The 87,210-nt window shown below is 58.6% G+C and carries 83 protein-coding genes, 2 tRNA genes, 1 rRNA gene and 8 pseudogenes; 42 read left to right on the forward strand and 52 right to left on the reverse strand.

What is annotated here, in order from left to right:
* The 4 genes from rrf to ACXPVS_RS20915 all read left to right on the forward strand — a co-directional run.
* Nucleotides 1–74: ribosomal RNA gene (gene rrf / locus ACXPVS_RS20900) — 5S ribosomal RNA — on the forward strand; the annotation flags it as partial.
* Between the two features lie 148 nt (nt 75–222).
* The gene (locus ACXPVS_RS20905) at nt 223–882 is read left to right on the forward strand and encodes a paraquat-inducible protein A (protein ID WP_458511627.1); all 660 of its coding nucleotides are present in this window, start codon (nt 223–225) and stop codon (nt 880–882) included.
* The gene (locus ACXPVS_RS20910; RefSeq protein WP_458511628.1) at nt 869–1,492 is read left to right on the forward strand and encodes a paraquat-inducible protein A; all 624 of its coding nucleotides are present in this window, start codon (nt 869–871) and stop codon (nt 1,490–1,492) included. Before ACXPVS_RS20905 ends, ACXPVS_RS20910 begins: the two co-directional genes overlap by 14 nt.
* Nucleotides 1,485–3,788, forward strand: coding sequence for a PqiB family protein (locus ACXPVS_RS20915; protein ID WP_458511629.1), 2,304 nt, complete (start codon nt 1,485–1,487; stop codon nt 3,786–3,788). Before ACXPVS_RS20910 ends, ACXPVS_RS20915 begins: the two co-directional genes overlap by 8 nt.
* A gap of 76 nt (nt 3,789–3,864) precedes the next feature.
* Here ACXPVS_RS20915 and mksF read toward each other — a convergent pair whose 3' ends face one another.
* Genes mksF through mksB form a run of 3 tightly spaced genes read right to left on the reverse strand, consistent with a single transcriptional unit; the run spans nt 3,865 to nt 8,667 of the window.
* Complete coding sequence (gene mksF, locus ACXPVS_RS20920; protein ID WP_458511630.1) at nt 3,865–6,705, reverse strand: Mks condensin complex protein MksF; 2,841 nt, start codon at nt 6,703–6,705, stop codon at nt 3,865–3,867.
* Nucleotides 6,702–7,403 (reverse strand): Mks condensin complex protein MksE, encoded by a 702-nt coding sequence (gene mksE / locus ACXPVS_RS20925; RefSeq protein ID WP_458511631.1) that lies wholly within the window; start codon nt 7,401–7,403, stop codon nt 6,702–6,704. The genes mksF and mksE overlap by 4 nt, the downstream gene beginning before the upstream one ends.
* Nucleotides 7,393–8,667, reverse strand: coding sequence for an Mks condensin complex protein MksB (gene mksB, locus ACXPVS_RS20930; RefSeq protein WP_458511632.1), 1,275 nt, complete (start codon nt 8,665–8,667; stop codon nt 7,393–7,395). Before mksB ends, mksE begins: the two co-directional genes overlap by 11 nt.
* A 206-nt stretch (nt 8,668–8,873) precedes the next feature.
* Here mksB and ACXPVS_RS20935 point away from each other — a divergent pair, with 206 nt between their 5' ends.
* Nucleotides 8,874–9,614, forward strand: coding sequence for an energy transducer TonB (locus ACXPVS_RS20935; protein ID WP_458511699.1), 741 nt, complete (start codon nt 8,874–8,876; stop codon nt 9,612–9,614).
* Complete coding sequence (gene rimI, locus ACXPVS_RS20940; RefSeq protein ID WP_458511633.1) at nt 9,607–10,059, forward strand: ribosomal protein S18-alanine N-acetyltransferase; 453 nt, start codon at nt 9,607–9,609, stop codon at nt 10,057–10,059. The genes ACXPVS_RS20935 and rimI overlap by 8 nt, the downstream gene beginning before the upstream one ends.
* A 43-nt stretch (nt 10,060–10,102) precedes the next feature.
* On the opposite strand, the gene ACXPVS_RS20945 is transcribed toward rimI, so the two are convergent.
* A complete protein-coding gene (locus tag ACXPVS_RS20945; RefSeq protein WP_458511634.1) occupies nt 10,103–10,507 on the reverse strand; it encodes a serine kinase/phosphatase in 405 nt (134 codons plus the stop codon).
* Between the two features lie 152 nt (nt 10,508–10,659).
* Here ACXPVS_RS20945 and can point away from each other — a divergent pair, with 152 nt between their 5' ends.
* The gene (gene can / locus ACXPVS_RS20950) at nt 10,660–11,304 is read left to right on the forward strand and encodes a carbonate dehydratase (protein ID WP_458511635.1); all 645 of its coding nucleotides are present in this window, start codon (nt 10,660–10,662) and stop codon (nt 11,302–11,304) included.
* A gap of 6 nt (nt 11,305–11,310) precedes the next feature.
* Here can and ACXPVS_RS20955 read toward each other — a convergent pair whose 3' ends face one another.
* The 4 genes from ACXPVS_RS20955 to ACXPVS_RS20970 form a co-directional block, all read right to left on the reverse strand.
* Nucleotides 11,311–11,835, reverse strand: a complete 525-nt coding sequence (locus tag ACXPVS_RS20955) for an SET domain-containing protein-lysine N-methyltransferase (protein ID WP_458511636.1) — start codon at nt 11,833–11,835, stop codon at nt 11,311–11,313.
* 144 nt (nt 11,836–11,979) lie between these two features.
* A complete protein-coding gene (locus tag ACXPVS_RS20960) occupies nt 11,980–13,152 on the reverse strand; it encodes a hypothetical protein (RefSeq protein WP_458511637.1) in 1,173 nt (390 codons plus the stop codon).
* A 185-nt stretch (nt 13,153–13,337) separates the two neighbouring features.
* The gene (locus ACXPVS_RS20965; protein WP_458511638.1) at nt 13,338–13,658 is read right to left on the reverse strand and encodes a hypothetical protein; all 321 of its coding nucleotides are present in this window, start codon (nt 13,656–13,658) and stop codon (nt 13,338–13,340) included.
* Nucleotides 13,659–13,872: 214 nt separating this feature from the next.
* Nucleotides 13,873–15,291: a short-chain fatty acid transporter gene (locus ACXPVS_RS20970; RefSeq protein WP_458511639.1), complete on the reverse strand. Its 1,419-nt coding sequence runs from the start codon at nt 15,289–15,291 to the stop codon at nt 13,873–13,875.
* Nucleotides 15,292–15,492: 201 nt separating this feature from the next.
* Here ACXPVS_RS20970 and ACXPVS_RS20975 point away from each other — a divergent pair, with 201 nt between their 5' ends.
* The 5 genes and pseudogenes from ACXPVS_RS20975 to ACXPVS_RS20995 all read left to right on the forward strand — a co-directional run.
* Nucleotides 15,493–16,806 carry an MFS transporter gene (locus ACXPVS_RS20975; RefSeq protein ID WP_458511640.1) on the forward strand — a complete coding sequence of 438 codons (1,314 nt, stop codon included), beginning with the start codon at nt 15,493–15,495 and terminating at the stop codon, nt 16,804–16,806.
* 40 nt (nt 16,807–16,846) lie between these two features.
* A complete protein-coding gene (gene pseH / locus ACXPVS_RS20980; protein WP_458511641.1) occupies nt 16,847–17,401 on the forward strand; it encodes a UDP-4-amino-4,6-dideoxy-N-acetyl-beta-L-altrosamine N-acetyltransferase in 555 nt (184 codons plus the stop codon).
* Between the two features lie 211 nt (nt 17,402–17,612).
* A pseudogene (locus ACXPVS_RS20985) lies at nt 17,613–18,251 on the forward strand (PAS domain-containing protein); the annotation flags it as partial.
* Between the two features lie 150 nt (nt 18,252–18,401).
* Nucleotides 18,402–18,839, forward strand: a pseudogene (locus ACXPVS_RS20990) (methyl-accepting chemotaxis protein); the annotation flags it as partial.
* Between the two features lie 54 nt (nt 18,840–18,893).
* Nucleotides 18,894–19,118 (forward strand): annotated as a pseudogene (locus ACXPVS_RS20995) (flavin reductase); the annotation flags it as partial.
* A gap of 61 nt (nt 19,119–19,179) precedes the next feature.
* Here ACXPVS_RS20995 and ACXPVS_RS21000 read toward each other — a convergent pair.
* Both ACXPVS_RS21000 and ACXPVS_RS21005 read right to left on the reverse strand, forming a co-directional pair.
* Nucleotides 19,180–19,548 (reverse strand): cupin domain-containing protein, encoded by a 369-nt coding sequence (locus ACXPVS_RS21000; protein WP_458511642.1) that lies wholly within the window; start codon nt 19,546–19,548, stop codon nt 19,180–19,182.
* A gap of 76 nt (nt 19,549–19,624) precedes the next feature.
* Nucleotides 19,625–20,434, reverse strand: a complete 810-nt coding sequence (locus ACXPVS_RS21005) for an AraC family transcriptional regulator (RefSeq protein ID WP_458511643.1) — start codon at nt 20,432–20,434, stop codon at nt 19,625–19,627.
* Between the two features lie 162 nt (nt 20,435–20,596).
* On the opposite strand from ACXPVS_RS21005, the gene ACXPVS_RS21010 reads away from it, so the two are divergent.
* The 3 genes and pseudogenes from ACXPVS_RS21010 to ACXPVS_RS21020 all read left to right on the forward strand — a co-directional run bounded on the left by ACXPVS_RS21010 (nt 20,597) and on the right by ACXPVS_RS21020 (nt 21,991).
* Nucleotides 20,597–21,157, forward strand: coding sequence for a DUF2975 domain-containing protein (locus tag ACXPVS_RS21010; RefSeq protein WP_458511644.1), 561 nt, complete (start codon nt 20,597–20,599; stop codon nt 21,155–21,157).
* 7 nt (nt 21,158–21,164) lie between these two features.
* Nucleotides 21,165–21,377, forward strand: coding sequence for a helix-turn-helix domain-containing protein (locus tag ACXPVS_RS21015; RefSeq protein WP_458511645.1), 213 nt, complete (start codon nt 21,165–21,167; stop codon nt 21,375–21,377).
* Between the two features lie 186 nt (nt 21,378–21,563).
* A pseudogene (locus ACXPVS_RS21020) lies at nt 21,564–21,991 on the forward strand (TOBE domain-containing protein).
* A gap of 32 nt (nt 21,992–22,023) precedes the next feature.
* Here the strand turns inward: ACXPVS_RS21020 and ACXPVS_RS21025 are convergent.
* From ACXPVS_RS21025 to ggt, 3 genes and pseudogenes are all read right to left on the reverse strand, one after another.
* A pseudogene (locus ACXPVS_RS21025) lies at nt 22,024–22,110 on the reverse strand (transcriptional regulator); the annotation flags it as partial.
* A 3-nt stretch (nt 22,111–22,113) separates the two neighbouring features.
* A complete protein-coding gene (locus ACXPVS_RS21030; protein ID WP_458511646.1) occupies nt 22,114–22,416 on the reverse strand; it encodes a type II toxin-antitoxin system HigB family toxin in 303 nt (100 codons plus the stop codon).
* A 276-nt stretch (nt 22,417–22,692) separates the two neighbouring features.
* A complete protein-coding gene (ggt, locus tag ACXPVS_RS21035) occupies nt 22,693–24,525 on the reverse strand; it encodes a gamma-glutamyltransferase (protein ID WP_458511647.1) in 1,833 nt (610 codons plus the stop codon).
* A 164-nt stretch (nt 24,526–24,689) separates the two neighbouring features.
* Here ggt and ACXPVS_RS21040 point away from each other — a divergent pair, with 164 nt between their 5' ends.
* From ACXPVS_RS21040 to ACXPVS_RS21050, 3 genes are all read left to right on the forward strand, one after another.
* The gene (locus ACXPVS_RS21040; protein WP_458511648.1) at nt 24,690–25,799 is read left to right on the forward strand and encodes a DUF2817 domain-containing protein; all 1,110 of its coding nucleotides are present in this window, start codon (nt 24,690–24,692) and stop codon (nt 25,797–25,799) included.
* 1,626 nt (nt 25,800–27,425) lie between these two features.
* Complete coding sequence (gene bufB / locus ACXPVS_RS21045; RefSeq protein WP_458511649.1) at nt 27,426–28,250, forward strand: MNIO family bufferin maturase; 825 nt, start codon at nt 27,426–27,428, stop codon at nt 28,248–28,250.
* The gene (locus ACXPVS_RS21050) at nt 28,240–29,037 is read left to right on the forward strand and encodes an HvfC/BufC family peptide modification chaperone (protein ID WP_458511650.1); all 798 of its coding nucleotides are present in this window, start codon (nt 28,240–28,242) and stop codon (nt 29,035–29,037) included. Before bufB ends, ACXPVS_RS21050 begins: the two co-directional genes overlap by 11 nt.
* A 6-nt stretch (nt 29,038–29,043) precedes the next feature.
* Here ACXPVS_RS21050 and ACXPVS_RS21055 read toward each other — a convergent pair whose 3' ends face one another.
* From ACXPVS_RS21055 to ACXPVS_RS21085, 7 genes are all read right to left on the reverse strand, one after another.
* On the reverse strand, nt 29,044–30,996 hold the full coding sequence (locus tag ACXPVS_RS21055; protein WP_458511651.1) for an aconitase family protein: 1,953 nt from the start codon (nt 30,994–30,996) through the stop codon (nt 29,044–29,046).
* 111 nt (nt 30,997–31,107) lie between these two features.
* Nucleotides 31,108–32,343 carry an MFS transporter gene (locus ACXPVS_RS21060; RefSeq protein ID WP_458511652.1) on the reverse strand — a complete coding sequence of 412 codons (1,236 nt, stop codon included), beginning with the start codon at nt 32,341–32,343 and terminating at the stop codon, nt 31,108–31,110.
* 76 nt (nt 32,344–32,419) lie between these two features.
* Entirely contained in the window at nt 32,420–33,454 is a 1,035-nt protein-coding gene (locus ACXPVS_RS21065; RefSeq protein WP_458511653.1) for a cyclase family protein, read from the reverse strand.
* A gap of 79 nt (nt 33,455–33,533) precedes the next feature.
* Nucleotides 33,534–34,178 carry a glutathione S-transferase family protein gene (locus tag ACXPVS_RS21070; protein ID WP_265042990.1) on the reverse strand — a complete coding sequence of 215 codons (645 nt, stop codon included), beginning with the start codon at nt 34,176–34,178 and terminating at the stop codon, nt 33,534–33,536.
* Nucleotides 34,179–34,230: 52 nt separating this feature from the next.
* Nucleotides 34,231–34,449, reverse strand: a complete 219-nt coding sequence (locus ACXPVS_RS21075; RefSeq protein WP_458511654.1) for a tautomerase family protein — start codon at nt 34,447–34,449, stop codon at nt 34,231–34,233.
* A complete protein-coding gene (locus ACXPVS_RS21080; RefSeq protein ID WP_458511655.1) occupies nt 34,437–35,714 on the reverse strand; it encodes an aminotransferase class I/II-fold pyridoxal phosphate-dependent enzyme in 1,278 nt (425 codons plus the stop codon). Before ACXPVS_RS21080 ends, ACXPVS_RS21075 begins: the two co-directional genes overlap by 13 nt.
* 20 nt (nt 35,715–35,734) lie before the next feature.
* A complete protein-coding gene (locus ACXPVS_RS21085; protein ID WP_458511656.1) occupies nt 35,735–36,799 on the reverse strand; it encodes an iron-containing redox enzyme family protein in 1,065 nt (354 codons plus the stop codon).
* Between the two features lie 424 nt (nt 36,800–37,223).
* On the opposite strand from ACXPVS_RS21085, the gene ACXPVS_RS21090 reads away from it, so the two are divergent.
* The 6 genes from ACXPVS_RS21090 to ACXPVS_RS21115 all read left to right on the forward strand — a co-directional run bounded on the left by ACXPVS_RS21090 (nt 37,224) and on the right by ACXPVS_RS21115 (nt 44,344).
* On the forward strand, nt 37,224–38,126 hold the full coding sequence (locus ACXPVS_RS21090; RefSeq protein ID WP_458511657.1) for a LysR family transcriptional regulator: 903 nt from the start codon (nt 37,224–37,226) through the stop codon (nt 38,124–38,126).
* Between the two features lie 132 nt (nt 38,127–38,258).
* On the forward strand, nt 38,259–39,686 hold the full coding sequence (gene leuC, locus ACXPVS_RS21095; protein ID WP_458511658.1) for a 3-isopropylmalate dehydratase large subunit: 1,428 nt from the start codon (nt 38,259–38,261) through the stop codon (nt 39,684–39,686).
* Between the two features lie 18 nt (nt 39,687–39,704).
* Entirely contained in the window at nt 39,705–40,352 is a 648-nt protein-coding gene (gene leuD / locus ACXPVS_RS21100; protein ID WP_458511659.1) for a 3-isopropylmalate dehydratase small subunit, read from the forward strand.
* A gap of 169 nt (nt 40,353–40,521) precedes the next feature.
* Nucleotides 40,522–41,511 (forward strand): LysR family transcriptional regulator, encoded by a 990-nt coding sequence (locus ACXPVS_RS21105; RefSeq protein WP_458511660.1) that lies wholly within the window; start codon nt 40,522–40,524, stop codon nt 41,509–41,511.
* Nucleotides 41,512–41,526: 15 nt separating this feature from the next.
* Nucleotides 41,527–42,933: a BufA1 family periplasmic bufferin-type metallophore gene (gene bufA1 / locus ACXPVS_RS21110; RefSeq protein WP_458511661.1), complete on the forward strand. Its 1,407-nt coding sequence runs from the start codon at nt 41,527–41,529 to the stop codon at nt 42,931–42,933.
* A 79-nt stretch (nt 42,934–43,012) separates the two neighbouring features.
* Entirely contained in the window at nt 43,013–44,344 is a 1,332-nt protein-coding gene (locus ACXPVS_RS21115) for an MFS transporter (RefSeq protein WP_458511662.1), read from the forward strand.
* Between the two features lie 55 nt (nt 44,345–44,399).
* On the opposite strand, the gene ACXPVS_RS21120 is transcribed toward ACXPVS_RS21115, so the two are convergent.
* From ACXPVS_RS21120 to ACXPVS_RS21135, 4 genes and pseudogenes are all read right to left on the reverse strand, one after another.
* Nucleotides 44,400–44,564, reverse strand: coding sequence for a hypothetical protein (locus ACXPVS_RS21120; RefSeq protein WP_458511663.1), 165 nt, complete (start codon nt 44,562–44,564; stop codon nt 44,400–44,402).
* 85 nt (nt 44,565–44,649) lie between these two features.
* A pseudogene (locus tag ACXPVS_RS21125) lies at nt 44,650–45,105 on the reverse strand (tyrosine-type recombinase/integrase); the annotation flags it as partial.
* A gap of 165 nt (nt 45,106–45,270) precedes the next feature.
* Nucleotides 45,271–45,347: transfer RNA gene (locus tag ACXPVS_RS21130), tRNA-Met, on the reverse strand.
* A 116-nt stretch (nt 45,348–45,463) separates the two neighbouring features.
* Nucleotides 45,464–47,521 (reverse strand): methyl-accepting chemotaxis protein, encoded by a 2,058-nt coding sequence (locus tag ACXPVS_RS21135; protein WP_458511664.1) that lies wholly within the window; start codon nt 47,519–47,521, stop codon nt 45,464–45,466.
* Nucleotides 47,522–47,853: 332 nt separating this feature from the next.
* Between ACXPVS_RS21135 and ACXPVS_RS21140 the strand changes: the two genes are divergently transcribed.
* On the forward strand, nt 47,854–49,071 hold the full coding sequence (locus ACXPVS_RS21140) for an MFS transporter (protein ID WP_458511665.1): 1,218 nt from the start codon (nt 47,854–47,856) through the stop codon (nt 49,069–49,071).
* A gap of 81 nt (nt 49,072–49,152) precedes the next feature.
* Here the strand turns inward: ACXPVS_RS21140 and ychF are convergent, their stop codons facing one another.
* The 8 genes from ychF to ACXPVS_RS21180 form a co-directional block, all read right to left on the reverse strand.
* On the reverse strand, nt 49,153–50,253 hold the full coding sequence (gene ychF, locus ACXPVS_RS21145) for a redox-regulated ATPase YchF (RefSeq protein ID WP_458511666.1): 1,101 nt from the start codon (nt 50,251–50,253) through the stop codon (nt 49,153–49,155).
* Nucleotides 50,254–50,275: 22 nt separating this feature from the next.
* Complete coding sequence (gene pth / locus ACXPVS_RS21150) at nt 50,276–50,860, reverse strand: aminoacyl-tRNA hydrolase (protein ID WP_223429636.1); 585 nt, start codon at nt 50,858–50,860, stop codon at nt 50,276–50,278.
* 169 nt (nt 50,861–51,029) lie between these two features.
* The gene (locus ACXPVS_RS21155; protein WP_458511667.1) at nt 51,030–51,635 is read right to left on the reverse strand and encodes a 50S ribosomal protein L25/general stress protein Ctc; all 606 of its coding nucleotides are present in this window, start codon (nt 51,633–51,635) and stop codon (nt 51,030–51,032) included.
* Nucleotides 51,636–51,776: 141 nt separating this feature from the next.
* Complete coding sequence (locus ACXPVS_RS21160) at nt 51,777–52,718, reverse strand: ribose-phosphate pyrophosphokinase (RefSeq protein WP_003208392.1); 942 nt, start codon at nt 52,716–52,718, stop codon at nt 51,777–51,779.
* Between the two features lie 45 nt (nt 52,719–52,763).
* Nucleotides 52,764–52,838, reverse strand: a tRNA-Gln gene (locus ACXPVS_RS21165).
* A 37-nt stretch (nt 52,839–52,875) separates the two neighbouring features.
* Nucleotides 52,876–53,727 carry a 4-(cytidine 5'-diphospho)-2-C-methyl-D-erythritol kinase gene (ispE, locus tag ACXPVS_RS21170; protein ID WP_458511700.1) on the reverse strand — a complete coding sequence of 284 codons (852 nt, stop codon included), beginning with the start codon at nt 53,725–53,727 and terminating at the stop codon, nt 52,876–52,878.
* Nucleotides 53,728–53,729: 2 nt separating this feature from the next.
* Nucleotides 53,730–54,347 carry a lipoprotein insertase outer membrane protein LolB gene (lolB, locus tag ACXPVS_RS21175; RefSeq protein ID WP_458511668.1) on the reverse strand — a complete coding sequence of 206 codons (618 nt, stop codon included), beginning with the start codon at nt 54,345–54,347 and terminating at the stop codon, nt 53,730–53,732.
* Nucleotides 54,348–54,351: 4 nt separating this feature from the next.
* Nucleotides 54,352–56,076 (reverse strand): tetratricopeptide repeat protein, encoded by a 1,725-nt coding sequence (locus ACXPVS_RS21180; RefSeq protein ID WP_458511669.1) that lies wholly within the window; start codon nt 56,074–56,076, stop codon nt 54,352–54,354.
* A gap of 182 nt (nt 56,077–56,258) precedes the next feature.
* Here ACXPVS_RS21180 and hemA point away from each other — a divergent pair, with 182 nt between their 5' ends.
* The 6 genes from hemA (at nt 56,259) to ACXPVS_RS21210 (ending at nt 61,622) form a co-directional block, all read left to right on the forward strand.
* The gene (gene hemA, locus ACXPVS_RS21185) at nt 56,259–57,548 is read left to right on the forward strand and encodes a glutamyl-tRNA reductase (protein WP_046053450.1); all 1,290 of its coding nucleotides are present in this window, start codon (nt 56,259–56,261) and stop codon (nt 57,546–57,548) included.
* Nucleotides 57,545–58,627, forward strand: a complete 1,083-nt coding sequence (prfA, locus tag ACXPVS_RS21190; RefSeq protein ID WP_458511670.1) for a peptide chain release factor 1 — start codon at nt 57,545–57,547, stop codon at nt 58,625–58,627. The genes hemA and prfA overlap by 4 nt, the downstream gene beginning before the upstream one ends.
* A complete protein-coding gene (prmC, locus tag ACXPVS_RS21195; RefSeq protein ID WP_458511671.1) occupies nt 58,628–59,458 on the forward strand; it encodes a peptide chain release factor N(5)-glutamine methyltransferase in 831 nt (276 codons plus the stop codon).
* Nucleotides 59,452–60,207 (forward strand): molybdopterin-synthase adenylyltransferase MoeB, encoded by a 756-nt coding sequence (locus ACXPVS_RS21200; RefSeq protein ID WP_458511672.1) that lies wholly within the window; start codon nt 59,452–59,454, stop codon nt 60,205–60,207. The genes prmC and ACXPVS_RS21200 overlap by 7 nt, the downstream gene beginning before the upstream one ends.
* Nucleotides 60,200–60,991 (forward strand): glutamate racemase, encoded by a 792-nt coding sequence (gene murI / locus ACXPVS_RS21205; RefSeq protein ID WP_458511673.1) that lies wholly within the window; start codon nt 60,200–60,202, stop codon nt 60,989–60,991. The genes ACXPVS_RS21200 and murI overlap by 8 nt, the downstream gene beginning before the upstream one ends.
* Nucleotides 60,992–61,103: 112 nt before the next feature.
* The gene (locus ACXPVS_RS21210) at nt 61,104–61,622 is read left to right on the forward strand and encodes an acyloxyacyl hydrolase (protein ID WP_458511674.1); all 519 of its coding nucleotides are present in this window, start codon (nt 61,104–61,106) and stop codon (nt 61,620–61,622) included.
* Nucleotides 61,623–61,684: 62 nt separating this feature from the next.
* On the opposite strand, the gene ACXPVS_RS21215 is transcribed toward ACXPVS_RS21210, so the two are convergent.
* The 12 genes from ACXPVS_RS21215 to ACXPVS_RS21270 form a co-directional block, all read right to left on the reverse strand.
* Complete coding sequence (locus tag ACXPVS_RS21215; RefSeq protein WP_458511675.1) at nt 61,685–61,990, reverse strand: YkgJ family cysteine cluster protein; 306 nt, start codon at nt 61,988–61,990, stop codon at nt 61,685–61,687.
* 53 nt (nt 61,991–62,043) lie between these two features.
* Nucleotides 62,044–62,547, reverse strand: a complete 504-nt coding sequence (locus tag ACXPVS_RS21220) for a DUF2878 domain-containing protein (RefSeq protein WP_458511676.1) — start codon at nt 62,545–62,547, stop codon at nt 62,044–62,046.
* Nucleotides 62,540–63,811, reverse strand: a complete 1,272-nt coding sequence (locus tag ACXPVS_RS21225; protein ID WP_458511677.1) for a class I SAM-dependent methyltransferase — start codon at nt 63,809–63,811, stop codon at nt 62,540–62,542. The genes ACXPVS_RS21220 and ACXPVS_RS21225 overlap by 8 nt, the downstream gene beginning before the upstream one ends.
* Nucleotides 63,798–64,613 carry a DUF1365 domain-containing protein gene (locus tag ACXPVS_RS21230; protein WP_458511678.1) on the reverse strand — a complete coding sequence of 272 codons (816 nt, stop codon included), beginning with the start codon at nt 64,611–64,613 and terminating at the stop codon, nt 63,798–63,800. The genes ACXPVS_RS21225 and ACXPVS_RS21230 overlap by 14 nt, the downstream gene beginning before the upstream one ends.
* Entirely contained in the window at nt 64,610–65,857 is a 1,248-nt protein-coding gene (locus ACXPVS_RS21235) for an NAD(P)/FAD-dependent oxidoreductase (protein ID WP_458511679.1), read from the reverse strand. The genes ACXPVS_RS21230 and ACXPVS_RS21235 overlap by 4 nt, the downstream gene beginning before the upstream one ends.
* Entirely contained in the window at nt 65,854–66,636 is a 783-nt protein-coding gene (locus tag ACXPVS_RS21240; RefSeq protein WP_458511680.1) for an SDR family NAD(P)-dependent oxidoreductase, read from the reverse strand. Before ACXPVS_RS21240 ends, ACXPVS_RS21235 begins: the two co-directional genes overlap by 4 nt.
* The gene (locus tag ACXPVS_RS21245) at nt 66,633–67,055 is read right to left on the reverse strand and encodes a nuclear transport factor 2 family protein (protein WP_458511681.1); all 423 of its coding nucleotides are present in this window, start codon (nt 67,053–67,055) and stop codon (nt 66,633–66,635) included. The genes ACXPVS_RS21240 and ACXPVS_RS21245 overlap by 4 nt, the downstream gene beginning before the upstream one ends.
* Nucleotides 67,048–68,493 (reverse strand): deoxyribodipyrimidine photo-lyase, encoded by a 1,446-nt coding sequence (gene phrB / locus ACXPVS_RS21250; protein WP_458511682.1) that lies wholly within the window; start codon nt 68,491–68,493, stop codon nt 67,048–67,050. Before phrB ends, ACXPVS_RS21245 begins: the two co-directional genes overlap by 8 nt.
* A gap of 20 nt (nt 68,494–68,513) precedes the next feature.
* Nucleotides 68,514–69,455 (reverse strand): MerR family transcriptional regulator, encoded by a 942-nt coding sequence (locus ACXPVS_RS21255; RefSeq protein ID WP_458511683.1) that lies wholly within the window; start codon nt 69,453–69,455, stop codon nt 68,514–68,516.
* The gene (locus ACXPVS_RS21260) at nt 69,455–70,417 is read right to left on the reverse strand and encodes a YbgA family protein (RefSeq protein WP_458511684.1); all 963 of its coding nucleotides are present in this window, start codon (nt 70,415–70,417) and stop codon (nt 69,455–69,457) included. The genes ACXPVS_RS21255 and ACXPVS_RS21260 overlap by 1 nt, the downstream gene beginning before the upstream one ends.
* Nucleotides 70,418–70,574: 157 nt before the next feature.
* Nucleotides 70,575–70,790 carry a TIGR02450 family Trp-rich protein gene (locus tag ACXPVS_RS21265; protein WP_458511685.1) on the reverse strand — a complete coding sequence of 72 codons (216 nt, stop codon included), beginning with the start codon at nt 70,788–70,790 and terminating at the stop codon, nt 70,575–70,577.
* Nucleotides 70,787–71,773: an NAD(P)/FAD-dependent oxidoreductase gene (locus ACXPVS_RS21270; protein WP_458511686.1), complete on the reverse strand. Its 987-nt coding sequence runs from the start codon at nt 71,771–71,773 to the stop codon at nt 70,787–70,789. Before ACXPVS_RS21270 ends, ACXPVS_RS21265 begins: the two co-directional genes overlap by 4 nt.
* 196 nt (nt 71,774–71,969) lie before the next feature.
* On the opposite strand from ACXPVS_RS21270, the gene ACXPVS_RS21275 reads away from it, so the two are divergent.
* The gene (locus ACXPVS_RS21275) at nt 71,970–72,872 is read left to right on the forward strand and encodes a TIGR01777 family oxidoreductase (RefSeq protein ID WP_458511687.1); all 903 of its coding nucleotides are present in this window, start codon (nt 71,970–71,972) and stop codon (nt 72,870–72,872) included.
* Between the two features lie 13 nt (nt 72,873–72,885).
* Nucleotides 72,886–73,911: a ferrochelatase gene (gene hemH, locus ACXPVS_RS21280; RefSeq protein ID WP_458511688.1), complete on the forward strand. Its 1,026-nt coding sequence runs from the start codon at nt 72,886–72,888 to the stop codon at nt 73,909–73,911.
* A 44-nt stretch (nt 73,912–73,955) separates the two neighbouring features.
* Here the strand turns inward: hemH and ACXPVS_RS21285 are convergent, their stop codons facing one another.
* Both ACXPVS_RS21285 and upp read right to left on the reverse strand, forming a co-directional pair.
* Nucleotides 73,956–75,227, reverse strand: a complete 1,272-nt coding sequence (locus ACXPVS_RS21285) for a uracil-xanthine permease family protein (protein WP_458511689.1) — start codon at nt 75,225–75,227, stop codon at nt 73,956–73,958.
* Nucleotides 75,228–75,229: 2 nt separating this feature from the next.
* The gene (upp, locus tag ACXPVS_RS21290; protein ID WP_064675925.1) at nt 75,230–75,868 is read right to left on the reverse strand and encodes a uracil phosphoribosyltransferase; all 639 of its coding nucleotides are present in this window, start codon (nt 75,866–75,868) and stop codon (nt 75,230–75,232) included.
* A 163-nt stretch (nt 75,869–76,031) separates the two neighbouring features.
* On the opposite strand from upp, the gene ACXPVS_RS21295 reads away from it, so the two are divergent.
* The 3 genes from ACXPVS_RS21295 (at nt 76,032) to ACXPVS_RS21305 (ending at nt 77,535) form a co-directional block, all read left to right on the forward strand.
* Nucleotides 76,032–76,589 (forward strand): hypoxanthine-guanine phosphoribosyltransferase, encoded by a 558-nt coding sequence (locus tag ACXPVS_RS21295; protein ID WP_458511690.1) that lies wholly within the window; start codon nt 76,032–76,034, stop codon nt 76,587–76,589.
* Between the two features lie 109 nt (nt 76,590–76,698).
* On the forward strand, nt 76,699–77,184 hold the full coding sequence (locus tag ACXPVS_RS21300; RefSeq protein ID WP_458511691.1) for a hypothetical protein: 486 nt from the start codon (nt 76,699–76,701) through the stop codon (nt 77,182–77,184).
* A 63-nt stretch (nt 77,185–77,247) separates the two neighbouring features.
* Entirely contained in the window at nt 77,248–77,535 is a 288-nt protein-coding gene (locus ACXPVS_RS21305) for a PA4642 family protein (protein WP_458511692.1), read from the forward strand.
* 69 nt (nt 77,536–77,604) lie between these two features.
* On the opposite strand, the gene mqo is transcribed toward ACXPVS_RS21305, so the two are convergent.
* Together mqo and ACXPVS_RS21315 are read right to left on the reverse strand one after the other, a co-directional pair.
* Nucleotides 77,605–79,113: a malate dehydrogenase (quinone) gene (mqo, locus tag ACXPVS_RS21310; protein ID WP_458511693.1), complete on the reverse strand. Its 1,509-nt coding sequence runs from the start codon at nt 79,111–79,113 to the stop codon at nt 77,605–77,607.
* Nucleotides 79,114–79,853: 740 nt separating this feature from the next.
* A complete protein-coding gene (locus ACXPVS_RS21315; protein WP_123365653.1) occupies nt 79,854–80,087 on the reverse strand; it encodes a hypothetical protein in 234 nt (77 codons plus the stop codon).
* Nucleotides 80,088–80,290: 203 nt separating this feature from the next.
* Between ACXPVS_RS21315 and ACXPVS_RS21320 the strand changes: the two genes are divergently transcribed.
* Nucleotides 80,291–80,875, forward strand: coding sequence for a YajG family lipoprotein (locus ACXPVS_RS21320; protein ID WP_458511694.1), 585 nt, complete (start codon nt 80,291–80,293; stop codon nt 80,873–80,875).
* 79 nt (nt 80,876–80,954) lie between these two features.
* On the opposite strand, the gene ACXPVS_RS21325 is transcribed toward ACXPVS_RS21320, so the two are convergent.
* Entirely contained in the window at nt 80,955–81,161 is a 207-nt protein-coding gene (locus ACXPVS_RS21325) for a hypothetical protein (RefSeq protein WP_458511695.1), read from the reverse strand.
* Nucleotides 81,162–81,301: 140 nt separating this feature from the next.
* On the opposite strand from ACXPVS_RS21325, the pseudogene ACXPVS_RS21330 reads away from it, so the two are divergent.
* Nucleotides 81,302–81,403 (forward strand): annotated as a pseudogene (locus ACXPVS_RS21330) (hypothetical protein); the annotation flags it as partial.
* Nucleotides 81,404–81,467: 64 nt separating this feature from the next.
* On the opposite strand, the gene ACXPVS_RS21335 reads toward ACXPVS_RS21330, so the two are convergent.
* Complete coding sequence (locus ACXPVS_RS21335) at nt 81,468–82,631, reverse strand: 1-acyl-sn-glycerol-3-phosphate acyltransferase (RefSeq protein ID WP_458511696.1); 1,164 nt, start codon at nt 82,629–82,631, stop codon at nt 81,468–81,470.
* Between the two features lie 142 nt (nt 82,632–82,773).
* On the opposite strand from ACXPVS_RS21335, the gene ACXPVS_RS21340 reads away from it, so the two are divergent.
* From ACXPVS_RS21340 to ACXPVS_RS21350, 3 genes are read left to right on the forward strand one after another with little or no spacing between them, the layout of a single operon-like run.
* On the forward strand, nt 82,774–82,956 hold the full coding sequence (locus ACXPVS_RS21340; RefSeq protein WP_008153387.1) for a CPXCG motif-containing cysteine-rich protein: 183 nt from the start codon (nt 82,774–82,776) through the stop codon (nt 82,954–82,956).
* Between the two features lie 12 nt (nt 82,957–82,968).
* Nucleotides 82,969–83,229, forward strand: a complete 261-nt coding sequence (locus ACXPVS_RS21345) for a putative signal transducing protein (RefSeq protein WP_008153386.1) — start codon at nt 82,969–82,971, stop codon at nt 83,227–83,229.
* A 35-nt stretch (nt 83,230–83,264) separates the two neighbouring features.
* Nucleotides 83,265–83,888 carry an SOS response-associated peptidase gene (locus ACXPVS_RS21350; RefSeq protein ID WP_458511697.1) on the forward strand — a complete coding sequence of 208 codons (624 nt, stop codon included), beginning with the start codon at nt 83,265–83,267 and terminating at the stop codon, nt 83,886–83,888.
* 48 nt (nt 83,889–83,936) lie between these two features.
* Here ACXPVS_RS21350 and ACXPVS_RS21355 read toward each other — a convergent pair whose 3' ends face one another.
* Together ACXPVS_RS21355 and ACXPVS_RS21360 are read right to left on the reverse strand one after the other, a co-directional pair.
* Nucleotides 83,937–84,779, reverse strand: coding sequence for a methyl-accepting chemotaxis protein (locus ACXPVS_RS21355; RefSeq protein ID WP_458511701.1), 843 nt, complete (start codon nt 84,777–84,779; stop codon nt 83,937–83,939).
* Nucleotides 84,780–84,794: 15 nt separating this feature from the next.
* Nucleotides 84,795–86,078: pseudogene (locus ACXPVS_RS21360) on the reverse strand (HAMP domain-containing protein); the annotation flags it as partial.
* 198 nt (nt 86,079–86,276) lie between these two features.
* Here ACXPVS_RS21360 and ACXPVS_RS21365 point away from each other — a divergent pair.
* Entirely contained in the window at nt 86,277–87,095 is an 819-nt protein-coding gene (locus ACXPVS_RS21365) for a M48 family metallopeptidase (RefSeq protein ID WP_458511698.1), read from the forward strand.
* Nucleotides 87,096–87,210: the final 115 nt, after the last annotated feature.

Below are 87,210 nucleotides of genomic sequence, written 5' to 3' on the forward strand. Positions count from 1 at the left end.
AACTCAGCAGTGAAACGATGCATCGCCGATGGTAGTGTGGGGTTTCCCCATGTGAGAGTAGGTCATCGTCAAGATTAAATTCCGAAACCCCTATCTGCGCATGCAGGTAGGGGTTTTGTTTGGTCCCAAGGAAAGTGTCTATCAGTTGAAGCACAAATTGGCACAGTTATTTTCGATACATGACACTAGAATAGGTCCAACTTTTTCGGAGCCACAGCCTTTATGCCAGATCCAGTTGACGCCACAGGGCTGTCAGAATTATCGCTGGACGACTTGGTAGCGTGTCATGAGTGCGACTTGCTGATGCGCAAGCCCGAACTCGCCCACGGCGAGAAAGCCCTCTGTCCGCGCTGCGGCTACGAGCTCTACGCCCATCGGCATAACGTCGTACAGCGCAGTCTTGCGTTGGTTCTCGCCGCTCTGTTGTTGTATATCCCAGCGAACTTTTTACCCATCATGCAGCTCCATCTACTCGGGCAGTCATCGCACGACACCGTATGGAGCGGTGTTGTTGGCCTGTTCAATACCGGAATGCAGGGCGTTGCAGTCGTGGTGTTTCTCTGCAGCATGGGAATCCCGCTGCTCAAGTTGCTTTGCCAACTGGTTGTGCTGCTGAGTATCCGTTTTGATATCGGACGTAGTTACGGTCTGTTGCTGTACCGCATTTATCACCATTTACGCGATTGGGGGATGCTCGAGGTCTACTTCATGGGCGTACTGGTGGCGATCGTCAAACTGGCAGATATGGCAGCAATTACCGTCGGGCTTGGCCTGGCGTGCTTTATCGGTTTGTTGTTAGTTCAGGTCTGGTTGGAGGTTGTGATGTCGCCCCATCAGATCTGGCAGGCTTTATCAGGAGAGGATGTCCATGCGGGCGATTGATGCAGGCATTCTGATTTGCGTCGAATGCCATGAATTGAATAAGCAGGAAGTCGACACCGACGAGCAGCTCTGCACACGTTGCGGTGCGTTGGTTCGCGCCCGTCGCCCGAACAGTGTGATGCGTACCTGGGCGCTGCTGGTTACCGCCGCGGTTCTCTACATCCCAGCCAACTTGTTACCGATCATGACCGTCAGTTCGCTGGGGCAGGGCGATCCCAGCACGATCATGTCCGGTGTGATCCAACTGGTTCAACACGGCATGATTCCAATCGCTGCCGTGGTTTTTATCGCCAGTATTCTGGTACCAACGTTCAAATTGGTGGGGATCGCCCTGCTGCTGTTTTCTGTGCAGCGCCGTCAGCCACTGTCGGCTCGCCAACGCATTTGGATGTACCGTTTTATTGAGTTCATTGGCCGCTGGTCAATGCTCGATATTTTTGTGATCGCCATCCTGGTGGCGGTTGTGAATTTCGGACGGCTTGCCAGCGTCGAAGCCAATCTTGGCGCCATTGCTTTCGCCAGTGTGGTGATTCTGACAATGCTTGCCGCAGTAACTTTTGATCCCCGGCTGATTTGGGATAACACGGAGTCGGACGACGACCATGACTGATTTGCCTACAGCAAAAACCCGACCGGCCTCGAACTGGTCAGCTATTTGGGTGTTGCCCCTGATTGCCCTGATCATCGGCGGCTGGCTCGGCTGGCGTGCCTACAACGAGACCGGCCTCGAAATTCAGGTGCGTTTTGAAAGTGGTGAAGGCATTCAGGCCAACAAGACCGAAGTCGTCTACAAAGGCATGCCGGTGGGTAAGGTAAAAACCCTAAAACTCGATGACGAAGGCAACGCCAAAGGCGTAATCGCTACCGTCGAGATGAACAAGGACGTGGAGCCGTACCTGCGAACCAGCACCCGTTTCTGGTTGGTCAAGCCGAGCGTGACGCTGGCCGGCATCACTGGCCTGGAGACGCTGGTCTCGGGGAACTACGTCGCGATAAGCCCGGGCGAGGGCGAGGCGACTCGCAAGTTCAAAGCCTTGGCTGAAGAGCCGCCGCTGTCGGACGCTCAGCCCGGTCTACACCTGACCATCAAGGCTGATCGTCTCGGTTCACTCAATCGCGGTAGCCCGGTGTTTTATAAGCAGATCAGGGTCGGCCAGATCAAAAGTTATTTGCTGTCCGAAGACCAAGGCACCGTTGAACTTAAAGTTTTCATCGAGCCGACCTACGCCAAACTGGTGCGCAAACACACACGTTTCTGGAACGCCAGCGGTATCAGCATCGACGCCAACCTGTCGGGTGTAAAAGTGCGCAGCGAATCCCTGGCGAGCATCGTCGCTGGCGGTATCGCGTTCGCCACGCCGGAGAATCGCAAGGACAGCCCGCCTACCGACCCGAGCCTGCCGTTCCGTCTCTACGAAGATTTCGACGCCGCCGCCGCGGGTATTCGGGTCAAGGTCAAACTCAGCGACTTCGAAGGAATGCAGGCGGGTCGCACTCCGGTTATGTACAAAGGCATTCAGGTCGGGAATCTGAAAGCGCTCAAGATCGATCCCGATCTATCCAGTGCCACCGCCGAATTGACCCTCGATCCGCTGGCTGAAGATTACCTGGTCGAAGGCACCCAGTTCTGGGTAGTCAAACCGTCGATCTCGCTTGCCGGTATCACCGGGCTCGAAGCGCTGGTCAAAGGTAACTACATCGCCGTGCGTCCTGGAGACAAAGGCGCCGTACCACAGCGCGAGTTTGTGGCTAGGCCGAAAGCACCGCCGCTTGACTTGCGTGCACCGGGATTGCATCTGGTGCTGTTCACCGAAAACCTCGGTTCGCTAGAGGTCGGCAGCCCGATTCTCTACAAGCAGGTCAGGGTCGGTTCGGTCCAGAGCTATCAGTTCTCCCGCACTAAAAAGCAGTTGGTGATTGGTGTACACATCGAGAAGGAATACGAAGGGCTGGTTAACGCCTCGACACGGTTCTGGAATGCCAGCGGCATCACGCTGACGGGTGGACTGACCGGCGGAATCCAGGTCAAAAGTGAGTCGCTGCAAAGCCTGATGGCCGGCGGCATAGCCTTCGAAACCCCGCAAGCCAAGGCGCCGCTGCAGAAGCGGATTCCGCGTTTCCGTTTGTTCGCCAATCATGATGACGCGACGCAAAAAGGTGTCGTGGTAACGATCAAGGTTGATCGCGCCGATGGTTTGCGCAGCGGCACGCCTATTCGCTTAAAAGGCCTGGATGTCGGCAAGATTGAAGATGTCGATCTCAGCGATGACCTGCAATCGGTGCTGCTGACTGCACGAATCACAGAGGTGGCGGAGCGTATCGCTCGGGTCGGCAGTCAGTTCTGGGTCGTCAAACCTGAACTGGGTCTGATCAAGACCTCCAACCTCGAAACGCTGGTCACTGGCCAATACATCGAAGTGCAACCCGCCGCGAAAAGCCTTGGCCCGCAGAAGCACTTCGTGGCCCTGGCCAATCCGCCGGAAACCGCTAAACAAGAGGCCGGGTTGAGTCTGGTGTTGAGCGCTGCCCGCCGTGGTTCGCTAAAAACGGGTGTGCCGGTCACCTATCGCGAAATCACCGTGGGCAAGGTGACAGGCTATGAACTTGGCCAGACGGCGGATCGTGTGTTGGTCCACATCCTGATCGAGCCAAAGTACGCGCCGCTGGTGCGCAGTGGCACGCGCTTCTGGAACTCCAGTGGTTTTGGCTTTGATTACGGCTTGTTCAAAGGTGCGACGATGCGTACCGAGTCGCTGGAGACGCTGATTCAGGGCGGCGTCGCTTTCGCCACGCCGGATGGCGAGCGCATGGGCAATCCGGCGCGAGCCGAGCAAACGTTCCCGCTGTTCGATAAGTTTGAAGACGAATGGCTGACCTGGGCGCCGAAGATTTCAATCGGCAAGTAAGCCCCAAGCAGCAGGCATGAAAAAGGCCGCGATCCATTGGAACGCGGCCTTTTTTACTGCCTTCGATTAATGCACATCAGACTGCATCCAGCTCCGGCTCGTCCGCTTCAACATTAACGGCAGCCTTCACCTCATCGTGACGACGAATGTACTTCCAGTCCGCCTCGTCGATGTAGATCCCGTTCGGCCCGCTGCCACCCTCCAGGTCGATGGCGACACTGGCGCAGACCTGCGGCTTCACACTCGCCAGGATCGGTACGAAGCCCAGTTGCAGGCTGGTTTCCAGCAGCGCTGCCTGGTTCTTCTCGTCAATGTCCGCTGCCTCGTCGAGGTAGTACGGCAGGCGCACGCGACCGGCCTGGTCGCGGTCCATCAAGTGCAGCAACAAGTACATGTTAGTCAGCGCCTTGATGGTCATTGTGGTGCCGTTGGATGCCGCCCCATCGATGTCGGTGTGGATTACGGGCTGACCGTTGACCTTGGTGATTTCGAACGCCAGCTCGAACAGGTCCTTGAGGCCGAGCTGGTTGTGGTTAGCCGCCACCAGACGCGCCAGGTATTCCTTGGCTTCTTCGTTCTTGTTGTCCTGATCGGCGCTTTGGCTCAGGTCGAAGACCGAAAGGGTTTCGCCTTCTTCATACTGGCCGGCGCTGTGGATGATCTGGTCGATGTGCTTGAGCGCTTCCTTGTTCGGCGCGAGTACGATGCGGAAGCTTTGCAGGTTGGAGACCTGACGCTTGTTGATCTCGCGGTTGAACAGCGCCAGTTGATGCTCAAGGCTGTCGTAGTCGCTGCGGATGTTGCGCAGGGTCCGGGCGATGTCGGTAACGGCCGCACGACGCGCCTTGCCAAGGGTCAGTGCTTCGTCGGTACGGTGCGCGTAAGCGTTGATCAACAGTTGCAGGCGACGTTCCATATCGTCTTCGCTGTCGAACTTGGCCACACCCTTGAGGCGGACCTGGGCGTACAGCGCCTCGATCTGACCATCGCTGCGCAGCAACCCTTGCCAGCTGTCCTGATAGTCATTGAGCAGCGGTAACAGGTTGTCCATGGAATCGTCGATCGGGTCCATGAACGGCGTACCGAACGGCAGATCTGCGGGCAGCAGCTGACGACGGCGCAGGGCGTCGTCGAGGGTGCGTTGCTTGGCTTCCATGTCGCCGATCTGCCGGCCGACCAATTGCAGTTTGGCCGACAGTTGTTGGACGCGTTCGGTGAAGGCATCGCTGGAACGCTTCAACTCGTCCTGCGCCGCTTCCAGCTGCGCCAGCTGTTCCAGCTTGTCGCCTTCCTCGGCGCTCAGGGTTTGCGCGCGGCGGAAGTCTTCCAGCGCTTTCTGCGCATCCAGCACTTGCTGGTACAGCGCTTCGGTTTGGGTCTTGCTCGCGGCGCGGTCGGCTGCCACGGCTTGCTGGGTTTTCAGTTGCTTGAGTTCTTTATCCAGGCGCTCTTTCTGATCGCGCAATGCCGCACGGTCAGCCAGGGCTTGCAGCGCTGGAGGTTCGATGTGCGACAGGTCGATGGACAGGCCGGGTACTTCGAAACGCTCGCCTTTGAAACCATCGAGGATCAGCTCCATGGATTTGACCCACTGGCCATCCTCATCCAGCGTGATCCCGTGTTCGCCCAACGGCAGGCTGAACAACGAACTGTTGAACAAACGCATCAGACGCTCGACATCCTGTTGCGAGAACTCCTCGCGCAGACGGGCGTAGCTGTTGTTGTCGGCGTGATCGAGTTGCTGCTTGACCGACTTCAGGCGTTTTTCCAGATCCCGCAGACGCTCTTCCAGATCTTCGGCGCTGAACTGCCGCGACTGCGCCAGCGCACCGGCCAGTTCATCGTGCGCGTCCTTGGCGGCGAGCAGTTGCTGCTCAAGGACTTTGACATCATCGACCAGCGCGAAGCGATGCTTGAGTACCGACAACTCGCCGAGCCAGCGCTGGATGCCGGAAATTTCCCGCTCCAGACGCATCAATTCTTGCGTGCCGCCACGCTGATCGTTTTGCAGCGCGTCTTGCTCGTTGCGGTAATGCTCAGCCTGAATCGTCAGCTCTTCCTTGCGCGCACTGGCGTAGTCGGACCAGGTGCCAAGCAGGGAATCGAGCAGCGGCGAGATTCGGTGCAATTTGCCGCGCAGGATGTTGCGCTGGGTCACGCCTGCCGCAAGGGCTTCGACCAATGGGCCGGCGGTGACCAGCGAGTTGTAGTCCTGCTCCATGCGTCGTACATCGCGGAACGCTTCTTCGCACGCGGCGATGTAGTCGACGCTACCGGAACGCAGGCTATGTTCGAACGCATCAAGAAACAATTGCTTGAGCTTGGCCGCGGTGATTTCGCGCATGTGCAGCAGGTTAATGAACAGCGCGCGGAACGTCTTCAGGCTCTGCTCGCTGGTGGAGCGCAGCGGAATCAGCGTCAGGTCCAGCGGGATCGACGTGTGACCGCCCACCAGCAGGCGACGCAGTTCATCCGGCTTGAGTTCGTAGGCTTTCAGGCCTTCGCGCTCAAGGTTGCTGAACAATTCTTTCTGACGCAGGCACGTGTCGTTTTTCTGGTAATGGGCCAAATCCAGTTTGCCAGCGTAGGCAAAGAACTGGTGACCGAAACCACCGCCCGGGCCGCGCCCGACTACGCCGATCACATGAGGTCCGTGCGGCAGCGCGACTTCGACCAGGATGTAACTGGTGTCCGAGGCGAAGTAGAAACGCCGTGATTGTTCCAGGCTGTATTTGCCGAAACTCATGTCCGACATGCGCGCCAGAATCGGGAACTGCAACGCGTTGATCGAGGCGGATTTGCCGAGGTTGTTCGCGCCGTAAACCGACAACGGTTCTTCAAGCGGGAACAGGCCGAGGCTGTAACCGGCGGTATTCAAAAGGGCAAAGCGGCGAATGCCGTAGCGTTCCTTGCTCATGCGTCGGTCTCCTGTTCTTCGGCGATGGCGCGGGCCATGGCGTCTTCTTCGCTTTCTTCTTCGAAGTCGCTGAGGTCCAGCGGATCATCCGTCGCCAACAACTTTTCGTTGCTGTCGTCATCGATCAGTACGGGCACCGGCAGTGGCAGCACGCTGTGCAGGCTGGCGGCCAGATCACGGTCTTGCTGGACCGACAGGCAGACATCGAGGAAGCGATGCATCGGCGGCAGGAAACGGTAGATGCCGTTTTCTTCGCCGGCGAAACCAAGCTGAGTCATGCGGCGCATGATTTTTTCTTCGAGTTCTTCGACGGTCTGCACTTCGGCCTGGATAAACAGGTCGCGGTATTTCTCCAGCAGCGATGGCAATTCATCGCGGCCGAGGCTGCCCCCATCCAGCACGGCAACTGGATCGCGGCCCTGATCGGCCAGATGCTCGACGAGAATGAAGGTAAACAGCGCCAGACGTTGCGCGGTCTTGTTCACCGCCGCCGCCGCGAGGTCCGGCACGAAGTAGTAGAAACCACGGGTGTCGCAGACCAGTTCAAAGCCCAGCGCCTTGAACAGCGTGCGGTACGGGTCCTGGAAGTTTGACAGTTGCGCGTACAGCTCCGGATCGCGGCGGCTGACGTGGTAACCCTTGAACAGCTCGCGAAAGATTGGCGCCAGCTGGGACAGTTCGGATAGATCAAGTTGCATAGGGAGTTCTCGCAGAATCCTCGGCGGTGTCGCGGGCCGAGAGCAGGGCGAAGGAGCGCAGGCTGACCTGGTGCTCGTGAGTGTGGTAATCGCGGCGTTCCAGACGCTCGCGTGTGAAGCGCTTTTCCCGCGACAGGCGCGAGAACCAATAAAGCAATTCGTCGGTGGCGCCGTCCGGTTCTTGCTCCAGCAACCAGGTCATCAGGTCCGGCATCGGCAGGGCGTCTTCGCAGCGTTCGAGCATTTCCCGAACCGTGCGTGGCGCGCGCGGGGCTTCGCCTTTCTGAGTTTTGTGGGCCTTGGGGAAGCGCGCCGGTTTTGGCTCGAAACGGGCCAAGGCGTAAACGTAGGCTTCGACCTGACTGGCGCTGCCGAGGAACGTGCTTTGCGGCCGAGTGAACATCGGCATCGCCGCTTGGGGCACCGCATCGATGCCTTTGCGACGGATGGCCGACAAGGCCAGCGCCGCGCCACGGGTCACGGCGTTGTGCCGGCGGGCTTCTTCACGCAGCGGCAGCAACAGCTCGCGGGCGTGGCGCAAGGTCAGTTGAGCGCTGGTCTGCATTTCGAGGATGCGCGCGTGGGTGCGCAGCAGCATGTCGTCATCGACCAGGTGGCCGAGGCGCTGCTGTTCGGTGAGCATCTTCAGTAGGACGTTCTCGACCTTGCGCACGCCTTGTTCGAAGGCGCCGTCGGCGTTCACCAACTGAATCATCGGCTCGACGTATTCGTCCCAGGTCGCCAACACTTCAGCGTAACGCTGGCGCAGGGGAATCTGCCGGTCGCTGGTCTTGGCCCGCTCCGCGACGGCCACCAAGGCCTGTTCGTCGTTGGCGAGTTTTTTCAATACATCCCGTACGCGCATGTCGAGCAGGCGCAACTGGCGCGCCAGGTCGTGGCCGTCGCGGATGTCGAAGGCGTCCTGGATGTAACCGGCCAGGCGCTCGAGATGGCGCAGATAGGCTTCGATCTCCAGGCACAGGCCCAGACGGTGCTCACGGCGCAGGTAGGCGAGGAAGTCGTGGATCTGCGCATTGAGCTCGAAACGGTTCGGGCTTTTCGCCACGGGAACCAGAATGTCGAGGCGGATCCACACGTCCAGCAGACTGGTGATGTCCTGCGGCGTACTGTCCAGTTGCTGGGCGGCCAACTGTGAACGCAATTCGTTGAGGCTCAGAGTGCCTTGGTCGAAGTGCTCGCACAGCGGCTCCAGAAGTGCCCAGTGTTCAGCGAGGGCGCGCAAAACGCGCTTGGGTTCGATCATCGGAATGGCCGGCTGGTTGACGAATAAAAGCAGCGATTGTACTGCATCACGTCCGTTGCAATTCATTCTCGGGACGGACAGTTGGCTTTCTATCGATCAAGCGTGGGCGATCTTGGGCGAAGGGCGGTAGAATCACCGCACTTTAGTTATCCACAAGTGGCCGACCTTTGCTTATCGAGTCCCGTCGCCGCGCCTATTTGACCGCCATGCAGGTGGTCAACTGGCTGCCGCGCACCGAATTGCCCTTTGCTGCGCCCTCGCGCCCCGAACTGCTGGAGATGCCCGAGCCGTTGGTCGTCATCCCGGTGGCACCGGCGCCAGTGGCTGAGTCGCCCGTGGAACCTGTGGCCAAACCGGTCGAGCGGGTGAAAATCGAGGTGCCACGGCCGTCGCTGGCCAGCACGCGCACGAATGCCAAGGTTGAAGAAGAGGCCGCTCCGGTGGTGGCCAAGGCGCGAGTCGTGCCGCCACCGCGTTTCGCCCTGCAATTACTGCGGGCCGGGCGTTGCCTGCTGCTGGTGGAGTTACCCACAGGCGAACCCTTCCAGACCCGTGACCCCGCCTATCTGTTGCTCAAAGACATGCTGCGCGCCGCCGGTCTGCCGGACAGCCCACAGATCGTCGGCGAGCCGGTGCGTTGGCCGCTGTTGTCTCGGGGCACCATGGATCAAGGTCCGGAAGCGGCTCGCGACTTCGTGCAAGGTTTTCTCTCGGCCCGACTGGAAGACGCACCGAGCGTCTGCATGTGGCTGATCGGTCTGCCGGCGGTGCGTTTTGCCGGTGAGGCGAACGCCGAATCCTTCAACCGTGAACTCCAGGTCGAAGGCCTGGGCTCGGTCTGGGCCCTGCCGGGTCTGGAATTATTAATGGAAGAGCCACAGCGTAAGGCTGATGTCTGGCAAGCCATGCGTCGGCTGATGGCGCGCTGGAAAGAATCGAATGAGTGACGCTGTATCGTTCCGCCCAATGACCGAGGCGGACCTGGACGTTGTACTGAAAATCGAATACGCGGCTTACAGCCATCCCTGGACCCGTGGGATTTTTCTCGATGGGCTGGGTAAATATCAGATATGGCTGATGTTTGAAGGTCAGCAGCCAGTCGGCCACGGGGTGGTGCAGATCATCCTTGATGAAGCGCATCTGCTGAACATCACCGTCAAACCGGAAAACCAGGGCCGTGGTCTGGGCTTGACGTTACTGGAGCATTTAATGTCCCGGGCGTATGACGCCAAGGCGCGGGAGTGTTTCCTTGAGGTGCGCGACAGCAATCGTGGCGCGTTTAAGTTGTATGAGCGTTATGGGTTTAACGAGATTGGGCGGCGGCGCGATTACTACCCGGCAGTGGGCGGGCGTGAAGATGCTGTCGTCATGGCCTGTACCCTCGTCGATTGAGTTATAGCTATTGTGGCGAGGGAGTAAGCGCCCTCGCCACAGCTCAACGATTACCGTCCATCGGATCCTGCCGCGCCAGTTCCTCTTCGTCCAGCCCATTTCCCCCGCCAATGTTCTCTTCATCGACAATGCTCAAATCCCAATCGGCCTGGTCACCTTCACCCGCTTCGTGGGCGTCCCGTGCGCCGTCTTCACGGATCAGGGTTTGCGGGCTCATGTCGTCGTCGGTGGACTCATCGTCATCGCTCGAGGCCCCGGTCATGCCCGCTTCACGTACGCGTTCCCGAGGCATCAGGCGTTCACGCTCCGTTTGCGTCAGCTCGTCGCCGATTTTGGCGCTGGGTTCTTCTTCGCCGAAGTCCAGCTCATGCATCGAGCCCATGCGGTCTTCGTTGTCGTCGATGGGCTCGGGTTGCGTTGCATCGTACGGACGTCGTGATTCAGTCATGGCAATTCCTCATACTGTAGGCCTTACTAGGGTGGACCCCCTGGGCTGCTGAGAATTCCTCCGGCATGGAAAACCGGGTATTTGCATCTGGCGCGTGACCCCGACAGATGGATGTCTGTCATAGAAACGCATCATTCTCGAGGTTTCATTGCATGAACGAATTACAAGATCTAATTGATAACAACGAGCGCTGGGCTGACGCGATCACCAAAGAAGATCCTGATTTCTTCGCCAAGCTGGCCCGTCAGCAAACCCCGGAATACCTGTGGATCGGTTGCTCCGACGCCCGAGTGCCGGCGAACGAGATCGTCGGCATGCTCCCCGGCGATCTGTTTGTACACCGCAATGTGGCCAACGTGGTGCTGCACACCGACCTCAACTGCCTGTCGGTGATTCAGTATGCGGTCGACGTGCTGAAGGTCAAACACATCCTCGTTACCGGCCACTATGGCTGCGGCGGCGTGCGCGCCTCGATGCAGAACCGTCAGTTGGGCCTGATCGACGGCTGGCTGCGCTCGATTCGCGATCTCTATTATGAAAAACGCGAAGAACTCGCCAAATTGCCCACTGAAGAAGAGCAGGTCGACCGCCTCTGCGAGTACAACGTGATCCAGCAAGTGGCCAATGTCGGGCACACCAGCATTGTGCAAAACGCCTGGCACCGCGGGCAGAGCCTGTCGATTCACGGCTGCATCTATGGCATCAAGGACGGTCGCTGGAAAAGCCTGAACGCCACCATCAGCGGTTTCGAGCAATTGCCGCCGCAATACCGTCTGCGTCCGGTCGAGGCGTTGTAACGCTCTTCAGCAGAGACTTCGCCGGCGCCAGTGCTGCAGAAACAACTGGCCGTCGGCGTTCGGCGGTTCATCGTAGCCGGTGATCCAGCCTCGGCAGTCGAACGCGCCGCACCGGCAGGCGAACTGACGCAAGAGTTTGTCTTCGGTGGACGCGTAGTCCATCGTCAGTCGGTCACCTTTTTTGATGTCCTTCAGCGCCCATAACCACAGCTCGCTCATGTCGAGAAATACGTTTGGGTCGCAGGAATGTCGCAACAGCCCGCAGAAGCGCGGATCGTAGACATGGATGCCATGGGCCAGTTGCCGGGTATGCCGGCACCGATAAGGCAGCAGATGCCCCGAAGCCCGACAAATGCGGCTGATACGTGGAAAATCCCGAAGTACTGCGACGGCTGCCGCCGATCCGTTAGTGTTGTCGATAATCTCGAAGTCGGCCCTGGCGGGGAATCCAAGGTGAACGGGCAGCTCCGCAAAGGGATATATCCCATCGGGAGGTTTTTCACGCGTCTCGTGCAGGGTCTGGATGCTCATAACGATCCTTGTTGGCTGGGTGCTGCGACCTCCATCAGCTGACGATCCTGTCAGCTCTGCAGCACAGGGGTACGCTTCAAGCCTCTCGCAAATGAAACGGCGGGTCTACTGTCATAACTGACAGTAGACCCGCCGTTCATCGTTTTACAGGGGCGGGGCAGCGATCGCGGTCGCGGGTGCCGGGGCTTTCAGCTGTTTGAGCTGAGATTTGATCGGTGCCGTCGCGCACTTGGCCACGGCTTTTTCGGGCGTCAGGTTGCGAATCGAGGTGTAGAACAGCTCACAGGTTTTTTCTGCCTGGGCCACTTGCCAGGTTTGCGTGCAACTTCTCAGTTCTATGTCGGGATTACTGTCCGGTTGGCGGCCCATGGCGGCCTGCCAGCACGCGGCACTCAAATCCTGACCCATGACTTTAAGCCCCGCCGCGTCGGCCTTGGTCTGGGCATCGTTGCCGGTATAGCTTTGCGGGTCGGCGGCGTACCAAATGTAGCTTGGGTGGTTGGAACCCAGCACTGGCACGTTCACCCCGTCGCTCGGACTGATGCTGACCAGGCCCAGCACGTTCACGGTCGGCCCGTATTGCTGCTTGATCCAGTTACGCACCGGCGCGCCGAAGGCGACCATCGGCAACGCCGCGCCACTGGCGTTCTGGCTGAGTTGCTTGACCATCGTGGTCTGGTAGTCCTTGAAGTAGTCGTAGACGCCTTCCAGATCCTTGCCGGCGTTGGACGGTGCGGCAATCGGTGCAATGTCGATGATGGTTTGGTAGCCCGGAGTCTGGTCGGCCGGAACTCCGTTGTCAGTCAACAGCGTGGCCCAGCGATCGGTGGTGGCCGATCGCAGGTAATCCTGAGCCTGGGTCAACGAATAGTCGGGTGGGAAGTGCAACAGTTCAACGCTTTTGCGGTTCTCCAGGGCCATGCCCAGTGGCAGGAACAGATACCAGCTGTAAGCCCACTTGCCATCGGCATTCAGCTTGCTCGCGCCGGTATAGGCCAGATCACCGGCATCGAGCAACGCCGCCAACGGTTTTTCATAGCCACGGGGTACGCCGCTGATTTCGGCGTAGAGCTGATCGTTATCGGTTTTGACCTGCACTTTCGCCGCGCTGTAACCATCGCGCTGCACGCTTTGGGTCAGGTAATGCTCGACCGTTTGCTCCAGCGTCCAGTTGCGAAAGCAGATCACGTTGCAGTTATTGGGGTAGGCGAACAGGCGGGTGACGCGTTCGGTACTGCCCAGCTTCAGGTCGACGTCGGCATGGGCGGCGGCGCTCAGGGTGAGGGCCGCGAGGGTGAATCCTGCGAATTTGAACATGCTCAGATCCTTTTCAGCGTGGTCCCGTTGATTGGGGTACGCGCCATACTGGATCAGCGGCGTTACACAGAACAGTGTGTGCGTATAGTTTTTTTGCGTAGCGCCTGCGGTGTGTATGCCAGGAACTCTCGGTTATGGAGTCCGGCCGGGGGTTAATGTCTATGGGCCGGACGGAGGTTGAAGCGTTACAACAGCTGTAGTGCCAGATGAGTACCGGCGCGCAAGTACTCGACCTGTGCCAATACGGCATCCTTGACGATGGCCTCTCCTGTATCGGTGAGCTTGGCTTTTTTGGCGTCAATGATGGACGTTTGCGTTAATTGCATGACTACATCCATCGCTTTTTGAAGGGCGGTCAAATTGTTGTGCTGGCCGAACTCACGGACGACAGCGTCCATACGGCGATCTGCATCATCACGCAGCTTTTTATATTCAACGACTGAAACCCTACCGTCCTGGTAAATCTCGGTAATCATCTCTTCCAGCGTTTTCGATATTAAAGACATGTATTTGTTCATCCTTGGTCAGTGCTGTCTTGCTTTAAAAAGTTTGTGAGCTGTCGGAGTTTACTCAGCGATTTATAGGTTGGAGATAAGAACTCTCCGGGTTTCATGTCAGGCGCAATCGAGCCTGTTTGTAGGATAAATCTAGGCGCTTGTTTCATGCTCAAGCAGCGTGAACTGATTGCACCTGCCTGCAGCAGGTGCAATCACATACGTGTTAAGGCATCACTGGCGCCGTATACGTCAGCGTGGTCCCCAGCGCCCACAGCAGGAATAGCACCAGCGGCGTGTGCACCAGCAGTTGCACGAACGAAAACCCGATCAAGTCCCGCGCCTTCAACCCGAGTACACCCAGCAGCGGCAGCATGTAGAACGGGTTGATCAGGTTCGGTAGGGCTTCGGCGGCGTTGTAGATCTGCACGGCCCAGCCCAGGTGGTAGTTCAGGTCGGTGGCCACTTGCATGACGTACGGCGCTTCGATGATCCATTTGCCCCCGCCGGACGGGATAAAGAAACCGAGGATCGCCGAGTACACGCCCATCAGCAGCGCGTAGGTGTCGTGGGACGCGATTTGTACGAAAAAGGTCGAAATGTGGTGAGCCAGCGTCTGAGCGTCAGTGCCTTTGACGGTGGTCATCAGCGCGGCGATCGAGCCGTACAACGGGAACTGAATCAGTACGCCCGTGGTGGTAGGCACCGCACGGCTCACCGCGTCGAGGAAGCTGCGCGGGCGCCAGTGCAGCAGGGCACCGAGCATGATGAACAGGAAGTTGTAGGTGTTCAGCCCGGAAATCGCACTGATCGCCGGTTTGGTCGAGAACTCGTGGAACAGCCATCCTCCCGCCAGCAGCACCAGCAAAATCGTCAGCAGCGGGCTGTGCTCCAGCCATTCGCCGGGGCGGGTGCGCGGTTGCAATGGCGGCAGGTTGAAGCTCGGATCGATGCCGCAGGCTTTGGCATCACGGGCCGAGTTCGGGCCGGGGGCGGTGGCGTAGGCAATGATCAGCGAGATCACGATCAGCGCCAGCAACATCACGCCGGACTGCCAGAGAAAGATCGTTTGCGTGAAAGGAATTACCCCGGTGATCGACAATATCGATGGCGGCAGGCTGGCCGGGTTGGCCTGCAATTGCGCGGCGGACGAGGACAAGCCCAAGGCCCACACCGCGCCGAGGCCCAGATAGGCGGCAGCACCGGCAGCGCGGTAGTCCATTTTCAAATCGGTACGGCGGGCGAGGGCGCGCACCAGCAAACCGCCAAACACCAGCGACAGCCCCCAGTTCAGCAGCGAAGCGACCATGGAGATCAACGCAACCCAGGCCACGGCCGAGCGGCCGTTTTTCGGGATCCGCGCCAGCCGGTCGATCAGTTTCACCGCCGGGGGCGAGCTGGCGACCACATAACCGCCGATCACCACGAAAGCCATCTGCATAGTAAACGGGATCAGGCTCCAGAATCCGTCACCGAAGGCCATGGCGGCGTCGGTGGGTTTGGCGCCCATGAACAGGGTTGCCACGGCGACGATAATCACCGCCAGTGCGGCAAACACCCAGGAATCGGGGAACCAGCGTTCGGCAAAACTTGAGCAGCGCAGGGCAAAGCGGGCAGAGCGGGTATCTTCGATATCAGCGGCCACGGGTGTACCTCGAATTTTTATGTTTGTTGTGGTCTTCAGGACCGCAAAGGCCCGTCTAGACAGGTGCCAACAGTAAAACAATCGGTTCTATTTTGTGACCAGGTTTTACGCGTTTTGGACTTTGGTCTAACGGGTTGTCCGTTGGCGCGTTTGCGTAGACCATGGGCGCCTTGGTTTTTTGCCTATGCCAGAGTTCTTTTCATGACCGCCAACATCCACTCGCGCCCGGCACCGTTCACTCGCTCGGATTACAAGACCCTAGGCCTTGCTGCCCTTGGCGGCGCGCTGGAAATTTACGATTTCATCATTTTCGTATTTTTCGCCCTGATCCTCAGCCAGCTGTTCTTCCCGCCTGAAATGCCAGAGTGGCTGCGACTGCTGCAAAGCTTCGGGATCTTCGCTACCGGTTATTTGGCGCGGCCGTTGGGCGGGATTCTGATGGCGCATTTCGCCGACCGGCTGGGCCGCAAGAAGGTCTTCAGCCTGAGCATCCTGATGATGGCGCTGCCGTGTCTGCTGATTGGCATCATGCCGACCTACGCCCAGATCGGTTATTTCGCACCGCTGCTGCTGTTGGCCCTGCGAATTCTCCAGGGCGCGGCGGTGGGCGGTGAAGTGCCGAGCGCCTGGGTGTTCGTCGCCGAGCATGCACCCGCCGGGCATCGCGGTTATGCCCTCGGTTTCCTGCAGGCCGGGTTGACGTTTGGTTACCTGATCGGCGCCCTGACGGCGACTTTTCTGGCGCAGGCGTTCACCCCGGCAGAAATCCTCGATTACGCCTGGCGTTACCCGTTCCTGCTGGGCGGCGTGTTCGGTGTAATCGGCGTCTGGCTACGCCGCTGGCTCAGCGAAACCCCGGTGTTCATGGCCATGCAGGCCCAGCGGGATGCAGCTGTCGAACTGCCGCTGCGCACGGTCTTGCGTGAACACCGTCTGGCCATGCTGCCGGCGATGATCCTCACCTGTGTACTGACCTCGGCGGTGCTGGTGTTCGTGGTAATCACCCCGACCATGATGCAGAAAACCTTCGGTATGACCGCCAGCCACACCTTCGCCCTGAGTGCCTTGGGCATTGTCTTTCTGAATATCGGCTGTGTACTCGCCGGGCTGCTGGTCGACCGCATTGGCGCCTGGCGCACGGTGATGCTCTATAGCTTGCTGCTGCCACTGGGCATCGGCGTGCTCTATACCTGCCTGATCATCGGTGGTAACTGGATCGGCCTGGCGTACGCGGTGGCCGGTCTCGGTTGCGGGGTGGTCGGCGCGGTGCCGTCGGTGATGGTCAGCCTGTTCCCAGCGCGGATTCGTGTCTCGGGGATTTCCTTCACCTACAACATTGCCTACGCCATTTGGGCGAGTATCACACCGTTGTTGCTGATCGGTCTGATGCCGTGGAGCCCATGGATCTGTGTGATCTTCTGCGCGGTGATGGGGGCTGTGGGTGTGAGCAGCGCGGCGTATTTCGGCGCACGCATGCCCAAAGTGAGTAGCCGCAGCGTGGCTCCCTGTGTCTAGCGACTGTCAGCGGGTTTCTGTGATGCAAAGGAGCAGCGCAATGCAATTGGTACCCATCCTTGAAGTATCCCGTCAGCTTCAGTCGCGTGTTCGGGATCTGCGCAATCAGCCAGATGTTCGCCACTACATGTACACCGATCATGAGATATCCGACGCCGAGCACACTGCCTGGCTCGGCTCGTTAACGGACAACCCGCGTCAATCCGTGTTCGTACTCATGCTCGACGGCGCAGTCGGTGGCGTGGTGTCGCTGAACGCGATCAGCACGCTGCACAAAACGGCTGACTGGGCTTTTTATCTCGACAGTGATCTGCAAGGACGAGGGCTGGGCAGTCGGTTGGAGTTCTGGCTTCTGGACCATGCGTTTGGTGTGGCAGGTCTGGAAAAGCTCAACTGCGAAGTGCTGCAGAGCAACCCGGCGGTGATCAGGCTGCACCAGAAGTTCGGCTTTTCCATTGAGGGCGTGCGACGCCAGAACATCATCAAGGACAATGCCAGAGTCGATGTGGTGATGCTGGGCATTACTCGACAGGAATGGGCGGCGCGGCGGCCGAAAATGGACAGCGTGATGGCACGGCTGAACCGTGTCAGTTGATCAGGTGAGAACCCTGCAACTATTTTTGTAGGACAACCCTGAAACGCTCTTCAGAAAATATCCCCGAGGCCGATGGTTAGGCTGCGTATCGCTATCTATCCCTGTCCATCGGTGTATCCCCATGTTCAACAAACGCTTGAAGCAGGAGCTGTCGGCTCTTCGCGAAGAACTCTCCAGCCTCCAGCAAGTGAAGGAAAGTCTGGAAAGCGAGATGCTGGTCCTGACCCTCGATGTCGATGGGCGGATTCAATCGGTCAACCAGAACTTCATCGGTGAGATGCTCTACAAAAGCAGCGACCTTATAGGGCGACACATCGAAGACATCGTTCCGGCCCATGTGAAGTCGGACGAATTTCACCACCGCTTCAAGGTCGCGTTGACCCGTGGCGAGCACTTTGCCGGCACGGTGCGTTTGTTGCGTGGCAATGGCCAGGAGGCCTGGCTGCGATCGATCGTGCAGCCGGTTCGGTCCGCGGACGGCCGTACCAAGCACTACTCGATTTACTCCAGTGACCTGACCCGCACCATCGAGGCGTCTCGTGAGCATGAGAACCTGATCGGCGCGCTTGTGCGCTCCACGGCAGTGATCGAGTTCGACCTCAATGGCAATGTGCTGGCGGCCAACGACCGGTTCCTCAGCGGCATGGGTTACAGCCTGGCGCAGATCAAGGGCAAACATCACCGCACCTTCTGCGACCCCGAGGTATACAACAGCACCGCGTACCAGGACTTCTGGCGCCGTCTGAATGCAGGCGAGTTCGTCGCTGACCGTTTCAAGCGCATCGACAGCCACGGTCGCGTGGTCTGGCTGGAAGCTTCTTACAATCCGGTGGTCGATGCCAACAACAAGCTCTACAAAGTGGTGAAGTTCGCCACGGTGATTACCGATCAAATCAATCAGGAGCAAGCCGTCACCGACGCTGCCAACATTGCCTACAGCACCTCACAGCAAACCGACAGCAGCGCGCAGCGCGGTAACGCCGTGGTGACTCAGGCGGTGAACGTGATGCGCAATCTTGCCAGGCACATGCAGACCGCCGGCGAAGGCATCGAAGCGTTGAACGAGCAATCGCTGGTGATTGGCACCATTGTCAAAACCATCAGCGGGATTGCCGAACAGACCAACCTGCTGGCGCTCAACGCGGCCATCGAAGCCGCTCGGGCTGGAGAACAGGGGCGTGGTTTCGCGGTGGTGGCGGATGAGGTCCGGCAATTGGCTTCGCGCACCAGCCAGGCAACCGATGAGATTGTTGGCGTAGTGCGTCAGAACCAGGACATGGCGCGCAACGCCGTGGCGCTGATGACCGAGGGCAAACTCCAGGCTGAACAGGGGCTGGCGCTAGCGGCAGAGGCGGGGACGGTGATTGTCGAGATTCAGGACGGCGCACAGAAAGTGGTGAACGCGGTCGGGCAGTTTGCCAATCAGTTACCGACTTGATGCCTGCCATCGCGACGTAACTCGCTACAAGCGGCGTTTTCCCCAGGGGCTGCCATCAGTGTTTCTCACCGGGCGTATCGTCTGCTCAATCATGGGCCGAGCGTGTTGGTCTGCGCGGCCCATGACAGCCAGCGCAACATCATGGCGGTGGCCTGGGCCCTGCCGCTGGATTTCGAGCCGCCGAAAATTGCCGGGGTGTTGGACAAGTCCATCTGGACGCGGCAATTGCTAGAGGCTTCGGGTGCGTTTGTGCTGATTGTTCAGGCAGACGAGCGGGCATTTCCTGAAAGTAGGCGATCCAGTGGACGGCAACACCTTGCAGCCGTAAGCCGCCCGCTTTTCACACCCAGACGTCATTCTGCGCAGTGCGCTCGCCACCGTTGTTACCCGTGTTCAGCACACCCTTGGGTTCGATGAGCAGGAGTTTCACCTCCTGTTCGGCAAACGGTTTGTGCTCGACACCTTTTGACACCACATACATTTCACCGGCGTTCACCAGTACGTGGCCATCGCGAAAGTCGATGCGCAGTTGCCCTTCGAGGACGATGAACGTTTCGTCGGTATCCAGGTGATCGTGCCAGATGAAATCCCCCAGCAGTTTCACCACCTTGAACTGGTAGTTGTTCATTTCAGCGATGACCCGAGGCGTCCAGTACGGGTCGATTCTGGCGATTTTTTCAGCGAAATTCAGGCTTTCGTAAGCGTTCATGAAGCCGTTCTCGTGGTTGATCGTAGATCCACGATAGCCCGCGCATCGGTGTGCTTCTTGAACGATTGTGCGTGGCTCAGCGGCGGTGCATCTTCATCCAGCGGGCCGGCGACAGGCCGTAGGTTTTGCTGAACTTCCGGGTCATGTGGCTCTGATCGGTGAAGCCGGCGATCAGCGCAGCGCTGACCAGTGACTGGCCCTGAATCAGCAGAGAGCGGACCAGGTCGAGGCGACGCAGGGTCAAGTATCGATAAGGGCTGGTGCCGAACAACAGACGAAAATCCCGCGACAGACTCCAGCGATCGCGACCGCTGTGTTGCGCCAGTTCTTCCAGCGTCAAGGTGCGATCCAGCGCGCTGTGAATGAATTCCCGAGCGCGCTCGGCGGCCATATAGTCGAAGCGCTGGCGGGTGGCGGACACGCCGGAAATGCGGTTCAGGGCTTGGGCCAGGTCGAACAGCGCATCCTGCTCTTCGAGAGGGTCGAGGGGGCAATCGAGGCTACGCAGCAGCACGGCGGTGGCGGCGAACAAACGTGGATCGGTCGACAGGCCTGTTTTGATATACGGCAATGGCTGGCCGCCGAGCATCTGCTGGATCAGTGCCGGTTCGATGTACATCATTCGGTACTGGAACCCTGTCTCGGTGCCGGCTTCGCCATCGTGGACTTCGTCCGGGTGCAGCACCATGGTCGTGCCCGGCAAACTGTGGCGCCAGCCACCGCGGTACTGAAAACTCTGTACACCGGCCAGGGTATGCCCGATGGCGTAGGTGTCGTGGCGGTGAAGATCGTAGCCGTGGCCTGCAAAAAACGCCTCGAAACGCTGAAGCCCGCCGACGTCGGGCGCGCGGTGGAACCAGTCGTGGTGAATGATTTTTTTGCCCATCTGAGGATGCTCGAGAGCCATAAGCCTGTGAGTGGAACATTACCCCGGGGAGGGCTTTATGTCTGCGGAAGCGTTTCTATCTGTGTATTACAATAATTAATTATTGTTTAACGATAATAAATGGTTTAGCTTTTGCTCACATTCATCCTGTGAGGTATCGCCGTGACTTCCAATCGTCTCGCTCAACTGAGCCAGCGTATGTCTGCTGTGACTCTTTTTCTGATCATCGCGATGCTGGCGATCAATGCTGTGCTTTGGCTCTTTCCTTTCCTGGCTGCGAAGGATGGGTGGGGGCTAGGTTTTGCGCTTACCGATCGCCAACTCTCGCATATCACCGATAAAGCGATGTTGTTCCCGTGGTGGCAAATACTAGGCGGTATTCTGCTGTCGAGCGTGCCATTGCTGGCGCTGGCATACGGCTTGGGAAACTTGCGTCGACTGTTCCGGAACTATTCGCGCGGTGAGTATTTTTCCAGTGAGTCAGCTGTTCATTTAGGTCTGGTCGGAAGGGCGGTGGCGCTCTGGGTGTTGCTCGATTTCTTGTGCGAGCCCGTGCTCAGCTTCTGGGTGACAATGAATGCGCCGATCGGTGAGCGGCTGATTACTGTCAGTGTCACGGCTCCCACTTTTGTCGCGTTGTTCCTGGCTGCGTGTATATCGATCATTGCGCGTATTCTCGGTCAGGCCAGTGAAGTGGACTCTGAATACCGCACCTTTGTTTGAGATTTTTATGTCAATTGTCATTCAGCTGGACGTGATGCTCGCACTGCGCAAAGTCAAATCCAAAGACCTCGCCGCCGCTATCGGCATTACCGAGGCGAACCTGTCGCTGTTGAAGCAGGGCAAGGTCAAGGGGCTGCGCTTGGCGACTCTGGACGCGATTTGTAAACATCTGAATTGTCAGCCGGGTGACCTGTTGATCCATGTGTCTGACGTCGAGTAAAAGTAAGCACTCCATTGCGCCGGCTTGTTGTGCTGCGTCCACATTTTAACGCCGGGGCGGCACGCACCGGGTTTGCCAAGGTGTAAGGCAAACTCGGCCTGCCACTGTTAGAGGCATCAGGCGCGACAGGCGCTGAAGATCTCTCGCTAGGCTGAATGCAACAATAATTATCCGAGGAGACATGTCATGAAAGTCAGCGCACGTAACGTATTCAAAGGCACCATCAGTCAATTGCAGCCCGGCGCGGTGAATGCGGACGTCTCGCTGAAACTGTCAGGCGGTAATGAACGGGTGACCGGGGTGACCAGGAAAGCGTGAAGAACCTCGGCCTGGCGGTCGGCAAGGAAGCGATCGCACTGGTGAAGGCGCCGTGGGTCATGTTGATGACCGAATCCAGCGACATTCGCCTGTCGGCGCGCCACTGCCTGGAAGGCAAAGTCACCAGTGTCATCGACGGCGCCGTGAACTGCGAAGTGGTCATCCAGCTCGACGGCGGCACCGAAGTCTATTCGGTCGTGACACGCCAGGCTGTGGCAGAACTGGACCTGGCGCCGGGCGTGAGTGCGGCGGCGGTGATCAAGGCGTCGCATATCATTTTGGGTGTGCCGGCCTGATATCACGAGTCGACTGACACCTGATCAGGCTTTGGCTCGGGTTCGTTGTCGAACAGCACTGACACGCTCTTGAGGGCTGCATGATAGTCCTCGTCGGTGTGAATGAGGCGAATGTTCATGGGTTACTCCATCTCGACGGTATCAGCGTCGATTGCGTCGGACTGTTTGTGAGTGCCGACAAGTTTTATGTATACGGCGCCGAAGCGATAGGCCACAGCGACTGCCAACCGAAAGTCATTGCCCTTGATGTTGAACACGACTCTGCGGCTTTTGAGAATACTGGCGGTAGCAAAGTGCGCCTTTATGTCCGCTGGCGTTTTCCATTCAACATTTTTTGCCTCGTCAATCCAGGCCACAAAAGATTGTTCCGAGTCCGGGTATTTCTCCCAAAACCTTTTCAGCTGACTGATAGCGATGATTCTCATGGAATGATCCTGGTCCCGTGGTGGGACTGATGCAAGTCTGTGGAGGCGCATCCGATGTGCGGAGGGGCAAGTTCGACTTCTGTGATCAAGCACTGTCGACAGCTGATTTGATGAGCTGGGGCTGACGCGGAACTGGGAAAAAATGATCTTCAAACTCTATCCAAGACACAGTCATTTGTGGGTAGGAAAAGGCTGCGCGAAGGGGCCGATCAGTATTCGTTACCTATAAAAAAGGGCCTACCTCCCGGTAAGCCCTTGCTCATTCCCGCGTACGACTCAATCCCCCAACGCCGCCCCCTCACGCCGCGGATCGGCCCCGCCCGCCAGCGACGTTTTTCCCTGCGCATCCTTCACCCGAACAATCGCCTGGGTCCCGCTGGTCATGTCGATCTCGTTCACGCTGTGTCCTTTGTCCTTCAGCACCTGAATCAGCTCCGAGCTGAATTGCCCCTGTTCCAGTTCGGTCGGACCGTTGCGGCTGCCAAAGTTGGGAAGGTTGATGGCAGTTTGGGGGTCGAGGTTCCAGTCGAGCAGGCCAATGGTGGATTTGGCGACGTATTCGATGATCTGCGAGCCGCCGGGGGACCCGATGGTGGCGAGGAATTCGCCGCTCTGGCGGTCGAAGATCAGCGTCGGTGCCATGGACGAGCGTGGGCGCTTACCGGGTTCGACGCGGTTGGCAACCTTCTGGCCATTCTCTTCGGGGATGAACGAGAAGTCGGTCATCTGGTTGTTCAGCAGGAAACCCTGAACCATCAGGTGCGAGCCAAACGCGGATTCCACGGTGGTGGTCATGGACACGGCGCCGCCTTCGTCATCCACGGCCACCACTTGCGAGGTGGAGATGCGCAGCGGCGAGCGGTCCGGAGCGTAGGCGACCTGAATGCCTGACGGGGTGCCGGGTTTGGCCGTGCCCATGCTGCGATCGCCGATCAGGGCCGCGCGGTCGGCCAGATACGCAGGGTCAATCAGACCTGTGACGGGAACGGCAACGAAGTCTGCGTCGGCCACGTACAGCGCGCGGTCGGCGTAGGCCAAGCGTTCAGCTTCGGAGATCAGGTGCACGGCTTCAGGCGCCGGCTCAATGCCCGCCGGTTTGTTGGTCTTGACCGGTTTGAGCGGCGACAGGGCAAAGCGCGGGTCGCGGGTTTCGAGGGCCTGCAAGGTGCCGAGGATCTGCGCCACGGTGATCCCGCCTGATGACGGCGGCGGCATACCACAAACCTGCCAGCGTTTGTAGTCGGTGCATAGCGGCGCGCGCTCCTTGGCGCTGTAGTCGTTGAGATCGTTCAGCGAGAGGCTGCCCGGGTTGGCGTGACCCTGAACCTTGGCGACGATCTCCTGTGCGATCGAACCTTTGTACAACGCATCCGGTCCTTCCTTGGCGATGCGATTGAACACCGCGGCCAGAGCGGGGTTTTTCAGTTGCGTGCCTGCGGCTTTCGGGCTGCCATCGGCATTCAGAAAATAGGCCGCCATGTCCGGCGAGCGTCGAATGGACGAGTCCGAGGCGACCAACTGGTGAAGACGTGGCGAGATGGCGAAGCCTTGCTCCGCGAGATTGATTGCTGGTTTGAATAGCTGCGCCCACGGCAGACGACCGTGTTTTTGATGGGCCAACTCAAGCGCCCGCAATACCCCCGGTGTTCCCACCGAGCGACCGCCAATCTGCGCCTGGGTGAACGGCATCGGTTTGCCGTCGGCTTGCAGGAATAGCTTCTCGGTGGCGCCGGCAGGAGCGGTTTCGCGACCGTCATAAGTGCGTACCGCCTTGCCATCCCAGAGCACGATCAACGCACCACCGCCAATGCCCGAGGATTGCGGCTCGACCAGGGTCAGCACGGCCTGCATCGCAATCGCGGCATCGATTGCCGAACCACCCAGACGCAACATCTCCCGCCCGGCCTCGGCTGCCAGCGGATTGGCTGCGGCCGCCATGTGTTTTGAGGCGTATTGGGTCTGCAGATCGGTGCGATAACCTGACGCGACTTCCGGCGCAACAGGCAGCGTCGAAGAGGTCGGAGCACTACAGGCTGCGAGGGTTAAAGCAGCGGCGATCAGCGAAAGGGCTGACAGGCGATAGCGACTCAAGTGAAAGGCTGAGAACACGTGGGGGCACTCCATCCGTGGGAAAAGATCAGGGGACTTTATCGGCCGAAAGGAAGTGACGCAAACCAAGGCCTACAGCAAAGATGTTTTTGTCCTTCATGACTCCACGGATTTTCTGTAGGGTCAAGGCAACAGACTGGCCAGAAGGTCAACAAGAGGCAGACATGCAGACCGCGTTCCCCACCCAGCCAAGTTACCGCACCCTGCGTGATCAATTCCTGGCCGCCGCGACCGGGGCCGGTGCGACGCTGACCGAGTACCCGCATCCACTCAAAGGGCCGTTCGGTGAGCCGTTGAGCACCGATGTGGCCGTGCTGGGTGATCCGGGCGCGAAGCGGCTGCTGATTGCGCTCAGCGGTACCCATGGGGTCGAAGGCTTCTACGGTTCGGGATGTCAGATCAAGTGGTTGCAGGCGTTGGGCAAGCGTTCGCTGCCGGCCGATGTCGCGGTGGTGATGATCCATCTGATCAATCCGTGGGGCACTGCATGGTTGCGTCGGGTCAACGAAGACAACATCGATCTGAACCGCAATCACCTGAACTTCGACCACGTATTGCCAGCTAATCAGGCCTACGCAGCGCTGCATGAAATCTATGCCTGCACGCAGTTGCAGGGCCCGGAGCGTGATCGCGCCGATGCTATGCTCGAGGCGCAGATCAGCGAGTGCGGCTGGCCAGCGGTGATGTCGATTGTCGAGGGCGGCCAGCACCGTCATCCCGATGGTTTGTTCTACGGCGGACTGGCGCCGAGTTGGTCGAACCGCACGTTGCATCAGATCATTCAAAAGCATGTTTCCCATGCCGAAGTGGCCATGTGTTTCGACTTGCACACCGGCGCCGGGGAGTACGGGCATCCGATGTTGCTGACCATTACCGAGGCGGCGTATCCAGCGCTTGCAGATGCGCAGGGCCTCTATGGTCCCTGGCTCTATACCTTGCACACGGGCGCCGACACGTTGAGCGAAACCGGCGTTGCGGCCACCGCCACTGGTTACACCTCGCAGGCGCTGATCAATGCGTTGCCGAACGTGCGGTTGATGCCGTTTGTGATCGAGTGCGGGACGTATCCCGGTGCCGAGGTTCATCGTCATCTGCGCGATGATCACTGGCTGCACTTGCACGGCAATCCGAGTGATGACGTGGGGCGCGGGATCAAACTGAATCTGCTTGAGCAGTTCTATCCTGCGGACAGCGACTGGCAGGCGATGGTCTGGCTACGCACCTGCCAGATTTGGGAGCGGGCCTTGTCAGCATTGCCGGCAATTCGTTCCTGACGCGCCCGGCGGGGAAAATGGTTTTTTATTATCAAATCAATTAGGCGTACACACTGGCATACATGCTACTGGGATCTGAGTGAGCGTTCTCTTATAGCTGCGCTCGGGCATAGCTGCGCTCGGGGATGATGCCATCTGTCTGAAACAAGGCCTAGATGTCGGATTGACCATAGAAAGATGCCATCCAGTCTCTCTCAGCGGCATTACTCGCCAGAAAGGCTGGAGAATATGGTTTGCTGCGGGGCCGTTGCATTGCTGATTTATCGTTCATCGTGATTCGATTTGAGCCCCTGAACATAGGAATGTGTAACCTTCCTATGTTCAGGGGCTTGGTCTGAAAGGTCTGAGTAAGCTTTATGTGTATGACATACCTCACGAAACAGCGTTCCCTTCTGCTTGTATTTGGTCTGGCAACATTTCTTCGCATCCATGATAAGCGGTGACGTATTTACCGCTTTCGGGGCAGCGGGCAGAAACCGGACGATTCTGTTGAAAAATTCGGTCTGCCCAAACTGCCAAATCATTGACTGGTGAGAACGCCTTTTTTGCACGCTGCTACGTGAAATCAGAATCCGGAAGCCTCTGCCAAAAGTAAAGATTTCAATCTCGGATGAGCACTTTCCTGATGTGCAAACTATGGACGACTTTTTCAAAAAAATCGGACAATACCGGACAGTCGCGCCATTGCTGCACCCGACCCAAGCTGCGTAGAAACGCTGTAGAGCAAGTTCTAAAGTCAAAATCGGAACGAAAACCGCGTTCCTACGCAAATTTCAGGATCACTGATCTGCCAATCAATGACAGATTTTACATAGCGACGCAGACTTGAAAACTGGGCCTGAGTTTTTACACAGTCTGGACCAAAAGGAGCTGGTCAGGCCTGCCTAGAAAACCCAGTACAATTCATATCACGACAATTTTAGATGTTAGCCATCCTACCCGGCGCGCCGAAATACTTCCCCAGTCGACTCTGCCATGTTGAACAATTCATCCACTACCATCCGCACCTATGGCTGCACATAATGTGTTCGTGGCCAAATGACTTGGATGGGCATGGTCATCCAACACGGTCGCAAGTTTTCCACTTCGAAAATCTTCTGCGACCAACCAGGTAGGCAGTTGGCAAAGACCGCAGACGGCGAGGGTGGTGCGTAACATTAGCTTTCCGTCGGCAACTCCGTGGCGTACACGTACCTCCTGTTGCTCAAGGACTCCATTCTGCCCTTTGAGCAACTCGTTTTTATTAGTTATCGGTGGGCTTTACTTAGGTTGTCGGGAGCGGCGCATATAACCAAGTCCGAGCAACCGCAAAGTGCGGGAGACCAATTCGGATCAACCTTTAGATCACCAATACATACCGCCAGGTCTATACCCCCGGCGCTCATGTCGATTCTGCGTTCACCAACGGTCATGATGAGATCCAAGTTGGCGTAACGACGTGCGAGGGTAATGACCGCCCACACCAGCCGGGCGCGGCGCCCACTCACGTATTGGCTACCGTTGATTCTAAGTGGTGTTGCCATTTCGCCCGCAACGTCGCCGTTGCCTTCAGCCGGTTGCGCAGTTGCACAGATTGATTCCGTCCGCATAATGGGGGTCATGAATCCATTGCCCGACGAGTCACGAATGCGCCCGTTACCGCCGATTGGTGTTGGTCTGCGCGCTGCGCATTACCCCGACTTTCTGCAGACATTGCCGCCCGTCGACTGGCTTGAAGTGCATACCGAGAACTACTTCGGGCCCGGTGGCTGGGATCTGCATGTGTTGCGGCGCCTGGCCAATCATTATCCGATCAGTCTGCATGGGGTGGGATTGGGCATCGGCTCGGTACATGGGTTTTCCATGGAACATGTCGAGCGCATTCGCCAGTTGGCAGCCAGCGTCAGCCCCTTTCTGATTTCGGAACACCTGACCTGGGGCGCGGTGGAGGGGCGCTGCATTAACGATCTGTTACCGCTGCCGCTGACCGAAGCGTCTCTGAGTCTGGTCTGTGAGCGCGTCGATCAAGTGCAGAGCGTGCTCGGTCAACAACTGTTGCTGGAAAACGTGTCGACCAGTCTGCGCTACAAGGGTGACACCTTGGGGGAGACGCAGTTTCTTGCGGAAGTCGTGGCGCGCACCGGGAGTGCGGTGCTACTGGATCTGAATAATCTTTACGTCAATCAATGCAACCACGGCGAACCGGCGCTGGCCGCCATGCAAACGCTCGCTGTTGGCTGCATGGGTGAATTGCATCTTGCAGGCCATAGCCATGAGCAAGGCTTGCTGGTGGATGATCATGGCAGTGCGGTTGCCGAGCCGGTCTGGGCGCTGTATCGCAGCGCATTGCGCCAGTTTGGCAGCGTGCCGGTGCTGATCGAATGGGACACTCGTCTGCCGCCGTTTGCAGAGCTGTTGGGTCAGGTCGAGATTGCTCGGGCGATTGCTGCGGAGGTGCCGATTGACGCGTGAAGAGTTGGCGTCGCTGCAAGCCGATTTCGTTGCAAGCCTCGACGAATCGTCAGCACCTGCGATTCTGCCGCAGGGTTGGTTTGACGCTGCCAGTGCCAATGATCAACAGCGTTTTTCGCGTTACCGCAGTGCTCTCTGGCAGCACCAGGAGCGCTCGCTGGCGTTGACTTATCCGGTGATCAAGGCGTTGGTCGGCGATGAGTTTTTCCGCACGCTTGCGCATGCTTATGGCCAGCGATATCCATCGCGCCAGGCCGATCTGAAAACGTTCGGCGCGCAGTTTGCGGTGTTTCTCAATGATTACTTGGCCGTTCACGCCTACCCGTATTTCGCTGACGTGGCGGCGCTGGAGTGGTCGGTGCAGTGTGCGGCGTTCGCTGCTGACACTGTGGCATTGAGTGCTGGCGAACTAGCTGCGCTGAGCAGCAGTCAAATCGATGCCCAACGTTTGACCCTGCATTCAGGCTGTTCGCTGCTGCACAGTGACTGGCCATGCGCGGCGTTATGGACTGCTCATATGACGCCGGGCCAGGCATTTCCGGATCTGCAAGCGAAACACCGGACGACTCTGGTTTATCGACTCGGCTGGGTGGTGAAGGTGCGGGAGTTGAACCCCTGCGAAGCGGCGGGGTTGATCTGCCTGAGTGGCGGGGCCAGCCTGAGCGAGGCCTTGTTGGCCGCTCAGGCGCGATTCGCCGAGGCAAATCTCCCATCGCAGTTGGTCGATAGCGCAGCGCTGGTTACGCGCTGGCTGAACGATGCGCTGCTGGTTACCGTCAGCGTCTAGTGATCCTTACGGAGCGCCAACTGCCAGCGTCGCCTGAAGTTCGGCGAAGGTGGTGATGCTGCCGGCAATCGCGCTGGCGGCCACGGTGTATGGGCTGGCCAGCCAGACGCTGCCGGGCCCCGAACGGCCGGGAAAGTTACGGTTGATCGCGCTGATGGTGACCTGTTCCGCCGACACCGACTGCCCCGGTCCACAATTGGCGCAGGCGCCGCAACCCGGTTTGATCAGCACCACGCCGGCCTGCTCGAAGGTTTTCAGGTAACCGCGCTGCTGACAGTAATCATGAACGTCCATCGTGCCGAACTGCAAAAACAGCCGTGTGTCTGCGATCAGGGGATAGTCGTTGGCCAGCGCCCACGCCAGGACTTCGTGATAGCAGTCAAAATCACTGCGCTTGCCGGCGGTGCAGGACCCGCCATAGGCGATGTCCACGTTCACCGGCGCGGGCAGATCCGCCACTGCCACGCCGTTGCCGGGATCTCCCGGACGGGCCAGCATGGCTTGCAACTGGGAGCCGTCGATGTGGATCACTTCGCGATAGTGGGCATCCGCATCACTGCTCATCCAGTCTTCGAGCTGGAAGTCGATGCCGCGCCGCTCTTTGAGAAAACTCACGGTTTTGGCATCGGGCTCGACAATGCCGGTCATGCCGCCGAGCTCGGCGACCATGTTGGTCAACGTCGCGCGTTCATCAATGTTCATTCCTCGAATGGCTGGGCCGCCATATTCGAACACTGCGCCGATTGCACCACCGGCCTGGATCGACTCCATCTGCAGCAGATACAGCACCAGATCCTTGGCCATCACCCCAGGCGCTAACGTGCCGCTGACCTCGATCCGAATCGTGTCGGGGACTTTGCAGCGCACGTAACCGGTGGCCCAGCTATTGGCCATTTCAGTCGCGCCAACGCCGAACGCCAGACAGCCCAGCGCACCGGAATGCGGTGTGTGTGAATCGGTGCCGGCGACCACTTGTCCAGGCAGGGCGTAACGCTCGATCATCAAGGCATGGCAAATGCCCTCTGACCCGGATTTGTCTTGCAGCGCCCCGTGGGAGCGCACCGGATACTGCTCGGAAAAGTGCCTGTGACCACGGGCAAGATCCGCCACACCGTCGAGCAGTCCCTGCTGGATGTGCGGAATGCTTTGCGGCGCGAGGACCAGATGATCCTCAAACGCAATGATCCGGTCTGGATCGATCAGGCTGGCCGGCTGACCGAACGCCTGATGCATGAGGTGGGCGCTCATGCCGGTGAAGTAGTCGTGACTGAAGCGGTAATCTGCGGCGATGAACACGCCCTCGCCACGGGTGACGGTCTGCGCATCCGGATGCAGGTGACGAGTGATGATTTTCTCGACCAGAGTCAGGCCTGTCTTGCTCGGGGTAACCCGCTCGCGGTCCGGCAGCGGCCAGTGCGCAGCGCGGCTGTACTTGAGCAGTCCACCGCTGCGGATGATCTGCTGCGTCAGTTCGTCGCGACCTTCCAAGAAGGTCGAAAACTCGATGGCTTCGCCAGCGGCGATGCGCTCAAGCACAGAGAAATCGGTGGTGGTCAGAATGCCAATGTTGTCGCAGTTCTGTTGATAGATCCGCTCAAAGCTCTCGGCCACGATCAGGCGGATACCGGCCGACAGTTCAGCCACCGGCGAGGATTCGCGTGACGACCCTTTGCCGTAGCGCTTACCCGCGACGGTGATCTCGAAACCGCCTCGCTTGATCGCATGGCGAGCAATCGGCAATTGCTCGCCAGCCTTGAAGCCAACATAGGGGAATTCCCCCAGGCGCTCGTCGTAAACCATCATGACGGTGACGGGGGTGATTTCGTCGGTAGAGATGTTGTCACGCAGCGGCTCGGCGCTTGCCAAAGTCAGGTCTTCGCCGTCGAGCTGACGGTGAAGACACTCAGGGTTCTGCGACAAATACAGAGCGCGCCCGGAAAAGCGAATTGCATTGTTCATAGATGAGTTCTCCTGATTGCACTCTATCAGCGGGGAAAACGCCCCGCGCTGATGGTTGGAGAACACAGAGATGCTGGTTGGAGACGAATCGCCAAGCGCTGTGGGCAAGGCTCAGACATCGACCGGGAGCTTGTCACAAAGTGCTTTTCGCCGTTGCTGCACGCTCAATTGGCTGATCCACAGCGCACAGCCGAGCAGCAGCACGCAGGTGGCGATGAAGACCGAACGAATCCCGATGTGTCCGGCAAAAAACCCACCGGCGACCGGCCCCAGCACTTGTCCGGCGTATTGCGCGGAGGTCGAATAACCGAGCATGCGGCCGACCGAGCGATCATCGACATTGTGCCGGATCAATGCAGTTACGCAGGGCAGCAAGCCGCCGAGCGCCAGGCCCATGCAGAAACGCAGGGCAATCAATTGCCAGATATCGCTGACAAAGGCTTGTGGAATCAGCAGCAGCCCGGCCAGTGCGAGGCTCGCGGCGACCACTTTAAGGCCACCGACCCGGTCAGCGATCTTGCCCAGCCGCGGCGCTGAAATGATGCTGCCCAGCGCGGCGGCGGACATGGTCAAACCGGCGTAGAACGTCACGTTGCCGGCGGCCTCGACCAGTTGTTGCACGTACACGGTGATGATCGGCTCGATGGACATGTTGGCGACCATCAGCAATGACGCCGTGGCGAGCATCGAGAAGACCACGGTGCGCTGATTATTCGATAAACCGGCGTCGGTCGCGGGGGGGGGCGCCGCGTTCGTCCTGGCTGGGGCGACACGCTTTTCTTCGCGGACGAACAGGCACGTGGCCAGGAAGTTCAGAAAAATACAGGCGCTAGCGAGGAAGAAGATGCTGCGAATATCCAGCACCGCCGGCAACACACCGCCAATCAACGGGCCGACTAGGCTCCCGGCCATGATGCCCGACGCCAGGGTGCCCAGCGCCCAGGCCGAGCGATCCTTGGGCGTTTGTGCCGCCACGATCACATATGACCCAGACGTGTAGCCGCCCGCCAGTCCCACCAGAAACCGCAACAGAACCAGCTGCCAGACATTCTGCGCCAGGCCGATCAGCGCCATGCTCACAACCATGCCCAGGCTCGCGCGGATGAGGTTTTGTTTGCTGCCATAGCGATCAGCCAGACGCCCCCACAGCGGCGCGACGAGAGCAGCGGAAAGGAACGTGGCGCCATAGGCGATGCCCGACCACTGGACGATTTGCGCATGGCCCTCAACGCCCAGTTGCTCGATGTAGATCGGCAGAAAAGGCAACAGCAACGTCATGGCGACGATATTGATGAATGAGCCGAAGAAACAGATGGCCAGGTTACGTTGCCAGTACACGCTACTCATGTGATGAATCCCTGTAAAAATGATCGAGCGCATGGGCGTTGCCTGCGCCATGCCGATGCGCTCGCCGGCGCCGGGTTCAGACCGTGGCCACCGGCGTCACCGGCGAGGCCACGGCGCCAGTCAGACGCAGGGGCGGCGCGGTCAACAAAAAACGGCTGCGACCGTTTTCCCGCAGCCATTGGGCGAGTGGCGTCAGATACCAGAGTTCGCCCAAATGGATGCCCAGTTTGAACAGACACAACTCGTGCAGCGGCAGAATCGGGTAGTGCGGCAGATCGAGTTTTTCCGACGGAAAGGCTTCCACCGCATGATTATCCGCTGCAATCGCGCTGATCTGCGCTTCGTCGATCCAGCGTAGCAACTCTTCGTCACGACCGTTGAGGTCGACGCCCGAGTGCTCAAGCAAATGAACGTCCGGATCGCCTTGCATATCCACCAGCATCTGCGCGAAACCAGTGTGGAACAGTACGATGTCGCCAGGCTCGACCACAATATTGTCGGCCTCCATGATCTGACGTATCTCGGCATAACCGACGCGCCGCTTGGCATTGCCAAAATGTTTGTGCAGGTCGATCAGTACCGCCCGGCCTTGCAGTCCGGTGGCTGCCATGTGCTCGACCCCCAGGAACCTGGCTGGCGCCGGTGGGAAATCGCCGTGGGCATCAGGCTCACGTACGATCTCGCCAAAAATGTCCTGCTCGGCGCGGAAACCATTGTAGAAGCAGCTTTGTAAGCGCCCGTCACCGTCGATATCGAACAGGCTGCCGACTTGCGCAAGGCTGTCCCACTGGGTCGAATACTGTGTGCAAAGGGTCACGGTGTGGTCGCACAGCACATCGGTCAGATGCGGATCATCCTGGCTCAGTTGGTAGTCGATGTTCGAACGATTGTTGCGCAGTACCGGTTTCAGCACGGGTGGCTGGCGGCGCGCGTTCCACTTCGACCCGCCCGGAAGGTCAAGCGGCAGACTCAGGCAGAACGATTTGCCGGCACGAACCTCGGCGGCACCTTGACGGATCTTTTCAGCCGTCAGCAGATTCAGCCGTCCGAGTTGATCATCAGGACCGAAATCCCCCCAGTTCGACCCCGCCGGACGTTGCTTGTAGCGCATGTTGATACTCCACTCAGACCAGTGGGCAGCCCGCAGGCTGCCCGTTTCAACTCAGATGCTCGGCTTGAGCAAGATCGATTCAGTTGTGTTCGGTCGGGTCTGGCTCAGGTGGTAACACGGCAAAGCGCTTGAAGCCCGGGCGCTGGCTGATGCGCTGGTACCAGGCGTCCAGATGCGGGGTGTCGGGTTTGTTGTCGAGCTCGAAGGTTTCATAGGTTTGCGCCAGCACACCGAGCGCAATATCGGCGATGGTGAAGTACTCGCCGGTGATGAATTGCTTGCCGGCCAGGTACTCGTCGGCAATCGACCAGTTCTTCGCCAGGCGCGTCGATTGAATGCGCACGGCATTCATGTCGCGCCGCTCGGGAGCGGTGCGGATGAGTGAAGTGAACAGCGGCACGATATCCGGCCACAGCGCACCGACAGACCAGTCCAGCCAGCGGTTGCAGTCCGCATGCAACTTCGGTTCGGACGGGTAAAGGCTTGGCGGGCCGTAGCGCAGCGCCAGGTAGCGCATGATCGCGTTGGACTCCCACAGCACGAATTCCTCATCGATCAGCGTCGGCACCAGACCATTGCGATTGAGCCGCAAGTATTCCTCATCATTGGTCCGGCCATACTGGCGGCCGGCATCGATTCGTTCAAAATCCAGCTTCAGGTCTTCAAGGCACCACAACACCTTCTTGACGCACAAACCACGTTCTCTGCCCCAAACTGTCAACATGACTATCCCTCGCACGATTTAATCAGATGGCTACTGCTTGCGTTGACCGACCTTAATCGGACGGTTTTTTCATGAATGTTTCGCGATACTCCGGCACTTGCAGACCAGCCATGCCCCAGTTATCGACATGGATTTCATCAATGACCACCGTGGTACTTCGCGGGTTTTTCTGCAGCACGCGTTCCAGCACCGCGGTGACTTCGGCGATCAGCTCGCGTTTCTGCTCGCGGGTGACGCCTTCATCGGTAATCTTGATATTTACGTAAGGCATGCAACGCTCCTTGGATTGGCAGCGACGAGGCTCGGCACCGGGCCTTGCTTCGCCAACTCTGTTTGTAAACCGCGCGCCAGACGCTCCATGGCACGGCGCAGCAGTTCGGGTTTCTGGGCAAAACACACGCGAATGAAGCCTTCTCCCGCGGGGCCGAACGCGCTGCCCGGTGCGATGGCGACGCCATGTTGTTGCACCAGCGCCATGGCCAGACTTAGGCTGTCGCTGACACCCTCCAGCTGGATGAACGCATACAGGGCGGCGTCTGGCTGGTGGTAGCGGATGCCTACAACGCCGGCCAGCGCGGCGGACACGATCGCCCGCCCGGTCAGGCAGTAATCGCGGAACCCGTCCACGAATGGCCGATCCTGCAACGCCGCCAGCGCCGCCATTTGCACGAAGGGCGCGACCCCGGAATGAGTCAGTTCGATCAGCTCACCAAGCTTTTCCCGCTGGCCCTGCGGAACCACCAGCCAGCCCACCCGATACCCTGTCATGGCCCAGGTTTTGCTGAAGCTGTTGCACACCACCAGACGATCCTGGGCCGTGGCGATGTCGAGCATGGAAGGGGCGGCTCGCCGGCCGTCATAGATCAGGCGTGAATAGACTTCATCGCTGACGACCCACACCCCGTAGCGGCGACACAGGTCCAGAATTGCCTGCATCTGTTGCGCACTGGCGGTCCAGCCGGTGGGATTGTTGGGCGAATTGAGAAACAGCACCCGGCTGCCCGGCAACGCCGCTTCCAACGCTTCCAGGTTCAGCGTGAACCCCTGTTGGTCGAGCAACAGCGGCACGTCTCGCACATTCACGCCTTTGAGCGCCGCGAGATTTCCCGGGTTGGGCCACGCGGGCGAAATCAGTACCGCCGTGTCGCCTTCGCGCAGCAGCGCAGCGAAGGCGACGTTGATTGCGGCCATGCCCGAGGCGGTCACGGCGATCCGATCCTCACTGACTGGCATTTGATGCAACTCGCTTAGGTAGTCGGCCAGCCCTTGGCGCAGGGCCGGTACACCGCGAATATCCGGGTAGCGGGTGTGCCCGGCATCGAGCGCTTGCTTGAGCGCGGTTTGTGCGCAGACGGGGCTCGGATGATCGCTTTCGCCGAAGCACAGAAAGTCCACATCCCCGAGCCGAAACGCTTCCCGGGCCACCCCGACCAACTGCGAGCCTGCGATGTGATCGAGATCGAACGTTGCCAGGTGTTCGAATGCATCGGACACCGAGTCGGGCGGCGTTCTGTCATGATTGTTCAAAGAAACCACGGATGCACCCCTCAGCCGGTTCAGGCAATCGAAAGAACGTTCTGCGGCTGCGTAATTCGGTCCTGACGCTGCACGTGGGTAAGCAAGGCGTCGAGGAAAGTGTTCGACGAATTGAGGCGGATCAGTGCGCCGTAGAGAATTTCCCGGATGACACGCGGATCCTGTTCGACCGCCGGTTCTATGACGTTGTCGAACCAGCCTTTGCCATGAATTGCATCGATACGGATATGCAGGTCGTGGTAAGCCAGACCAAACTCCGGCAACCCCAGGCGCCGCCAGCCGGCAACCAGTTTCTTGAAGCGCCGAGGGGCGAGGTATTCGGTAACCCCGAAGTAACCGATGGCTTTGTAATGATGCCGCGGGCTCAGGGCCAGGCAGGCAGAAAGGTTGCCGCACACCCGTGCTTCAGGGAGCAACGCCTTGTCGATGTAAGCGGAGTCGACATTCAGCGCCTTCAAGGCTTTGCTGAACAGCAGGGTATGCACCTCTCGTTCATCACCATTGCCCATCTCGTCGAAATAGTTTTTGGCGATTTCCATTTTTTCTGCGCCGACTGTGCCCACTTGCATCAGCGCCAGAATATCGTCGAAGCGCGGATCGAGAGTGGTTTCCTGCGCCAGGAAAGTTCTGAAAGCTTCAACGCTTGCCGAGTCGCGAAGATAGTTCTGAAAGAATGGGTGCGCGCCCGCAGGATGTTGGGAAATCAGCTGTTTGAACCAACTTACAAAAGCCCCGCCGTTAGTCGGCATCTGATCGAATATGTCCGCCGGGATAATATCGATTTCATTCTGCAGGATGATCGGTTCAAGTAAGGTAGTGATGTCGGCGAATACAGAAGAGACATCAACATCGACTGTTTCCATTGACGGCACCGAAAAGCGGTAGTCATAGATGACCGCCAGTACCCGATGCAGCTCTTCACGCGACTCCTGTTGGCCGCAAACGAAAAGACGTTTCAGGCGGAGGCACTCATCGAGGACTTTTTGGCGCATGTCATTGTTGAGCACATACGGCTGCGGCCCACTGAATCCTTGCTTACAATAGTCAGTAATGAATGAAAGCAAATTGAAGTTTTGCGTTTGCATCGTGCACTCCTTCGAACGAGTAAAACAACTTTAACGGACAAATAATGGCTCGCAAAAAATTGCCCTAATAGAGTCGATTGCGTTTCTCTTAATGCAAGTATGTAGGGCGCTATTCAGTTGCGTTCTATGGTCTATGGCGGTGCTGTGAAAATCAATTCTCGAATTTTCTACGGTGTTCAACTTAATGAGAACGATCGCTTCGATTTGGCGTGCTTCAGTGCTGTGAGCGAGCGGCGGAGTTTCAGTTGATCCACCTTGTGCAGGGTTGGTTGATACTTCCAATGGCGTTGAAAAGCGTGTATGCCATGACGGTAAGTCGCACTTCGTGCTCAGTTTAAGTAGCGGTTTAATAGCATCAAACAAGAACTATTCGTGTTGGCGTGTCTGGAGTTAGTCGACAGTCTGTCGCGCCCAAGGGAGGGCCATGAATCACTTAATCAGAAAACTGGACTTCACTTCGTTGCGCTTGTTCGTGACGGTTTGTCAGGAAAAAAACATCGCCCGCGCCGCCGAACGCGAGTGCATCACGCCCTCGGCCGTCAGCCGGCGTATCGCCGAGATCGAAGCGATTGTCGGGCTGCCGATCATTCATCGCGAATCGCGCGGCATTTCCGTAACGCCGGTCGGTGAAATGATCATTCGTCACGCCAAAGCGATGATTGCCAGCCTGGAAAGCCTAAACGCCGAACTCTCACAGTTCACCTCGGGTGCCAAGGGCAGTGTGCAGATCGCAGCCAACCTGTCGGCCATCGTTCAGTTTCTTCCGGAAGATCTGGCGGCGTTCAAACGCTTGTTTCCGGAAGTGGAAATTCTCGTCGATGAGCACAGCAGCGCCCACGTGATGCGCAGCGTCACCGAGGGCAGCGCTGAAATCGGTATCTGCAATGCCAATTACGGCACCGCAGAGTTGGAGTTCTTGCCGTATCGCACGGACAGGCTGGTGCTGGTGGTACCGCGCGGCCACCACCTGGCCGAAGCCAGTTCTGTAACGTTCAATGATATCGCCCGCGAAAGCTTCGTCGGTTTGTCTGAGGAAACCTCGCTGATGACTTTGCTGGCGCAGCGCGCCCGGGACATTGGCGAGGAGCTGGACGTGAAGATTCGCGTGCGCAGCCTCGACGTGTTGTGCCGGATGGTGCACGTCAAACTCGGGGTGGCGGTGGTTCCGCAACTGGTGGCCGAGTTGAATATGAACGCGCTGGACCTGCGCGTGGTGCCGATTGTCGAGCCGTGGTCGATCCGCAAACTGGTGGTGGTGTTTCGCCATCGTGATCGCCTGACTGCCACCGCAGCAGCGCTTGTCAACTATCTGACCAACAAGCACTGAGGATTTGGCAGAAAGCCTTGAGCAAAAAGCACGTGCCACTCGCCAATCGGCATGTTAGCCATCTCGACATGTCACGTCTGGGATTGGATCCGGGTAGTAATATTTGGATACATCTCCGACGGGACTTGCCCCATGACCATCGCCACGCCAGCCAAAACCCTCTACGAAAAGCTCTGGGATGCGCATGCCGTTACCACCGATGAGGACGGCACGGCGCTGCTCTACATCGATCGTCATCTGATCAACGAAGTCTCCAGCCCGCAGGCTTTCGAAGGGCTGAAGCTGAGCGAGCGCACGCCGTGGCGGGTTGCCTCCAACCTCGCCGTCGCCGATCACAACGTGCCGACCAGTGATCGCGCCGGTGGCAAGATCCGTGATCCGTTTTCGCGGATGCAGGTTCAGACGCTGGACGCCAATGCGCAGACTTATGGCTTCACCTACTTCGGGATGAACGATCCCCGCCAAGGCATCGAGCATGTGATCGGCCCGGAACAAGGCGCGACGCTGCCCGGCATGACGGTGGTCTGTGGCGACTCGCACACCTCGACCCACGGCGCTTTCGCTTGTCTGGCACATGGCATCGGCACCTCGGAAGTCGAGCATGTGCTTGTCACCCAGACCCTGCTGACGAAGAAAATGAAGTCGATGAAAGTCCAGGTCGACGGCCAGTTGCCGCCCGGCGTGACGGCCAAGGACATTGTCCTGGCAATCATTGGCAAGATCGGCACCGCCGGTGGCACGGGTTGCGCGATCGAGTACGCCGGTTCGACCATAGAAGCGCTGTCGATGGAAGGGCGCATGACGATCTGCAACATGTCGATTGAGGCCGGTGCGCGGGCCGGGCTGATTGCTTTCGACGACACAACCCTGGCCTATGTCAAAGGCCGGCCGCTGGCACCCACCGGCGAGCAATGGGAGCCGGCAGTCGAATACTGGCGAACCTTGCACTCGGATGCGAATGCGCAGTTCCACGCGGTGGTGACGCTGGACGCCACAACCATTCAACCGCAGGTGACATGGGGCACTTCGCCGGAAATGGTCGCGCCGGTCGGTGGCCGGGTGCCAGACCCGAGTCAGGAAGTAGATCCGGTCAAGCGTGACGGCATGCTCAAGGCGCTGGCGTACATGGGGCTGCAAGCGGGGACTTCGATCAAAGATATCGTCCTCGACAAAGTGTTCATCGGCTCCTGCACCAACTCGCGAATCGAAGACTTGCGCGCCGCTGCCGAGGTCGTGCGCGGGCATTCGCTGGCGGCCAACATCAAGCTGGCGATGGTGGTTCCGGGCTCCGGGCTGGTCAAGAGTCAGGCGGAACTTGAAGGTCTGGACCAAGTGTTCATTCGCGCCGGATTCCAATGGCGCGAACCCGGCTGCTCGATGTGCATGGCAATGAACGACGATCGCCTGAGCAGCGGCGAACGCTGCGCTTCAACCTCCAATCGCAATTTCGAAGGGCGCCAGGGGCCCGGTGGGCGAACGCATCTGGTCAGCCCCGCGATGGCTGCGGCGGCAGCTATTGCCGGGCGCTTCGTCGATGTCCGCACGCTGAAACACCCATAAACATAAAAGGAAGTGACTGTGACGCCATTGATCCAACATCGCGGTCTGGTTGTGCCTTTTGATCGAGTCAACGTCGATACCGATGCGATCATTCCCAAGCAGTTCCTCAAATCGATCCGCCGCACAGGCTTTGGTCAGAATCTGTTTGACGAGTGGCGCTACCTCGATCATGGAGAGCCAGGGCAGGCCTGTGAGCAACGACCATTGAACCGGGACTTCATCCTCAATCAACCGCGTTACCACGGTGCGTCGATCCTGTTGACGCGCGCCAATTTCGGCTGCGGATCGTCGCGCGAACATGCGCCGTGGGCGCTCGAGCAGTACGGATTTAGGGTGATGATCGCGCCAAGCTTTGCCGACATCTTCTTCCACAACAGCTTCAAGAACGGCCTGTTGCCGATTGTGCTGGAGGATGCGCAGATCGATCGGCTGTTCGAGGCGGCCACTCAGATCGAACCTTTACATTTGACCATCGACCTCGAACAGCAGCGCATCACATCTGATGCGCACGCCGTTTCCATCGCGTTCGAGATTGATCCGTTCCGCAAATTCTGCCTGCTCAACGGGCTGGACGATATCGCTCTGACATTGCAACGCCAGGCGCTGATTCAAGCCTTCGAACACAACCATCTCAAACGCTTTCCATGGCTACTGAATACTCTATAAGCGACAGCAACTGACCGCGTTAACGGTGGGGATTGCTACCGAGTATTCGGTTCGATCCCCGGGGCATCGAAATGACCTGCACGGCGCCGCGCTGCAAGCGGCTACCGGGGGGAAAGGAATGGATACCCGCTGCGTGCTTTGGCGCGCACAGGTTTAACGGAGTGAGTACATGTATCCGATCAGTTTGTTACACCATCTGGATCTGACCACGCTGAAGCTGCTGCTTTCGATCAGTGAGGAAGGCAACCTGACCCGCGGTGCCCGACGAGAATCCATCGCTATTTCGGCCGCGAGCAAAAGACTGCTTGGTCTGGAACAAGCCATTGGCCTGCCGCTGTTCATTAGGAAATCCAAGGGCATGACGCTCACCGCAGCCGGTGAAACCTTGCTCGACCATGCGCGGCAAATGTTGCAAGGTGCGCAACGGATTCATGCCGCTCTGATGGAGCATGCGCGCCAGGCGCAGGATTGTGTCAGGGTCGCTGCCAACCCATCCTCCATCGCCCAGTTTGTGCCCGACGATGTCAGTCATTTCCTCAACGCCCACAAGCGGATCTGCGTCGACCTTCAGGAAGATTCCAGCCTTAATGTGTTGCAGGCCATAGAGGCGGGCAGGGCCGATATCGGGGTGTACGCGGAGAATGGCGTGGCACACGACTTGTACTGCGAACCGTACCGCCAGGATCGCCTGATCATGGTTGTCCATCACAAGCATCCGCTGGCACCGCGCGGTCAGATCAGTTTCGAAGAATCGCTGGACAATCATCACATCGGTCTGCACGGCAACGACTGGATTCTCAACCACGCGATGAAAAGCTCGCTGGAAGCCGGCAAACCGTTGGACATTCAAACGCAGGTGCCGAGTTTCGAAGTGTTATGCCGCATGGTCCAGGCCGGGGTCGGCGTAGGGCTGATTCCTTACCAGGTGTTCAAAAGCCTCGGGCCACCGAAGAATCTGGTTTCGCTCGACCTGCGCGACGAGTGGGCCACGCGTCACTTGAAAGTGGTCGTGCGCGATCCTCGGCATTTGTCGCCTGCAGCCGGAAAACTGTTCACACACCTGACCCAGGCTAACAACGAACAGCGCGCTGGCGTGTGGCTCGCACGTCCAGGCGAGCGAGTTGCGGGCGGCAATCCACATCAGTTGTTCATGTCCTGAATTCGGGCCCTGATGATGAATCTCAAAGATCTTCTGTTAGCTTCGGCACTGGCCTCAATCGGTGCAACGGCCGCGAGCGAAGCCGATGCTGCCGCACAAAAAGCCGCCGAAAACGAGGTGTGTTATGGCGTGGCCAAGGCTGGCCATAACGACTGTGCCGACACCCGTTGTTTTCACTCCTGCTCCGGCATGAGCAGTGTCGACAACGACCCGGGCGAGTGGACCATGGTGCCCAAAGGCACTTGCGTACAGTCAGGTGGAACGGTTGTCGCCCAGCCGCAGGCTTGCTCGGCGCATGTAGCTCCGCTGTCCGCCACGGCCGACCTGCAAGCCGGCGCCAAACTCTACGCCGAGGGTGATCACGCGCGCGCGATTCCGGCCTGTACGGCGTGCCATGGCGTGGCCGGTGATTCGCAAAACAGCGCATTTCCAAAACTGGCAGGCCAATTCGCCAGCTATCTCGACGCTCAGTTACGCGCTTTTCGCGACGGCACGCGGGCTTCGCCGATCATGGACGTCGCGGCCAAATCCTTGACCGACGAGGAGGTCGCGAACATCGCCCAATTTCTTGCCGCACGCCAACCGGTTAGCGTGGCGAACCGCCTCAGAGCGCAAAGCCTGCAGGCCATGCTCAGCCAAGCGAAGCCCCAGTCCGGCGAGCCGTTCAGTGATTGCGAGGATGCTTGTCCACCCTTGATGCCGATCCCTGCAGGTGATTTCGCGATGGGTTCACCGCCGAGCGAGGCACAGCGCTTCGGCAATGAGCAACAGCATCCAGTGAACATTGCCAGGCCCTTCGCCATGGCGGTTACCAGTGTCACGTTCCAGCAATGGGATGCCTGCCTGGAAGATGGCGGTTGCAATGCTTACAAGCCCAGTGACGAAGGATGGGGGCGTGGCAAACGTCCGGTGATTAACGTCAGTCTCAGCGATGCGCGTGCCTATATCCAATGGCTCTCGAACAAGACCGGTCATCTGTACGCACTGCCCAGCGAGGCGCAGTGGGAATACGCCGCCCGTGCTGGCACGTCTACCGCGCGCTGGTGGGGTGAGGCCGCCAGTCGCAGTCAGGCCAACTACGGCCCGGACGATTGCCCTGCGCAAATTCGCTGTGGCGGCTTTATTGCGGGACCGGATCAATGGTTGAACACCGCTCCTGTCGGCAGTTTTGCGGCGAACGATTTCGGGTTGTTCGACATGCTCGGCAACGTCTGGCAGTGGACCGACGATTGCTGGCACAGCGATTACCGGAATGCACCGCAGGACGGCAGCGTCTGGCAAGAGCGGCAATGCACGCAAGGGGTCATCCGGGGTGGTGCCTGGGGCAATATCCCGGCGTTCATCCGCGCGGCGAGCCGCGCCGGCTACAAGGTCGAGGGGCGGACAAGCAATATCGGTTTCAGGGTGGTGCGTGAACTGTAGAACCTTTTAATGCAGCAACCGGCTGCCATGCGTAGCCGGAACAAATGATCTCCAACAACTACAATTAAGGAGAAATATCATGACAACTGCCATTCAAGGCGCTGTGGTCGATACGGCCAGCGTTGATGAACTCATGCTATACCGGCGCATTGCCTGGCGTATTCTTCCGCTCACCATGGTGTGCTTCCTCTTCTCGTATTTCGACCGGATTAATATCAGTTTTGCCAAGACCCAGATGCAGGCCGAGCTCGGCCTGTCGGATTCGGCGTACGGGTTCGCCGCCAGCATTTTCTTTTTTGGTTACGTGCTTTTTGAAGTGCCCAGCAGCTATGGACTCAAACGCTACGGCGCACCTAGCTGGATCTGCCGCATCATGATTTCCTGGGGGCTGGCGACCGCCGCACTGGTGTTTGCCTACAATGAATATTCGTTGTATTTCCTGCGCTTTCTGATCGGGGTGATGGAAGCCGGTTTTGGCCCGGCGCTGTTGTTCTATCTGGCGTGCTGGTTTCCGAAAAAGAATCTGGCGAGCATGAACGGCATCTGGTTCCTCTCGATCCCGCTAGCCGGCGTGCTCGGTGCGCCGGTGTCGGGCCTGATCCTCGAATACATGAATGGCTTTCTCGGACTCGCCGGATGGCACTGGCTGTTTGTCTTGTCCGGGTTACCCTGCGCTCTGCTGGGGATTGTCGTGCTGTACAAACTTGATCGCGACATTCAGTCCGCCAAGTGGCTCACCCAGGACGAAAAGGATGTGCTGCAGTGCAACCTGGACAACGACAAGAAGCAGTCGCAGCCGATCCATGCCTCGCTGTTCAAGGTGGTTTTTACCCGCCAGGTCGCGGTGCTGTCGGTGATCTATTTCATGATCAAACTGACCGGCTATGGGCTGAACTTCTGGATGCCGCACCTGATCGGCGCATCGGGGATAAAGAGCGAACTGACGGTCGGGCTCCTGACGGCACTGCCGTATCTGGTGGCCGCCATCGGCATGATCATCGTCACCCGGCGCTCGGATGCCTCCGGAGAGCGGCGCAAGTACTTGTGGATGTCGATGATGGTCGGCGCCGTCGGCTATTTCGCCGCGTGCTATTTCAATGAACACTACATCCTGCTGACGGCATTTCTGGTGCTGGCCACGGCGGGTATTTTTATTGCCATTCCGATATTCTGGACGATTCCGCAACAGGCGTTTACCGGCCTGGCAATTGCCGGCGGGATTGCTGCGGTCAATACCGTCGGGCAGTTAAGCGGCATGGTGGCGCCGTTGTTGGTGGGCTACATAAACGACGTGAGCGGTAACACCTACATGGGCATGTTGGCGCTGGCTCCGTTCTGCGTCCTGTGCGCGGCCCTGATCTATTGGGGCCTGCCGGATGATTCAAAAAACGCGAGGCGGGTTATGGTTTGACGCGATGCCGGGCCGACAGTCCGCTCTGCGTTGATCGAAGTCCCTGGTCGAAAGCTCACTCGGTTTCAGCCACTTGACCAGGGGCGGCGAAGCGCACGGGTTCGTTGAGGTTGTGCCGCGAGCGATGGATCAAGCCGATATCGCGTTGAAACGTGTGCTGACCGAGGTCGAGTGCCCGCACACCCGCAGGCAATTGTTGATGGGTTGCGGTTTGCCGCATCAACGCTGTCCGGTTGCTGCAGGCGCTGATCATGCGGCGTGAGGCAGTGACTTCCCAATCAACCAGCTTTGATGCCTGAGTCTGTAATTGAGGCATAAGGACGTTTTCCGACAAGGGGGAACACGTGGCGTTCCAAGGCTCCAAGTACTCTCTTCGCGGTGCCGACATCCCAACCTTCCAAGCGAGATGTATGCCATTCACGAGCCAAGGCTTCAAAGGTTTGGTTTGCTGCTGCTACCTCCGCAGTTTTTCTAGCTTTCTTGGCGGCTATTGGATTTTTGCCTTCTGCTGTATCTGATCTCAATTCGGCAGCCTTTTGCCGGGCAAGGGCGCCGCTGACTTCTGGGCAACCGCCAAGCCCGAGCCACGACCATTTGCCGTCGGGCTTCTTATCGCGCAACTCCCACGATTTCTGCCCGTTAGGCTTTACTCTGAAATACAGCCCCGAGCTGCCTAGCTCACGGTAGGCCCCCGGTTCAGGAGCCAGATTGACTAGTGCGGTATCGGAGAGAGGACGGCGTTTAATATCGCTGCGTTTCATCCGTGTATGCCTCCAGTTCAATTTTTATTGAGGCATATATTGGGGCATACAGGATGTGAAGGATGCGGGTAGATCAGGATGGACTTCCAGATACAAGAAAGCCCGCACTAGGCGGGCTTCTTGAGGTGATTTATAGATATCCTTGGATCTCTATAAATCGGTACTTGGTGGCTACACAGGGACTTGAACCCCGGACCCCAGCATTATGAATGCTATGCTCTAACCAACTGAGCTATGTAGCCAAGTGGCGCGCATTATTGGCTCGTAACAGAGATGTGTCAAGCGTAAATCTAAAATATTTCTCTACGCTTTCAACCGCTTATCCGCCTGGTCCGAAAGAACGGGCCAGGGGAGGGCGTCAACTGAGCTGAAATCTCCCGGTATTGGCACTCAAGGCCTTGCTGCCCTGGCTCAAGGTGTCCGCCGCCAGGTTCACCGCCCGCGCACCTTCGAGCAAGCGTACCGCCGCCTGATCAACGTGCTGGATGTTGCCGCTGACCTCGTCGGCGGTGGTCGCTTGCTCGTCGACCGCTGTGGCGATCTGCGCCAGGGTATCGGTGACGCTCTGCACCGCACTGGCAATTTCCCCCAGGCGTTCGCCGAGGCCAGTGACGGCCTGGGCGTCGGACTGCGCCTGGCCGCAAGCGGCTTCCATCAGGCTCACCGCTTCGTTTACGGTGCTGCGCAGGCTGTCGACAGTGCCGGCAATCTGCGCGGTGGAGGACTGGGTGCGTTGCGACAGGCTGCGCACTTCATCGGCCACCACCGCAAAGCCACGACCTTGCTCACCCGCGCGAGCGGCCTCGATGGCGGCATTAAGTGCCAACAGATTCGTCTGCTCGGCAACCCCGCGGATGGTATCCACCACCAACTGAATTTGCTGACCTTGCTCGCTGACCCGACCCAGTGCCGCTGCGGTGTCGCTCAAACGCTGATTGAGTTGCTGAATGCTTGCCGTCGTGCGCTGGCTGTCACGGCTGCTGTCGGCGGCGATGCGCTGGGTGTGCTGAGCGCTGCCGGAGGCCTGCTCGCAACTCTGGGCGACCCCTTGAGAGGTCGCCGCCAATTGCGTGGCCGCTGCGGCGATCTGGCTGATCTGCAGCTGCTGAGCTTCGACTTCTCCAAGGGCACCGCTGGAGTGATGGTTGAGGGTGCGTACCGCGTTGCTCAGTTGCAAGGTTTCATGATCGACCCCCAGCAGGCTGTTGCGCAGTTGCACCACCGCGACGTTGAGGGCGGTGCTGATGGCAGCCAGTTCGTCGCGGCCTTGCACCGGTACTTGCAGGCTCAGATTGCCGTCACGCAAGGCTTCGGCCAGCAGGGTAATGCCGTTGGCACTACGACGGATCGAGGCCTGCAAGCAGATGAACAGGTACAGCGCGGCCAGCAGCAGACAGCCAAAAATGGTCGCTACCAGGATGAACTGGCGGATGGCGGAGCCGTGGTAATAGTCCAGACGCTGATCCAGTGACACCAACGACTGCTGACGCAGTGAAGCGAGGTCGGAGAGCAGGGCGTCGAGGTTGCGTTCGAATTCTTCCTGCTTGAGCGTGATGCTGCCGCCGAACACGCCGTCATCGAGGACTTTCAACTCGGCGTCCAGGTGCTTGAGGCTGTCATGGTATTGCCCGGCCCAGGCTTGCAACGCGCTGGGCAGTCGCGCTTCCAGCAAGCTTGCGGTTTTGACCAACTGCTCCCGGGCATCGCCGATGCGGCTGCGCAAGTCCCGCAGTTGCAGACGGCTTTGCAGGGTGAACTGTCCGGATACTACTGAGGCCTGGCCGACGCTGGCGAGACGGCCGACTCGTTCAATCAGGTCTGGTGCGTGCTGCGTGGAGATCTGCGTCAGCAAATAGGTCTCCAGCCACGGCGCCAGCGTCAGGCGATTGTCCATGGCAATCTGCTCGCGCAAGGCTTGCAGGGCACTCAAGGCATTGGTGAAACGATCATAACCGTCGGGCCACCAACCGACGCTGCTCAGGCTTTTCGAGTCCAGGCCGTTGAGGGCGGTTTGCAGGGCTTGATAACGGGCCAGGGTTTCGCCCTCGGCGCCTTCGGTTTGCAGTGCGTTGCCGAGGTCCGAGGTGGCTTGGGCGACGGCTGGCTGAACCGTATCGAAAGCAGCCATCGCCGCGATCGTCGCTGGAGTCGGCTGGCGATTGGTTTCCGTGGCGCGCCAGCGAGCCGCGCGGTCACGCTGAGCGGCTAGCAGATTATCCAGAGCATCCAGGGCGAGCAGTTGTCGAACCCCTGCACGTTCGCCGGAGATCAGGTTCAGTTTGTCGCGATAGTCCTGACCGATCATCCACAGACTGCCCGTCAGCGGCAGGATAAACAGCAGAAACAACAGCTGAAATTTGCGTGCGAAGCCAAAACGCCCCAGCAGCCCGATCCCCGGTGATAAAAAAGCTTGCATGCCCCAAAACTCCTCTGGACACCACGCGCCATTAGCGTGCGTCGCAACCGTTGCGGTCGCGACCTGTGCCCTTTTAAAAGGCCTCGAAAGTTCACCCTTGTCAGCTCTGTAGGCTGGCTCTGTAGCGAAACTTCCCATTCTCGGTCCCCTTTGTAAGGGGCCGCGTTGAAGCGGATTACCAAGGCAAGATTCAGACCATGGCGTTGCGCTATCACCTTTTCAACGATGAAAATCTAGGTCGTTAGCAGGCTAAGGGGATGGCGCTGTGGCACCGAAAAATGGCACATTGACGCACCTGCCCGTGTGCACCCATCTGTTGTACGGAAACTCCTATGGCTATCAGCAATGTCCAGACCGGCGCGCAGCCGGCATCCGCGACTTCACAAAGCAGCCCTTTGGTCATGCGCATCATCGGCGCCGTGGCGCTGGCGCATTTGATCAACGACTTGATCCAGTCGGTGTTGCCTTCGATCTATCCGATGCTCAAGGCCAACTATGGCCTGACCTTCACCCAGGTGGGCTTGATCACTTTGACGTTCCAGCTGACGGCTTCGCTGTTGCAGCCGTGGGTCGGTTACTACACCGATCGGCATCCCAAGCCTTGGCTGCTACCCGCCGGGACGGTTTGCACATTGATCGGCATTTTGATGATGTCGGTGGTCGCAACGTTTCCGTTGATCCTGCTGGCGGCAGGGCTGATCGGTATCGGCTCCTCGACCTTTCACCCGGAAGCTTCTCGCGTGGCGCGACTCGCTTCAGGCGGGCGATTTGGCCTGGCGCAATCGACCTTTCAGGTCGGCGGTAATGCCGGGTCGGCCTTCGGTCCGTTGCTGGCTGCTGCGATCATCATTCCTTTCGGTCAGGGTCATGTGGCCTGGTTCGGACTGTTCGCGGTGTTTGCGCTGTTTGTGCTCTATCGGATCAGCCGTTGGTACGCCAATCACTTGAGTCTGTTCAAACTCAAGCAGGGCCAGGTGGCGACGCATGGCTTGTCAAAGAACCGCGTGATCAGTGCGCTGGTGGTACTCGGGCTGCTGGTATTCTCCAAGTATTTCTACATGGCCAGCTTCACCAGTTACTTCACCTTTTACCTGATCGAGAAATTCGACCTGTCGGTGGCGAGCTCGCAGTTGCACTTGTTTCTGTTTCTCGGCGCGGTTGCGGCGGGGACCTTCTTCGGTGGGCCGATCGGCGACAAGATCGGGCGTAAGGCGGTGATCTGGTTTTCGATCCTTGGCGTCGCGCCGTTCACCCTGATCCTGCCCCACGTTGATCTATTCTGGACCAGCATCCTCAGCGTCGTGATCGGCTTCATCCTGGCGTCAGCATTCTCGGCGATCGTGGTGTATGCGCAGGAGCTGGTGCCGGGCAATGTCGGGATGATTGCCGGGGTGTTCTTCGGATTGATGTTTGGTTTTGGCGGGATTGGTGCGGCGCTGCTGGGGCATCTGGCGGATGTTCACGGTATCGAATACGTGTACTACCTGTGTTCGTTCTTGCCGTTGCTTGGTGTGCTGGCGATCTTCCTGCCAAGAACAAAAAAGGCCTGACCTAACACAAATCACCTGTGGGTGATTATTTCAGGCACAAAAAAGCCGCGTCTAAACGCGGCTTTTTCTTGGGCTGGTGTCTTATACGTTGAAACGGAAATGCATCACGTCGCCGTCTTTAACGATGTAGTCCTTGCCTTCCAGGCGCCATTTACCGGCTTCTTTGGTACCGGCTTCGCCCTTGTACTGGATGAAGTCGTCATAGGCGATGACTTCGGCGCGGATGAAGCCTTTTTCGAAGTCGGTGTGGATCACGCCAGCGGCTTGTGGTGCGGTGGCACCCACGCGGACGGTCCAGGCGCGGACCTCTTCGACACCGGCGGTGAAGTAGGTCTGCAGGTGCAGCATTTCGTAGCCGGCGCGGATTACGCGGTTCAGGCCAGGCTCTTCGAGGCCCAGGGCTTCGAGGAACATGTCTTTCTCTTCGCCGTCATCCAGCTCGGCGATTTCGGCTTCGATCTTGTTGCAGACCGGAACCACCATGGCGCCTTCTTCTTCGGCGATGGCTTTGACGATGTCCAGCAGCGGGTTGTTCTCGAAACCGTCTTCAGCGACGTTGGCGATGTACATGACCGGCTTGCTGGTCAGCAGGTGGAAGCCCCGAATCACCGCTTTGTCGTCGGCGCCCATGGTTTTCATCAGCGTACGAGCAGGCTTGCCGAGGGTGAAGTGAGCGATCAATTGCTCCAGCAGGCCTTTCTGGACCACGGCGTCCTTGTCGCCACCTTTGGCGTTACGAGCGACTTTCTGCAGTTGCTTCTCGCAGCTGTCGAGGTCGGCGAAGATCAGTTCCAGGTCGATGATTTCGATGTCGCGTTTCGGGTCGACGCTGTTGGAGACGTGAATCACGTTCTCGTCTTCGAAGCAGCGGACTACGTGCGCGATGGCATCGGTTTCACGGATGTTGGCCAGGAACTTGTTGCCCAGACCTTCACCTTTCGAGGCGCCGGCCACCAGACCTGCGATGTCGACGAATTCCATGGTGGTCGGCAGGATGCGCTTTGGATTGACGATGGCCGCCAGGGCTTCCAGACGCGAATCCGGCATCGGCACGATACCGGTGTTCGGCTCGATGGTGCAGAAGGGGAAGTTCTCGGCCGCGATCCCGGATTTGGTCAGGGCGTTGAATAGGGTGGACTTGCCGACGTTAGGCAGGCCGACGATGCCGCAATTGAATCCCATGGTGTTTTCCCCGAGGAGTGAGTCAGGCCTTCTGGCTGTGCAGGTTTTTCATCGCGCGGTTCCATTCACCGGCGAGGATATCCGGCAGCACGCCGAGGGCAAAGTCGATGCTGGCATCGAGTTTTTCCTGTTCGGCGCGTGGCGCACGACCCAGGACGAAATTTGAAACCATACTGGCAACGCCCGGATGGCCAATGCCAAGCCGCAAGCGGTGAAAGGTATTCTGATTGCCCAGTTGCGCGATGATGTCGCGCAACCCGTTATGACCGCCATGGCCGCCGCCCTGTTTGAGTTTGGCAACGCCCGGTGGCAGGTCGAGTTCGTCATGCGCCACCAGGATTTCTTCAGGCGTGATGCGGAAGAAGCCGGCAAGTGCCGCGACGGCCTGGCCGCTGCGGTTCATGTAGGTGGTGGGAATCAGCAGACGAACATCCTGACCTTGATGCGAATAGCGCCCGGTCAGGCCGAAATATTTGCGATCCGCCACAAGCTTTACGCCTTGTGCGTTCGCGATGCGCTCAACAAAAAGGGCCCCTGCGTTATGCCGGGTCTGTTCGTATTCAGCGCCTGGATTTCCCAGGCCAACGATCAGTTTGATGGCAGTCACGATAGGGGCCCTTCCTTGGAGTGGTGGATAACATCGCCGCCTACAGGGAGTGCGGCGAAAGTGGACGACAAGTGCTCATTTACCATTATGTAAACTCCGCGTTCTCGCCCGCTTTCTCGCTACGTTCTAGTCCGCGATGTTTCCGGTCACTCCGGCGAACAGAGTGTAATTACTCTGCTGCGCCTTCTTCAGTAGTCGCTTCTGGAGCAACACGTGGCGCGTGGACGTTGGCAACAGCCTTGTCATCGCCGTGTGCCAGAGCAACAAACTCAACGCCTTTAGGGGCTTTGAGGTCAGACAGGTGAATGATCGAACCGATTTCGGCGTTAGCCAGGTCGACTTCGATGAATTCAGGCAGGTCTTTCGGCAGGCACGAAACTTCGATTTCAGCCACAACGTGCGACACTTCGCCGCCTTTCTTGGTTGGCGCTTCTTCACCAACAAAGTGTACAGGCACGATAGCGGTCAGTTTCTGGCCAGCTACAACGCGTACGAAGTCAGCGTGCATCACGTGGCCTTTGGCCGGGTGACGCTGCAGAGCTTTGATGATTACGTTTTGCTTGGTGCCGCCAACGTTCAGCTCGATGATGTGGCTGTAAGCCGCTTCGTTTTCGAGCAGTTTGGCAACTTCTTTAGCCAGCATGCTGATGGATTCAGGGGCTTTTTCGCCACCGTAAACTACAGCAGGTACCAGGCTTGCGAGACGACGCAGGCGGCGGCTCGCACCTTTCCCCAGGTCGGAACGCACTTCAGCATTCAGAGTAAATTCGTTCATGTTGTATCTCCAAAATAACCACATTCGCCCCAGCGTTTGCGACCAGCGCTAAAGGCGATATGGGCAAAAAAGCCCCGCCCCGACAGGAATGCCGGGGCGGGGCGCTTTTCGTCAACGAAATATTCGAGAAGGGCAGGGCCCTTAACGGAACATCGCGCTGATCGATTCTTCGTTGCTGATGCGGCGAACCGCCTCGGCAACTACCGGCGCGATATCCAGTTGACGGATACGTGAGCAGGCTTGAGCAGCAGCGGACAACGGGATGGTGTTAGTCACCACCAGTTCGTCCAGCATTGAATTTTCGATGTTTTCAATCGCCCGACCGGACAGCACAGGGTGTGTGCAGTAGGCGAAAACCTTGGCAGCGCCATGCTCTTTCAGGGCCTTGGCCGCGTGGCACAGAGTGCCGGCGGTATCGACCATGTCATCGACCAGAATACAGGTACGCCCTTCGACATCACCGATGATATGCATCACTTCAGAGTGATTGGCTTTCTCACGGCGTTTGTCGATGATCCCGAGATCCACGCCCAGGGATTTGGCAACAGCACGTGCACGCACGACGCCACCAATGTCCGGGGACACGATCATCAGGTTTTCGAAGCGCTGATCTTCAATGTCATCCACCAGTACCGGGGAGCCGTAGATGTTATCTACCGGAATATCGAAGAAACCCTGGATTTGGTCAGCATGCAGATCAACCGTGAGAACACGGTCGATGCCGACTACGGTAAGCATGTCAGCAACGACTTTCGCGCTGATAGCCACACGTGCGGAACGCGGACGGCGATCCTGACGGGCATAACCAAAGTAAGGAATAACAGCAGTGATACGAGTCGCTGAGGAGCGGCGGAAGGCGTCAGCCATCACTACCAGTTCCATCAGGTTATCGTTGGTCGGAGCGCAAGTCGGCTGAATAATGAAAACATCTTTACCGCGGACGTTTTCATTGATCTCGGCAGTGATTTCGCCGTCGGAGAATTTACCGACAGAGATGTCACCGAGAGGGATATGCAGCTGACGTACAACACGCCGAGCCAGATCGGGGTTAGCGTTCCCCGTAAAGACCATCATCTTGGACACGCGCAGTACCTAGAGGCTGAGGGTAACCTGGATGAGTATAGAAAATGGCAGGGGCGGCTGGATTCGAACCAACGCATGGCAGGATCAAAACCTGCTGCCTTACCGCTTGGCGACGCCCCTGTATCTGTTGCAACGAGTACCCAGTACTCGATTCCTTTTAGAGCAGACTTTGCAGCTTGCGATGCAACATCGAAACGTTGCTTCCCTTTGCTACAAACCCTGTAAGGGTCTCTGTAAGAAGGGCCGAGACTTTATCAGCTTCAGCTTTGCTTGGGAAGCCCCCAAACACACAACTTCCAGTTCCGGTGAGTTTTGCTTCGGTAAATTTACCTAACAAATTCAATGCGTTACGTACATCTGGGTAACGCCTTGCTACCACCGGTAAGCAGTCATTTCGACTGTTTCCCTTGGGAACGGGGCGCACTTTAATGGGAGAAGAGTTACGTGTCAACAACGGATCTGAAAAAATTTCTGCTGTACTTACAGAGACTTGCGGCACAAGCACGAGATACCACGGCTCGATGGGGTAAACAGGGGTCAGTTTTTCCCCCACGCCTTCGGCAAAAGCCGCGTGCCCACGCACGAAAACCGGGACGTCGGCGCCAAGCGTCAGGCCTAGCACGGCCAGTCGATCCTCGTCCCAGCCCAATTGCCAAAGATGATTGAGGCCGAGCAAAGTCGTCGCGGCATTTGAACTGCCGCCACCGATTCCACCGCCCATGGGCAGAATTTTTTCGATCCAGATGTCGATACCGAGCGAACAGCCGGATTGTTCCTGAAGCTTTTTTGCCGCTCGAACAATCAGATTGCTGTCGTGAGGAACGCCATCGAATTCGGTGTGCAGTCGAATCACACCGTCATCGCGAACGGCGAACGTGATTTCATCACCGTAATCGAGAAACTGAAAAATTGTCTGCAACTCGTGATAACCGTCTTCACGGCGACCGAGGATGTGCAGCATCAGATTGAGTTTGGCCGGGGAGGGCAGCGTCAAGCGCGGAGCGGTCATGTTCACTGCCCCAGTTTGCGCGGTTGCCATTCCTTGATCACCAGCGTGACGTCAAGGTCGGTGCCGTGCAGTTTGATCCGCTCGGGCAGCCAATAGCCGTTTTGCTCGGCATAGCTGAGGTATTCGACCTGCCAGCCATCCTGCTCAAGATTGGCCAGGCGGCTGTCGGCATCCAGTGTCAGACGGCTTTTGCTGCCCGGAGCGGGGAGTCCGCGAACCCACCAGGCCAGATTGGACACCGGCAACTTCCAGCCCAGTCGTTCTTCGACCAACACTTCAGGCGTCGGCGCTTCATAGCGGCCCTGGTTGGCAACTTCCAGCGAGACTTTGCCGGGGCGACCGGTCAGGCGTGCTGCGCCTCGACCCAGGGGGCCGGAGAGGCGAATGTCGTAGTAATCCTGTCGCTGCAGCCAAAACAACGTGCCGCTGCCCGAGTCTTTCGGGGCGCGAATGCCGATTTTGCCGTTGATCTGCCAGCCGTCGAGACTGCTCAGTTGTTGTTTGTACTCGCGCCATTGGGCCGGGTTGCCTTGACCCTGGACTGATTCGCGGGCACCGAAGCCCGCGCAACCGGCGAGCAGGGCGATGAAACTGAAAACAATGAGGTGGCGCAAAAACATAATCTTAAAGAGTCTCTGATCCGGTCAGGCGCTTGATGGTGCTGCGCAGGATGGGGCTGTCGGGCTGCTCCTTGAGGAACTTGCTCCAGATTTGTTTGGCTTCCCGTTGCTTGCCATTGGCCCACAGGACTTCGCCCAGGTGAGCGGCGACTTCCTGATCGGGGAAGCGCTCCAGCGCCTGGCGGAGCAGGCGTTCGGCTTCGTCGAGATTGCCCATGCGGAAATTCACCCAGCCGAGACTGTCGAGTACCGCCGGGTCTTCCGGGTTGATTCGGTGCGCCTGTTCGATCAAGGTTTTGGCTTCGGCGTAGCGCGTTGTACGGTCGGACAGGGTGTAACCGAGGGCGTTCAGCGCCATCGCGTTGTCCGGATCGCGCTTGATGATCAGGCGCAGGTCTTTTTCCATCTGCGTCAGGTCGTTGCGTTTCTCCGCTTGCATGGCGCGGGTGTACAGCAGATTCAGGTCGTCCGGGTATTGCTGCAAGGCTTGCTTCAACACATTCCAGGCCTTGTCGGGCTGTTTGTTGGCGGACAAGGTTTCGGCTTCGATCAAATACAACTGAATTGCGTAATCGGGCTGCTCATCGCGCTCCGCAGCCAGACGGCTTTGGGCTTCGGCGGTCTTGCCGTTGTTCATCAGGATATCGGCCTGACGCAATTGCGCTGGCAGGTAATCGTTGCCAGGGCCGACCTGGGCGTACTCGATCAGCGCGCCTTGAGGGTCGTTGCGCTCTTCAGCGATACGGCCGAGGTTCAAGTGAGCCGAATCGACGTGGCTTTCCCGGGCGATCAGGTCTTCCAGGTAGCCCTTGGCCTCAGCCCAAGCCTTGGCCTCCAGGCAGACCAGCGCCAGGGAGTAACGCAGTTCGTCGTCTTCGGGGTACTGCTGAACCAGGCTCGAGAACTCGGCTTTGGCGTCGTCCATGCGGTCCTGTTCAACCAGCATGCGCGCGTAAGTCAGGCGCAGGCGTTTGTCGTCCGGGTATTTCTTGATGCTTTTTTGCAGCAGCGGCAACGCTTCATCACCACGATTGAGGGTTTGCAGCAGGCGTGCGCGCAGCAGAATCGGTGCTATTTCGCCGTCGTCCGGCGGATTGTCTTCCAGCAGGCCCAGCGCACCCTCGGCGTCACCGTCCTGTTGCAGCAGCAAGGATTTGCCGAAAATCAGCTGACTGTTGTTCGGATGGCGTTGTAATAAGCGGTCAAAACTTTTCATCAAACCGTTGCGTGTGTCCTGATCGGTGTCGGCCGCAGACAGGGCGAGGAAGTCGAAATGCGTGTCTCCCTTGCCTTGCAGGACTTTCTCCATATAGACCATGGAGTCGTCATAACGCCCGGCACGAGCCAGTTGCACGGCCGCTGCCCGTTGCGCCTCAAGGTCTTGCGGGGCGTTTTTCGCCCAGATCAGCGCGGTGTCCAGGGCCGCCTGATCGGCACCCAGGTACTCGGCGATACGGAATGCTCGCTCGGAGATGCCCGGATCCTGAGTATTGATCGCCTGGGTCACGTAGTTGTCCAGGGCAATGTCGAAACGATTGCGCTGGCCAGCCAGTTCGGCGCTCAGCAGACTGAAGATGGTTTCTTCACTGAATGAGCTGTAAACCTTGGGCTTTTCAGGGGGCGGAGTGCTGTCTTCGATCGGCGGCGTACCGTCCGACGAAACGGGTGCCAAGGCCTGGCAGCCGCTGAGGAAGACAAGAGCGAGGAGCAACGCTGAAGATCTATTCATATAGGAAGAGGACGACTAACCTGCGGTCGGATCATCATGACACAAGCCTTCGACCAAACATAACCGAGTCTCAATTGGCGCCTTTATAGAGGCAGGTCATTGGGACAATAGTCAGCGGTAGTTGTTCTGGCTCTGTCGAAGTAGGACAATTGCCGGCTTCACGTCACCATCAGCGACCTTGAATGGCCTTCCTTGCACTCGGTATTAACCACAAGACTGCTTCAGTAGACGTCCGCGAGCGCGTGGCCTTTACCCCTGAGCAACTGGTGGAGGCCTTGCAGCAGCTCTGCCGACTCACCGACAGCCGCGAAGCTGCGATCCTCTCCACCTGCAATCGCAGTGAACTCTATATAGAACAGGATCACCTTTCGGCTGACATCATATTGCGCTGGCTGGCCGATTATCACCATTTGAGCCTCGAAGAGCTGCGCGCGAGTGCTTATGTGCACGAAGATGATGCGGCAGTTCGTCACATGATGCGGGTGGCCTCCGGGCTTGATTCGCTGGTGTTGGGCGAACCGCAGATTCTCGGTCAGATGAAATCGGCGTACGCCGTGGCCCGCGAGGCCGGCACCATCGGTCCGTTGCTCGGGCGGTTGTTCCAGGCCACGTTCAATGCAGCCAAACAGGTGCGCACCGACACCGCCATCGGCGAGAACCCGGTGTCCGTGGCGTTTGCCGCGGTCAGTCTGGCGAAACAGATTTTCAGCGACCTTCAACGTAGCCAGGCCTTGCTGATCGGCGCTGGCGAGACCATCACCCTGGTCGCCCGCCATCTGCACGAATTGGGTGTAAAACGCATCGTCGTCGCCAACCGCACCCTGGAGCGCGCGAGCATTCTGGCCGAGCAGTTCGGCGCCCACGCGGTATTGCTCTCGGACATCCCGGCGGAGCTGGTGCGCAGCGACATCGTTATCAGCTCTACCGCCAGCCAGTTGCCGATCCTGGGTAAGGGCGCGGTGGAAAGCGCCTTGAAACTGCGCAAGCACAAGCCGATTTTTATGGTGGACATCGCCGTCCCCCGGGATATCGAGCCGGAAGTTGGCGAACTGGACGACGTTTACCTCTATAGCGTCGACGATCTCCACGAAGTGGTCGCCGAGAACCTCAAGAGCCGCCAGGGCGCAGCCCAGGCGGCGGAAGAGATGGTCTCGGTCGGCGCCGAAGATTTCATGGTGCGCCTGCGTGAACTGGCGGCGGTGGACGTGCTCAAGGCCTATCGCCAACAAAGCGAGCGCATGCGCGACGAAGAATTGCAGAAGGCCCAGCGCATGCTGGCCAACGGCAGCAGCGCCGAAGACGTGCTAGTGCAACTGGCGCGGGGCCTGACCAACAAACTCTTGCACGCACCGAGCGTGCAGTTGAAAAAGCTCTCTGCCGAAGGCCGCCTCGATGCACTGGCCATGGCCCAGGAACTCTTTGCCCTGAACGAGGGCTCATCGGATAGCTTTTCGGATAAAAAACCGCAATGAAAGCGTCACTGCTCAATAAGCTGGACATCCTCCAGGACCGTTTCGAGGAATTGACCGCGTTGCTTGGCGACGGCGAAGTCATTTCCGATCAGAACAAATTCCGCACTTATTCCAAGGAATACGCGGAAGTCGAACCGATTGTCGAAACCTATAAACAGTTGCTCAAGGTGCAAAGCGATCTCGAGGGCGCTCAGGCGCTGCTCAAGGACAGCGACCCGGACATGCGCGAAATGGCCGTGGAAGAAGTCCGCGAAGCCAAAGAGAAATTGATCGACATCGAAGCCAGCCTGCAACGCATGCTGCTGCCCAAGGATCCGAACGATGGGCGCAACGTGTTCCTCGAAATCCGCGCTGGCACCGGCGGTGACGAGGCGGCGATTTTCTCCGGCGACCTGTTCCGCATGTATTCGCGTTATGCCGAGCGCCGTGGCTGGCGGGTGGAAATTCTCTCCGAGAACATCGGTGAACACGGCGGCTTTAAAGAAGTCATCGCCCGGATCGAAGGCGACAACGTCTACGGCAAGCTGAAATTCGAATCCGGTGCCCACCGCGTACAGCGTGTCCCGGCTACTGAATCCCAGGGTCGCATCCACACGTCGGCCTGCACCGTAGCCGTATTGCCCGAGCCGGACGAGCAGGAAGCGATCGAGATCAACCCATCGGATTTGCGCGTCGATACCTACAAATCCTCCGGTGCCGGAGGTCAGCACGTCAACAAGACGGACTCGGCGATCCGCATCACGCACTTGCCGTCCGGTATTGTCGTCGAGTGCCAGGAAGAACGCTCCCAGCACAAGAACCGCGCCCGGGCGATGTCCTGGCTGTCGGCCAAGCTCAACGATCAGCAGACCAGCGCCGCTGCGAACGCTATCGCCAGCGAGCGTAAATTATTGGTCGGTTCGGGCGATCGCTCGGAGCGGATCCGCACGTACAACTTTGCCCAGGGGCGGGTCACCGACCACCGGGTCAACCTGACGCTGTATTCCCTCGACGAAATCCTCGCGGGTGGCGTCGATGCGGTGATCGAGCCGTTGCTGGCCGAATACCAGGCCGACCAATTGGCAGCGATAGGTGAGTAAATGACGATCATTGCCAGTTTGTTACGCGCAGCCGACCTGCCAGATTCGCCCACCGCGCGCCTGGATGCCGAATTGTTGTTGGCCGCTGCATTGGGCAAGCCCCGCAGTTTTCTGCACACTTGGCCCGAGCGCATCGTTCCGAGCGAAGCGGCGCTTAAATTTGCCGAGTATTTGCAGCGCCGCCGTGGCGGTGAGCCAGTGGCTTACATCCTCGGCCAGCAAGGTTTCTGGAAGCTTGATCTGGAAGTTGCGCCTCATACGCTGATCCCGCGTCCAGACACCGAGTTGTTGGTGGAAGCGGCGCTTGAACTCCTGCCCGCCACACCGGCCTCGGTACTTGACCTCGGCACCGGCAGCGGCGCCATTGCGTTGGCCTTGGCCAGCGAACGTCCGGCCTGGAAGGTTACCGCCGTGGATCGCGTGCTCGATGCCGTGGCCCTGGCCGAGCGCAATCGCCAGCGACTTCACCTGAACAACGCCACCGTGCTGAGCAGTCATTGGTTCAGTGCGCTGGAAGGTCAGCGTTTTCAGCTGATCATCAGCAATCCGCCTTACATCGCCTCCGCCGACCCGCATCTGGTAGAAGGTGACGTGCGCTTCGAACCGGCAAGTGCCTTGGTGGCCGGCATCGATGGGCTCGACGATCTGCGTCTGATCGTCGCCCAGGCGCCAGATTATCTGGAGGCGGGCGGTTGGCTGATGCTGGAACACGGTTACGATCAAGCCACTGCGGTACGCGATTTGCTGCTGACCCGCGGCTTTGAAGAAGTCCACAGCCGCACCGATCTGGGCGGTCACGAACGTATCAGCCTGGGGCGCCTGTCGTGCTGAATGATCAGGAATTGTTGCGCTACAGTCGGCAGATTCTGTTGCAACACGTCGACATCGACGGTCAGTTGCGACTCAAAGAAAGCCGTGTATTGATCGTCGGTCTCGGCGGCCTCGGCTCGCCGGTTGCGCTGTATCTGGCAGCCGCCGGTGTCGGCGAGTTGCATTTGGCGGATTTCGACACCGTCGACTTGACCAACTTGCAACGCCAGATCGTCCACGACACCGACAGCGTCGGCCTGAGCAAGGTCGATTCGGCTATTCGCCGACTGAGTGCGATCAATCCCGAGGTTCAGTTGATCGCCCATCGCACCGCGCTGGACGAAGACTCCCTGGCCGCCGCCGTGGCTGCGGTGGATCTGGTGCTGGACTGTTCCGACAATTTCTCCACCCGCGAAGCGGTCAACGCTGCGTGTGTCGCGGCCTGCAAACCCTTGGTCAGTGGCGCTGCGATTCGGCTCGAAGGTCAGTTGTCAGTGTTTGACCCGCGCCGTGCGGAAAGCCCGTGCTACCACTGTTTATATGGTCACGGCAGCGAAGCCGAACTGACCTGCAGCGAAGCCGGCGTCGTAGGGCCATTGGTTGGCCTGGTTGGCAGCCTCCAGGCGCTGGAAGCCATGAAGTTGCTCGTGGGTTTCGGCGAGCCGCTGGTGGGGCGTCTGTTGTTGATCGATGCCTTGGGTTCGCGTTTTCGCGAATTGCGGGTCAAGCGTGATCCGGGCTGCAGCGTCTGTGGTCCGACGAATGCGTGAAGCGCCGATTGGCGTGTTCGACTCCGGTGTCGGTGGGCTTTCGGTGCTGGCCGAGATCCAGCGTTTACTGCCTAACGAGTCACTGTTGTACGTCGCCGATTGCGGGAATATTCCCTACGGCGAGAAAACCCCGGAATTCATCCGTCACCGCTGCAGCGTGATGGCCGGTTTTTTTCAGCAGCAGGGCGCCAAGGCCTTGGTGCTGGCTTGCAACACGGCGACTGTCGCGGGCGTTGCAGACTTGCGGCGCGATTATCCCGAGTGGCCCATCGTCGGCATGGAGCCGGCGGTCAAACCGGCCGCTGCCGCCACCCGCAGCGGTGTGGTCGGTGTGCTCGCCACCACCGGCACGTTGCAAAGTGCCAAGTTCGCCGCGTTGCTCGACCGATTCGCCACCGATGTGCGAGTCATCACTCAGCCGTGCCCCGGCCTGGTGGAGCTGATTGAAAACGGCGATCTGCACAGCGAGGTATTGCGCCAGTTGCTTGCCGGGTATGTCGAACCGCTGCTCGGCGCCGGGTGCGACACGATAATTCTTGGCTGCACGCATTACCCCTTTCTAAAGCCGTTGCTTAAGCAGATGATCCCCGATGACATCAGTTTGATCGACACAGGTGCCGCTGTAGCGCGCCAACTTCAGCGTCTGTTGGCCGAGCGTGAATTGCTCGCCGAGGAGCCTGCGCGTGCTGCACAGTTCTGGACGAGTGCCGATCCACAGCATTTCAGAAATATCTTGCCGATACTGTGGAATACCGCTGGCGTTGTGCGAAGCTTCAAGGAGTAAACAAAACTCGGGGCAAGCGAGTAATTGGGGTGAACTACTGATTAAACGTCGACTTCTAAAGCGCTAAGCAACAAAAAAACCATACGAAATCGTTCGGAAAAGGATGTTTCTAATGAAGCGACTATTCTGCTTGGCCGCGATTGCGGCCGCACTGATGGGGCACAGTTTTACGGCACAGGCGGCAGGCGTGGAGTTTGCGGTCGGCCAGACTAGCGAGTCGACCATGACCTATCGACTGGGCATGCAATTCGATTGGGACAAGAGCTGGTTGCAGAGTGATATCGGTCGTTTGACGGGTTACTGGAGCGGTGCTTACACCTATTGGGACGGCGACAAGACCTCCAGCAATCACAGCCTGTCGTTCGCGCCGGTGCTGGTTTACGAGTTTTCCGGGCAGACGATCAAACCTTATGTTGAGTTGGGGGTTGGCGTAGCCGTGTTCGCCAATACCGAGGTTGAAAACAATCAACTCGGCAATGCCTTTCAGTTTGAAGACCGGTTCGGTTTTGGGCTGCGCTTTACGGGCGGACATGACGTCGGGATTCGTGCGACGCACTACTCAAATGCCGGGCTGAGCAGCCCGAACGATGGTGTAGAAAGCTACTCGCTGCATTACACAATGCCGCTCTAAACCCTCTGCCCAGTCAATGTGGGAGCCGGCTCGCTCCCACATTAAATCCATGGGGCTGACGTTCACCGATACGCCGTGGTAATCCCTTGGCGTTCGTCGATGCATTCTGGTGCGCCCATCTCGAACTCCCGGCAGATCAACGGGCGTTTTTCGTAGATGGTGCACATCATCGTGTTGCGATCCAGCGCGGCGCACCAGCCGTCATCCAGCCGCAGCATGACCTCCCCACCCCAGTCATCGGTATCGATAAAACGTTCGGGCACGCCTGTGTCCGTGATCAGGATGACTTCGAGCTGGCAGCAGCAAGCTGCGCAGGTCGAGCATGTGACCGCAGGCTCGGCGATTTGCGTATGGGGAATGGTTTTCATGGCGCGCAGTGTAAGGCAGTGGGCCTAGGCTGTGTGAAAGGCCTGACGGACGCTCAAATTTGAGTGTCGGACGCCAGCCGCTGGGCGATGAAGTGCAGCGTGGGAAACAGCAGTGCCCAGAGTAATCCGATGCCGATCAGTGTCTGCCATTGCCCGTAGGGGAAACTCACCCCGGCCAATTGTCCTCCGGCGTAATACGACAGCGGCCCACCGAACGCGCCCAGCAAGCAGCCGACCCACCAAGGATTGGCGGTCCATTGCAGGCAATGGCGCAACGTCGTGGCCAGTAATGCCCACAACAACATCAGCCACAGCGGGATTAACGGCGCGACGTCGTTGAACTCAAAAACCCCCAGCCAGCGCAATGTGCTATCGACGGTCGTACCCAGCAACACAACACTGAGGATCAGCCTGCCTTCATCGGCCCAGCGACTTATCCACAGCAGATGAATCACTAGCACCGCCAGCCCCACCAGCAACCATAGGCCACTGCCACCAACTACGCAGGCAAGCCAGCCAATCTGAAACAGCGCGGCATTAGCCAGACGTTCAAGCATCGAAACGACCCAGCAGCGGCGCCGGCATAGCGCCAGGTTTGGCTAGCAACAGTTGTGCGGTGCCGATGGTGCGTTCCAGGAAACCACCTTCGCAGTAGCACAGGTAAAACTCCCATAGCCGCAGGAAATAGTCGTCGTAGCCCATTTCGCTCAAACGACCGTGGGCGCGGCGAAAATTTTCATGCCACAGGCGCAAGGTTCGCGCGTAGTGCAGGCCGAAATCCTCCATGTGCAACAGGTTCATGTCGGTGTCGCGGCTGACGATCTCCAGCATTTTCTGCACGCAGGGCAGGGCGCCGCCGGGGAAGATGTAACGCTGAATGAAATCGACTTTGCTTTTGGCTTGTTCATAGCGCTGTTCGCGAATAGTGATCGCCTGCAACAGCATCAAGCCGTTGCTCTTGAGCAACTGCGCGCATTGCTTGAAGTACGTCGGCAGGAAGCGATGGCCGACGGCTTCAATCATCTCGATCGACACCAGTTTGTCGTACTGACCGGTGAGGTCGCGGTAGTCCGACAGCAGCAGCGTGATCTGATGTTGCAGGCCAAGGGCCTGAATGCGTTGTTCGGTAAAGGCGTATTGCTCTTTGGAGAGCGTAGTGGTCGTGACCTTGCAGCCATAATTTTGCGCGGCGTAAAGCGCCATGCTGCCCCAGCCGGTACCGATTTCCAGCAAATGATCGCTGGGTTGCAGCGCGAGTTTCTGGCAGATCCGTTCGAGCTTGTTTAACTGCGCCTGTTCGAGAGTGTCGTCCTGCGTCAGGAACTGCGCGGCGGAATACATCATGGTCGGGTCGAGAAACTGTTCGAACAAGTCGTTGCCGAGGTCGTAATGCGCTGCGATGTTTTTCTGCGACCCCTTGCGCGTGTTGCGATTGAGCCAATGCAGGCTCTGCACAAACGGGCGGCTCAGTTTTGCCAGCCCACCTTCCAGTGCATCCAGTACCTGCAGGTTACTGACGAAAACGCGCACCACTGCCGTCAGGTCCGGTGAACTCCAATAGCCTTGGATAAACGCTTCGCCGGCGCCGATCGAGCCGTTACTCGCTACCAGGCCCCAGGCCGCTGCATCGAGAATATGGATTTCGCCCAAGGGATGGCTGCCGGCAGTGCCGAAGACATGCCGTTCGCCGTCTTCGAAGACCACCAGTTGCCCGTGTTTGAGTTGCGCCATTTGTCGCAACACTCCACGGCGCAGCAATAATCCGGTCAGGCCATTTGTGCTGAGGAGACTGGTTTTGGCCAAGGCGTTAGAGGGTTTCATTGCGGCGATCCTTGGGGAGCACAACGGCGGTTCGAAAGCTGCCGTCGGCAGCATGATGAGGAAATATCGGTGCGCGTTTCAGAAGCAGGCGCAGGGCCTGCCAATAAATTGCCAGGCAGGTTTTTGCGGTCATCCACGGAAAGCGTCGCAAGTAACGGTGCAGGCTGCTGCGGTCGAGAGGTTCGCGGTGCAGATTGAGCGTGGCGTCGAACAGTTTCAGTTCGCCTTGCCAGTCCGCCATGTGTACCCCGAGTTTTTGCGCTGCGGGGCTGAAGCTCATGCGGTATTCAAGATCGTGCGGCAGAAACGGCGACACATGAAACGCTTTGGCGACGGCGAAATGCTGATGAAGGTCTTTCAGGTCGGTCGGTGCCTTGGCCGGCAACACGTAGTGATAACGCTCGCGCCACGGCGTGTTGGTGACTTCGCAGAGAATCGCTGCCAGTTGGCCGTCGGCATGATGGCAATAGAAAAAACTCACCGGATTGAACGAAAGCCCCCAACTGCGGGCCTGGGTCAGCAGACAAATCGAGCCTTGTGGCGCGTGACCGATCGCCTCGGCGACTTGCTGGCGTACGGCGTCGATCAAACGCACGCCGCTGCCGGTGAAGGCTTTCAAGTAATCGGTTTGGCGAAACGAAAACGGTGCGAAACGGCTGGTGCCCGACAGCGGCGACAAACTCAGTACGGCGTCCTGCTCGTCGAGGTCCAGGTACAGCAAACCAATCCGGTAACGGAATTCATGGCGCCTTGGGGCAAACCGCCGATGGGCGATCCAGCCGCTATAAAGGGCGCTGTTCACAACACCTCTCCCAACGAACGCGCCACACGCAGCGCGCTGACCACGCCGTCTTCATGAAAGCCGCTGGCCCAATAAGCGCCGCAGAAATACGTGTGCTGTATGCCATCCAATTCGTCCCAGCGTGCTTGCGCGGCAACGGCAGTCAAACTGTATTGCGGATGGGCGTAGGTGTACTGGGCGAGCACTTTGCACGGGTTGATGCCGGCACTCTGGTTGAGGCTGACACAAAACGTGGTGTCGCTCTGGATGCCTTGCAGGATGTTCATGTCGTAGGTGACGGCGGCCAGCGTATGACCGGGACCACCGAGGCGATAGTTCCAGCTGGCCCAGGCCAGTTTTCGCGACGGTAGCAGACGCGTGTCGGTGTGCAGCACCACTTCGTTATCGGCGTAGGGCAAGGCACCGAGGATTGAATGTTCGGCGGCGCTGGGTTTTGCCATCAATTTCAGCGCCTGATCGCTGTGACAGGCGAAGACCACTTTGTCGAAACGCTCGCTGCCGGCGGCGCTGTGGATAACAACGCCGTCTTCGTCGCGCTCAACCCGGGTGACCGGGCAATTGAGGCGAATCTTGTCGTTAAAGGTCGCGGTCAACGGTGCGATGTAAGCGCTGGACCCGCCCTCTATCACGCACCACTGCGGGCGATTGCTGACGGACAGCAGCCCGTGATTCTTGAAAAACCGGACGAAAAACTGCAGCGGGAAACCGAGCATGTCCGCCATCGACATTGACCAGATCGCCGCCCCCATCGGCACGATATAGTGCAGGGTGAAACGCTCGCCGTAACCGCCGGCCTTCAGGTAATCGTCGAGCGTGGTGTCGGCGGCGATTCGGCCCTCAGCCAGGTCTCGCTGTGCTTCTTTATTGAAGCGCAGGATATCGCGCAACATGCCCCAGAAACCCGGCGACAAAAGGTTGCGCCGTTGGGCGAACAGGCTGTTGAAGTTGTTACCGTTGTACTCCAGGCCTGAGTCCGGATCGGTCACCGAAAAGCTCATTTCGGTCGGTTTGAAACCGACGCCGACCTGGCCGAGCAGGCGAATGAAGTTTGGGTAGGTCCAGTCGTTGAACACAATGAAACCGGTGTCCACCGCATATCGCCGGCCGTCAACGGACACGTTCACCGTGTGGGTGTGGCCGCCGACCCAGTCGCTGGCCTCAAAGACGGTGATCTCGTGCCTGCGATTGAGCAGGTAGGCGCTGGTCAGCCCTGAGATTCCGCTGCCGATGATGGCGATGTTCAAGGGATGTCCTTGATCGGTGGATTGCTGCGCACCATGCGCTTGCCGATTGCCAGCTTCACCAGATTAGGCATTTTCGACAGTGGCCAGAGCGCCGCCATAAACAGACCGGGGAACGCGATCTCCAAGGGGCGATTCTTGAGTTTGGCGAAGATGTGCCGCGCCGCTTTGCCCACCGGCCAACTGAGCGGCATCGGGAAATCGTTTTTCGCCGTCAGCGGTGTCTCGACAAACCCGGGGCTGACGACGGTGACTTCGATGCCTTCTGGTGACAGATCAATACGCAGCGATTCGAACAGGTAACGCAGCCCGGCCTTCGATGCGCCATAGGCTTCGGCGCGGGGCAGCGGCAAGTACGTTACCGAGCTGGCGACGCCGACCAGATGCGGCGCGGAGCCCTTGCGCAGCAACGGCAAAGCCGCCTCGATGCAATAAGCGCTGGCGAGCAGATTGGTGCGCACTACGTGCTCGACAATCGACGAATCGAACTGTTTGGCCTCGACGTATTCGCAGGTGCCTGCGTTGAGGATCACCGTGTCCAGCGAGCCCCATTCTTCGGTAATCTGCTCGCCGATTTCACGAACTGTCTGGCTGTTGGTCAGGTCGCCGGACACCACCAGCACTTGGCCCGGATAGCGTTGGGACAAGACTTTCAGAACTGCTGTCGAGCGTGAACTGACGGCGACATGCGCGCCACTTTTGAGTATTTCTTCGGCCAGTGCCGCGCCGATACCGCTGCTGGCACCGGTCAACCAGTATCGCCGTGGAGGTGTAACGCTCATCCCACTCTCCTTTTCAGCCAGGCAATTGCCCGGCCCAATATGGGTAAATGTTCGTAAAGAAGCGCCCCGGCATCGAAGTAATCCCGGTGCCGATAAACCTTGTCGCGCCAGAGCAGATGCGAGCAGCCATCCACCCGAATCGGCTGACCGCCGGCCAGGCGCGGATGGCGATAAGTCATGACCCAGCGCAGGTAGCCTTCTCCTTCGTTGATTTGGTCGAAGCCGTGAAAGTCGAAGCGCAAGTCACTGACGTTGGCGTAGAGCTCAGTGAAGTAACTGCGCATCTGCACCAGGTCGTTCAATTCGTGCAGCGGATCGGTGAAGTGCACGTCGTGGGTGTAGAGCTGATTCAGACGTTGCAGGTTGTCTTTGTCCAACGCTGCAAACTGTTCGGCAAAACGGCGCAGAAAATCACTCATAGCCACCTCCGGCCTGCTGCCGCGACGGCAGGTTCTTGAACGCGGCCAGCGCCCGCTGGCGCGAGGTACTCAGGTTGACGATCGGCGATGGATAATCCGCCACACCGAACAAACCGCCGACGTCGGCCGGGTTGTGCACTTCTTTCTTATTCAGCCCGGTCAGTTCCGGCAACCAGTGCTTGATGAACAGGCCTTCGTTGTCGAATTTCTCCGACTGGCTCAGTGGATTGAAGATGCGAAAGTAGGGCGCCGAATCGGTGCCGGTGGACGAGCTCCACTGCCATCCGCCGTTGTTGGCCGCAAGGTCGCCGTCGATCAGGTGCCGCATAAAAAAGCGCTCGCCTTCACGCCAGTCGATCAGCAAGTTCTTGGTGAGGAACATCGCCACCACCATGCGTAGCCGATTGTGCATCCAGCCGGTTTCAAGCAATTGGCGCATGGCCGCATCAATGATCGGCAGGCCGGTGCGGGCTTCTTGCCAGGCCAGCAATTCTTCGGGGGCGTCGCGCCAGGCCAGGGCTTCGGTTTCCGGGCGGAAGGCGCGGTGACGCGATACTCGTGGGTAGCCCACCAGAATGTGTTTGTAGAACTCACGCCAGAGCAGTTCGTTAATCCAGGTGACAGCGCCGACCTTGCCGCTTTCGAACTCACCCTGATTGTTTTGCAGGGCAGCGTGCAGGCATTGGCGAGGGGAAATCACGCCGGCGGCGAGGTAGGCCGAGAGCTGACTGGTGCCTGGTTTGGCGGGGAAGTCGCGTTCGTTTTTGTAGTAGTCGATCTGCGCGTCGGCGAAGGTGTCGAGACGGCGGCGGGCTTCGGCTTCACCGGCCGGCCAGAGCTTTTGCAAACGGTCGTTCGGGATTTTGAAACCTTCGACGCTTGCCGGGATTGTGTCGCGCCTGATCGACAGCGGCATCTGAGCCGCGGGGGCGAGGACCACTCCAGGTAACGAAGCGCGTAGGCGGTCATAGCAGACTTTGCGGAACTGGCTGAAGACCTGGAAGTAAGTGCCAGTCTTGGTCAGGACGCTGCCCGGTGTGAACAGCAGTTGATCCAGGTGGCTGTAGAAGGCGATGCCGTGGGCCTTCAGCGTTTCGGACACGGCTTCATCGCGACGGCTCTCATGAATGCCGTATTCCTCGTTGACGTGCACTGCACCGATCTTCAATTGCTGACACAGATCGAGCAGCACCGTCGACGCCTCGTCCCATCGTGACGCGGTGCGGATCAGCAACGGAATATTGAGCTCGCCGAGTGCGCGGCTCAGTCCGCCAAGATTGCGCATCCAGAAATCCACTTTGCACGGTGCATCGTCATGTTCCAGCCATTGCTCCGGGCTCAGTAGATACACCGCCACCGTGGGGCCGCAAGCAGCGGCGGCCGATAGAGCGGTGTTGTCATGTAGGCGCAAGTCGCTGCGCAGCCAGATCAATTGCATGGTGGTGTCCGTACGTTTCATCAAATTAGCCCACGCTGAATCAGGTCCTGTTGCGCCGATAGCGGGTCTTCGGCCAGGAACAAATCAGCGATCTCGGTAGTGCTTACGGACAACTCGGCGTGGTGGATGCATACCGTTGGTCCGGCAATCATTTTTGGGCAACTGATGCCATTCAAAAGTTTCGGTAGCTGTGACAGGTTGATGGCTTTGCTGGAATAGAGCAGAAGGCCGCGGGCTTGTAGATGATCGACCGCCATCGCGAGTTCGCCCGCCGGCAATGGCCAGTCAAAGACTTCGACCGGGCAGTCGGCGCTGCTGATCAGCCATGCGGTCAGCCACAGATGAGGTTCCAGTGGCAGGTCGGAGTGATTGATCAACAACAGTGGCGCGGTTCGTAATTGACGGTTGTTATGGTAGATGCGTGCGCCGAATTTGCTTCGCAACCACGAATAAAAGAACACCCGTTCCATCTGCGCGCCGAACTGGCCTTGCCAGCGTTGTTCCAGTGCCTTCAGCAACGGCATCAACAATTGCTCACACAGCGTACGCGGTGGATACAGCGCCATCGCTTGATTGACGGTGTCGTCCAGTGTGCGTTCGTCCAGTTGCGTGACGGATTGCAGCAGCGTTTTGCACTGTCGCTGCCAATCGTTCTCCGTGGACTCGGTAAACGTCTGCGGCGTGTCGAGCAGTTGCTTGACCTGGCTGACGGCCACACCGCGATTGAGCCAGGTGAGGATGGTCAAAATCCGCTGCACGTGTTCGCCAGAGAACAGTCGATGGCCCTTGGGCGTGCGTTGGGGCACGATCAAGCCGTAACGCCGTTCCCAGGCCCGCAGGGTCACGGCGTTGACGCCGGTCTGACGCGCCACTTCACGGATCGGGAGCCAGCCTTCATCCAGCGCTTTTTTAAAGTCGACGCCGAGGTCTTCGCTGGCGCTGCTATCGAGTGGGTTTTTCATTAAATCGAGTTTCGCAGGCTGAGGTTTTCCGGGTGCGGCTGCAGGTAGACCTGCTGCGCAATGTACGGATCCGGGTGTTGGCGAAAGTAGTGTTTGAGCAGCGTCAGCGGCACCACCAGCGGCACGATGCCGTGGCGGTATTGGCCAATGACGTGCTGCATTTCCTGCTTGTCTTCAGGGCTGATGACTTGTTTCAGGTAGCCAGTGATGTGTTGCAACACGTTGGTGTGGGTGCGACGCGTGGCGCATTTTTTCAAGGCTGCCATCAGTTCGCTGAAATAGCGTGGGCCGAGTTCGTCGGGGTCGGTTTGCCCCATGTTGCCCAGCAGATTGCCCAGGGTTTTGTATTGCACCGGGTTGTGGGCCATCAGCAGGTATTTGTAGCGCGAGTGAAATTCGGTCAGTGCGCGTCGGGTCAGGCCTTCGTGCAGCAGTTGCTGCCAAGCGCTGTAGGCGAATACACGAGTGATGAAGTTTTCGCGCAGCACCGGATCGTTGAGTCGACCGTCTTCTTCCACCGGCAAGTCGGGGTGCAGGGCGCAGAACGCTTGGGCATAAATACCGCGTCCACCGCCGTCCACCGGCACGCCGTTGGGGTGATAAACCTTGACCCGTTCGAGACCGCAGGACGGCGATTTCTGCATGAAGATGTAGCCGCAGATATCGTTCAGTTGCGCGGCCATGGTTTGACCGTACTCGGCAAGCGGTCGGGTGACATTGAGTTCCGGGTGAACGGTGCCGACCGCTTCCGGATGTTGCGGATCGCCGGTCAGCCGGATCGGTTCGCGAGGAATCCCGAGGCCGATAGCGACTTCCGGGCACACCGCAACGAAATCGAAATAGTCAGTGAGGGTGCGGCTGCACAGCCGCGATTCTTTGTGCCCGCCGTTATAGCGAACCTCTGCGCCCATTAAGCAAGCGCTGATAGCAATTTTCGGTCTGGTCGCTGATTGTTCGCGCATTGAAGCACCTCGAATCTAAACCTGTACAGAGTGAGAGCTCTGTACAACATGATCTTCATCATAGATTCAAAGATGTACAAGTCAAATTTTTTGTATAGGTTTTTCTGAAAGAAAACCGTGACCATTGTGGGGGCGAGCTTGCTCGCTCCCACAATGACTATTTCCAGCCCAATAACCAGGCGTCGTTGTTTTTCAGGATTTTCCAATCGAAGCGCTCGCTGCGCTGGGTCAGTACCGCCTGCAACTCAATTTCTAGCACTGTGCCTTCCTCATCGCGGAACAGCTCGGTCACCAGAAAATGCTTTTCGCGGTTGTGCGGGTGGGCTGCTGTCCATTTTGACAGCAGCAATTTGCTCGGGTTGATGCGGTTCATTGCAGGTGTTCATGCAAGCGGCGAGCAGCTTCCTGGCCGCTGAGCCAGGCGCCTTCGACGCGACCGGACAAGCACCAGTCGCCACACACATACAAGCCCAGATCGGCATCGGCCAGGGCGCCCCATTCATGGCTGTTGGCGGGGCGGGCGTAGAGCCAGCGGTGGGCGAGGCTGAAGGTCGGGGCGGGCATGGCGTCGTGCAGCAGCTCGGCAAATGCGCCGTGCAATTGCTCGATTACCGCTTCCTTGGAGAGGTCGATATGTTGTCGGCTCCAGGCACTGGTCGCATGCAGCACCCACGTATCAAGGGTGTTATCGCGCCCGGGTTTGCTGCGGTTGCGAGCCAGCCAGTCGAGTGGGCTGTCCTGCACGAAGCAGCCTTCCATGGGTGTATCCAGCGGTGTTTCGAATGCCAGTGCGACTGCCCAGGTCGGGTCCATTTTCACCCCGGCCGCGGCACCGGCGAGTTTCGACGCGGAGGCCAGCAGGGCAGTCGCCTGAGGCGCCGGTGTGGCGATAATCACATGACTGAACGGGCCGTGGGTGAAGCCTTCGGCGTCCTGCAGATGCCAGTGCTCCTCGCCGCGATAGACCTCGGTAATGCGGCAGGCGAAATGCACTTCCAGATCGCCGAGCAGGCCACGGGTGATGGCACTCATGTGGGGCGTGCCGACCCAGCGCGTCTGTTCGTCCGGCGACAGATTGAGTTGGCCGCCGTGGTAGGTGTAGAGCTGTGGCATCCATTCAGCGACCCAGCCTTTGCCCTGCCAGCGCTGGACTTCAGTGACAAAGCGGCGATCGCGGGCGGTGAAATATTGCGCGCCCATGTCCAGAGCACCCGCATCGCTGCGCTTGCTCGACATGCGTCCGCCACTGCCGCGGCTTTTATCGAAAAGTTGAACGACATGCCCGACCTCTGTCAGGGCCTGGGCGGCGGAGAGCCCGGCGATGCCGGTGCCGATGATTGCGATAGGTACAGTCATAGGGGCCTCGTTTACCTTTCTGTACAGACTACGTGGTGGATTAAACCTGTACAGTATTATTTTCTGGTATAACTTTTAGCGTTCTCGTTCTGACAGCTTGGCCTATTGTTAATCACAGAGCCTGCCCGATACCAAAGATCCCTGCTTATAAAAATAGACTAGTGATCAGGGTAAAACGCTATGCGAGGAAGTAGTCATGCACATATTGCTGACCGGCGGTACTGGTTTGATAGGACGTCAACTCTGCCGCCTCTGGTTGAGTCAGGGTCATCGCCTGACGGTCTGGAGTCGCAAGCCTGAAAAAGTCGCGAAAATCTGCGGTGCCCAAGTGCGCGCAGTGGCTCGCCTCGAAGACATCGGCCAGGAGTCGGTGGATGCGGTTATCAACCTTGCGGGAGCCCCGATTGCCGATCGTCCCTGGACAACCCGACGCAAAGCGCTGTTGTGGAGCAGCCGTATCACCCTGACCGAAACCCTGCTGGCCTGGCTCGGAACCCGTGAACAAAAACCGCAGGTGTTGATTTCGGGGTCTGCGGTCGGTTGGTACGGTGACGGAGGGGAGCGGGAGTTGACCGAGGAATCTCCACCGGTCATCGATGATTTCGCCAGCCAGTTGTGCATTGCCTGGGAAGAAACCGCCCAGCGTGCCGAAGGCTTGGGCCTTCGCGTAATTTTCATTCGTACCGGGCTGGTGTTGTCGGCCGAGGGCGGCTTTTTGTCGCGGCTGTTGTTGCCGTTCAAGGTGGGGCTGGGTGGGCCTATTGGCAATGGCCGGCAGTGGATGCCGTGGATCCATATCAACGATCAAATCGCCCTGATTGATTTTCTTCTGCATCAGGAAGATACCAGTGGTCCTTATAATGCCTGCGCGCCCAAGCCGGTGCGCAACCGCGAGTTTGCCAAGACATTGGGCAGCGTGCTGCACCGCCCGACGTTCATGCCCATGCCGGCCCTGGCGTTAAAGGTGTGTCTGGGCGAGTTGTCATTGCTGTTGCTGGGCGGCCAGAAGGCCTTGCCGGTTCGCTTGCTGGAAGCGGGTTTCACTTTCCAGTTCACTGATTTGCGCGCGGCCCTGGACGACCTGTCCAGCCGCCTTTGAAATAGGACGTTGCATGACCGATCACGCATTGCTTCTGGTCAACCTGGGCTCACCGGCCTCCACCTCGGTGGCGGATGTGCGCAGTTACCTCAATCAGTTTCTGATGGACCCATATGTGATCGACCTGCCATGGCCGGTTCGGCGTTTGCTGGTGTCGCTGATTCTGTTCAAGCGCCCGGAGCAGTCTGCCCACGCCTACGCCTCGATCTGGTGGGAGGAGGGCTCGCCGTTGGTGGTGCTCAGCCGCCGCCTGCAACAGGCCATGACTGCCCAGTGGACCCACGGTCCGGTGGAGCTGGCGATGCGTTACGGCGAGCCGTCGATTGAGACCAAACTGCTGCAACTGGTCGCTCAGGGGCACAAGAAAATTACCCTCGCGCCGCTGTATCCGCAGTTCGCCGACAGCACCGTGACCACCGTGATCGAAGAAGCCAAACGCGTGGTGCGCGAGAAGAAACTCGACGTGCAGTTTTCGATTCTCCAGCCGTTTTACGATCAGCCGGAATACCTCGATGCCCTGGTCGCCAGTGCCAAGCCGTATCTGGCGCAAGACCACGATCATCTGCTGTTGAGTTTCCATGGCTTGCCGGAGCGGCACCTGACCAAACTCGACCCCTCCGGCCAGCATTGCTTCAAGAATGAGGACTGCTGCAAGAACGCCTCGCCGCAGGTGTTGGCAACCTGCTATCGCGCCCAATGCTTGCGCACTGCTTCGGAGTTTGCCAAGCGCATGGAGTTACCCGACGGCAAATGGTCGGTGTCATTCCAGTCGCGCCTGGGGCGTGCCAAGTGGATCGAACCCTACACCGAAGTGCGCCTCGATGAGTTGGCCAAACGTGGCGTGAAGAAGATTCTGGTGATGTGCCCGGCGTTCGTTGCCGATTGCATCGAGACGCTGGAAGAGATCGGTGATCGCGGGCTGGAGCAGTTTCGCGAAGCGGGAGGAGAGGAGCTGGTGCTGGTGCCGTGTCTCAACGACGATCCGCAATGGGCGCGGGCGTTGAGTACCTTGTGCGAGCGAGCACCGATAGCCCTGTAGTCATGATCGTTCCCACGTCAGTGCGTGGGAACGATCAACCGTTACTACAACGATTCATCCGCCTTCTTGTTCTTCCAGCCATCATTGCCTGGCAGTAACAGGTTCAGCGCAATCGCCGTCACAGCGCACAGCGCGATGCCTTTGAGGCCGAAGTCGTCCGGCCCTGTGCCGGTGCCGACCAGTACGCCACCAATCCCGAACACCAGAGTCACCGAGACAATCACCAGATTGCGCGCTTCGCCCAGGTCGATCTTGTGGCGAATTAGCGTGTTCATGCCCACCGCCGCGATCGAACCGAACAATAGGCACAGAATCCCGCCCATCACCGGCACCGGAATGCTTTGCAGCAGCGCGCCGAACTTGCCGACGAACGCCAGGCTGATGGCGAAAATTGCCGCCCAGGTCATGATTTTCGGGTTGTAGTTCTTCGTCAGCATCACCGCGCCCGTCACTTCGGCGTAGGTGGTGTTGGGTGGACCGCCAAACAGGCCCGCCGCCGTGGTGGCAATGCCGTCACCGAGCAAGGTGCGGTGCAGGCCGGGTTTCTTCAGGTAGTCGCGACCGGTCACGCTACCGACGGCGATCACACCGCCAATGTGCTCGATTGCCGGGGCCAGGGCCACTGGCACGATGAACAGAATTGCCTGCCAGTTGAATTCCGGGGCCGTGAAGTGCGGGATCGCAAACCAGGGCGCTGCGGCAATCTTGGCGGTGTCGACCACGCCGAAGTAGAACGCCATGGCAAACCCCACCAGCACGCCGGAGATGATCGGCACCAGGCGGAAAATGCCTTTGCCGAACACGGCGACAATCAGGGTGGTCAGCAGCGCGGGCATCGAGATCAGCATCGCCGTCTGGTAATGGATCAACTCGTTGCCGTCGCCGTCCTTGCCCATCGCCATGTTGGCGGCAATGGGTGCCATGGCCAGGCCGATGGAAATGATCACCGGGCCAATCACTACCGGAGGCAGTAGCCGGTCGATGAACCCGGTGCCTTTGATCTTCACGGCCAGGCCGAGGAAGGTGTAGACAAAACCTGCCGCCATGATTCCGCCCATGGTCGCCGCGAGACCGAATTGGCCCTTGGCGAGAATGATCGGGGTGATGAAGGCAAAGCTCGACGCCAGGAACACGGGCACCTGACGCCCGGTGACGATCTGGAACAGAATCGTCCCCAGGCCTGCGGTGAACAGCGCCACGTTCGGGTCGAGACCGGTAATCAGCGGCATCAACACCAGGGCGCCGAAGGCCACGAACAGCATCTGCGCACCCGACAGCACCGTGCGCCAGAGCGGATCGTTGAACTCTTGCTGCATGCTCAAGCGTCCTTTTGTTTGGTGCCGAAGATCTTGTCACCGGCATCGCCCAGGCCTGGGATGATGTAACCGTGTTCGTTGAGTTTTTCGTCAATAGAGGCGGTGTAGATGGTCACGTCCGGGTGAGCTTTCTCTACGGCGGCGATGCCTTCAGGGGCCGCCACCAGCACCATTGCGCGGATATCCCGGCAACCGGCCTTTTTCAGCAGGTCGATGGTCGCGACCATGGAACTGCCGGTGGCGAGCATCGGGTCGATGATCATCGCCAGGCGTTCGTTGATTTCCGGAACCAGTTTTTCCAGATAGGTGTGGGCCTGCAGGGTTTGTTCGTTGCGGGCCACGCCGACGGCGCTGACTTTGGCGCCCGGAATCAGGCTCAGCACACCTTCGAGCATGCCAATGCCGGCGCGCAGGATCGGTACGACCGTAATTTTCTTGCCGGCGATTTTCTCGACCGACACAGTGCCGGCCCAGCCTTCGATATCGTAGGTTTCCAGCGGCAGGTCTTTGGTGGCTTCATAGGTCAGCAGGGCACCGACTTCCTGAGCGAGCTCACGGAAATTTTTCGTGCTGATGTCGGCGCGGCGCATAAGGCCGAGTTTATGACGGATCAGCGGATGGCGGATCTCGAGGATGGGCATGGGAAAGGCTCCGGCGGCGGGCAAAAAAAACGGCCTAGATTAATCTATCCGGGGGGGTTGTCCTATAGACATTCAGTACGTTAGTCCACAAACGCTTGATCTGGCCTCGCTTGATGCGTACCTTGGCCCGCTTTTCCGAATCCGCCACCCCCTGGAGAGCGCCATGTCCGCTGATCTCGAGCATATCCGTCAAATCATGCGAGAGGCTGACTGCCTGTACACCGAAGCTGAAGTCGAGGCGGCCATCGCTCGCGTCGGTGCACACATCAACGACCAACTGGCTGAAAGCAATCCGGTGGTGTTCTGCGTGATGAATGGCGGCCTGATTTTCTCCGGCAAGCTGCTGACCCATCTGAACTTCCCGCTCGAAGCGTCCTACCTGCATGCCACTCGGTATCGCAACGAGACCAGCGGCGGCGATCTGTTCTGGAAAGCCAAGCCGGAAGTGTCGTTCATCGATCGTGATGTGCTGATCATCGACGACATCCTCGACGAAGGTCACACCCTGGGGGCGATCATCGACTTCTGCAAACACGCCGGCGCCCGCGCGGTGCATACCGCTGTGCTGATCGACAAAAACCACGATCGCAAGGCTCGACCGGACTTGAAGGCCGATTTCGTCGGACTGCCATGCATTGATCGTTACATCTTCGGTTACGGCATGGACTACAAAGGCTACTGGCGTAACGCCAACGGGATTTTTGCTGTTAAAGGCATGTAGAAAGCCAAGCCAATCACTGTGGGAGCAAGCGCCCACAGTGGGTCGCCTGCAAAAATTCATTCTCGTACGCCCATGCTAGAGTGCTCGGCCTCGCCCTCCGGAGCCTGTCATGAGCCTTTTGATCCGCAGCTGCGCCGCCCTGTTGCTGACCGTCAGCCTGCCTCTGGCTGCCGCCCCGGCGCTGATGCACGCGCAGTTTCTGCCTCCCGATGACCTGACCCTGCGTAACGCGGAGCCCGAGCAGCAACAGCTGTTGCAGGTTACCGAGTACTCGGTGGTGGTTGGCAGTCAACGCCAATCCAACCAGCAGCCGATTCCGGTGACCTCACCGTTGCTGATCCGCCTCAAGGGCAAATCCTTGAACAAGGGCGCGACCATCAACCAGGTGCTGGTCAATTTCGATGGCGAAAGCAAAAGCCTGAAAAAGCCGATCTACGACGACAAAAGCAAAACCCTGACGCTGTTTTACCCGATGGCCCAGTACCACGTGATGATCGACTTGTTGCGCAATGACACGGTGTATTGCCAGTTCCTCAGCTACGCCAACGGCCATATCTGGGCCGATCTGCACACCGGCAGCGTTCGTCTGCGTTGAGCCCTGTGCCCGGGGAGGGGTAAACTGCCCGCCCCGTGAAATGTCTGCGAGCTGGAGTCGGCAATGCGTAAAGATAAGAAGCAAGTGATTGGTGACGAGATCGGCGATGAGCAGATCAAGCTGTTCCTCGATTTCGAACCGGTCGACGCCACGTCGCCGTCGCTGCACAAACTGATCAAGGCCTATCGTGGCCTGCGCATCGATGACTTTGAGCGTTTTCTGACGTTCTTCGTCGAAGCCGGTCTGGACCTGGACGGCAAGGATGAGCACGGTAATGATTTCGTTGCCTCGATCAAAGATCAGCGCAACGCGGCCGAGTACATCGAACGGATCGAAAAGGCTCGCGGTTAAGATCTTTTAACGGCACAAAAAAAACGCCCCGCTCTCAATGAGAGCGGGGCGTTTTTTTGTGTGACCGAATCAAGCGTAGCTTTCGGTCTCGTTGCTGGCTTCAACCAGTTCCAGTGCGACGTTGTTGTGCGCATTGATCTTGCGATACAGCGCAGCGTCGGTTTCCAGAACTTTCTCCCGCGCCGGGAAGATTTCTGCCAGTTTGGAAGCCCATTCACCGGAAGTCTTGTTCGGGAAGCATTTTTCGATCAGTTCCAGCATGATCGAAACGGTCACCGACGCGCCAGGTGAAGCGCCGAGCAGGGCAGCAAGGGTACCGTCCTTGGCCGCGACCAGTTCGGTGCCGAACTGCAGAACGCCGCCCTTTTTCGGGTCTTTCTTGATGATCTGCACCCGTTGGCCGGCCACTTCCAGGCGCCAGTCTTCGGCTTTCGCTTCAGGGTAGAAGCGACGCAGCGAGTCCAGACGCTGCTCCATCGACTGCATCACTTCGCTGACCAGGTACTTGGTCAGGTCCATGTTGTTTTTGGCCACGGCCAGCATCGGGCCGATGTTGCCGGCGCGAACCGACATCGGCAGGTCCATGAAGGAGCCGTGCTTGAGGAACTTGGTGGTGAAACCGGCGTAAGGTCCGAACAACAGGGACTTCTTGCCATCGACGACGCGGGTGTCCAGGTGCGGTACCGACATCGGCGGCGACCCCACGGCTGCCTGGCTGTAAACCTTGGCCTGGTGGTGCTTGACCACTTCCGGGTTGTCGCAACGCAGCCATTGGCCACTGATCGGGAAGCCGCCGAAGCCTTTGCTTTCTTCGATGCCCGAAGCTTGCAGCAGCGGCAGTGCCGCGCCGCCAGCCCCGAGGAACACGAATTTCGCGTCGACGTCACGGGAGTTACCGCTGTTGACGTCCTTGATGCTGACGGTCCAGCCGCTGCCGTTACGCTTGAGGCCGGTCACGCGCTTGCAATACTTGACCTGGGCATCGGGTGCGCTGGTCAGGTGTTTGAGCAGTTGATTGGTCAGGGCGCCGAAATTGACGTCGGTGCCGTTCATGACGCGGGTGGCGGCGACGACTTCGTCGGCCGGCCGGCCAGGCATCATCAGCGGCATCCACTCGGCCATGGTGGCCTTGTCTTCGGTGTATTCCATGTCCGAGAAGGCGTGGTGCTTGCTCAGCGTCTTGAAGCGTTTGCTGAGGAAGGAAACACCATCGTCATTCTGGACGAAGCTCAGGTGCGGCACCGGGCTGATGAACGTCTTGCACGAGCCGAAGGTGCTTTTCTTGGTCAGGTAGGACCAGAACTGCTTCGACACCTCGAACTGGGTGTTGATGTGCACGGCTTTCTTGATGTCGACGGTGCCGTCGGCGGCCTGCGGCGTGTAGTTGAGCTCACACAGCCCGGCGTGACCGGTACCGGCGTTGTTCCACGGGTTCGAACTCTCCGCGGCACCGGAATCCATCAGCTCGACGACTTCCAGCTTGATTGCGGGGTCGAGCTCTTTGAGCAGTACAGCGAGGGTGGCACTCATGATGCCGGCCCCAACCAGTACTACGTCGACTGCTTCGTTATGCGCCATTTAACGCGTCTCCAAAATCTGCAGCACCAAATTGTCGGCATGGCTGCCAGGCGTTCAGGGGGGGTGTCAGTGATGCCCCAGGTACCCATGGCAGTATCGCCATGTCCGAATCTTCGCAATTTTTCGCAACTTCGACGGACGCTACCGGCCGGGTCTAAAAGAGTTACATGAACTCACTTCAACGCGCGGCTGGCAATTCGACTTATGGCCGATACATCCGTTTGTGCAACCAAATCCGTAGAGGACAGGCTTCAGGCTCCGGTGTTCGAGGCGTACTCGGTCCTGTGTCGTTGGGCTGTTTCAGACGCTAATGGTGCATATTCAGACGCAAAACTATTCATTTGCTCGCCACACTCTTGTGAAGTTGTGAAAACCCGTTTTTTTCACGCTCTTTTGAAGACGTGAACCTCAAAAAAGGGCTGCCCCAGCCTGGCACCGTGCCCGGATGGATTGCCGTCATGGGATACATGACAGGCAAAACGGGCAAACAGCTCAGTGACCGAGCGTATTGACAGCTCTGCAGATTCGCGAAAAGTTGGGTTTTTGCTCAAGGAACAGCAAGCGCGCCAGCTTCACTCGATCTGTGTGGGCGGCTCTCTGTGGGCGGTGCGGGGTGTCAATACAAGCGCATTGACGGTGCTGCGAGGCCCGATCAGGAGACGTCCTTATAATCGGGGGGAGATTGTAGCGAAGAAACGTATGGAAATGGTCGTGTTTAATGACTTTTATTAGGTGTTCGCTCAGGTGGTCAACAGGTGTTGGGCCCGTGCGCGTGGCTGGCGCTGGCTGACACGGGCGCTAGGGGGCAGGGGATGGTGCAGCCAGTTAAGGCGGATTTCTTCGATTTCGACCCAGCCATCGCCCATCGGCTGGAGGCTGCACTGTTTGAATGCCTGGCAATGGCCATTGCGGTCGAGCAGGGCGAAGCAGCGATGCAGAGGACGTGGGTTGAACAGCGAGATGAGATAGCGCATGGCGAAGTACCTTGTGGGGTGACTGCTGTGAATCTTGCCAGTGAGCCGTGACGAGCAAGTGTATGGGCGGTGACATCTCTGTGACAGGAACCCGCTTCCCAAGGGTTTGTCAGACATTTCAGTAATCACTGAAGGGCTCTAGTTAGCCGCAGTGACGCACCGCTATACTGCGGGCCTTAGTGCCTGATTCTGGAGAGAAGCGCATGTTGCAACGCCTGTTGTTCGGTTTGATCACTGTGACCAGTTTGACCCTGGTCGGCTGCGCCCACAGCCCGCAACAACTGAATCCGGAACCCAGGCTGACGACTCAGCTGGCACCGGTCGGCAACGGTCAGCCGGTGGTGGTGCGTGTGGTGGACGGTCGTCCGTCGCCGACTTTGGGCACCCGTGGTGGCCTGTACCCTGAGACCAGCGCGATTACCGTGCAAGGCGCGCAGATTCTGCCGAAGCTGCAGGCTCAGGCCGAAGCGGCGGTGCGGTTGTTGGGCTTCACCCCAACCACCAATGCGCTGAACGCTCCGCAGTTGACGGTGACCCTGGCCGAACTGAAGTATCAGTCGCCTAAAGAAGGCATGTATGTGACGGAGGCCACCATTGGCGCGACCTTCCGCTCTGATGTGCAGAATGCCAATCGTCGTTACAGCGGTCGTTATGGTGCGTCCCTGGATCAGCGTTTTGGTATGGCGCCGAATCAGGAAACCAATACCAAGCTGGTCGGCGATGTGCTGAGCGATGCGTTGACGCGTCTGTTCAAGGATCCGACGATTGGTCAGATTCTCGGCGAGTAAGCGTTCGCTGGATTCAAAAAAACCCGGCGCCAGTGATGGTCCCGGGTTTTTTCATGCCTGTCGATTTCCCATGGACCTGTCAGGCGGCCTGCGAATAAAAATCCAGCACACTCACGCCGGTCAGCAAATCCATCTCCGGCAAATCCGCATGTTGCTGTCCACTCAGCGCGCAATACACCAGCCAGTGGCGGTCCTGGACGTTGAAGGCGAGACTGCCAACGAGGTTTTGTTGTTCGTCGCTTTGGGCAATGAGGTAGAGGCGATCCTGGTTTTCGGCGTGCAACATGACGGTTTCCGTGTCGGTTTTGAGGGGCGCCAGACTGGCGAACTCAGATGACGGGGCCGTGACACAGGGTAAAAATTGGTCAAATGGTTCGGTATTTGTCGCAAAGCCAGAGCCGTCGTATCGATGAGCCGACGTTGATGCTGGATGGGGCGACCTTGCGCATGAACCGGTTTTTCTATCGATTCGGTTTTGCCTGGCTGGGGTTGGCGCTGCTGGTGTCGTGGATCAGCACGCGGGGCTGACCGCAAAATACGCAGCAATGAAAACGGCGCCCGAGGGCGCCGTTGTCGTCTCCAGCCACCAACCTTACAGCGGCAAACCTGCTTTCACACGGTACTGATTGCGCACCGGCGTCGCGTATTGCAGGACCATGAACGGACGATGCTCCTCAGGGCAAGCGTCCAGACGCTGTTGCCATTGCTCCTGAGCCTTGGTCAGTTCGTCGGCCGCAAACACCTCAGCGGCTTTGGGCACCTGCAATTGCGGGTCGGCGTCTTTCCATTGAGCGTAAGCCAGGTAGTGCACCGGGAACAGTCGGTAGCCACCAAGGATCTGCCGGTCCATCTCGATCGCCAATTGCTTGGTGTCGTCGAACAGCTCGGTGATCGGCGAGGCGAAGTTCACATGCACGCGGCCCTTGTAGCCGGTGATGCCCTTGGCAATGCTCACATCGTCCTCGCCCGGCACTTTGGTGTAGCTGCCGGTGGTGGCGCGGATGAACAGCTCGCGAGCCTTGGCTTGATCGCACGGATCGTATTCATAGCTGATCGACACCGGGGTGAGGTTCAACGACTGAATGACTTGGCCAAACGGCTCGTCCTTGCGGCTCATGTGGAACATCTTGAGGATGGCCGACTCGGTGCGGTCGTCGCCGTCCTTGGCCCGGCCTTCGGCCTGGGCGATCCAGATCGAGGCGCAATCATTGCGGATCGAGTGGTTGATGTACGCCGACAGCAGCTGATACGCCGCCATCTTCTCGCGGCGACCGGCGATCGAACGGTGCACGATGAAGCTCTTGTTCAGGCGCATCAGATCGCTGACAAAGGGCTTTTGCAGCAGGTTGTCGCCGATCGCGATGCGCGGTGTCGGCAGGCCGGCGTGGTACACGGCGTAGTTGACGAAGGCCGGGTCCATCACGATGTCGCGGTGGTTGGCGATGAACAGGTAGGCGCTGCCGGACTTGAACTGCGCGACGCCGGTGTACGTCACACCGTCCGTGGCTCGTTCGATGGTGTGGTCGACGTACATCTCGACTTTATCCTGCAACGTGGCCACCGACGTGATGCCAGCGAATTCACGGCGCAGCCGATGAGCTATAAGAGGTTTGAGCATCCAGCCGAAAGCACCGGCAAAACGCGGGAAGCGGAAATGGATGAGGATATCTAGAAACGCCTTGTCGCCGAGCAGCCGGTCCAGCACCGCCGGGACTTCGCTGTCATTGTAAGGTCGGATGGCATCGAATTCGCCCATCATGCTCTCTTGTTAGAAACGGCTAGGGTAAGTAAAGGTTTTGATCGAAAACCAACGGGGCACGGTCTGAAAAGTTAGCCAGACAAAAATAGCCCTGCAAATAGACCGGCGATTATACGCACAAGTCACCTGGGAGACCGCGATGCTGGAAACCGAGCGCTACGAATGTCCGTATTGTGGTGAAGAGGCTGAGGCCGTTCTGGACTTGTCCGGTGGCGATCAGACCTATATCGAAGACTGTCCGGTGTGCTGTCGCCCCATCACGTTTGTTCTGCAGACTGACGGTCAGGAATGGTTGCTCGAAGTTCATAGCGAAAACGAATGAAAGGAGCACCCCATGCAGCGAATCTACGAGCCGGAAAACCTCATGGAAGGTGAGTTGCTGCAAAGCATGTTGGCCAGTGAGGGCATCGAGGCCCATTTGGTGGGCCGCGATTTGCTCGGTGGCAGCGGCGAGTTGCCGATCTTTGGTCTGCTGGGCCTGTCAGTCGATAACGACGAGGCCGAGTACGCCCGGGAGTTGATCACTGCGTACAATGCTGCGCTGCCACTGCCCGGCGATGAACCGGAAAGTTTTCCCGGCACGCTGGTCTGTTAGGCTGGTGTTCGTTTTATCAAGAGTCGTGTTGCCCCATGTGTGGACGTTATGCCCTGTTTCGCTGGAATCCCGCCTTCGCGGCCCTGCCTGGCTTCCCCGCCGACCAGCAGGCCCAGTGGAATATTTCTCCCAACGATTCGGTGTTGATGCTGCGTGCAGGCGTTGAGGGTCAGCGTGAGCTGGCGCGCGCGCGTTGGGGTTTGACGCCGCCGTGGCTGACCGATTTGTCCCGTACGCCGGCCCATGCCCGGGCTGAAACCGTCGCGGAACAACCGATGTTCCGTCAGGCCCTGCGCGAACGCCGTTGCCTGCTGCCGGCCAACGGTTTTTACGAATGGCGCGGCACGACCCGCAAACGTCCGTATTGGCTGACTCCGGGGGAGGGCTCGACGCTGTTTTTTGCGGCGATTTGGGAAGCGTATCCGGTGCAGGAGCAGGTGTGGTTGAGCAGCGCGGTGATCACGCAGCCGGCGGCGAGTCAGCGCCGGCCGTTGATTCTAGATGCGGCGGGGCAGGAGGCGTGGCTCAATCCCGAAACACCGCTGCATACCTTGCAAGCATTGCTCGCCAGTGAACCTGCGGCGTTGCGCGAGCGGGCGTTGGCGAATCTGGTGAATGATCCGAAGCTCAATGGGCCGGAGTGTCTGACCCCCGGCTAAGCTCGAAGTCCTCGTTCCCGCGCAGGGCGTGGGAACGATCATTGAACCCTAAACCTTGAACTGATTGATCAACCGCCGCTGCTGCTCTGCCAGCTTGGTCAGGTCCGCACTCGCCGCACTCGACTCATCCGCTCCGCCCGCCACTTCATTGGCCACTTGCCCGATGTTGATCACGTTACGGTTGATGTCGTCAGCCACCGCACTCTGTTCCTCTGCCGCACTGGCAATCTGGGTGTTCATGTCGTTGATCACCGACACCGCCTGCGTAATTGTCTCCAGTGCCTCGGCCGCTTTCGCCGCATGTTGCACGCTTTCATCGGTGCGGCTCTGACTGTCCTCCATCACACGCACCACATCGCGCGTGCCTTGTTGCAGTTGCTGAATCATGGCCTGAATTTCCTCAGTGGCTTGCTGAGTCTTCTGCGCCAGGTTGCGCACTTCATCGGCTACCACCGCAAAACCGCGTCCCTGTTCGCCCGCTCGTGCCGCTTCGATGGCCGCGTTCAAGGCCAGCAGATTGGTCTGTTCGGCAATCCCGCGAATCGCCGTCAGGATCGCATTGATGTTCTCGCTGTCCTTGGCCAACGTCTGAACCACGCCGACAGCCTTCCCGATTTCTATTGCCAGTACGCCAATCGAGTTCGACGTGTCCCGCACGATTTGCATGCCCTGCGCTGCTGCCTGATCCGCATGGCTGGCGGCTTGTGCCGCTTGGGTCGCGTTGCGCGCCACGTCTTGAGCGGTCGCAGTCATTTCATGCACCGCCGTGGCCACCTGATCAATCTCGGCCATTTGCTTGTGCACGCCGATGTTGGTGCGGATGGCGATGTCGGCGGTGTGTTCCGACGAATCACTGACGCTCTGCACCGAAGTCACCACCTGGGTGATCATCACCTGCAACTTGGCCAGGAAGGTGTTGAAGCCTTTGGCGATTGAGCCCAATTCGTCGGCGCGGTCGCTGGTCAGGCGTCGAGTCAGGTCCCCTTCCCCCTGAGCGATGTCGTCGAGCATCGCGACCATCTGCTTCAGCGGTCGGGCAATGCCGTGGCCCACCAGCCAGATCACCAGCAAGCCGATACCGGCAATCAACAAGCCGACCATGGCCATGCCGAAAGTGTCGGACTTGCGCTGGGCGTCCAGATCGCCCTGGAGTTTTTGCAAATCGGCCATCACTGCGTTCAGCGGCAATTGCAGCATGAGGGTCCAGCGAGCGTCGGTCTGGCCAATACCAAACGGCAGGTACAACTCGATCCGGCCCTGGGCCTTGTCGACGGCGTAGGTGACTTCGCCACGCTTGAGGTTGGCCATGTTGGCGATCTGCTGGCTGTCGAGGATGTCGCTGACCTTCTCGCCGAATTTGCTCGGGTCCTTGGTGTAGGCAACGATCCGGTTGTTGCTGCCAATCAGGGCCATTTCACCAGCGCCGCTGTACAACTTCTGATTCGCGCCGAGGAGCATTTCCTGAATGAAGTTCACCGACAGGTCAGCGCCGACGATGCCTTGAAAGGCGCCGTTGAGCATGATCGGTTCTATAAAGGAGGCGAGCATGACGATCTTGTCGCCGACCTTGTAGGGCGCCGGATCGATTACGCAGGGTTTTTTGGTTTCTTTCGAGCACAGGTAGTACTCGCTGGCGCGAACGCCGGTGGACAAGGTTTTCTGGTCGTCGACGTCCACCAGTTTGTCCAGGCCCAGGCTGCCGTCTTCGTTGCGGAACCACCAAGGCAGGAAGCGGCCGTTGCTGGCGTCGATGCCGACAACCTGGGTGTCGACGTAGGCCGCGTCGTTGTGATCGAGGGCGTTTTTTTCCCAGCCAATATAGGTGCCGAGAATTTTCGGGTTCTTGGCGACGTTTTCCTTGATCAGGCTGATCAATTGCTCGCGGCTCAGGTTCAACTGTGGCTGGCCATCGGCGCCCGGTGTGCCGATCAATGCGTTGACTCGCACCAGTGCGCCGGCAATCAGCAGTGGCGCTTCGAGCTCGCGCTGGATCTGGCTGACCTGGGTTTGCGCCAGTGACGTCAGGCGTTGTTCGATGACTTGCTCGAATTGTGCCTGGGTCCGCTGCTGGACCATGTCTTGTGTCCGTGCGCCGGAAAACAACGCGTACAGCACCAGGGCTGCCACGACACTAAGAACGATGGCGCCAGCGAGGGCCGCTACGGAAAACTGGATCGACTTGAATTTCATGGGTGCTCCGCACGCAAGAGGACGTCTGCGGTGCTGTATCGGCGGGGGAGGCGATGACCATGAGCGGGGTTTGGCGAATTGGCTGTTTTGGAATGTTTGATGTCGTAAATGAATTAGTGTGTGCTACACGTCCGTTGTGTCTGGCGCCGATACAATTCACCGCCTAGGATACGCCGCATGTTTTCAGGGGGATTTTTGATGAACAAGACATTGGTTTTGTGTGCGTTGAGCGCAGGTTTGCTGCTCGCCGGTTGTCAATCGGTCAATACCACCAGCGGTGGCGCGGTGGGCGTTGAACGCAAGCAGTACATGTTCAGCATGCTGTCGACCGATGAGGTCAACCAGATGTACGCCCAGTCTTATCAAAAGACAGTTGGCGAGGCGAACACCAAAGGCGTGCTGGACAAGACCAGTAACGAGGCCAAACGTGTCCAGGCGATTGCCGACCGGCTGATTGCCCAGGCGCCGGTTTTCCGTCCGGATTCGGCCCAATGGAAATGGGAGGTCAACCTGATCAAGAGCGACGAACTCAATGCCAATTGCGGGCCTGGCGGCAAGATCATTTTCTACACGGGGCTGATCGACAGCCTGCAGCTGACCGACGATGAGATCGCCGCGATCATGGGCCACGAAATCGCCCACGCCCTGCGCGAGCACGGTCGTGAAGCGATGTCCAAGGCGTACGGCATCGAGATGGCCAAGCAGGGCGCCGGAGCCTTGTTCGGTCTGGGTCAGGACAGCCTGGCGCTGGCGGATACCGTGGCCAACTACGGCATGACCTTGCCCAACAGTCGCGCCAATGAAAATGAAGCGGACCTGATCGGCCTGGAACTGGCCGCTCGCGCCGGTTACAACCCGAACGCCGCAATCACCCTGTGGAACAAGATGAGCAAGGCCTCGCAAGGTTCGCCGCCGGAGTTCATGAGTACTCACCCGGCGTCGTCGAGTCGGATTGCTTCTTTGCAGGCGGCAATCCCGAAAGTCATGCCGCTGTACGAGAACGCCAAGAAATCCTGAGTCTCTGATCGTTCCCACGCAGAGTGAACTGACCCCCAAAGGTTGGACACAACCTTTGAGGGTGTCATGGGTAAGTACACAGAGCGGGCAAAACTCGCAGCCGTGCAAAGCTATT

The organism is Pseudomonas sp. Ma2-10 (genome assembly GCF_054330215.1).

What these genes read in the sequence shown, in the direction of transcription:
- ACXPVS_RS20905 (WP_458511627.1), top strand. Translation starts at nt 223, where the DNA reads ATGCCAGATCCAGTTGACGCCACAGGGCTGTCAGAATTATCGCTGGAC.
- ACXPVS_RS20910 (WP_458511628.1), top strand. Translation starts at nt 869, where the DNA reads ATGCGGGCGATTGATGCAGGCATTCTGATTTGCGTCGAATGCCATGAA.
- ACXPVS_RS20915 (WP_458511629.1), top strand. Translation starts at nt 1,485, where the DNA reads ATGACTGATTTGCCTACAGCAAAAACCCGACCGGCCTCGAACTGGTCA.
- mksF (WP_458511630.1), bottom strand. Translation starts at nt 6,705, where the DNA reads ATGAGCAAGGAACGCTACGGCATTCGCCGCTTTGCCCTTTTGAATACC.
- mksE (WP_458511631.1), bottom strand. Translation starts at nt 7,403, where the DNA reads ATGCAACTTGATCTATCCGAACTGTCCCAGCTGGCGCCAATCTTTCGC.
- mksB (WP_458511632.1), bottom strand. Translation starts at nt 8,667, where the DNA reads ATGATCGAACCCAAGCGCGTTTTGCGCGCCCTCGCTGAACACTGGGCA.
- ACXPVS_RS20935 (WP_458511699.1), top strand. Translation starts at nt 8,874, where the DNA reads ATGCAGGTGGTCAACTGGCTGCCGCGCACCGAATTGCCCTTTGCTGCG.
- rimI (WP_458511633.1), top strand. Translation starts at nt 9,607, where the DNA reads ATGAGTGACGCTGTATCGTTCCGCCCAATGACCGAGGCGGACCTGGAC.
- ACXPVS_RS20945 (WP_458511634.1), bottom strand. Translation starts at nt 10,507, where the DNA reads ATGACTGAATCACGACGTCCGTACGATGCAACGCAACCCGAGCCCATC.
- can (WP_458511635.1), top strand. Translation starts at nt 10,660, where the DNA reads ATGAACGAATTACAAGATCTAATTGATAACAACGAGCGCTGGGCTGAC.
- ACXPVS_RS20955 (WP_458511636.1), bottom strand. Translation starts at nt 11,835, where the DNA reads ATGAGCATCCAGACCCTGCACGAGACGCGTGAAAAACCTCCCGATGGG.
- ACXPVS_RS20960 (WP_458511637.1), bottom strand. Translation starts at nt 13,152, where the DNA reads ATGTTCAAATTCGCAGGATTCACCCTCGCGGCCCTCACCCTGAGCGCC.
- ACXPVS_RS20965 (WP_458511638.1), bottom strand. Translation starts at nt 13,658, where the DNA reads ATGTCTTTAATATCGAAAACGCTGGAAGAGATGATTACCGAGATTTAC.
- ACXPVS_RS20975 (WP_458511640.1), top strand. Translation starts at nt 15,493, where the DNA reads ATGACCGCCAACATCCACTCGCGCCCGGCACCGTTCACTCGCTCGGAT.
- pseH (WP_458511641.1), top strand. Translation starts at nt 16,847, where the DNA reads ATGCAATTGGTACCCATCCTTGAAGTATCCCGTCAGCTTCAGTCGCGT.
- ACXPVS_RS21000 (WP_458511642.1), bottom strand. Translation starts at nt 19,548, where the DNA reads ATGAACGCTTACGAAAGCCTGAATTTCGCTGAAAAAATCGCCAGAATC.
- ACXPVS_RS21005 (WP_458511643.1), bottom strand. Translation starts at nt 20,434, where the DNA reads ATGGGCAAAAAAATCATTCACCACGACTGGTTCCACCGCGCGCCCGAC.
- ACXPVS_RS21015 (WP_458511645.1), top strand. Translation starts at nt 21,165, where the DNA reads ATGTCAATTGTCATTCAGCTGGACGTGATGCTCGCACTGCGCAAAGTC.
- ACXPVS_RS21030 (WP_458511646.1), bottom strand. Translation starts at nt 22,416, where the DNA reads ATGAGAATCATCGCTATCAGTCAGCTGAAAAGGTTTTGGGAGAAATAC.
- ACXPVS_RS21040 (WP_458511648.1), top strand. Translation starts at nt 24,690, where the DNA reads ATGCAGACCGCGTTCCCCACCCAGCCAAGTTACCGCACCCTGCGTGAT.
- bufB (WP_458511649.1), top strand. Translation starts at nt 27,426, where the DNA reads ATGCGCCCGTTACCGCCGATTGGTGTTGGTCTGCGCGCTGCGCATTAC.
- ACXPVS_RS21055 (WP_458511651.1), bottom strand. Translation starts at nt 30,996, where the DNA reads ATGAACAATGCAATTCGCTTTTCCGGGCGCGCTCTGTATTTGTCGCAG.
- ACXPVS_RS21060 (WP_458511652.1), bottom strand. Translation starts at nt 32,343, where the DNA reads ATGAGTAGCGTGTACTGGCAACGTAACCTGGCCATCTGTTTCTTCGGC.
- ACXPVS_RS21065 (WP_458511653.1), bottom strand. Translation starts at nt 33,454, where the DNA reads ATGCGCTACAAGCAACGTCCGGCGGGGTCGAACTGGGGGGATTTCGGT.
- ACXPVS_RS21070 (WP_265042990.1), bottom strand. Translation starts at nt 34,178, where the DNA reads ATGTTGACAGTTTGGGGCAGAGAACGTGGTTTGTGCGTCAAGAAGGTG.
- ACXPVS_RS21075 (WP_458511654.1), bottom strand. Translation starts at nt 34,449, where the DNA reads ATGCCTTACGTAAATATCAAGATTACCGATGAAGGCGTCACCCGCGAG.
- ACXPVS_RS21085 (WP_458511656.1), bottom strand. Translation starts at nt 36,799, where the DNA reads ATGCAAACGCAAAACTTCAATTTGCTTTCATTCATTACTGACTATTGT.
- ACXPVS_RS21090 (WP_458511657.1), top strand. Translation starts at nt 37,224, where the DNA reads ATGAATCACTTAATCAGAAAACTGGACTTCACTTCGTTGCGCTTGTTC.
- leuC (WP_458511658.1), top strand. Translation starts at nt 38,259, where the DNA reads ATGACCATCGCCACGCCAGCCAAAACCCTCTACGAAAAGCTCTGGGAT.
- ACXPVS_RS21105 (WP_458511660.1), top strand. Translation starts at nt 40,522, where the DNA reads ATGTATCCGATCAGTTTGTTACACCATCTGGATCTGACCACGCTGAAG.
- bufA1 (WP_458511661.1), top strand. Translation starts at nt 41,527, where the DNA reads ATGAATCTCAAAGATCTTCTGTTAGCTTCGGCACTGGCCTCAATCGGT.
- ACXPVS_RS21115 (WP_458511662.1), top strand. Translation starts at nt 43,013, where the DNA reads ATGACAACTGCCATTCAAGGCGCTGTGGTCGATACGGCCAGCGTTGAT.
- ACXPVS_RS21120 (WP_458511663.1), bottom strand. Translation starts at nt 44,564, where the DNA reads ATGCGGCAAACCGCAACCCATCAACAATTGCCTGCGGGTGTGCGGGCA.
- ACXPVS_RS21135 (WP_458511664.1), bottom strand. Translation starts at nt 47,521, where the DNA reads ATGCAAGCTTTTTTATCACCGGGGATCGGGCTGCTGGGGCGTTTTGGC.
- ACXPVS_RS21140 (WP_458511665.1), top strand. Translation starts at nt 47,854, where the DNA reads ATGGCTATCAGCAATGTCCAGACCGGCGCGCAGCCGGCATCCGCGACT.
- ychF (WP_458511666.1), bottom strand. Translation starts at nt 50,253, where the DNA reads ATGGGATTCAATTGCGGCATCGTCGGCCTGCCTAACGTCGGCAAGTCC.
- ACXPVS_RS21155 (WP_458511667.1), bottom strand. Translation starts at nt 51,635, where the DNA reads ATGAACGAATTTACTCTGAATGCTGAAGTGCGTTCCGACCTGGGGAAA.
- ispE (WP_458511700.1), bottom strand. Translation starts at nt 53,727, where the DNA reads ATGACCGCTCCGCGCTTGACGCTGCCCTCCCCGGCCAAACTCAATCTG.
- lolB (WP_458511668.1), bottom strand. Translation starts at nt 54,347, where the DNA reads ATGTTTTTGCGCCACCTCATTGTTTTCAGTTTCATCGCCCTGCTCGCC.
- ACXPVS_RS21180 (WP_458511669.1), bottom strand. Translation starts at nt 56,076, where the DNA reads ATGAATAGATCTTCAGCGTTGCTCCTCGCTCTTGTCTTCCTCAGCGGC.
- hemA (WP_046053450.1), top strand. Translation starts at nt 56,259, where the DNA reads ATGGCCTTCCTTGCACTCGGTATTAACCACAAGACTGCTTCAGTAGAC.
- prfA (WP_458511670.1), top strand. Translation starts at nt 57,545, where the DNA reads ATGAAAGCGTCACTGCTCAATAAGCTGGACATCCTCCAGGACCGTTTC.
- prmC (WP_458511671.1), top strand. Translation starts at nt 58,628, where the DNA reads ATGACGATCATTGCCAGTTTGTTACGCGCAGCCGACCTGCCAGATTCG.
- murI (WP_458511673.1), top strand. Translation starts at nt 60,200, where the DNA reads ATGCGTGAAGCGCCGATTGGCGTGTTCGACTCCGGTGTCGGTGGGCTT.
- ACXPVS_RS21210 (WP_458511674.1), top strand. Translation starts at nt 61,104, where the DNA reads ATGAAGCGACTATTCTGCTTGGCCGCGATTGCGGCCGCACTGATGGGG.
- ACXPVS_RS21215 (WP_458511675.1), bottom strand. Translation starts at nt 61,990, where the DNA reads ATGAAAACCATTCCCCATACGCAAATCGCCGAGCCTGCGGTCACATGC.
- ACXPVS_RS21220 (WP_458511676.1), bottom strand. Translation starts at nt 62,547, where the DNA reads ATGCTTGAACGTCTGGCTAATGCCGCGCTGTTTCAGATTGGCTGGCTT.
- ACXPVS_RS21225 (WP_458511677.1), bottom strand. Translation starts at nt 63,811, where the DNA reads ATGAAACCCTCTAACGCCTTGGCCAAAACCAGTCTCCTCAGCACAAAT.
- ACXPVS_RS21240 (WP_458511680.1), bottom strand. Translation starts at nt 66,636, where the DNA reads ATGAGCGTTACACCTCCACGGCGATACTGGTTGACCGGTGCCAGCAGC.
- ACXPVS_RS21245 (WP_458511681.1), bottom strand. Translation starts at nt 67,055, where the DNA reads ATGAGTGATTTTCTGCGCCGTTTTGCCGAACAGTTTGCAGCGTTGGAC.
- phrB (WP_458511682.1), bottom strand. Translation starts at nt 68,493, where the DNA reads ATGCAATTGATCTGGCTGCGCAGCGACTTGCGCCTACATGACAACACC.
- ACXPVS_RS21255 (WP_458511683.1), bottom strand. Translation starts at nt 69,455, where the DNA reads ATGAAAAACCCACTCGATAGCAGCGCCAGCGAAGACCTCGGCGTCGAC.
- ACXPVS_RS21260 (WP_458511684.1), bottom strand. Translation starts at nt 70,417, where the DNA reads ATGCGCGAACAATCAGCGACCAGACCGAAAATTGCTATCAGCGCTTGC.
- ACXPVS_RS21265 (WP_458511685.1), bottom strand. Translation starts at nt 70,790, where the DNA reads ATGAACCGCATCAACCCGAGCAAATTGCTGCTGTCAAAATGGACAGCA.
- ACXPVS_RS21270 (WP_458511686.1), bottom strand. Translation starts at nt 71,773, where the DNA reads ATGACTGTACCTATCGCAATCATCGGCACCGGCATCGCCGGGCTCTCC.
- ACXPVS_RS21275 (WP_458511687.1), top strand. Translation starts at nt 71,970, where the DNA reads ATGCACATATTGCTGACCGGCGGTACTGGTTTGATAGGACGTCAACTC.
- hemH (WP_458511688.1), top strand. Translation starts at nt 72,886, where the DNA reads ATGACCGATCACGCATTGCTTCTGGTCAACCTGGGCTCACCGGCCTCC.
- ACXPVS_RS21285 (WP_458511689.1), bottom strand. Translation starts at nt 75,227, where the DNA reads ATGCAGCAAGAGTTCAACGATCCGCTCTGGCGCACGGTGCTGTCGGGT.
- upp (WP_064675925.1), bottom strand. Translation starts at nt 75,868, where the DNA reads ATGCCCATCCTCGAGATCCGCCATCCGCTGATCCGTCATAAACTCGGC.
- ACXPVS_RS21295 (WP_458511690.1), top strand. Translation starts at nt 76,032, where the DNA reads ATGTCCGCTGATCTCGAGCATATCCGTCAAATCATGCGAGAGGCTGAC.
- ACXPVS_RS21300 (WP_458511691.1), top strand. Translation starts at nt 76,699, where the DNA reads ATGAGCCTTTTGATCCGCAGCTGCGCCGCCCTGTTGCTGACCGTCAGC.
- ACXPVS_RS21305 (WP_458511692.1), top strand. Translation starts at nt 77,248, where the DNA reads ATGCGTAAAGATAAGAAGCAAGTGATTGGTGACGAGATCGGCGATGAG.
- mqo (WP_458511693.1), bottom strand. Translation starts at nt 79,113, where the DNA reads ATGGCGCATAACGAAGCAGTCGACGTAGTACTGGTTGGGGCCGGCATC.
- ACXPVS_RS21315 (WP_123365653.1), bottom strand. Translation starts at nt 80,087, where the DNA reads ATGCGCTATCTCATCTCGCTGTTCAACCCACGTCCTCTGCATCGCTGC.
- ACXPVS_RS21320 (WP_458511694.1), top strand. Translation starts at nt 80,291, where the DNA reads ATGTTGCAACGCCTGTTGTTCGGTTTGATCACTGTGACCAGTTTGACC.
- ACXPVS_RS21325 (WP_458511695.1), bottom strand. Translation starts at nt 81,161, where the DNA reads ATGTTGCACGCCGAAAACCAGGATCGCCTCTACCTCATTGCCCAAAGC.
- ACXPVS_RS21335 (WP_458511696.1), bottom strand. Translation starts at nt 82,631, where the DNA reads ATGGGCGAATTCGATGCCATCCGACCTTACAATGACAGCGAAGTCCCG.
- ACXPVS_RS21340 (WP_008153387.1), top strand. Translation starts at nt 82,774, where the DNA reads ATGCTGGAAACCGAGCGCTACGAATGTCCGTATTGTGGTGAAGAGGCT.
- ACXPVS_RS21345 (WP_008153386.1), top strand. Translation starts at nt 82,969, where the DNA reads ATGCAGCGAATCTACGAGCCGGAAAACCTCATGGAAGGTGAGTTGCTG.
- ACXPVS_RS21350 (WP_458511697.1), top strand. Translation starts at nt 83,265, where the DNA reads ATGTGTGGACGTTATGCCCTGTTTCGCTGGAATCCCGCCTTCGCGGCC.
- ACXPVS_RS21355 (WP_458511701.1), bottom strand. Translation starts at nt 84,779, where the DNA reads ATGATCACCCAGGTGGTGACTTCGGTGCAGAGCGTCAGTGATTCGTCG.
- ACXPVS_RS21365 (WP_458511698.1), top strand. Translation starts at nt 86,277, where the DNA reads ATGAACAAGACATTGGTTTTGTGTGCGTTGAGCGCAGGTTTGCTGCTC.